Source organism: Paenibacillus sp. NPDC055715 (assembly GCF_053617595.1).
Map to the genome: position 1 here is coordinate 145,411 of NZ_JBSHGA010000002.1, position 115,343 is coordinate 260,753.

Sequence of the window (115,343 nt, forward strand, 5' to 3'; positions counted from 1 at the left end):
CTACTTATGATCACTATGCTTTTAATGAGATTCAAAAGGAAGTTTGGTGGAGGATCCTAGGGAGATTAGAAAGAGTAATAAATCTTCTTGAAGGACACCACAAAATGAATACACTTAAAGAGCATATTGGCTTTTTCTTTGGATGTAGTAAAGATGAGTTTATAAAAGACTATGAAAATAATATTGAAAAACTGAGAGAATTAATTAACGAATTTCAAACATGGATTAAAGAGCAATTGAAATCCCAAAATTATATTTCAGTATTAGGCATCTAGCTAATTCGAGGAAGTCGTCGATTACACATAACATCTTATTTACGCTGCGAAGCCTGGCGACTTCTTGGTCCAGCCGAGGAATTTTCGATGGAGTGGATCTAGGCGGACAACCCTGCGATCCTAACCGCGTCGCGGCCGCCCCCGTTGGGGCTTAAGGTTCTCGGGTTCGTGAATACAGAAACGTTATATAATAGAAATAAAAAGCAATATGGATCAAGAAAAGAATGTAGAAGAAAGCAGATAAGAACGCTTGTGCGCAGATGTAAATGCAGGTAAAATATAGATACAATTGAATCTTGGGTGGGTATGGTTTCCCTTCGAAAGGAGGTGAAACCATGGAAGTGAAAGATGCGATGACCCTTATGCTATTATTCGGAACAACATTCATTCTTGCACTTTTAACATACATCAATAACAACAAGAGAAAGTAAAAACCCACCCCAAGGTTGACCGCCAAAGGTGGGTTTTTATTCCGAGAGCTTTAAGAAGGGATAAACCATCCAAGCCAATTGTACTGACCAAGTGTTGACGCACTTGGTCTTTCTTTAAGAATATGATAACACATGAGAAAAGATGAATCAAAGCTAAAATAAATAATTGAAGTGAAAAAGGACAGGTTAGTAAGCAATCTCGAAGAAGCATATCCATCATATAACATAATATTCAAGCAGCGGCCCCTGACGGCGTCTGGGTCTGCGAGATGGATTTCCGGGAGGTATTTAAGCAGACAACCCCTTCGGGGGTCATGAATACAGGAACGTTATTCGCAACCCTGCAAAATCTTATGAAAACATGCAATATAGAATAAAGGTGGACGTAGATATTAAATAAGGAGTTAATTATATGATCATTAAAATGTCACATACAAATAGTAAGGATTATAACAAGCCTAATGAGGGCTTAATTGTTTATGGGAGAATTGTGCCAAAATACGAGAACGATATTTGGACATATACCGAAGAGCTTTTTTCTGATCATTATAATAAACAATATGACAATGAAGATATCGACATAAGCTATATCGATGACAAAAACAAAGCTGTTTATTTTTATTATGACGATGTTAACTGTATTGGACAGATCAGGCTTCGTTCTTATTGGAATGGCTATGCTTTTATAGAAGATATTGCAGTTGCAAAAAAATGGAGAAAAAAGGGTGTTGGAACAGCGTTATTACACAAAGCAATCGAGTGGGCAAGGCAGCATAACTTCATTGGTCTTATGCTTGAAACGCAGGATGTTAATGTTTCTGCATGCCGTTTTTATGCTAAAAACAATTTTGTTATCGGTGCAGTCGATAATATGCTATATTCTAAATTTCCGACAGCAAATGAAAAAGCAATATTTTGGTATTTCAAATTTTGTGGATACTAGAAATGTAAAACTCAAAATGTCGGGCCAAGAGGTGGATTTAAATATCTAAGTTTTGAGTATACAGATTCAAATGGGATAGGGATTCAATATTCAAATGGGTTCAAACAGGAATCCCAAAGAATAATCGAATATTTTAAAGAGATGGATTATTCAATTGAAGAGAGATTGTGGAAGTAAGTTCAGGATTATTCAGGATGCGGCTAACGGCAGATAACATAATATTCATGCATCGGGCATTCGCCCTCGGTCCGGAATTGAGGGATTTCGGGGAAGCAGTATCAGCCGGACACCTCGGCATTCGCCGGGTTCATGAATACAGAAACGTTATATGCAACCTGAAAGGCAGGGAAAACATAGAGGAAGAACAAATGTGTAAGCGCCGGGTGCCATTTCGGCGCTTTTTGTTTAAGGCAAAGGGAAAAAGACATTTAAGAAATAGGAGAGAAGAAAGGTTAAAACCAGAGGATCAACAAGCCCAAGATTCGGTCTAGGAAACAGGAAGCACGAAGACACTTCGGGCAAGGCAAATGGAGAAAAAGAAAGGATAGAAAAGAGATTTTAAAAAAAGAACAAAAGATAGGAAAACATAGAGAAGTGCTAAAAAAGAGGTTGTGAAAAGACAGAGAGAAAGCATAAAATTAAGGAAGGAAAAGATCGAATAAGATTAAGAGAATCTGGAAAGATACAGGCAGCATATAACATAATATTCACGCATCGGGCATACGCCCTCGGTCCGGCAGGGGGATTTCAGGGAAGAAGAGGCAGCCGGACACACCTGGCATTCGCCAAGCGTCGTGAATACGGGAACGTTATAAGAAATTGGTGCAAAAAATAGGTGACGATTAAAAAATTAATGGTTATTTAAAGGAGTTCTTAAATATGCCTATACCAGAGTTTACAAAGCAAGGAAATTTACCAACTGGTATTATTAGATGTAATGGATGCGAATTTATTGAGAGATTTTGTAGCAATGATTATCGAGAATCTTATAAAAAAGCTATAACTGATATATTGGATTTTTCAGTTGAAACAGGCGCGGGGTGTCTTTTTTTTGGAGGGTCTTTTATTACGGAAACTTCTTCACCTCATGATATTGATTGCTTGATTTTATATGCAAAGGATGAATACATACCGCCAAGAGGAGAAAGATTGAAAATAGGAAATATTAAATTAGATGTTATGTTTGCTTCATTGGAGCATAAGTATATTGCTGATTCTTATGTTTATTTATTTTCTAAAAATAGGTACGGGGCTGATGTAGGTGTAATTCAAATTGATTTATATGATGAAAATAATGAATGGGAGATAGTACATCCTGGTTTTAATGAATATGAGATAATTAAAAGAGCATATATAAATAGGCATATAGAGGAACTAAATGAACATAAAGGTGTCTTAGTTACTATTCATGGATTGCTTAGTCATGCCGAATGGAATAAAGATGTTGCACCAATTTCAAGTAGTCAAGGCTGGATTTTTGCTCCATATATCTATAATTATCAAACTCCAAAAATATTGTTTAATTCAAATAAAAGAAAGGAAATAGTGAACAATTTCCGAGAATGGATTTATGATCTAAGAAAAAGATTTGATGAACCAATTTCGATTATTGCACATTCTTTTGGTACATACATTTTAGCTGCTTACCTGGAGGGTTTTGAAAAACCACCTGTTAGTTTTAATTGTGTTATCCTTACTGGTTCCATCATTAATACTAATTTTAATTGGAATAAACATTTACTCTCTAATGTATCGAGGGTACTGAATGAAATTGCCCCCAATGATCAATGGGTTAAATTTATGCCAAATACAGACTATAAAAAATTAGCCGGGCTAGATATTTTATTTGGTAAATCAGGAGTTATTGGTTTTTTTAATAAATTTAACTCACTTATTATAGAAAGTACAAATGATATTTTTGATCATAATAATGTTATCAAGAGGGATATTATCGAAACAAAATGGATGCCTTTCTTGGATGCTAACCAATATGCTTATAGAACTGATCTATTTGAATTGATGAAATATAAAAGAGAACTCGAAGACGGCACCAACATCTTATAACATAATATTCAAGCTATGGATCCTTACGGAACCTTGGTCTGCTAGATGGATTTCGGGAAGCTACTTCAGCAGACACATCCGACATTCGTCGGACGTCTTGGATAAGAAAGCGTTAGGTGAAATTCAATTGCAACCAATTTTGTTGGAGGGATATTCATGGGTGAATTATTTAAAAGAAATCCAGATATTAAAAAGAATGCATTTCCGAATTGGAGAAGAAGCAACTATTCCAGTTGGGAGTTTAAAGTTTATTCAGAGATGTACAAAAAGAGTGGAGATTTATTGATAGATTCTGTTGGTGATAACATTACTAACAAGGCTGATGAAGTAATCATTCCAAGCATTTTCTTATACCGCCATGCAACTGAGTTGATACTAAAGGCTATTCTTTTAACCCACTATTTAATGGACAAAAGTATGACAAGAAAGAAAATTCAAGAAAAACTGAAGGGACATAGTTTACAGACTTTATGGAATAAAACAGAGAACATACTTCAGGAATACTTAAGTGAGGCTATTAAGAAAAATAGAACACCAATAATAATAATGAAAAATGCTATTGAAGATTTAGAGCGTATTGATTCATCTTCTATGATGTTTAGATACCCATTTGATAATGAATATAAAGAGGCACAACTTATAGGTAACAAAGAGCATAATTACGGTATTGATTATGAACATCTTAAACTAAGCTTTAGTGAGGTATACAATTATTTTGAAGGCTGCTTCCATACTATTTATAACAAGTATGAAAACTTAGAAACAGTACCTATTTTGTGAGTGTAAGCAATGAGGAAGTGAACAATCACCTAACATAATATTCAAGCTGCGGCTCTTATGGAGCCTTGGTCTGCGAGCTGGATTTCGGGGAGGGATTTCAGCAGACAACCCCTTTGGGGTTCATGAATACAGAAACGTTATCAGAAAGATCAGCAATTCTATTTTAAACATTGAAGGAGCACTATATGACGACTATAGCACTGATAAGGCATGGTAGCACCAGTTGGAATAAAGAAGGACGAGCACAGGGTAACTCTGATATTTCGCTGGATCAGGATGGGATTAATCAAGCAAAACTTTTAGCAACGAGATTAAGATCAGAAGATTGGAATCATATTTATTCAAGTACTTTAGCAAGAGCAAAGCAAACTGCTCTTATTGTAGGGAGTGCTATCGGAGTAGATATTCGCCTTGATGATCGTCTTCGGGAAAGGTCCGGAGGATTGATTGAAGGTACTACTGAAGAGGAACGAATAGAAAAGTGGGGAACAGGTTGGAGAGAATTAGATCTTGGACTTGAGCCAATTGAGATAGTCCAAAAGAGAGGTGAAGAATTTTTAGAAGAAATAATGATGAAGCACCAAGGTGAAAAGGTGTTGGTGGTTTCTCATGGTGCCTTAATTCAATTTAACTTTATCAATTTAGTTCCTGATTTTCCTACAAAACATTTTGGCAATACATCAATAACTATTTTAAAGAAAATAGATAATCAATGGACATGTGAACTGCATAACTGTACAAAACATCTTGAGGGTAATATCAAAGAAGGCTGATCCATCTGATAACACCATATTCAAGCTTCGGGGCATTCGCCCCTCGGTCCGGCAGAAGTTAGAAGTATATTCGGGGATGGATTTTCAGTAGCGAGGAAGCGGAATCAGCCGGACACATCCAATCGACTAAGTGCGCTGACGCGCACCTGGCAGCTTCGCTGCCTTAAGTCGATAGGACGTCGTGAATACGGGAACGTTATCGGAAAGATATGCAATTTTAAAAACCATTGAGGAGATGTTTCAATGAAGATAATTAGCGGAGTTGTTGATGCAACTGCAACTGCATATTTTTTGTCGTACAAATGTTTAATGAATAAACACTTAGAAGAGTGTGAATATAATAGCGATTATTTTTCAGCTTATTTTGTCCCTGCAATTACTACAGCAGCATTTTCATGTGAGCTTGCTCTAAAGAGTATTTGTCAATCTCTCAATGGAAAAGCACCAAAAGGTCATGATCTATATAAACTTTTTAAGACGCTTGATGAATCTACTCGAAAAGATATTATGAATCGAACGATTAATGCGTACAATCTTAAATCTGAAATTCTTAAAGTAGACGATCGAATTGATGAGAATAATTTTAACAATTTATTAACTTACCACAAAGATTCTTTCACTATATGGAGATATTTTTATGAAGGTAGTCCGAGTATAGATTTAGATTTTATTGAGGCATTAATGTTCTGTTTGAATAAGATAGAGGACGATTATTCAAGTTACATCATTAACCAGTTATCGATAAGGGCAAAAAAGATTATTAAGACAATCTAGAGTTTATTCAGGAAGGCATATCCATCCGATAACAAAGTGTTCACGCATCGGCGGACAAGCCGCCTTGGTCCCGGAAGAGAAGTCGGAGAAGTGGTTGCCGGGACACATCCATTGACCCAACCGCATCACGGCTGGACGAGATCGTGCTAGCCGCACGACTCAGGCTGCTTAGGGTGAATGGACGTCGTGAACACAGAAACGTTAGACGAAATTATTTCAATTTTTAGGAGATTACATGACATAATTCAATTTTATTCAATATTGGACAATGAATTTTGATTCATTTCAAAAATATAAAACATTATTAGAATACGTCAATGATGAAGATGCGTTAAGAATCCATACAAATAAGTTTGGGTATAGGGTGGATGATAATGGAGAGTTATTTAAGATACCTCTTGATGACGAAACAAGGGGGGATTGGCATTCTTTTACTAAGAATGATCTAAGTTCAATGATAAATTTTATGAATAATCAATTAATAGTTTATATGGCAACAATTATCGAAGCATCGATCTCTGATTTTTTTAAGTGTTTATTTCAGAAAGAACCTAACAGATTATTGTTGTTACGGGATAACCCTAATTTAGGATTTTCTCTTCAAGACTTTCTGAAGCATGAATCTAAACAAAGCTACATATCAGAACTTTCAAACAGAGCAGCCAATTTTTACAGCTCCGGACATATTAGAAATGTGACTAAAAAAATCCGTGAAGTTTCTGGATTGGTTTTAGAAGAGGAAGTTCTCAAAATACTTACTGAAGTTTCACTACTTCGTAATGAAATTGTTCATGAAGGTAAAAATCATGAAATAGATTTAGAGAAATTAGACAATTTTTCGAATGTAATCGAAGAATTTTTAAGAGCAATAGGAAAAAAATTATCGGAACTAGGAATTGAAATTATAGATCCTGCTGATTTTTTAGGATTATTTTATTTTTGAGGGGAAGTTCGAAGATGTTGAAATAACTTCGCCTAACATAATATTCAAGCAGCGACTCCTCACGGAGCCTTGGTCTGCTGGATAAATTTCGTGGAAGCAGATTCAGCAGACAACCCCTTCGGGGTTCGTGAATACAGGAACGTTATATGTAATTGAGGCAAAACTGACTATAAAAAATATGGAGGAATTGCAGTTATGGGAATTTCAGTATTTTTAAGCTATCCAAGACCATATCTAAAAAGACAAGAAGAATTTATTAATCTAGTCATAAAGTATTTAGAAGATAGAGGTTTCACACCTAGGACATTGGGAATAACGGATTATGATATGAATGCACCCCTAACGGCTATACGTAGGCTAATGCTTGAATCAAATGGTCTTATAACAATTTCATTTAGAAGAGCGCTTATAGAGAAAGGAACAGGAAAACCTAGTAGCGATATTGGCCAGTCAGAATATGATCTATCAAATAAATGGACGACAAGTCCCTATTGTCATATAGAACCAGCTATGGCCTTTCAAATTGGATTACCAATATTGATACTTAGAGAATCTGGAGTAATAGATGATGGTGTGTTGGAGAGAGGAGTGACTGGGTTGTATCTGCCAGAATTTGATCTTGATAAAATGCCCAACATTTACCTTGAATCAAGTGAATGGAGACAGATTATGGGACAGTGGGAAGGGAATGTACGTAAAGTGCTTGAAAATAAAGGATGCCCTCCTAAACTATATTAATATTTGAGCATTTCCATGAGGGCTCTCAACTACATATAACATAATATTCAAGCAGCGGCTCCTTTGGAGCCTTGGTCTGCGAGAAGGATTTCAGGGAAGCATTTCAGCAGACAACCCCTTCGGGTTCATGAATACAGGAACGTTATCAGAAATACTCAAAACTGGAATAAAGAAAGAAGGTCAATAATATAAAAATAAACGAATTGATACCACGAGATAAATACGATTTTGAAAGAGTAGAGCAACTAAAGAAAAAACCAATGGAGAAATTAAAACCTATCTTACCAGGACTACTGGAATGGCTACAAGATGGAAACTGGCCGATTGCTCAACCGATAGAAAATGTATTGTTGAATTTCGAAGAAGAATTGATACCCTACATTAGGGAAATATTCAGTACGAATGATGGATGTTGGAAATACTTTTTATTACATGGATTAATAAGAAAACTGCCCGATCCATTATACATTGAAAGAGTTGAAAGCTGATCTAAATAGAATGCTTAATGCGCCCACAGAAGATGAAAAACAAGAAGAATTAGATGACATACTAATAGAATTACTTGAGAGAGTTGGTAGCTAACTCGAGAAGACGAGTACATCTGATAACATATTATTCAAGCAGCGGCTCCTGACGGAGCCTTGGTCTGCGAGATGGATTTCGGAGAGGCATTTCAGCAGGCAACCCCTTCGGGGTTCATGAATACAAGAACGTTATCTGGAACAACCGAAATCATAGACACTTAAGTAATGAGGTGAACACCTTTGGATGGACACCAGATAATGTTACAACTAATTTTATTCTTTCATTTATTGCTGCTTACTTTATTTCAGATAAATTAACTAAACCTAATAAATGACTAATTGGTAAACACCTGAGCAGCGAACAAAATTTATATTAGAGGAGGTCACAGGATGAACAAGCATAGTGTTTATGAAACAAACAGCTTCTATTGGGATACAAAAGGAAATGACTTTTTAGGAGCAATCGTGCTTCCTTTTTATGGATCATTTGTCTCAGAAGAAAAATGCCAACTTTTTGGCGATGTCTCAGGAAAAAAGATGTTAGAGATAGGCTGTGGAAATGGTCAATCCTTGCAATATCAGGGGGATCGCAAAGCATCTGAACTATGGGGGGTGGATATATCAGAAAAACAAATTGAGAAGGCAAAACAACATTTGACGGCGTGTGGTCTTTCGGCAAAATTGATCTGTTCTCCCATGGAAGAAGAATGTGACATACCTGTAGATTATTTTGACTTTGTTTATTCGATTTACACCATAGGCTGGACAACCGACCTAGAAGGCACTTTTTGTCGAATTGCTTCTTATTTAAAAAAAGACTGCGTTTTTATTTTCAGTTGGTCTCATCCTATACACAAATGTGTTGTTGAAGAAAATAATAGATTTGCTTTTAACAAGTGTTATTTCGATGAATCTTGGTATTCGGTATCTCCTGATTTTTGTCAAGGCGCGCTAACCTTATCTGACCGTAAACTATCAACCTATATAAATGCGTTGGCGAAAGCAGGGTTTGTTATTGAACAAATGATTGAAGAAACCGAGAATGAAATCATACAATTGCACGATGAAAATAATGATTTCGTAAAAAGAGCGAAGATGTTTCCTGTAACCTTCGTTATCAAAGCAAGAAAACTTTAAAATTACTGAAGAAGCCCAAAATAAGTGAGTTAGTGGCTCTAAGGAGGGCTGACATCAGATAACATTATATTCACGCATCGGGCATACGCCCTCGGTCCGGCAGGAGGATTTCGGGGAAGCGGGGGCAGCCGGACACACCCAGCATTCGCTGGGCGTCGTGAATACGGGAACGTTATAAGAAATTAACGCAGACAGAAATTTAAAGAGTTTATGGGGGCTTTACATGAAAAACAAAAAACTCAAAATAGATATTGTAGCAGATGAACAGATTGTAGGCAGTACACAATACACTATTTCCGTAAATGTAACAAACATATCAGGTAAGGACATTCATCAATTAGATGTTTTTCCTACACATACGATTGGTCAACAATTAACTTCATTAAATGAAATTGAAAATGTGGAATTGTCTGAGCTAGAGGAAAAGAAAAATAAAATAATTAATGAAATGCAAAAACAGATTGATAGTGCATATGAAAGAAATCAACTAAACTCTTTGAATACATTTCAAAAATTTGTTTTATTATTCGTACAAGTAATAGATATATATGCCGGGATGTTTGGATATCTCACAGGTAAGAAAACTGTTAAAAGTACACCAACGTGGGCCATCGAAGCCTTGAAAATAGATGATTGGGAAGATGTTGAACGAATTGAACATGATGTGATGGGAAAAATAGAAGAGGATAGATTTCTTAAAAGAGCATTTTTAATAAATAAAGATAAGCTAAAAAGAATTATAGATAAAATAAATTTGCAAAGTGAGTTAGGAAGTTCAAACGAATTAAACAAAGGATTTACTTTAGCTGCTGGAGAAACGTTAACATTCCCTTTTAGTTTCAAGGCGCCCCACTTATTAAAATCAAAAGTTGGCGAAACGCAATTTAAAACAAGTTACAAAGAGTCTGAAAATGGTACTGCTATTAATAGTTCTATAACTCAAAAAATAAAAATATATCCGTCTGCATTTGCTGTACCTACAGGAAGTATGCTTGGATCAATTTGTGGGTATCTTATTAAACTTAGTTTAATATCATCCAATAGTCTTACTCAAATCAATTGGAGTTCAATGTCAGGAAGTATACTATTAGGGCTGTTAGTTGCATTAGTAACAGCTAGGAAATCTAATACTACCAAAGCAATTACCGTTGAGGATTTTTTAGGTGGTTTTATTATAGGATCACTAACAGGATTGTTCAGTAAAAATTTCCTTGATAAATTAAAAATCTTAATTCAGTAACTCGAAGAAGACGCCAACATCTTGTAACATAATATTCACGCTGCGGGCATACGCCCTGGGTCCGGCATGCGCCGGACACCCAACATACGTTGGGTCGTGAATACAGGAACGTTAAGTGAAATTTTTATTGAAAGCCATAAGATTAAATAAATGATATAATACTACCAAAAACGCTTGGAGGGATTAAGGTGAAGTGGCAAGAAGTACAACAAATCTTTCCGAATCAATTTGTGAAGTTCGAAATTCTTCATTCTGAAGAGAAAGATAATCAAGAATTCATAGATGATGTTGCTGTAATTGGCCCCGTGAGTGATGAAGAAGCGACAAAAGAATTATTGAATAGCAAAGATAAGACCTTGATTTATCATACTTCTAAGGATCGGGTTATTGTGAAAGTTCGGAAGAATGTTGGTCTAAGGAGATATCTATAGATGAAAATTGAATATAGAGATGGATTGTTATTTACGGAAATAACGATTCATTATAATGGACAGAAGAAAGTAATAAATAATGTAGTTACTGATACGGGAGCAAGTCATACGTTGATTTCACAGGACGAAGTAGATGATATTGGAATTCGAGTTGGCTTAGAAGATGATATTATAACAAGTTATGGAATTGGAGGTAAAGAACACGCGTTTACCAAAACGATAGAAGGGATACAGGTAGGAGAATATATCTTAAGGGATACCCAATAGACTTTACTTCATTTAGATTTCATAATATTAACGGATTATTAGGGTTAGATATATTAATAAAGGGCAAATTCAATGTTGATCTAGAGCACTTTGAACTCCTACGTTAATGAAGCTGGAAGTTTTTAGTGGGTGTTTCAGGGAAGGATAGAACTTCACTTAACATCATATTCAAGCTGCGGCTCTTAACGGAGCCTTTGGTCTGCGGGAAGGATTTCGAAGAAGAATTTCAGCAGACAACCCCTTCGGGGTTCATGAATACAGAAACGTTAGGTGAAATTATAGCTAATGGATATAAAATAAGAGGGGGCATTATCTCATGATAAGAAAAAGTTGTGTTTTATTAATATGTATTGTATTAATGCTATCTGTAATGTTGATAGGATGTAAAAGAGCTGAATCCAATGCAATTGGTGGAACTCCAAGTCTACAAAATAAATCTATTAACCAAACTCCTTCTGATGGATCGACTGAAATAGCAAACCCCAGTCCTGAAGTGATTTCAAGTGCTGATCTTGATGTGATCTACAATGGTTTAACTCTGAATAATAAAACTCCGTTGGAAGATCTAACATCAAAATTACATATTCCAATTGGTGAAACAAATGAGAATATTAGAATTAGGGCAGCGGGTGAAGTTAATGGAATGTCTTTTGATTGGTATCAAGTTTCCTACCCCGATAAGGAAAATGAAGAATTGAGATTCGACTACTTATATAATGCAACCCTTAAATCAGGCCGTATTGTTTCAATAAATCTGATTAATGTGCCAACAAAACGAGGCATTTTTGTTGGCGATACTATTGAAAAAATTAAATTTACTTACGGTAAAGATGTTGCCGAAGAGCCTCAAACTCAAACAATAAGTGATATTAGTTTTATGGTAGATAATTATGAACTTACATTCACTATATTGAAAAACACAGGGAAAATATCAGGAATTTATATTGATTTTGATACGAACAAAGCAATGGAAGAATCAGATATTCCCAATTTAGAGGATCGTGCCTGTTAATGAAGAAATCAAAGATTGTAAGGAACTCAAAGTTGGCAATAATTCCACCTAACACCGTATTCACGCTTTGGGGCATTCGCCCCTCGGTCCGGCAGAAGTTAGAAGTATTTTCGGGGATAGATTTTCAGTAGCGAGGAAGCGGAATCAGCCGGACACATCCAATCGACTAAGTGCGCTGACGCGCACCCGGCAGCTTCGCTGCCTTAAGTCGATAGGACGTCGTGAATACCCGAACGTTAGGTGAAATCGACTAATGATAAGGAGACATAAATAATGAGTATTTCTTCGAAGACTAGAAAAATGCTTTGGGGACGTGCAGCAAACAGGTGTGCTTTATGTCGAATGGAGTTGGTCATGGATGAAACTGAAACTGATGATGAGTCAGTGATTGGAGACGAATGTCACATTGTAGCAAGAGAAACCGATGGGGCGCGTGGAGAATCGATACTTAATTCAGATGAGAGAGACCGATATAGGAATTTGATTTTATTATGTAAAATACATCATAAAGTTATTGATGATCAGCCAGGAGGTTACACCGTTGAACACTTAAACAAAATTAAAGAGACACATGAACAATGGGTGAAAGATTCATTAAGTATTGATAATCAGAAACAACGAGATGAAGAGATTTATATGACTTTTATTGATAAATGGTCTGATTTATGCGATTTAAATAATTGGGAAGCATGGACATCATGGTTAATCGGAGCAGGAGGTAGCTCTATATCAATTGAAATGGAAGCTAAATTACAAGGAGTTAAGACATATTTATTTTCTCGTATCTGGCCTACTGTATACCCAGATTTAAAAGAATCTTTCGAAAACTTTCTTGAAATACTGAACGACTTTTTATCTGTTTTTCATAAGTATAGCGAAGAGAGAAATGACCACTATTACACTGAAAGGTTTTATAGCACTAAAGAGCACACCGAAGAAAAATATAATGATTTGCTCAATAAATATAAATTCCATGTAAGTTTAGTTCAAGATTTGATTGTTGAATTGACGAGAGCTGGGAATTATATATGCGATATGATTAGAAGATTCCTTACGCCGTCTTATCGTATGGAAGCAGGTTTTCTAATTGTACAGTCCGGTCCTCATATTGATATGAATTTCAGAATGCATCGCCCACAGTATAGAGAAGAAGAAAAAACAAAGAAGCCTTATCCAGGTCTTAATGAATTTAAAAAAATTAGAGATACAAGAGATATTAGCTTTGGTCCTGGAATTAACACAGAAAAGACTCATCATTTTTAGAAAATGATTAAGTATACTTTGTAGAGGTTTCGACTACACCTAACATAATATTCACGCTGCGGACATTCGTCCTTGTTCCGGCAGTCGCCGGACACCCAGTATAGGCTGGGTCGTGAATACTAGAACGTTATCTAAAAGATCTGCCCCAGAGAGAGTGAAAGTATTACATTCGCAACGTCCTGTTGCTCGAAGAAATTATACAGATTCATGGGTGGTGTTTTATGAATTCAGGATTTCATGGGAATATATTCGCAGTAATAATAGCAGTGGAAAATTATCAATTTAGAATCAAGACAGTTGATTATGCGAGGAATGATGCAATAGCATTTCAACAATGGCTTATAAATAATCTTAAAGTACCTCAAGAAAATATTAAGCTTTGGCTTGATGTTGATGCGACAAAATCCGCGCTTAATGAAGAACTTCAATATGAGATATCAAATCTTACTGAAAGTGATCGATTTATTTTCTATTATGCTGGTCATGGATTTTATGATGGAGGATATAACAAAATAACAACGTGGGACACTCACCCCAATAATATACAAGAAACTACTGTTTCACTAAACCGAATATTAATGGAGCCACTAAGAAACTCAAGATGTAATCAATGTTTGATATTTATAGATGCATGTGCGAGTTATATTGGTGAGCAATTAGTTAGCAGAGATTTTATTGCTGATATGAATACCAAAGAGTTTAGCGATTTTGTGCGATCAAGCAATTATAGAGCTATGTTTCTGTCATGTTCACGTGGAGAGAAATCGTACGGTAGTCCAGAACTAGGACATGGAATATGGACACATTTTCTGATAAAGGCACTAAATGGAGAAGCCCCCGAAGCAGTTGAACATGAACGATTTATTACTAGCACATCATTGCAGAATTATTTAAGCAAAATAGTTCCGGATTATATTAAATCTAGTACAGACATAAGAGGAACTCAAAAACCATGGGCCGAAGTCTCTAGCTCAAATACATTTATTATTTTTGAAGTTTCAGGAGCTAATTCTGAAGGAAGTAATAATTATATTGATTTTATATTTATTCCTGAAAGACTTATTATTGATTTTGAAAATGACTTGATAATTGCTCATCTTAGAGGTCTCGAGAATGATGGAAGACATTTTCCAATGTATGATTATGAAGGATTGAAAGAAATAGATGTAGAGGCGTATTGTATAAGGATTAGTAAGGTTAAGAATGAAATAAGAAAGATATTAGAAGAAATTATGGATTTTCTAATGGAGTACGAGTGGGAGGAAGAAGTTATATTTGAGAGAAGTGATGATAAATTCAACCTTAGTGCATTTCTTTACGAAGATGACAAAACGAGAGAAATAACTGTTTCTCTGGGGCTATCCTTGAAAATTTCAGGCCTACACCCAATGGGTGATACAATATTTGATTCTGAATTCGACGTTGCTAATGATGAACTTAAAATATATACAGATTCTAGTGATTACAATTTAGAGGAAGTAGAGATTCAAGAAATCTTTTCGGATTGCTGGGATGGAATTAGAAGATATTTTTTGCTTGAAAAGGAAATTGAAAAAGAATTATTAAATGAAATTGACGAGTAAATAGATATTCAGTTGAAATATATTATAACATTAGTAATTAAATGTGGGTCAACGTCCTGTCTTAATTCGGAGATGTGGGGCAAATTCATCAGATAACAACATATTCACGCTGTGGCTCCTGGCGGAGCCTTGATCTGCCCGAGGCATTTCGAGGAAGTGAAGTCAGGCAGATAACCCTGCGAACCTAAGTGCAAGCGGACCCGGCCGGTCAAGCCGGCCTTAAGGTCCTCGGGTTCGAGAATACAAGAACGTTATGTGAAATTAGGGCTTAAAATGAAATGATAGCTCATGGTATATTTTTCTATATAGTTAATATCTTAAAGCTAATAAATTTTAGTAGAGAACAAGGAGAAGAGAGATGTTTGGAACTATAATAATGGACGCGTATCATCGTAACGAGATGCATTAAATAGCAGAGGCTCTTGATGATTTATGCTCACCAAATGATAGTTATGGTTGGGCATCTTCTGGTATATATTGCTATTGGAACTACTATACACAAGAATTATACTATATCGGTTTAACTGTAGATTTAACTGAACGTTTTAAACAACATAATGGATTAATTCCTGTAGATTCTTCTATATGACTTGCGGGCTCTTCATGATTTCATCCATAAACTGCCCTACACGCAGACGGATTTCGGCAACGGTGGAATAGAACACCATTGTTGATGACACTGGATTTAAGCCATTCCAGAGTCCTTCCACGATGTTCAGTTGAGGACTGTAAGGCGGCAGAAACACGAATCCAAGCCGATTTTTTTTGTTCGTCCCCAAAAGGTTGTAGCAGCTTCGCATGATGAATTCGGGCGTTATCTAATACGATGACGATATTCCCTCAGGGTATACCTCAAGAACTTTCTGAAGACATGCTAAAAAGGTCTCGGCGGTATATTGTTCGTCTTCTTGCCAAACGATCTGCCCTGTCGCATAGTCTACCGTAGCCAGCAACTTGACACCACGGTGCTTGCCCGTCGTTTGGATGATTCGCTGTTTGCCTCGGAGAAACCAGGTTTTCTGAATCGCTTGGTAGTCTCGAATCATCGATTCATCTTCAAACAGCAGATGATCGATTTCGTCATTCAACAATCTTTTTTTAAATCGGGAAACGTCGTTTCGGTAAACGGGCGTTGCTACTCATGATCTACCGTTGCGAGGGTATAGGTCGGTTTGGTGTAGCTGAGTCCTAAGTGTTCCATCACTTTGGAGATGCCACGAAGCGAGTAGCGGTGGCCCCATTCTCGCTCCACATACGTGGCGATGAGCTCAAGGGTCCAGTTGTAGTTGGCCGTGAAGCCGACCTCGTGGGGCACCGAATAGGCCACCGTTTGTTTCAACCGATCCTGCTGTTCCTTCGTCAACCGAGAGGGGGCACCCGGAGAGTGCTTGAGCTGCAAGGCAGCCCGCCCGCCGTTTTTGTACGTATGAATGTAATGGCTCAAGGTCATTCGATTTCGATTCAGAATGTCAGCGATCACCGTCATGGATGTACCTTTCAAATGCAAATAGATGGCTTGATAACGTTCATACATTCGGCGTTCTTTAGCTTGTTTCATGACTTCTACTACTTTTTCCAGTTCATTCTGCTTATTCATGACGTTCCCCACTTGTCCGATTTTTTGATCTGTTTCATATTCGACAAATGGTTCATTTTCCCTGCAACGTTTGCTATGAACTTTAATTCAATCTATATAGACAATTTTTTTGTGGTGTCTCTGCTTGTACTTGTGTGGTCACTTTAGCCATTACAAAAACTGCACCTCCAATGTTAGATGGTGTCTAACAATTGGGGTGCAGTTCAGAGCTATAGTTGCTTAGGCAGTTTAATTGCTTTTAGAACCTGTGTATCCGTTGAGAATGTTTATTTCTCCCCGGTAGCCACCGGATTTTCCTCATAGCTAATCCAATCGCTCCAGCTCCCCGGATAGAGTCTCACATTACTAAATCCTGCCTCATTCAAGGCCAGCACATTCGGGCAGGCGGATACGCCTGAGCCGCAATATACGATGATCTCAGCGTTCTGATCGAGGTCTGAGAAATGCTGTTTCAACTGCTCTGTGCTTTTAAATGTACCCTTTTCGTCCAAGACCTCTTTCCAGAAGAAATTCACCGCACCTGGGATATGTCCCGCTGCTTGATCTATGGGCTCTTCCAGTCCCAGGTAGCGCGGTCGCTCTCTGGAGTCGATCAATATAGGTGAAAAACCGATATGGGAGCCAGCGGGAAACGAACCTTCGGAAATACGGTGTACTTCTTCCATACTTGTGAGCATTTGTGGCTGAAGGTTCGCTGCAAAGGTCGAGGGAATGCGAATCGGCTGGTCTGCCGTGACTGGGAACTTCGCTTCTTTCCAAGCGCTGTAGCCTTCATCCAGCACATACACCTGCTCATGACCCAAATAGCGCAGCAGCCACCAGAAGCGGGAAGCCATCATGCCGCCTTGATCGTCGTAGGCGATGATGCGTGAAGAGGCGTTGATTCCGGCGCGACTCAGGCGCGCAGCAAATGTGTCAGCATCCGGTAAAGGATGCCGTCCGCCATGTTTACTCAGAGGAGCCGTGAGGTCTTCCTCCAGGTCGAAGTGAACAGCCCCCGGAATATGATCCTCATTAAATTGAGCCCGCCCCGCTCCGGCTTGTCCGAGCAGAGAACGGCAGTCTGCGATGATGATATCTGGCTCATATAGTCGAGCTAACAGCCAGCGTTTGGATACGATGGATTTCATAAGGGATTCCGCCTTTCCTTTTTATCATTGAGATCATTTAATTGAGTACCGTTCATGAAAATGGGGTAAATAAGTGAGGAGCCCGTCTTAAGGGGAAGCTCACTGGCAGGCAATTCACTTTGGTGGACAACTTGCTTCTTGAAATCCGTTCCGTACCGGATAAAAATCCATACCCCGAACAGGATGAAGAATCCTGCACCAAATTGTAAGGCAGAGCGCGGTTTGTGCCTGTACGGAAAAACAAAAAAAGAATCGAGCATGACAAGGATCGGCTCCAATGTCATAATAACGGTAGAACTTGTGAAAGCTTCGTCCAGTTACGGAGTAAGAATAGTGCGTGTACGCTTCCTTCCATCGATATCTCGAAAATTAGGTTTAGTACAGCCCATTATACCGTACCTGACATCCGCGTGGAATTATGATTTTTCTAAAATCCTGAGAATATAAAAAGCGGGAGCAGGAGGAAGGATTATAAGTATGAAGCTGCGTAGAACTTTTGCCGCACAAACTCGTCTATTATAGTGGAGGTGGATTTTATGAAAAAAAGCAACACATTTTCAATCATACTGTTAACTGTAGTAGCAGCGCTGGCTCTGTCAGGCTGTGGAACGAAACCGCAAACCAATAATACTGCACCTCAAGGGGCAGACCAACCGCAAACGCAACAGCCACAAGTGAAATCGGAGCCGATCGCCGAGCCGGAGGCCAAAAAGGGAACAGGTGTGTACAACGGAGCTGCTGACCCGCACACGGTTGAAATTGAAACCAATGGTGAAGCCCGATCTTTCCAGCTGGGTGACGGACTAGACACGGTGGTAGCCGGACTTAAGGAAGGCGATTCGGTCGCATTTGAATACAACGAAAAAGCAGTGGAAGGCGACGCGACTGCCAAGCAACTGATTTTGACGAAAATTGAAAAAATAGAAGCTGGCGGCACGCAAAACGGCAGCTCCAGTCAGGCAGTAGGCGGTGAACGCTCGAAAACGAAAGTTTTTGAGCTTGGCCTTGAAGGGAAAAAGGAAAAGCAGACAGCTACATTGGCAAAAGGAGAGGGATATTCACTGTATGTGTTTGACCCTATGTCCCTGTTTCCTGATCAAAACCGCGTAGCCTTGGCTGTAGATGATAACTATTACGCTGAAATTACGAAGCTGCCTTCCGATTTTAATCTGGACGAGCTTCAAAAGAAAGGCGAAAAGGATCTGTCTTCTATCGGTAAAGCGGTGAAAGTAGACAAAGCCAAAGTGCCTCAAGCGCTAACCAGCAGCCGTCTGTTCCTGCAAGCGAGCGGCTCGAAGGGTACACGTCAATATATTGTAGTGGAAAATAAAACAGGCGGCTTCATCGTGAAGGTAAGCATTCCTCAAGGCAAGCCTGCCGAAGGATTCGAATCCTTCATTTATACATCGCTGGACAGCCTGCAAGCCAACAAGTAACTCGAATCCGTAATTGCGGGACCTGTACTTTTGTGCTATAAAAGATGAGAGAATAAGATTATTCCGGCTTGCGAAGTCGTATGAAGCGATGAAGGAGTTGTTCGATTTACTATGTCCATCGAAATGAACACACAAGAAGTCATCAACGTGATTAAAAACAGCAAGAAAAAAACACCTGTTAAAGTATATGTAAAAGGGGCTTTGGCTTCCGCATCATTCGGTGAGAATGTTCAAGCTTTTATTTCCGGAGACAGCGGCGTTGTATTTGGCGATTGGGCCGACATCAAGCCTGTTCTGGACAGTGTTAATGCTAACGAAGAAGACTATGTGGTGGAAAACGACCGCCGCAATTCCGCAGTGCCTATGCTCGATCTGAAAGGCATCAATGCCCGCATCGAGCCAGGCGCGTATATTCGCGATATGGTTGGTATCGGTAATAACGCAGTCATTATGATGGGTGCAGTCATTAACATCGGTGTCACTATTGGTGAAGGCACAATGATTGATATGAATGCTGTACTTGGCGGCCGTGTTAAAGTAGGTAACATGTGTCACATCGGTGCAGGCGTGGTCCTTGCCGGTGTTATTGAACCTCCTTCTGCACAGCCTGTTGTGGTAGAAGACGATGTATTGATCGGTGCGAACTCGGTCGTGTTGGAAGGCGTACGAATTGGTAAAGGTGCAGTTGTTGCAGCCGGAGCTGTCGTAACCGAAGATGTACCTGAATACTCCGTAGTGGCGGGTACACCTGCACGTGTGATCAAACAGGTTGACGATAAGACCAAATCTAAAACTGAGATTTTGAAAGAACTGCGCGTTCTGTAAGACTGAAAAAAGAGTTTTTAAATGCACAAAAGGTGAACGATTCCTTGTCAGTGGCATGATGCATTGACAGCACAATTTAGGGACGAAGCACAACGGACAAGGCTCGGCGGCTGCGCCGGGCTTTTGTCCTTTTGTTCTTTTGTCTGATAAACCTGATAAGTTAGGAAAAGGAGGCGGATCAGCGGAATGAGCATGGTCGATTATCGTTCTTTTGTTCAAATACGAAGGGATTTGCATCAAATCCCCGAGCCTGGTTTTGAGGAATTTAAAACGCAGCAATATCTGCTGAATTATTTGGCAACGCTCCCTCAGAAGCATCTGGACATTCGTACATGGCGTACTGGCGTACTGGTGTTGATTCATGGGACGGCTCCTGCGCGCCGTTATGGATATCGCTGCGATATGGATGGCTTGCCAATTGTGGAAGAGACGGGCTATGATTTCCGTTCGACCCATCCCGGCTACATGCACGCTTGTGGTCATGATTTACATATGACGATTGGATTGGGAATTGTTTCTCACTTTGCAAACCACCCGATCAAGGATGACCTGGTCGTACTGTTTCAGCCTGCCGAGGAAGGACCGGGCGGAGCGTTGCCGATGCGGGATAGCGCCGAGCTAGCAGACTGGATGCCAGATGAAATCGTCGCCCTGCATGTTGCACCGGAATATCCGGTGGGCACGATTGCGACTCGCCCTGGTATTTTGTTTGCGAACACATCAGAGCTGTTTATCAATCTAAAGGGTACAGGTGGACATGCGGCATATCCACACAAAGCGAATGACATGGTGGTGGCGGCCTGCCAGTTGGTCGGACAAATGCAAACGGTTGTGGCCCGTAATGTGAACCCGTTGGATTCAGCGGTCATTACGATTGGCAAGATCAGCGGCGGTACCAAGCAGAATATTATTGCTGAAACAGCCCGTTTGGAGGGCACCATTCGCACGTTATCCGCCGACACGATGACACTGGTCAAATCTCGGATTGAAGCGCTGGTGCGTGGGATGGAAGCTGGATTCGAATGCCAGGCAAAGATTGATTATGGCTCGAATTATTTACAAGTGTTCAATGAAGCCAAGGTGACAGAGGAATTTATGAACTGGGTCCGTGAACGGCAGGATGTACAGCTCATTGAATGTGCAGAAGCGATGACCGGAGAGGACTTCGGATATTTTCTGGAACGAATTCCGGGGCTGATGTTCTGGCTTGGCGTCGATACGCCTTATGGCCTGCACCATGCCAAGCTGGAGCCTGCCGAGGAAGCCATTGGTGTGGCGATTCGTGTGCTGACAGACTATTTTACATGGAAATCTCAAGGTTAAATGATACGGTCTGAAATAAATATATTTAATGTAGTGAATGAAATGGAATGAAGTCGAATGTTGAGGGAGGGTGTTATGGGAAAGCAAACCATCATCCGATTCGAACGGGTGACCAAGCAATATGACAACGATCCACCGGTGCTGGCTGATGTCAGCTTTGAGATTGAACGCGGCAAATTCTATACGCTGCTGGGTCCCTCCGGCTGCGGTAAAACGACGATTTTGCGTATGATTGCGGGTTTTGCAGAGCCGACGGAAGGCTCGATTTATTTGAATGACAAGCTGATTAATCGTGTTCCAGCCAATGAACGACAGGTCAATACCGTTTTTCAGGACTATGCCTTATTTCCACATCTGAATGTGTTTGAAAATGTGGCTTTTGGTCTGCGAATCAAAAAGATGAACAACAAGGCCATTCAGGAGAAGGTTGCACAGGCATTGTCCTTTGTCAATCTAGAGGGCTACGACGAACGGGAAATTTCTGAAATGTCCGGGGGGCAACGCCAGCGTGTCGCCATTGCACGGGCCATCGTCAATGAGCCAGACGTTTTGCTGCTGGATGAGCCGCTATCTGCACTGGATTTAAAGCTGCGGACAGAAATGCAGTACATTTTGCGTGAAATGCAGCAGCGTCTTGGGATCACCTTTATTTTCGTTACGCATGATCAGGAGGAAGCGCTGGCGATGTCGGACGAAATTTTTGTTATGAACAAAGGGAAGATTGAGCAGAGCGGTACGCCGAATGATATTTATGATGAGCCGATCAATCGGTTTGTTGCGGATTTCATCGGCGAATCCAACATTGTCCCAGGACGCATGATTGAGGATTATCAGGTGGAGTTTAACGGTCGGCAGTTTGAATGTGTTGATGGAGGATTGCGCTCGAACGAACCGATTGAAATTGTCATTCGCCCCGAGGATTTGGAGATTACAACCGTAACAGAGGGCAAACTGCGAGTAAAGGTGGATACCCAGCTATTTCGCGGTGTTCACTATGAAATTAGCTGCTATGACGATTCTGGTCAGGAGTGGCTGGTGCATTCTACCAAGAAAGCGGAGCTGGGTAGTGAAATCGGCCTCCATTTTGACCCGGAAGCGATCCATGTGATGCGGTTCGGGGAAACAGAGGAAGAATTTGATCGGCGTCTGGAGGCCTATGAAGAGGTGGAGCAGCATGTCCGGTAATACGAGAGCAGCGTATCTGCTGCCTTACTATTTATGGATTGTGCTGTTTGTGGCAGCCCCGGTCGTGCTTGTATTTTACTATTCGCTATTTGATGTAGACGGTCATTTCACGTTCAATAACTATGTCCAATTTCTGACCCCTGTCTATTTGAGCATGACGCTTAGCTCGTTTTGGTATGCGTTGTTGATTACGATATTTTCGCTGTTCGTGGCTTATCCGGCGGCGTATTTGCTGACCCGAACCAAGCATAAGCAGCTGTGGCTGTTGCTCATTATTTTGCCGACATGGATTAACTTGCTGCTTAAAACGTATGCTTTTATCGGGATTTTTGGTGCTTATGGTCCGGTGAATGCTGTGTTGGACTTGGTCGGATGGGGTGGTCAGCAATTATTGTTTACCAGTTCCAGCTTTGTGTTTGTATCGGTTTATATTTTTGTGCCGTTTATGATTTTGCCCATCTACAACGCGCTGGAAGGGCTGAACCCTTCACTGCTGGACGCCGCGCGTGATCTGGGCGCTTCCAAGTGGACGACGTTTCGCCGGGTCATTTTCCCATTAACGCTATCTGGTGTGCGATCCGGGTGTATGGCGGTATTCATCCCGGCGCTGTCGCTGTTTATGATTACCCGTCTGATTGCGGGCAACCGTGTTATTACACTGGGAACGGCGATTGAGCAGCATTTTCTGGTCACACAGGATTGGGGTATGGGCTCTACGGTTGCGGTGTTCCTGATTTTGGCGATGGCGATCCTTATGCTGATGACCTCGGGAACGAAACGGAGGGTGCGGCATGGCAAATAAGAACCGATTCGGGAATATTTATTTGGTGCTCGTTTTTCTTGTGTTGTATGCACCTATTTTGTACTTGATGTATTATTCGTTCAATAGTGGCGGGACGATGCACCAATTTGAAGGCTTTACGCTCCAATACTACAAAGAGGTGTTTGCCGACACCCGTTTGATCATTATTGTCATTAACACCTTGGTTATTGCGTTATTGTCGTCTGCGCTGGCCACGATGATTGGCATCATGGGAGCGCTGGCTATTCACCAGATGCAGAACCGTCGGGTCAAAAATACGTTGCTGTCGCTCAACAATGTGCTGATCGTGAACCCGGACGTCATTATTGGCGCATCCTTCCTCATTTTGTTCACGATGGTGGGGATCAAGCTGGGCTTTTACTCGGTGTTGTTGTCCCATATTGCATTTAGTGTGCCGATTGCAGTCATTATGATTTTGCCGCGCCTTCAGGAAATGAGTCCATCTCTGGTGGATGCGGCCCGGGATTTGGGTGCCAGCCGGATGGATGTGCTAACCAAGGTCATTTTACCTTTTATCAAGCCGGGGATTTACGCGGGCTTCTTTATGGCGTTAACGTACTCGCTGGACGATTTTGCGGTGACCTTTTTTGTGACAGGCAGCGGCTATTCGACCTTATCGGTGGAAATTTACTCGCGTGCCCGCCAAGGGGTTTCCCTGTCCATTAATGCGCTGTCCACGCTCATTTTCCTGTTTACCGTGCTGTTGGTCGTGGGTTACTACTTTATTATGCGTAAGGCGAATCGGAATGGGAAAAAGGAGCCTGCGGCGGAAATGGGGGTACCTAGATGAAGTCGCTTGTGCGCGTGTTTCTGTCGATTTTTATCGTCTCGTTCAGTCTGATGGGGGTGGCGGCATGGCTCAATTCCAGTCAAGGCTATTCCGGTGGCAATACGCTGACGGTCTACAACTGGGGAGACTATATCGACCCTGATCTGCTGGTAAGGTTCCAGAAGGAGACGGGGATTACCGTCATTTATCAGACATTTGACTCCAATGAGGCGATGCTGACGAAAATTGAGCAGGGAGGAACATCGTTTGATGTAGCGGTTCCTTCGGAGTATGCTCTGGCTAAAATGAAGCAGGAGCACCTGTTGCTCCCGCTGGATCACAGCAAGCTGCCGAATTTGAAGCATGTGGATGCTCATTTTCTGAACCTTTCGTTTGACCCGAGAAACCAATACTCTGTGCCGTATTTTTGGGGTACGGTTGGCATTGTGTTCAACCCGGAGCTAACGAAAGGCATTGATTTTCATAGCTGGGATGGTCTGTGGAATCCGAAGCTGCGTAACAATCTCCTGCTGGTCGATGGTGCGAGGGAAGTCGTGGGTATGTCGCTGAACAGCCTCCACTATTCCTTGAACGATACGAATGAGGCGCATTTGCAGCAGGCTTTAACGAAGCTGGAGAAATTAGCGCCCAATGTGAAGGCCGTTGTCGGTGACGAGATTAAAATGCTGCTGGCAAACGAGGAAGCTGCTGCCGGGGTTGTGTGGTCCGGCGATGCGTCCGAAATCATGGATGAGAACGACAAGCTGGATTACATCGTGCCGGATGAAGGCTCCAACCTGTGGTTTGATAACATGGTTATTCCGAAAACCGCTACCCATGTGGACGCGGCCCATAAATTTATTAATTTTATGATGCAGCCCGATGTAGCCGCCCAAAATGCCGAGTTTGTAGGTTACTCCACGCCTAATGCGGATGGAAAGAAGCTGTTGCCCAAAGATATATCCGGTGATGAGCGCTTCTATCCTCCATCTGAGATTACCGATAAGCTAGAGGTCTACGACAACCTGGGCAAGCGGATGCTGGCTCATTACAATGAATTGTTCCTGCAATTCAAAATGCATTTAAAATAAGAGAGTGATAGGGGCGCGTGCGTGGATTCAGGTTTGAGCTTTAAAGGCCGCTACGGTGGTGGATGGTGCTTACCATCGCTGTTAAATTCCGATTTTTTTGATTTGAAATATAAAGGTGAAAATCGAAATTTAAAGGCGACCGCTTCGCTTGTCCAGCACCATTCCGCCTCCTCCGCTGCGTTGTGCTTAAAGCTAACACGAATGAATCCCACGCCGATGTTGAGAGAATATAAAACAGGCTCTTGAATCACCTGTACGGGTGATTCAAGAGCCTGTTTTATATTCTCTCACCGTGCAAAGCGGTGAGAGGGGCACTTCTTTTCCCTGCGCCCCACATACTTAAAGAGATTTGAGGGACTTTAAGGCGGGTAGTAGCGAAGCGGGCCATTTGAATCTGAAGAAGCGATAGCGTTCGCCTTTGCAGGGGGATTCTTACCACTAAATGTCTTATACAATCCAAGAATCCCCCTGCAACAGCGATCGGAAGATCAAATGGACCGCGAAGCGCTTCCTCCCACCTTAACGCCCCACAATCCCTTTAACAAACATCTCTATTTTATCCAATCCCTGCTCCAGCACATCCTGTCCGTAAGCATAGGACAACCGAATGTATCCTTCGCCATAGGAGGAAAAGGCATCTCCGGGCACGACAGCCACCCCATGCTCTTCCAGCAGCTTCAGGGTGAAATCCATTGAGCTTAAGCCAAAATGGGCGATAGAAGGAAATAGATAAAAGGCCCCCTCGGGTTTTTCGAGTGGAATGCCCATGTCTGTCAGCCTTCCATGCACATAATCACGGCGCTTGCGGTATTCCTCGCGCATCGGAAGTGCATCGTCGATACCGACGGTCAAGGCTTCCAGCGCAGCATATTGGCTGATCGAGCTGGCACAGGTCACGTTGTACTGATGAACTTTGACCATGTGCTGTGTGATTTCAGCAGGTGCAAGCGTAAAACCAATACGCCAGCCCGTCATGGAGTGCGATTTGGATAGGCCGTTGATGACGATGGTGCGTTCCCGCATGCCTGGAAGGGCAGCAATAGACACGTGTGACGCATCGTAAATCAGTTCGCTGTATATTTCATCTGAAATGATAAACAGATCGCGGTCTCTCAGTAAATCTGCCACAGATTCCAACTCTTCACGGCTCATGACTCGTCCGGTTGGGTTCGAAGGGTATCCGAGGATGACGGCTTTCGTCCGTTCGGTCAAATAAGGCTCCAGTACCTCGGCGGTCAGCTTAAAGCCGCTGTTGCGGGTGTCAGCCAGCACGGGCACGCCACCTGACAAGCGAATCAATGGCTCGTATCCGGGGTAGATGGGCACAGGCAAAATGACTTCGTCACCGGGTGACAAAATCGTACGCAAGGCAATATCCAGCGCTTCGCTGGCTCCGTTCGTTACGATAACCTCATTCTGTCCACGGTAATTCAGTCCGTATTTATGGGATACAAACGCCGCTGCCGCTTCTCTCAGTTCGGGCAGTCCCGGATTTGGCGTATAGGAGGTGCGTCCTTCGTTAATCGCCTGGTGGGCAGCTTCCATAATATGCGGAGGGGTAGGGAAATCCGGCTGTCCAATTGTTAAGGACAGGGTTCCTGGCAATGCGGCAACTTTATTGGCAATCTTGCGAATGCCGCTGATTTGAATGTTTTTAACCTGATCGTTAAGCAAATGCTCCATAGCGTGTGTGCCACCTTTTTCTGTATTAGAATAAGTTTACAATAATTTGATCTCATGATGCTACGGCGGGAAGCCTTCGTTTTACATCATTCAGGTACTGGTTTGATTATTTTATGGTATATTTAAACATAGAATATATATTGTAAGCGTGATCATATCCAAAATTGGGGGGAGTGAGTCTTTTGATGAAACAAGAGTACATAGCGGTAACGTTACTCGAGAAATTAAAAAGGTTCGGGATCGCATGGCTCAGTGTGGCGCTGGTGCTGTCGGGTGGAGGTCCCGGGTTACTGTCCGATGGAAAAGCTTCAGCAGAACCTGCATCTTTAGTAGAGACGGAGGTGCAATCATCACCTACGTCTGTGGGGACAAGTGTATATGCAGATGTCTATGTGCCGGGTAAGCTCCGTATCCATGATATACAGGGAGCGACTCATCGTTCACTTTATGAGGGGCGAAAGGTAAAGGATGTCGAAGGAATGGTGACGATGGTGAAAGGAAGCAGCTTCTTTATCCAGGAGGCGGACGATAAGGTGGATCAGGATGACAAAACATCCGAGGCCATTTTAGTGTACAAGCCTGGCAGCGGTGTGCAGGTTGGGGATGAGGTACGGGTCAGCGGCTTTGTGAAGGAATATACAGAAAGAACCTATGCCAGCAAGCCAGTCGATCTGACGACCACAGAAATTGTAGCTTCTTCGGCTTCGGTGATCGCCAAGGATCGTCCACTGCCGACTCCGATTTTGCTTGGAAAAGAGGGACGTGTCATGCCGACATCTGTTGTGGATAATGACGGAATGATGGTGTTTGATCCGCAGGAGGATGGTTTGGACTTTTTCGAAAGTCTGGAGGCCATGCGCGTAGAGTTGAAGGATGCACGTGTAATCGGTCCATATGGTTATGAAATTCCGGTCAGGATTGATAACGGAACGAACACAGGCGAGGTATTGACCGAAGCAGGTGGATTGATGCTGACTGAAGCAAGTCTGAATCCGCAGCGGATTTTGATCGACGCCAAGCCTGCGGTTCCGTTGAAAACAGGAGATCGTTTTGCGAGTCCCATCACGGGAGTTGTGAGCTATAGCTTTAGTAATTTCAAGCTGTTGCCTGAGCGTCTGCCGGATATTGTGTCAGGGGGTCTCCAGCCAGCCAGCACACGTCTGGTACAGGATGATCGTAAGCTGACGGTCGCTTCCTTTAACGTGGAAAATTTCGATCCCGGTGATGGAAAACGGATTGACCAGCTCGGACAGGCTATCGCCGCGAATTTGAATCACCCGGATATCGTAGGACTGTTGGAGGTTCAGGACAATAACGGCGAGAAGAATGACGGCACCACAGATGCTTCCGAAAGCTTTCGGGTGCTGATTGAGGCGATTCGTGCTCATGGAGGGCCGGAGTATGCTTTTACAGATATAGCTCCTGAAAATAATAAGGATGGCGGCGCTCCCGGCGGCAATATTCGGGTCGGATTTCTCTACAATCCGCAACGTGTCATGCTGACGGACAAGCCGAAGGGAGATTCGGTTACATCTGTGACCTATGGAGAGCAGGGGCTTTCTCTCAATCCCGGTCGTATTGATCCGCTGAATGCGTCATTTAAATACTCACGCAAGCCGTTGGCCGCTGAATTTGAGTTTGAAGGTCAGCAGGTGATTGTAATCGCGAACCATTTTAATTCCAAAGGGGGTGATCAGGCGCCATTCGGAGGGATTCAGCCACCCGTACGAAGCAGCGAAATACAGCGGGCGAAGATTGCAACGATTGTGAATGGTTTTGTGAAGTCCGTGTTGGCAGTAAAACCTCAGGCCAATATTGTGGTACTAGGGGATTTGAATGATTTTCAATTTTCGGAAACGCTCGCTCGGGTACGGGGACAGGAATTGACGAATCTGGTAGATAAGCTGGATGAGAAGGAACGGTATTCGTATATTTATGGGGGAAATTCGCAAACACTGGATCATCTACTGGTCAGTCCGTCCATAAGTGAATCATCCGTGCTGGATATTGTTCATATCAATGCAGACTTTAGCGCGGCGGACGGGCGGGTAAGTGATCATGATCCATTGGTTGCTCAAATTGGCTTGCCACGCCAAACAGTGGAACCGCCGACAGATGGCGGGAGTGGTCGGAATAAACATGATGATCAGCAGGAGAGTAATGGCAGCAACAACACCGGCGGTAACGCGAGTGGAACGACGAATAACGGACAGGGTGAGATTGCGAATAGCGGGCAGAATGGTAACGGTTCGTCAGGCGCTAATGTTGTACAAGCCAAGTCCATAGTGACAGAGCAAAACGGGCTGAAAAGAGCAGTTGCACAAATACCAGCTACAGACATACAAAATGCGATTCGGAACGGGGCGAAAGGTACGCTCGTCATCCGTGCAGGAGAGCAAGCGGATGCTAAGCTATTCGAAGTGAGTCTAAACGGAGATGCTTTGGGTGCCGTCTTGAACGACTGTATTCATACTCTGCGAGTGGAAACGCCACAGGGTGGCTATGAAGTAGCAACAAGTCGATTGTCTGTTCAAAAGCTGGCTGACACCTGGCAGGTGCCTGTACAACAGATTTCCCTGAGCTTTACGGTTACGTCGAACAAAGAATTGTCTAATCGTACAGATATACCGGCAGGGCGCAAGCTGGTGCAGGCTGTGGATGTTGTGGCGGAGTTAAGAAGCGAAGATGGGCGCAAGCAACTGTTGGCAGGTAGCGATAATTCCGGTAAAGGGTATGAACGTTATTTGCTACGTGTTCCCGCAACGGTAGATATGGGCCAACTTGCTGTAGTGAGGGCATCCACCAACCAAGCCGGACAGTTGTCCTATCATCCGGTTCCCTTTATCGCTTCTGGCGAGGAACTAACTGTGTATGGACGTTCGGGTGGAACCTATGTCGTGCTGGATGGCGGAGAAGCTAATGTAAGCGGATCGTTTGGCGATATTTCCGGTCATTGGGCGCAGAAGGACATTTCACGCTTGGCAACTCGTCTGATTGTGGTAGGGGCAAATCAATCAGCATCCACCGCTAATGAGACTGGTGAGATAAGCTTATCGAACGTACGCTTTGAGCCGAATGGCCAGATACAACGCTCGGAACTGGCTGCGATGCTGGTTCGTACGCTTGGACTGGAGCATTCAGATCGCACGGTGACGGGCTTTGACGATGTACAATCGGAATCGAGGTATGCGGATTCTGTGCGTACCGCAGCCTCTGCTGGACTGATCAACGGCTATGCGGACGGAAGCTTCAGACCTGATACTCCGGTATCGAGGGAGGAGCTGGCTGTGATTGTAGAGCGGACTCTGCGCTTCGCCGGGATTGCGGAAGATACAGCGGCAGGAAGTGCCTCAGCGTCATTATCGGATGCACAAGCCATTTCTACATGGGCAGCTCCTGCTGTCAATACTCTGTCTGGCTTGGGCATTATGAAGGGAGACGGGAAAGGCCGTTTTGCCCCGGCTGTATCTGTGACGAGAGCAGAAACAGCGGCTGTATTATCTCGAACTCTGGATAAGTTGAATTGGGAACAGTAGGCACTACATCCGTACCTGAGCCGTTGCTGAGTATTTGGCGAATAACTGTGTTATATGCAGGTGATAATAGCTTGTTATACGATTTAACATGCTTCTTTTGCTATTCGACTGGAAAAGTAAGGGAATGGGAACGTATAATGAAATGGAGACCGTCTAAAGGTTCTCTTTATGTCAATTCGGCTGGTCCGGATTGAAGATCATAGTATATATGGCGGAGGTCAAAGAATATGAGGCTGGAGCATGATTTTCTAGGTACCAAGGAAGTGCCGTCAGACGCCTATTACGGTGTACAAACACTGAGGGCAAAAGAAAATTTTCCAATTACCGGCCAACGGCTGCATCCTGAGTTGATTAAAGCCATGGCCATAGTCAAAAAGGCAGCAGCAACGGTAAACATGGAGCTGACCCGCTTGCATCGTCCTAAGGCGGAGGCCATTATTCAAGCAGCTGACGAGGTTATTCAAGGACAGTTGCACGACCATTTCATCGTCGATCCGATTCAGGGCGGCGCAGGCACATCCATTAATATGAATACAAATGAAGTGATTGCGAACCGGGCGCTGGAACTGATCGGCAAGCAGCGTGGAGATTATCAGGAGATTAGTCCCAACAACCATGTCAACATGGCGCAATCGACAAACGATGCTTTTCCTACGGCTGTCCATCTGGCTGTTCTAAGTATGATTGATAAGCTGTTGGCCACCATGAGTGAGCTTCAGGAGGCATTTTCCCGTAAGGCGAAAGAGTTTGACAGTGTGATTAAAATGGGCCGAACCCACTTACAGGATGCAGTACCGATCCGGCTAGGACAGGAGTTTCAGGCTTATGCGCTTGTGCTGGGCCGTGATATCGGACGTGTCCGTGCCACGAAGCAGCATTTGCTGGCGGTCAACATGGGCGCAACTGCGGTAGGCACCGGCTTGAACGCAGATCGCCGTTATATTCAGCGTGTCGCCAAGGTGCTGGCGGAAGTAAGTGGTTTCCCTGTAGAGGCTGACGAAAATCTCGTCGATGCCACTCAAAACACAGATGCCTATACGGAAGTGTCTGCCGCATTAAAAATTTGCATGATGAACATGTCCAAGGTGGCAAATGATATTCGCCTGATGGCCTCGGGGCCGCGTGCTGGTCTCGGGGAGCTGAGTCTGCCCGCCCGTCAGCCGGGTTCATCCATTATGCCGGGTAAAGTAAATCCGGTAATGTGTGAGGTCATCAACCAGATTGCTTTTCAGGTGATTGGGAATGATCATACGATCTGTCTCGCTTCCGAGTCGGGTCAGCTAGAATTGAATGTGATGGAGCCTGTTCTTGTCTACAATCTACTGCAATCGCTGGAAATTATGAAGCAGGGCTTTCATGTCTTCCGTATTCATTGTGTGGACGGAATTGAAGCGAACGTGGAGCGGTGTCGTGAATATGTCGAAAACAGCGTAGGCATTATAACCGCGCTCAATCCCCACCTCGGATATGAGGTCGTATCACGCATCGCCCGTGAGGCGATTACAACTGGTAAATCGGTACGCGAGTTGTGTCTGTTATATAATGTACTGACTGAGGAAGAACTGGACATTATTTTGGACCCGTATCAAATGACTCAGCCGGGCATTGCCGGAGAGTCCCTGCTGAATCGGGAATAATATTGCGGGGTTTAGAATATAGGCAGTTTTGAGGAAAAATGAAGACAGCCCCGTCGAATCCGGCGGGGCTGTCCTTGTGTAACACGGTGTCAGCGTGAGATGTGAAATGCCCTGCTAAGGAATACACCACTGCACGCCTATTGTAGAAAAGAGGAAGAGGAATGCTGCTGGAGCAATTATTAGCATATAAGGAATTAGGAATAGGATTCATTGTACTGCTACTGTTACTTGTACTCATCATCAGAGGACTGGTACGTCGGCGCAGAAATCGGATTTTACGTGATCTGGACCCGCGAAAAATCGGAATTCAGGATATAGACCGCATGGAGGATGGCTCGGAATTTGAGCTTTATCTGCAACGGTTTTTATCTGCGCTTGGCTACAAGGACATCTACAAAACGACCAGTAGCCGGGATTTTGGAGCGGATCTGGTGTTTACAGACCGTGAAGGTGTCAGAGTTGTGATTCAGGCCAAGCGATATGCTGTGCAAAACCCGGTCGGTTTGGGCGCGGTACAGGAAATTTACACCTCCATGCGCTATTATGCGGCTGACAAGTCTGTCGTCATCACTTCCGGACGCTACACGGAATCCTGTAAAACACTCGCTGCTGTCAACGGAGTTAAACTATTGGATCGCAACGATCTGGTGGATATGATTGACCTGTTCAAGACTAAACGTCGTGAGGAGGTCATGTACCTAATAGAAAGTAAAGACGATGTGATTGCCTCCAAATGGAGCAAGAGCAAATGATAAAAGGGACTGAACTACCGGGCAACGAGATGAAAGCCTGGTAGTCAGTCCCTTTTATGTTTAAACATAATGCATGTACTTATGGAGAACTGAAAATATTACCTTATTATACTTTTTCTATTATAATAAGTTTACAGGAAATCTTATGAAAAAAAATGTCTTTATAACCGATATAAAGATGTTGGGAATTTACAAATTATGAGAGGTGATATGTCATGAAGAAACGGGTTCAGTTATTAACATTGAGGTGGGTTCCCCTTGTCACTATTTTTGCCTTACTGCTGGGTGGATGTGGACAGCCAGTAGCACAAACTAAGGCGCAACCCATTAAAGTAGGAATTGTGCTGTCAGATATCGGTCTTGGTGACCAATCTTACAGCGACGCGACTTTTCGGGGGTTGGTCAAGGCACGGGACGAGGGGGAAATCGTTTTTGAATATCGGGAAATTTCCGAGACCAAGACATATGATGCTGCTTTTGAACAGCTTGTTCAAGAAAAATCTGATTTGATTATCGGGTTAGGGTACATGGTGAAAGAAAGTTTGGAAACCGCTGCGAAAAAATATCCGGATCGCAAATTTGTAATTGTAGATGAAAAATCCAATTTACCGAATGTGGCTTCCATTAATTTTAAAGAAGAAGAGGGCAGCTTTTTGGCAGGGGTCGTTGCAGGAATGACGAGCCGTACCGATCAGGTAGGCTTTATCGGGGGAGTGGAGTCTCCGCTGTTAAAAAAGTTTGAGGCCGGATATCGGGAAGGGGTTCGCTCCGTTAAGCCTGATGCACAGGTTACTGCTAAGTATGCGGGAGATTTCGGCAAGCCGGAGTTGGGTACGGAGATTGCACGCGATATGATAGATCAGGATCGAATTGATGTGATTTATGCGGCGGCAGGCCTTACGGGCGTGGGTGCACTACAGGAGGCGCAGAAGCAGCAAAAGTTCGCAATTGGGGTCGACAGCGACCAGTTTTTCATTGCGGAAAAAGCAGTAGTGACCTCCATGATTAAAAATGTGGATGTCGCCATTTACACGGCAGTCAAAAGCTTTGCAGATCATCAAAGAAAATTTACGGACCAAAATATGGTGTTCGGTCTTGCGAAAGAAGGCATCGGTTTGGCGCCTATACGTGTTTTGACATTGAACCCGGATCAGCAAAAGCTGCTGGATGAATTGAAGGAACAGGTTAAGTCCGGCAGTCTTACTGTGCCCACCCAATAAATTTTCGTAAACGGAGGATGATCCCTGATGAAACTGCAAGGCAAACTGGTGCTTAACGCGATGGTTTCCCTGATCGCATGCCTGGCTTTAGTAGCCTATATTATTTTTGAATTGATCCGTATCAACTCACAAAGCAGTAGTCTCGTTCCAGCCATGCTGAATGTACAGCAGCTCAATGCTTATTTGATTCAGTCAGGACAGGCGCTGCAAAACTACTCTTCTTCCATGACAGAGGGCAACAAGACGGATGTGCAAAATCAGCTGGGGCAGGCGGAAAAAACGATTACTTTGCTTTCGCAAGGCATGATGCAGACCGAAGCGCAGCAAAAGCGTCTGAATACTGTTAAAACAAAATTCAGCGAATTGAAGACCGCGACGGAAAAAGCGATGAGCACCGGAAGCAGCCCTGAATGCAAACGTAATGCGATGCGTGTACAGGGTATCCAGAACGATGTGTTCATGCTGGATATTCTAACGAAAGCGCTTTATGACGAATACACAGAGGAATTGACCCAAAGTATCCAATGTACTTGGCAATTGGCCTTGGCAGGCGCTGTTCTGCTTCTGGTGGCAGTCGGGCTATATAATGCATATACATCCAGGCAGCTTGCCCTCAGAACTCACAAGTTGACGAATGCCGCGAAGCAAATTGCCGATGGGAATTTGACGGTGCAGCTCGCGCAAACAAAGGGACGTGATGAGCTGGACGAGCTTAACGAATCGTTCCGGGTCATGATCAGGAACTTGCGTAACATTGTGCTCTCTATTGACCAAGCGGGGAATCGTGTCGATCTGATGGCTCGGGATATTGACCAGCATAACGAGGCGATGAAGGAAATCGTGACGCAAGTTAGCACCTCAACAGAGGGACTGGCGATGGGTAGTCAAAAAATTGCCGAGGATCTGTCGACCACCGTTGGCGTTGTGGATGAGATGCAGCAGAAGTTTGAAGCGAATTTGTTGGGAACCACGCAGTCGTTCACATATAGCGAAGACGCATTGCTAGTCATTGAGCAAGGTACGCGTGTGATGAGTGATCAGCTGCGCATCGTTGCAGAAAATCGTTCAGCGATGTCCGAAGTGGAGCAGGCGGTCAAGGAACTGGAGGCTAATGCAGCCGAGATTACAACTATGACCGGTTATGTATCCGAGATTGCCAGCCAGACGTCGCTGCTGTCCTTGAATGCTTCAATTGAGGCTGCGCGTGCGGGTGAGGCTGGAAAAGGCTTTACTGTCGTAGCCAACGAAGTCAAAAAGCTGGCGAATCAGTCGGAGTCGGCGATAGAGCAAATTTATACCGCTGTCGAGGGCATTACGCAGGCTATGAACAAGGTGAAGACCTCTGTGGAGCAAAGTCAGGAGCTGTTCCGTGAGCAGGAGAAGGCAACTTCGTCTACCGGGGAATCGTTCACTGAGATTAGCGGCAAAGTACAGCAAGTTGCTAGCCAAGTCAGCAAGCTGTCGACGGATATGAATGTATCTCGGGAACTGAGCGTACAGGTACAGCAAGCTATTGAGAACATCAGCGCGATTACCCAGCAATCTGCCGCAGGAAGTGAAGAGATTACCGCCTCCACGGTGGAGCAGAAGCGTTCCTTTGAGGAATCGGCTGAGAAGGTGAAAGAGCTTCGTCAGATTCGTAAGGAGATGCAACGGGAGCTGGATCGTTTTCAGGTGGAAAAAACGGGCTAAGCAACACGAAACCAACACATCTTTTTACTAAATGATGAATATAGGATAAACCCAAAGAAGAAGCCTTACCCATGAAGGGAGGCGTCTTCTTTTTTATTAAAAGTGTCTAATTCTTGACCATCATAGTAATCTTTCATCGTTCTTTGTAGAGCTAATAGGAAGGGAATTCCACGTCTTACGTCAAATAGATTTAGGGAGTATATGTTAGCCCAAAGAGACAGGCAGCACCGTATACGATGACTTGACTGGTTTGCGAGTGAAAAAAGCATGTGCATTAATGCGCGAAACGCATCTGAAAATCGCAGAGATTGCTGATCAGGTCGGCTACCGGAATGAGAACGACTTTAACTGTGTATTTCGGAAACATAAACAGCTAGGTACCTGGGTAATTTAGGTAAATAAGCAGATGTTCCAATGGATATGCAGATTCGTCAAAAGGTTGGCATTTTGGGGATTTGGAAGATAAATTCGAAGATTAAGCGATAGCTGTAGCCCCCCGCGTTGTGGTACATTGACTTCATGTAAACGCAAATATCATGACCGAAAACGTCTGGGGATGAATACGGGTGCGTGACTGGCCTAGTTCATTTTTCGGAAAAGAGGAAGCGTAATGAAGAACAAGCCATGGCAAAAATATGTGCTGGTTGCGGCAGGAGTGGCTTTTCTTTCTGCCTTGAGTATCAGTAAATATGTGGATCAACACGCTTTGCGTGACCACGGTGGTGCATTTCCTATGAAGCCCATCACGCTCGTCGTTCCTTATGCGGCGGGCGGCGGTACGGATATCACGGCAAGAGCATTGGCGAAAGCCGCCGAAAAGCATCTCGGTCAGCCGATCATCGTCGTTAATCGGACGGGTGGAGGCGGTTCGGTCGGGCTGATGGAAGGGGGTGAGGCGCAGGCGGACGGTTATACTGTAACGTATCTGGTTGCGGAGCTGACCACACTGCCACATCTGGGACTGCTGCCCCTCACCTATGAGCGCTTTAAACCGCTGGTCCAAACCCATATGGACCCTTCTGCCATCACGGTTAGAGCGGATGCGCCCTGGACGACGGCCGAAGCATTTTTGGAGGACGCTCATGCTCATCCCGGCAAGCAGAAAATAGGCAATGCAGGCACGGGGAGCATCTGGCACCTCGCTGCTGCGATGCTGGAGCAAAAAAGCGGAGTCCGCTTTACCCATATCCCCTATGAGGGAGAAGGGTCAGCCGTTTCAGCGTTGATGAGCGGCTTCGTGGATGCTGTGCCGGTCAGTCCTACGAAAGTGAAAAAGTATGTGGACCAAGGGGACCTGCGCATACTGGCGATACAGGCAGACACTGTTTCGGAAGCGTTTCCAAGTGTGCCGACGTTACAGCAGGCTACTGGGCTGAGTATACATTTTATCGGGACTTGGAGAGGGCTGGCTGTGCCCAAGGATACGCCGGATGAGATTGCTCAAATCCTAGCGGACGCACTGATCAAGGGGACGAAAGATGAGGAATTCAGGGAAGAAATGCGTAGGCATGGATTGGGGCTGCGTGTTAAGGATGCAGAAGCATTCGCACGGCAGTTGAAGGAGAGCCATGACACTTTCGCAAGGTTGATTCCCGAACTTGGCTTAAGCCGCAAGTAACACGGACTTGTTTTTGCGCTGGCAAAGACGAAAGAGTTGAATGAAGTTATGAAAATCAAGCATAGCATGGATAAAATTCCGGGTGGCATTATGTTAGAGCCGCTGTTTATTGGGGCGTTGTGTTTTTTTTGTATGTTGTTCTAAAGTGCTTCTGCAAACATACATATGTAAGCAGAGGAGCGTGATGGAATTGGAAAACAAGGTACGTCGCTACTTTTATATGGTTTTTCAATTTTCGTTGTGTTGGCTTCCTGTCATGGGTTCACGTTGTACTGGTTGCTATTCCATAAGGAAACAAACAGCAACGCAGTCCTTCGTGTTTGTCTGCTGGTGATCCTGCTGTTTTCGGTCATTAGCTTTACGCTAGTTTTTATCAATTATGGTATTTGGCTGTTGCAATTTTTGACGGAGAGACGAGGTAGGGAAGTTCGATTGTAGGGGAAGTATCAAAGGAACATGAAAAGAGCTGACTCCCGTTTGCGGTGGGTCAGCTCTCTTGTACTGTTGTTACCCTTGGCCGTTAAGCACTTGCCAAAGCTCCTTGACCGTGTCCTCATTCATTTCCGTTGTTGTGGCAAGTCCCTGATCAAAGTCTCCACATAAGGTCAACAATGCTCCAGCAATAGCTGAAAGCATTCCTGATCGTCCACCTCCACGCTATATTCAGCTACTTATCGGATAACCCTTTTCCCATCCCTTTGAGAAAATGAATGCCAAAACCCATCGCCCGGTTTACATCCGGATCATTCATAGCCTTCATGAGATCGCGCAGGCGTGTTTTTTTGTTCTGTTTTAAATGATCTTCGGCTTCGTTCAAGCCTGTAGTGACGCTGCCCACCAGCTTTTTCATCAGTTCAGGGTCTATCTCGGATAACATGCCGGCTGCTCCCATCAGATTGTTGATGATGTTTGTCACAGGCTTGCGCGTCGCTTGTCCTACAGCGATCTTGGCAATGCTTTCTTTGGCTTTCAGCATAGACTGAGCCGCTTCGAGAAGACCGCTATCGTGCAGCTCACGTACAATTTCGAGCGTCTTCTGCAATGCCGCCCCGTTGTCTGCCAGATCAGCAGTAAGCTGATCCAGCGATTGTTTTTGTCGTTCTTCTTCTGTCAACACACGCTTCCGTACGATTGAAATAGGCTTAGCCATGAGTCCGACCTCCTTATTTTTGATCCACCAGATCGACGTAACCGGGACGATTCCATTTCCGCTCCACTTCAACCCCATTTTGCGGATGACGCTGTTTATAGCGCGGGTTGATACGTGGCAGCGGATTTTGACCATCTACCTCCAAAACTTGCATCCGTACCTTGCTTTGTTTGTAAGCTGGTGTGTTGGTGATTACATCGAATGCTCCGCCAGTTAACAGGTTCACGGCGCTGTCATGGCTGCTGGAGTGCATAGGTACGTAGATATCGGTTCCATGCATCCGGTCGGTGACGAGAACACGCAGCTTCACGGCACCATATGGCGATTCCAGACGAACCAGCGATCCGTCCTTGACTCCGCGTTCCTCCGCCAATTCCGGCGATACTTCCACAAATACACTTGGAAGCTTGAGCTGGATCCCCGGCGATTTGGTCGTCAGATTTCCTTCATGGAATTGTTCGAGCAGTCGGCCGTTGTTTAAGGTAAGATCGAACTCAGCCGGGTATTGTTTAGGAGGTACATATTCGAAAAGACCGAGACGTGCCTTTTTATCCGGGAAGTTAAAGCCATTGGTGTGCAGAAGTGGTGTGTTGCTGCCATCCGGCGATCCCCAGTGGAAGCTGTTCCAGCCTTCCAATACGTCATAATTACATTGGGAGAAAAATGGAGTGAGTGACGCCATTTCCTCAAAAATTTCGCTCGGATGGCTGTAGTTCCAATCAAATCCCATCTGCTTCGCAAATTGGCTGAAAATCCACCAGTCCGGTTTGCTATCTCCTACAGGTTTGAGCGCCTCATATAACCGCTGCACACGACGTTCGGTGTTCGTAAAAGTTCCATCTTTTTCGAGCGAAGGTACGGCTGGCAAAATGACATCCGCGAATTCGGCTGTTTTGCTCAGGAATACATCCTGAACGACGAGGAAATCCAAATTCGCCAGCATTTCCTGTGTATGGTTGGAGTCTGCATCCACCCACGCCATTTCTTCTCCGGCGATATACATCGCTTTCAGCTCACCTGTTTCAATGGCCTCCAGCATTTGAATATTGTCCAGTCCGCGTTGGCCTGGAATGTGTACCCCGTAGGCCGCTTCGAACTTGGCACGAATGTCATCGTTGGTGACAGGCTGATAGCCAGGGAAAATATCCGGCATCGTGCCCATATCAGCAGCGCCTTGAACATTGTTATGTCCGCGAAGCGGATACGCGCCTGCACCTGGACGCATAAAGTTTCCGGTCACCAGCAACAGGTTGGCAATCGCAATAGAGGTGTAGGAGCCTGCGATGTTTTGCGTTACACCCATGCCCCAGCAAATGACAGTGCCGTCGGCTTCATGGACCATAGTCGCTACCTCAATCAGCGTCTCTTTGGAAATGCCCGTCTCTTGCTCTGCAAATTCCAATGTAAAGTTCTCCAGCAACTTCAAATATTCGGGATAAAAGTTTACGTGTTCTTCAATGAATGTTGCGTCATGCCAGTTTTGTTCAATGATGTACTTGGTTACAGCGGATAACCATACATAATCTGTCCCTTGCTTCGGACGAATGAATAAGTCCGCACGATCCGCCATTTCATGTTTGCGCAGGTCGACCGCGATCAGCTTTTGACCGTGAAGCTTATGCGCACGTTTAATACGGGTAGCCAGCACCGGATGTCCTTCTCCCGGCGCACAGCCGACCAGCATGACCAGACCTGCTTTGGCAATGTCTTTAATCGTACCGCTGTCGCCGCCAATGCCTCCGGTGTGTTGCAGCCCCCATGAGGCAGGGGATTGGCAATACCGCGAACAGTTATCGACGTTATTCGTTTGGAATACCTGACGCGCCAACTTTTGCATCAGATAATTTTCTTCATTCGTAAATTTGGACGAGGAAATAAAGCCGAGCGCCTCGCCGCCGTGTGTTTCTTTAATAGCACCCATTTTGCTGGCCATCAGGCTTAGTGCCTCTTCCCAGGTCGCTTCCACAAATTCGTCACCTTGACGAATTAAAGGGCTGGTCAAACGCTGATCACTGTTCACAAAATCCCAGCCGAATTTTCCTTTAACGCATGTTGAGATGCCGTTCACAGGTCCTTCAGAGGTAGGCTGTATCTTCAAAATTTTGCGCCCTTTGGTCCAAACCTCAAAGCTGCAACCTACGCCGCAAAAGGTGCAAATGGTTTTGGTTTTTTTCGTACGGGTTTCACGCATGGCTGCTTCTGCTTCGGAAATGGCAAAAATACCGCTATAGCCCGGCTCCACTTCCTTAATTAAATCTACCATCGGATTTAACAAATCCTTCTCTATGCTGCTCATGAAGCCTGCTTCACCCAGCATGGATTTCTCCATCAAGGCGTTACAAGGACAGACCGTTACACACTGACCGCAGCTGACGCACGAGGAATCGTTAATTGCAGCACCATCATCCCAAATGACGCGAGGGCGTTCTGCTCCCCAGTCGAGAGACAGGGTTTCGTTGACCTGAAGGTTTTGACATACCTCTACGCACTGACCGCAGGCAATACACTGATTCGGATCATAGCGGTAAAACGGATGGGACATATCGACTTCCGTCGGATCAACCTTGGGCTGATATGGATATTTTTGATGTTCAATTTCCATAAGCTCTGCCGTATTATGCAAGGAGCAATTACCATTGTTGTTATCACACACGGTGCAGTAGAGGAGGTGATTTTCCAACAACCGATCCATTGCTTCGGTTTGGGCCTCTTTGGCGCGGTCCGAGTTTAATTGAATATTCATTCCGTCCGCAGCGAGCGTCGAGCAGGAGCGAACGAGCTTGCCGTTGACTTCCACGATACAGGTATCACAGGTGCGGATCGGATCGACCTCGGGAACATAACATAGTTGAGGATGGGCGATGTTGTTTTCGTTAATGACTTCAAGAATCGTTGCGCTGTCTTTTGTTTTCAGTTCCTGTCCGTTTAATGTAATTTTGATTGTACTCTCAATCACGGTTCGGGCTCCTTTCAAATTTGAAATTTAAAAATTAGAAATAAAAAAACTCCACCATAAGCACAAGTGCTCGTGATGAAGCACTTGTGTTTATGGTGGAGTAGTGACCAGGCTCTAGGTCCTGGAGGCCAATCCGCCATATGCGTATGTATTAATAACAAACGGTACACACCGCCTGTATATCAATAACTTGAATATGTCATTTTCTGCATGTATCCAGTGTAACTATAGCGTAAAATTTAAGATTGTTCAACGGTACATTATTAAAACTTTAATTGATAATGATTATCGTATGAGAAATCGAAAAAGCATTGACAAACGTTCGAGGATTGCTAACAATAGAGGAATATAATCTATTGCAGAGCATTCGTGAATGGAGTGTGCGTGGGGAATCGCGTATACTTTATTTGTCGCAGCGCTTGTTAGTTTGATTTTTCTATATCACATGATGTGAGGATTCGTAGAATCCTGATGTAGATAAATTAACCGGCATTTAGCAGATTCTTCGATGTTCAAAGACGAAGGATTTGTTGTGATGTCGGTTTTTTGGTTCAGTATAAAATGAAATGAAGACGTATTGAGGTGAACGGGATGGCGAACCGGAGCGATGATCAATGGAATCGCCCGTTACGAGATTTGAGAATATCCGTCATAGACCGGTGTAATTTTCGGTGCCGGTATTGTATGCCGGAAGAAATCTTTGGCCATAACTATCCGTTTTTGCCAAAAGAAAAAGTATTGACCTTTGAGGAAATCATTCGACTTTCCCGAATTTTTGTCTCTCTAGGAGTTACCAAGCTGCGCATTACGGGCGGTGAGCCGTTGTTGAGAAAGGACCTGTCCTTGCTCATTCATTCGTTAACTCAACTCAAAGGAGTTGAAGATATTGCTATGACGACGAACGGCGTATTTCTTCCTAAATATGCAGTAGCGCTTCGAGAATCAGGATTGAAGAGAGTGACGGTCAGTCTGGATTCGCTCGATGATGTTCGCTTCCGCCGGATGAACGGAGGAAGAAGCAGCGTGCAATCCGTGCTGGATGGTATTGATGCGGCAGCACAAGTAGGGATGCAGGTAAAAATAAATATGGTCGTGCAAAAGGGCTTCAACGATCAGGATATTGTGCCCATGGCCGACTATTTTCAAAAGAAAAAACATATTTTGCGGTTTGTTGAGTTTATGGATGTGGGCAACACCAATGGCTGGAAATTGGATCAGGTCGTTTCCAAGCAGCAGATCATTGAAACCATTCATAAGCAAATGCCGCTGGAGCCTGTCCCACCCCAATATAAAGGTGAGGTGGCGACGCGTTACAGGTATCAGGACAGAGAAGGAGAAATCGGCATTATTTCGTCCGTTACGGACGCTTTCTGCTCCACATGTACACGGGCGAGAATTTCTGCCGAAGGTTCCTTGTACACGTGTCTGTTTGCCTCACAGGGGTACGAGCTTCGCGCGATGCTGCGTTCCGAACAGTCCGATGATGAGGTTAGAGCTTACATTGAGCGTGTTTGGAGAGGACGTACCGACCGCTATTCAGAGGAACGGCTGAATCATACACAACAAGCATCGTCTAAAATTGAAATGTCACACATCGGCGGGTGAACCGAAGAGCCAGCCTATCAGAAACAAGGGAGTGGAGCACATGGAAAAGCCGGCTGAGGTAAAACGCGAGATTTTGCGTTATCGCGACGGTCAAATCGAGCGTTTTGAGGACACTGTGGTGACGGAGCATCCGGTGACAATCAAAATCAATCAGCAGGAATTTGCCACCATGGTTTGTACACCGGAGTATGTGGAGGATATGGCAGTAGGCTTTTTGGCCTCTGAAGGCGTCATTCAACGGTACGATGATATCGAAGATATTTGGGTTCAGGAAAAAGAAGGTTTTGTTCATATCAAAACCCGCCGGATGAATGAGTTTTATCAAAACTTTCACTCCAAACGGTACATTACCTCCTGCTGCGGGAAAAGCAGACAGGGCTTCTACTTTATGAACGATGCCAAAGTGGCAAAAAGGATGAACGACACCCATGTCACGCTGTCTTTTGACGATTGCTTCCGCTTGATGAATTTGATGCGAAATTCGGCACTTACATTTCAGGAGACCGGGGGCGTTCATAATGCCGCGCTGTGCGACAAAGACCGAATCATCCTGTCGAGAATGGATATTGGCCGTCACAATGCGCTGGATAAAATCTATGGATATTGCCTCAAGCATGGTATTGTATTACAAGATAAAATCATTGTATTCAGTGGGCGAATTTCGTCTGAAATTTTGTTGAAGGTCGCCAAGATTGGATGTGAAGTGGTGTTGTCCAAGTCGGCTCCGACAGAGCTTGCGCTTGAATTGGCTGAGGATTTGGGCATTACTACGGTAGGCTTTATACGAACTCATTCTCTGAATGTGTATACGCATCCCCAGCGGATTGAGGAACTGGTTGAATCTAAAATGTAATGTGAAAATCCTCAATGTACATGATGCACCACTGCGCAGGCGGATGGTGCTTCCCATCGCTGTTGCCCCCGAATTTCCTGAATGAAATCAAAAAGGTAGGAATCAGGGGGCAGTATATGCTTACGATACGAGCTTTCCGGAGGACAGTTTTCAGGCGTCCACTATCGCTTGTCCAGCACCATTCCGCCTACTCCGTTTTCCATGTACATTTTTTTAATTCAGTTTATATAGTTTTTCTTCGTGTATATATGGACAAGCCATGGAAACTGAAAAGAGGTGAACATTTTAAGTGAAATATCATATTCAAGTATTTGCCGGTCTTGCGGAGCAGATGGGAGGGCCGATCATCACAGTACCCACCGATCAGGAAACGATGACCATTGCCGCGTTAAAAGACCTGCTATCCGAGCGCTTCCCTGAAGTAGCTGCGCAGTTGCGGGGCTCTTTTGTTGCCAGAAACCAAGCCTATGCCGCACCGGAGGATCTGGTGAGTATATATGATGAAATTGCGATCATTCCCCCGGTTTCAGGAGGGTAAATTCGATACAGGCTAAGCGAGTTCGATAGGATAGGTGCAAAGGGGGTCAGATGTATATGCAATACCGTATTCAACTATTCGCGGGTATGGCAGAGCAGCTTGGTGAATCCGTGATTACGCTGGATTTTCCGCAGGAAACGGTGACCATTACAGATATTCGAAAAAGCTTGAATGAGCAATATCCGGAAGCGGTTTCTCAGCTGCAAGGTTCTTTTTTTACGAATAATAAAAAACTGGCTTCTCCAGAGGAACTCATCCGTCCTTCAGATACAATCACTCTTCTTCAGTCGGCACCAGGGATGGAAACGGTCGTTTCAGCGTGCGGCTTATTTGCGATCACGTACGATCCGATTGACGCTGATGAGGTGACCGCGAAGGTGCAGGACCCATCCCATGGGGCTTCCCTGACCTTTAATGGTACGACTCGGGAATATACGCAAGGTCAGCGTACCGTGTTGCTGGAATATGAGGCGTATGTCCCGATGGCGATGAACACGATGAAGCAGATTGGTGACGAGATTGCAGAGCGTTGGCCGTCTACACGTACTGCGATTACACATCGGCTTGGTACGGTGAGGATTGGAGAGACGAGCGTTATAATTGCTGTTTCTTCTGCACACCGTGATACTTGCTACGAAGCCAGCCGCCATGCGATTGAACGCTTGAAGCAAATCGTGCCGATCTGGAAAAAGGAAGTGTGGGAGGATGGCTCGGAATGGAAGGGGCATCAGCTAGGAGGTTGGAACCCTTATGGGGCGTAAAACAATGATGTCTGAAATAAAGAAGGAACAGAACATGGACGTCGATACAGAAGCGCAGACGCACGCGTCTTATGCCCGATATTCAAGGCAAGAGCTGTTTACGAAAATTGGGCCAGCAGGACAGCAAAATATCCACAGCAAGCACGTGCTTATCATTGGGGCTGGAGCACTGGGTACCGCCAATGCGGACATGCTGGTGCGAGCGGGCATCGGACGACTGACGCTGGTGGATCGCGATTATGTAGATTGGAGCAATCTGCAACGCCAACAGCTCTATGATGAAGCGGACGCTCGTGATCATATGCCAAAGGCAGTGGCAGCGCAGAAGCGATTGCAGCAAGTTAATTCAGACGTGGACATTCGTGCGCTAATTCGGGACGTATCGCTGGAAGAAATCGACGATATTGCAGCAGGTGTGGACCTCATCGTAGATGCCACGGACAATTTTGATACACGTCTGCTCATTAACGATTATGCGGTCAAGCACCAAATTCCTTGGATTTACGGGGCTTGTGTGGGTAGCTACGGGACGACCTTTACCATCGTGCCGGGGCAGACACCGTGCCTGCATTGCCTGCTTGGAACCGTACCGCTCGGCGGCGCGACCTGCGACACGGTCGGTGTGATTAGCCCGGCTGTGCAGATGGTGGCAGCCTACCAAAGCGCCGAAGCACTGAAGCTGCTCACTGGGGACGATTCAGCGCTGCAAAGCAAGCTAATTTCCTTCGATCTGTGGAACAATCAGCATCAGGCGATCCAGATCAGCGCGATGAAGAAAGCCGACTGTCCAACGTGCGGCGAGCATCCGGTATATCCTTTTTTACAATCGGAGCATCAAACCAAGTCGGCTGTTTTGTGCGGACGTGATACGGTTCAAATTCGCCCGGCCTCTGGTGCTGTGCGCGATCTGAATGAAGCGGCACGTCTATTGTCACGTCAGGGAGGAAAAGTAGAACATAATCCATATCTAGTATCCGTTATAATTGGAGCGCATCGGCTGGTTCTATTTCAGGATGGACGCGTTCTGATCCATGGCACAAAGGATATCGCCGCGGCGAGATCTATTGTTCACAAATATTTGGGCTGACCTAATAGAGTTGGACCGTTATGAGGTGTACATCGTTAACCCATTTCGGAAAATCTATAGGACAGGAGAAGAGTAAGTTGAGAATGAAATTCGGGTACATATACACGTTCGTTGGATTGTTGGCATGGGTACTGGCTGGCTGCTCGTCTCCGGCTGCTGTACAGTCAGCACAATCTGCACCAAAAACAGAGATCATCGTATCTGCCGCAGCGAGCCTCCAAGATAGTCTGAATACGCTCAAGGATCAGTATGAAAAGCAGCATACGGATATCAAACTTACCTTTAACTATGCTTCATCTGGCACATTGCAAAAACAAATTGAGCAAGGCGCACCCGCTGACGTATTTATTTCGGCAGGTATGAAGCAAATGAAGGCATTAACCGATGCTTCATTGGTGGAAAAGAATAGCGTACTGCTTCAAAATAAACTGGTCGTGGTTGTCCCACAGGATACAGTGAAGAGCACGGATAACAAAAGCATTACACTCCATGATCTGACGAGCCCATCCTTCCTGAAAGTGGCTGTCGGGGAGCCAGCTACTGTTCCTGCTGGACAGTATTCCAAAGAGGCACTGACGAAAGCCGGACTGTGGGACAAGCTGGAGCCGAAGCTGGTATTCGCCAAGGACGTAAGACAAGTATTAAACTATGTTGAAACAGGCAATGCCGATGCCGGACTGGTCTATCTGACGGATGCCAAATCATCCGATAAAGCAGTTGTTGCGCTGGAAGTACCTGAGGAACTCCATGCTCCGATCCTCTATCCAGAAGGCATTGTAAAAGCTACTAAACACAGCAAGGAAGCTGGCGAGTTTCTCGAATTTTTGCGTACCGATGAAGCGATGAGCGTATTCAATAAAGACGGATTCTCAGCTCCTACAGAAACTACAGGGAAATAGCATCCATATATAAAGGAGGGGGGTCCCGTTGGATTGGTCAGCTTTTCTTCCTCCGGTTATCGTATCCGTCAAAGTAGCCGTCGTCGCCAGCATCTTTGTATTTCTGTTAGCTACTGTGGTGGCTCGGATGATGGCGAACTGCAAGCTGCGGAGGGGAACAAGCGTGATCGAGACGGTCTTACTTCTTCCGCTTGTCTTGCCCCCCACGGTTGTCGGCTTTATTTTGCTCATCTTGCTAGGGAGGAAAGGCTGGATCGGAACAGCCTTCGAAAGCCTGTTCCAGCAGACCATTGTATTTACGTGGGGAGCTGCGGTAGTAGCTGCCGTAGTTGTTGCTTTTCCACTGGCTTACCGGACGATCAAGGCAGGCTTTGAAGCCGTTGATCCTGAGGTAGAGCAGGCTGCACGCGCACAGGGGGCCAGCGAATGGCAAGTATTTCGCTACATTACGATGCCACTTGCCTACCGCCCGCTCATATCGGGATACATTCTTGGATTTGCCCGGGGATTGGGGGAATTTGGCGCTACGCTGATGCTTGCGGGTAACATTCCCGAACAGACGCAAACCCTGTCTACGGCGATTTACACCGCGTCTGAGGCTGGGAATATGACACTCTCCTGGAGCTGGGTGGCAGTCATCATTCTGTTCTCTTTTATTATGCTTTTGCTTTCGAACCGATTGGTGAAGGATTAGTCCGTTTGGAGTATGAAACTTATGCAGTCTGCCCATGGGGCAGGCTGTGTTTTATTTTTCTCTATAATAAAAAAATAAGCTGAACTCGAAAAATACATCGGTAACTTTTAAGTTCAGCTTATACTACACAACATGTTCCAAAAATCACTTTTGTTCGATCTCTGTTTTATATGAGGGGAATCGGTTATGATAGAAATAGTTACAAGGATTTTAGTAGAATTAGGAGAGCGGTGCGATATGAGAAAGGAAACAGGTTTTAACGAGATTATTCGCAAAGTACGTAAAGAGCTATTTGGAAAAGGTCCGGAACGCATACATACAACCTTTGTAGATAACATGGCCATCACGATGCTATACGGTAATTTAACCCCGTCTGAAAAGTTTCTGGCACAAGAGGTTGCAGGGAAAGAGATGGTACATGCAGCCCGAACCAAAATGGTTCAAAAAATCTATCCCCTACAGTTCAATAAAGAACTGGAGGAGTACATGGATTCCCGACTGCTGCACCTCTTTTCGGATATTAAGGTGGAGGAAGATATAGCCATCTCTGTTTTTGTGTTTGAGGATCATATTGTTGCAAAATAGGATGAAGGGGAGACTATATATACGTAATTTCTTCTCCGATATTGATATTGGGACCATTGGCAGAGAATAAAGCATCCAACACAAAAGCCAAGAATAGCCACCAATGCCGCCATCAGCACCATCGCCGAGAACACATAAGCGACAATACTCCATTGGAACGTAAATCCTACCAGAGTCACTAGCAGAAAAGAGGCGGCAAGGAACTGATTGAATCTTTGCTGTCCCCGGTCCTCCTGCACATACGAGGAAGGGTTTTTCTTTAAAAACAGCTTGGCTATCCGCATCACCGGATTGAAGTTGAAAAGCACACCGAGCAACCCCGCAACCAGTGGAATAGCTAACACCCCATACGCTCCTGTATTCCAGGTAAAGACCACAGACAACACAATCACCCATTGATTAGCCCTGACCAACGGACGGGGAATCGAGGCTGGAACTTGACTCATATATATCAACCTTTTCACATCGGAATAAAATATTTGAGATTATTATAACGTAATGGTTGGGGAATAGATATCTGAAAAATGGTTTGTATGATCATTACTATAGACCCATACCCAAAGTCATGGTAGACTTTTGGCATATATTCGGTAAAGGGGTCAGTTTATGAAAAAGATATTTTTATGTTTATGCGTGGCAGGAGTCGTTCTATCGGGTTGTACTTCTTCCAAGAGCGTTACCACAAGTACAGAGAGTGCTACAAGTTCAAATGCATCAGGAGGCTCTGCCAGTTCATCTGTACATGAGACGGTAGCAAGTGAAAATAATGGATATAAAGGTAAAATTTCATTTCGCAACGTAGGCTGGGGGATGAGTCAAGAACAAGTAAAGGCATCTGAAGATATGAAGGTTGAGGAAGAAGATCATGAGTCGATTGGCTATTATTCCAAGATATTGGGACTGGAAAGCGGACTCATGTACTTATTTGTGGATAATCAATTGGTTCGTGCAGGTTATAAAATTATAGAGAAACATACCAATAAAAATGAGTATATTGAGAATTATAATGACTTAAAAAAGAGCCTGACGGAGAAATACGGCAAGCCTAGCAGTGATGATACCCTTTGGAAGGGAGATTTATACAAAGATACACCAAGCCAATGGGGAATGGCTGTAGCGACAGGCGAATTGCATTATCAGGCAGTATGGGAGACGGAAGACACAGAAATTTTGCTTGATTTACATGGTGATAATTTCGAACCCGCCCTGAGTCTATTGTATGACAGCAAGGAACTACAGCATTTGAGTGACCAGCAAAAGGATCAGGAATTAAAAAAGAATTTATAACAGAACAAGGTAAGAGATTTCATAGGCTTTGAGTGCGAACCCCAAGTGCACATGAAATCCCCGGAACATTCGCACCCCGCGCCAGACAAGGGATTCAGCGATTTTGGGGTGTGATTTTTAACATTTATTAGTGAGTTGAAAAGAGATTCGCGAAAAAGCGTTTACAAAGCCTTGCTGGGTAAGGCTTTGTAACGCGTACTGTCGCTCCTTATGTAGGAGCGTGGATTGAAACACGCCGGACTATTCAGAGAGTAAACCATTTACATTTGTCGCTCCTTATGTAGGAGCGTGGATTGAAACATTATTGGGAACGGGAATTACATCTCGCTCAAGAAGGTCGCTCCTTATGTAGGAGCGTGGATTGAAACTAAAAAGGTTAATAATCCGGTCGGATTTTTACGCCGTCGCTCCTTATGTAGGAGCGTGGATTGAAACCAACAGCTCCTGGCGCAATCTCTGGTAATAAGATGTCGCTCCTTATGTAGGAGCGTGGATTGAAACCAAATTGTCAATTGGCAAGGCACTTCCCCGCCATTTCGTCGCTCCTTATGTAGGAGCGTGGATTGAAACTGTAAGCACTGGCGGTGTATCTTTCAATAACGGGGTCGCTCCTTATATAGGAGCGTGGATTGAAACTTTTGAGGCTTTAGTGAACATGACACCAATGACAAGGTCGCTCCTTATGTAGGAGCGTGGATTGAAAGCATACCACACATGTAGTACAGCTATGACGTTCCTCATTTTTCTTTGAAATATAAAAAAAGGTTTGCCTTAGAACTTGGCAAGCCTTTTTTAGGTTGGTTATAAAATGCTAATAAACTCATATGAACTAACTTTTTCTATAGACGTGAAACTGTTGAACCACCGCCCTAAAAAGCTGAATACCAAAAAAGAAGCCCGTTTTAAAACAGACTCCTTAATCAATTCCTACGTTTAGCATGCACAAACCACACTATTCTGTTTCTTCAAACTGCATTAACACGGAAATGTCTTTGATCTCCAGAGCATGAGCGATCTTTTCAAGCATAAGCAAGTTTACTTCTTGTCTCCCATTTTTACAAAGCTGTGAAATTCTTGCTTGGTTAACCCCAGATTTTTCTGAAAGTTGCATTTGCGTCATATTCCGCTCTTTTAACACTTCTTTAAGCCTTATATTTAATTTTAGCAAGAAAAAGAAACCTCCTAAAAACTCATTGACATTATTCGTTTATGCGAATAATATAATGCATATACCATTTATTCGCTAATGCGAATATAATACTACAACCCAAAGGGATGTAACGAACATACCCTTAGCTTTGCTATTGCTATTTTACCAGAATTTCAATGGAGGATGATACCTATGACTGAAAAACGGAAAGCGAATGTGCAAGCGATCAAGGATATTGTACGCATGAATCAGGTGTGGGAGCAGGAAAAGGGAGAGCAAGGAGCGGCAGAGCTACACTATTATCATATTGTGGATGCACTTCATCGGAAATGGCAAACCATCGGTGTCGATGTTTCGGACGCGATTGAGGTTTTTGAAAGAGGGTATAACGATGCATGGACACGGATTATTGAATTACCCCCCTGGAACCCGAATCTAACCACGAATGATTTAATTCACCTGCTCAAAATCAGTCCCGAAGCTGTACAGCTTCGTCATGCTATGCAAATCATACTGAATACCGTTGAAAGACGCAATGCGTTCATCCGTCGGATCATGAATGTGAATGATCAGGCAATCCAGCATCTGCTGCACCTGATGAAAGACGAATACTTGCGTTATGAGCAACTCTCGAATGAAGCCTTTATGGCGATGTATGCTATGAATCCAGTCGAAGCCTTATCTGTATATTTTCTGGAATCCGTAGATGTACATATGTACTGGGAATGGTGTGATGCTGGCGGTACAGACGAACAGGCCATTCAGTATAAGCTTGAGAATCCTTTTTTGACGTTGATTCAAGCGATTGAAAGAGTAGAAGAGGAAGTGTATGCCCGTACATAAATAGTTGCTACGCTGACGACAAAATGGCTTAGGTGGGCAGTTGGATAGTCTCCTGCAAAGGATGTGAGGGCTGTGGAGGTTAAAGATGCTTTGACATTAATGATGATGTTCGGTACGCTGCTGGTTGCGCTGATCGGATTAATTGTCACCATCGTAATCGCATTGAACCAACACAACAGAAAGTAGACGGCCCACTTATAGCGAATTTCAAACCCGTTTGTTACAAATCAATGAATGGGTATAGGCCATACATCATAGAGGAGGACATATATAAGATGGATATTCAACAAAAGAAAAAAGAGTTGGAGAGAAAATATAGGGAGCATTAATCTTCAATTTTTGTTCCCGGAGCAGGACGAGTAGTTGCATTTTGTTTCTGTAAAAAAAAAATTCACGAGGGCAGTGTAGGTGAAGATACCCAGTCATTTCACACCACATTCACGAAGGAAGATATCCAGATGCTCCAGTTCGAACATACGGACTTGCTTCATGTACCTAAATGTGCCAATGGCGAGACTTTTACCTATATCGGTTTTTTCACGGGATATTATTTTTAGCATTTGAGGCGGATTCTGTCTATTTATTTTATGACAGAGAATTAAGAAAAGCGGTTATTTGCTTCGAATACTCGTAGGTATATAGAAAAAAACTCCCAAAAAGGGAGTTTTAAATCTTATTTCTTATTCAAAGTCACACCATGCTCCTTGGCAAGTGTATTGACCTGTTCGCCAAAATCTCGGAATAGCTTTCTACCCTCGCTGAGTTTGGCGTTACTTTCATTGGCTAAGCCCATATCTTGTTTTTCCAACGCATCAACCATCATAATGAAGGCTTCCTTTTGAGTACTAGCGGCCTTGATGTAGGTTTCGTGGACGGCTCTTACCTCAGGAGTTTCCGTCTTTACAGCTTCTAACTTATCAACGAATTTGGTATATTCGGGGATAACATTGTCTTTTAAAGTATTATATAATGTTAGATCATCTGTGAATTTATCTCCGGTCACGGATTCATACTTATCAGTTACTGCTTTTTCATCTTGTGCTAAGGGAAGCATTCCATCATTCACATACGTAATTAAATCTTTTTTTACCGGATCGGTAGAGCAGGCTGCCAAAATGGAAAAGCAACATAATACCAACATAAATACGCTAAGTTTTTTCATCTGTATTCCCCTTTTTATGTATGTTATGGGTAATTCGATGTGATTTGTAGTCAAAAAGAACTATCCATATCTTTTATTATATCGTATAAATAGGAGAATGGCAGGGTTTTTATGGTAAAATAGTGTCAAAACTAAGTTGATTGATCTGCTCACTAAAAATAGGGTAAAATATAGAAGCCGATTCGGTGCGAACCCCAAGCGCACATGAAAATCCCGGGTCCTTCGCACCTCGAAACTTGTCGAAAAGTATTGGATTGGCTATTTATCCTTAAAAGTCAATAGTAGATCCAAGCTTATTGAGCATCAGTTTTTACTGTAATGTGTGGAATTGATATCGTTAGGGTATGAATTACTGCATTTTCGCTGTCGCACTCTATATGAGTGCGTGGATTGAAATACCAATGAGGAATGGACAAAAATTTACGATGCTTAGTCGCACTCTATATGAGTGCGTGGATTGAAATTAACACAGGGAACTCTTTTCGTAATATCGTGACAGTCGCACTCTATATGAGTGCGTGGATTGAAATTATTGAAGGACAACGTACTCGGCTTACTAGCTACGTCGCACTCTATATGAGTGCGTGGATTGAAATATGGTCATCATTGTGAGCATCAAGCGCGGTGCTAGTCGCACTCTATATGAGTGCGTGGATTGAAATATCAAACCGATGATATGAAATTGGACACTTTTTCGAGTCGCACTCTATATGAGTGCGTGGATTGAAATTGCCTGTCTGCCCGCCGTATTTCTCAACCCGAACGTCGCACTCTATATGAGTGCGTGGATTGAAATCAAAGGAAACTTTGTGAAGTCGGTCAAGCTGGAGGTCGCACTCTATATGAGTGCGTGGATTGAAATAAGAATGGTTTGAGTACGACGACGAACCGGGATAGTCGCACTCTATATGAGTGCGTGGATTGAAATTGTTACAACGGATAGTATCACAGACGCGAGCGCAGTCGCACTCTATATGAGTGCGTGGATTGAAATATTGAACTCTATACTAAAAGGTGGAAATACCTCGTCGCACTCTATATGAGTGCGTGGATTGAAATCGCTTGCCTTCCAAAAAGCGCACATTATCAGCAGTCGCACTCTATATGAGTGCGTGGATTGAAATCATACGGCCGTCATTCCGATGTCTGTTACATCCGTCGCACTCTATATGAGTGCGTGGATTGAAATGTTACTATAACGGATTGGCTGCTGAGCACAACTGGAGTCGCACTCTATATGAGTGCGTGGATTGAAATTTCATCAGAGATACCGATATCAACCTGGCTTTCCGAGGTCGCACTCTATATGAGTGCGTGGATTGAAATTTGTAAGTGTTGATACTTGGCTAACTTGGATTCTATGTCGCACTCTATATGAGTGCGTGGATTGAAATCCCTGTAATATATTTGGACAAAACTTCATCCAAAGTCGCACTCTATATGAGTGCGTGGATTGAAATATTTCATCCTCCCATAACATAAGAAAAGCCCTTGAGTCGCACTCTATATGAGTGCGTGGATTTATTTCCAGCAGGTGTCGCACTTCATATTACAATCCGTCATATAGAAACAGGGTCACATTACATTATTCATACGGCTTAGAGTGCCTGTTACCAAATGACAGGAGGAAATCAAATGAATTTTGAGCCCCTTAGAATGCAACAAGCTGTTGTTAACTCTAGTAACTTACGGATAAATCCGACAGCAAAGCAAGTCCAATCCCCCCAGCTTTATGAAGGAAAACCCTCCGAATTCGTTGTTCAAGACTCCGTAGAGATTAGCGAAACTGGTAGGAAGCTGGCTGAAGGAGCTATTGTGTCAAAGGCTGCTAAGTATTTCGGTACAACCCAGGTCAACGATGCATTAAACCGAGTTTTAGAAAGTCAGCCAGAAGAAGTGTCCAATGCGGTGTACAGTATAATTGAATCCAATTTTATCGTCAATGGAACAGTAACAGATGAGAGCCAGCGAACCGTGCTACTGGAGATGGGAGCTTCCCAATCCAAGTATATTGCAGACCACTATATGGAAGGTGATAAGGCCAAAGAGTTTTTGGAAACCATGAACCAGATAGCTGCTATTGCTTTGACACGATCAACTGATCCAGAGACCGGAGATATTAGTTACATGATTCCAATAGACCGTCCTTTAGGTGCCCCTGAGGATTATGTCAAACTGTCCGAAGTGATGAAGCAGGCTGATCCCCCAAAATATACTGCGTTCATCAATGACATTAAAGGTGGAGGAAATGGACTAAGCCAGCTGATAGATTTTGCACAAAAGGTTCCTCAAAATCCCAGTTGGGTTGAGAAATATAAGGAGCGCACAGGAGAGATTGTGGAATTGCTAAATAACACGCGGATAGAGAACCGGTTTGACAAGGTTGATACGACTTCGGCTTCCGCATTTATGAACAGTATGCAAAATATTCTTAAGGAATCTTCCGCTATACAGGACTCTTACAGTCAGAACTTGCGCGGCTTTTTTCGGAACTTGGGCGTTCATGTTAATTAAGTCGTCAAGGCTTATGCGAGAGGAGGAATATAAGAATCTATGAATTTTAAATGATGTCGTGCTGTTTACATTACGTTTAGAACGAAGTATAATAGCTTCAAAACATACTCGTTACATTGAGGAAGCACCTCAAACTTAGGCTTAACTGCCTTCGTTTGGGGTGCTTTTTCTATTTTAGTCGAAACGAGTTTGTAAAACTCTTTGAAAATAAAATAAAGCAAGGGAGAAATGTATGTATCCAAAAAATAAGCGAAAGGTAAGGAAGTATAGCAAGTGGGTATATGGATTTTTAGCTGTAATGATCATATTAACCACGATCCCTATATTTCCGGAGAGGGTATCAGCTGCTACCCAAGAGATCATCGGTGGACCTTTTTGCCAAAATAATTTACCTGGTGGAGGCGACAGTTGGGGGACCTCGTCAGGAAATGGGGTAGGAGCAACTGAGGTCTATAGCGGCATGGGCTCGGCAAGATATAAGTGTGAAGGTGTCGTGCAGCCGACAGAACGTTTTGTTGATATTGGAAGATCCGTTAAGATATCGGATTATAAGATTTTTGTTTATATCGAAGGATCTTACCATACTGATGTATATGTATCTAATGCAGCAGCGGGTAACAGTTGGCAGCCTAATGGAACGAATTTATATACTTGGACCGATGTCACAAAATTTTATGCCAGTAGCTCTTACCAAGGGAAATGGGTAGAGATCACAGACTCTATTACGTTAAAAGAAATTCGGTATTTTAGAGCTATGGGTTCTAACCAGCAGACTAGTAATGAAATATCCAAGTTTGGCGTCCGTGTCATTCCCAAATCAGATTTGATGCCTAAACCACCCCAGATTAATGCAGGAGCTGAGGGCCAAGCAAGTACGGGGTGGACCAAAGGACCTGTAACGGTTTGGATCAATGGAGACGTGGCACCTGAAGGGCTAAAATACTATGAATACAGCCTAAATGGTGGAGCATTTCAACAGTACACAGGACCCTTTGCTGTACATGATCATGGTGTGAATACAATCTATGCCCGGACTGTAGACGTGAACAACCAGTACAGTGGTCTTTCCTCCGGAAATGTCAGGATAGACAAAATGCCACCAACGCCACCGATCATAAGTGCAACGGGGAACAGTAATGACTATACCATTTCATTGCAGCCAGGGGCGGACGATTATTCTGGGCTGGCCCATACACAATTTCGCGTGACGGGCGTTGTCAATCAAGGTTGGCAAGATTATGGTGGAGCATTCCATGTTAATCAAGATGGCAAAAGCATGATTTATGCCCGCTCCATAGACAATGTGGGTAATGTGAGCCAAGAAGTAAGCAAGGAAGTTACTATTGATAAAAAGGGACCGACTGCTCCTGCTATCCGAGCTAGCGAGGTAGGTCCAACGATCAACAATGTGAATATCGCCATTGATTCAGGAAGTGATCCTGTTAATGGGATCAAGATGACACAGTATCGTATGGGTTCAGCAGGGGAGTGGCAGACATACAATGGCGTTTTTACATTAAACGCGGAAGGAGTTTACGAACTATCAGCACGGACGATCAATAATCTGGACGTACCTAGTCCAATCGTGACTCAAACGGTCATGATTGACCGGACCAAGCCAAAGCCCCCGGAAGTTACGTTCTCCGAGGTGACGATGCCCACCCGATACATCAATAAGCCAGTACAATTTGCTATTTCGGGTGGAACGGATAGTTCAGCAGTACATTACGAATATCAAATAGGCTCTGGCCATTATGTTCCTGGTTCATCGGGAGTATTAAATAGTTCTGGCATCGTAAAAGTGACTGCTCAAGCTGTGGATGCAGCTGGAAATCGGAGTGATCCGGTGTCCGCAACATCTTACATTGATTTGGAACCCCCAACGATCCAGCTAACACCAGATTCGCGTGAATGGAAGGATACGAATATTCAGGTGGGGATACGATACGCTGACCAGCATTCGGGGATCGAACCAGCCACAATGCAGTATAAAATCACGAACAGTCCAGATGTACCCGAACATTGGGATACAGCTGCCAATACAGGAATTCAGTTTAACCTTTCAAATGAAGGTGAATGGTATGTTCATGCCAAGGTTAAAGATCAGGCGGGTAATATTTCTGAGACAGTTAGCAGAGCACTTCGTATTCAGAAGCAGCCTCAGGCAGTTATACTTTCTGCGTCATCCGTACGAAATACAGAGGTCGATCTGCATTGGACTCTGCCATCGGGCCTTGATGATGGCTACGTCTATACCATCCGAAATGTAACGACGAATGAAATTTGGGATGTTACGCATCCGACAAATTCTTTTACAGACAAAGGGCTACAGGGAGGGCAGCAATACGAATATGAAGTGCGTTCCAGTAATCACGTGGGAGGTAATGCTTATTCCAATCGGGTCCGTGTGTTAACGTTACCTGATGCTCCGGACTCTATTCGATTACGAACCATTTCTCGTAATTCAGCACAAATCATGGCTGATTTTACGCCAGTGCTTTCAGCTGATAGCTATAAGATTACAGCAACAGATGTTAGTACGGGGGAAGTCATATTTAAGGATACAGTCACACAGGATGTATATAATCCAATTACGGGGATGAAACCAGGCGAATTTTACGATGTTTCTGTATCAGCTATGAATGCCACCGGAGAAGGGGCGGCCAAGCATGTGTCTTTTTTGAGTCTGCCAGATAGCCCGAGCGGATTCCAAAATGTGACCGTGAAGGACGATGGAATCGACTTGCAATGGAATCGTGTAATCACAGCGACATACTATGCCCTGGAGCGGGACAAAGCATCTGTTTATAAGGATGTGTATACTGAATTCGCTGATCAGGGACTTCAGGCAGGAACGGAGTATGATTATTCCATTTCAGCCAAAAACGCAACCGGCTTTGGAGATTATACTCATTTGAGGGTCATCACATTACCTGATCGAGTAACTACGCTGGCGAGTGTGGAGAATGATGTATATTCTGTCGGTGTAGGTTGGCAAGATGTGCAGGGGGCTGACGGATATATCTTGAATGTGAATGATGAGCCAGATGTGCGGCTTCCTCGAGGAAGCCATGCCTATACTTTTAATGGGTTACCCGCCGGCAGGACTGCAAATATTCGAATCCGAGCCTACAATCGAAGTGGTATGGGTGGAGATACGACTATCAACGCATTAACACTACCTTCATCGGTTGTACAACTTGTTGCAGTAAATGTTCAGGAACATGATGCCACCATTGTTTGGGACCCAGTCGATGGGGCGACCCAATATAAAGTATCAATCAATGGCCAGGATTATTACAGCACTGAACCACGTGTAGTTGTATCCGGATTAGAAGGCGGAAAAAAATACGTTTTTCAGGTGAGCAGCGGTAATAATGGTGGGTTTAGTCAGCCCGTGCGGGGAGAACTGCTTACGCTTCCACCTCAAGTGCAAAACGTCAAAGTCACAGAGCTAGGGAATGGTCAGATTTTGTTGAACTGGGATGAAACCAAAAATGCTTATCAGTATGCTGTAATTCGGAAAGATACTGGTGAAATCGTGGATACCCAAAATACTAGTATTAAGCTTTCAGGTATCCAACCGGGTACGATTTACTCGTTCGGCATTCAAGCTGTAAATACAACGGGCGCAGGTGAAATGACTCCATTTACGTATCGTGCGCTACCAGGTCAAATACCAGATCATGAGCTGACATTTAAAGATGTAACAGATACCGATCTGGTTGCTGTGTGGAAAGAAGCTTCGGGTGCGGATACCTACCATGTATACCAAAATGGTCTGCTTATCGGTCATACGGTCAAGCCCCATTTTAAAGTAGACGGATTGAATAGCTCTATGGTGTATCGTATTACCGTCAAACCGGTTAACTCAAGCGGTGAAGGTAAACAGACAGAAGGCGAGGTAGAAACGCTACCGTCCCCAGAATTTGCGTTTTCGAAAACAGAAACGACCCATAGCGAGTTTATCATCCATTGGGAGTCAAAGCACAAAAATGATATTTTCGTGCTCACCAGTGAAGGACAAACAGAATTATACCGTGGTAAGGATCGAAGCTTTATTTGGAGTCAACTTAGAGAGAAACAATCGTATGTAGTTCAGCTTTGGGCCGAAAACAGCCAAGGAAAGCGTACCATTGCCAAACAAGCGAACGGTAAAACAACGGGGAGTACAGAAGCCTCAGCCTCAGGAGGTGGAGCAGGAGGTGGCGGGATCGTCAAGCCAATTCAGCCCGATGTAGAGGAGTTGACTGAGACAGCAATTATTCAAGCACCTTCCGTCGAGACGAAGCCCAATCGCTTTAGTGACATTGAGCGGGCGTTTAATAGAGATAAAATTAATGCCCTTGCCGATTTGGGGGTAGTGAAAGGTAGAACCCAAACCCTTTTTGAGCCGAGCAGACCTGTAACACGTATGGAGTTCACTTCGATGCTCGTCCGTTCCCTGAAATTACCGCTTGAAATGGATATGGCTTTAAACTTCGAAGATATCAATTCATCAGCGTGGTATGTTGATCTACTAAAAACAGCGATTAAAGATCAGGTCGCTCGTGGATTTAGTAATAAGGTATTTGCTCCAGATCGCGTTATTAACCGGGAGCAGGCGGCTAAAATGGTGAACAACGTTATCAAGGCTACGCCACAACAAGAAAGCAACATCTACTCAGATGCCTCTCAAATTGTGGAATGGGCCAGAGAAGATGTACTGGGTCTAACTGAAATTAATTTAGTACAAGGATATCCAGATGGAAGCTTCCGTGCAAAACAGGAAATCACACGCGCCGAAGCGGCTGAAATGATTTATAACATGATTCAAAAAATTCAATAAAATGAAGAGGGGCGGCATTAGCCAGCCCTTCTTTTGTTTATTTACATAAAGGACTTGATTCAGCAAGGTGGATTAAGGTTGAGCTCGGAATAGCGATCTTGAGTGGTATAGTATGCTCACATTGATTTTTATTCCGCAATAGCGGGATTTAAATTGGAATTTCTATAGGCTGGAACGCCATTGATTAAAGCGGTATAGAGTGTAAGCGATATAATAACGAAAAGAGCCCTGATTAGGGCCCTCAAGCAATTCATATGTTTGCGCTTAACACGTTTTACCCCTTCTGCTTGTAAAATTCATGGTACAGCTTCATTAATGCACGCTTTTCAATGCGGGACACATACGAACGCGAAATCCCCAGCTCTCTGGCGATTTCCCGCTGTGTACGTTCTTCTCCTCCGGCTTCTAGGCCAAATCGACCAATAACTACATCTTTTTCACGCCCATCCAAAATATCCAGGTTACGATAGATTTTACTCTTCTCTATTTTGAGCTGAACCTTATCCACAATATCGTCCGCCTCGGTGCCGAGGATATCAATTAAAGTAATTTCATTGCCTTCTTTGTCCGTCCCTATAGGATCATGGAGAGACACGTCTTTGCGTGTTTTTTTCAGTGAGCGAAGATGCATTAAAATTTCGTTTTCTATACAACGGGCCGCAAATGTTGCCAATTTGGTGCCTTTCCCGGTCTGGAAGCTTTCAATGGCCTTGATCAGACCGATGGTACCGATGGATATGAGATCCTCCAAATCTTCACCGGTGTTATCAAATTTTTTCACAATATGAGCTACTAGTCGGAGGTTGTGTTCAATTAGTGTGTTGCGGGATTGCGCATTGCCTTCGGCAAACAGCTTTAGGTGTCGGGCTTCCTCTTTCTCAGCCAATGGCTGTGGAAAGGCGTTGTTTTTCACGTAAGAGACGAGTAGCGTCAATTCCTTGATGAACAGAGCGATAGCGCTAAATAGTCCGGGCACGGATGACACCTCCTGAGGTAGTTGCGAACTTGCCGGCCTATGGTACTTACCGGGCTTGCGATCTGTTTATTGTATGTGGGCAGGTGCCTATCCGTGCCTGTACTCCGAAAACTGCTCCGTAACAATTTATGGGCATAGGAAGTAAGGGCTTCTTTATTGGATTGATCATCACAGGAGATGAAATGGTGGTGACTCGGTAAGGAACGGATTTACATGTTGAAAGGGTAACTTCCAATACATATTTGATTAATAGTTTTCGCAAACTCGTAACTTCAGTCGTGAGTTAGAAAACTTCGGATAGGGCGTGGCTTATGCCACGTTAACTTTCCGACCTATGTTTAGGTGGCTATTTAGCAATCCCTTTATTGTCAAGGTTTATATAAGAAGATAACACTGACATATGTTATTATGTAGTCAGAGGTGATGATATCCCGCATATTGGGATCGCAGAAGGCAAGCATACGCAAGGGCGCAAGAGCGTGTTATGAATTATAAGAGTAAATAACGTAGAGCGGTTTGCGGGAAATCCACACGAGCCGTTCATTGAGGGTACGGCCTACTCTATCAATATACTTAAACTACTTAAGTTGTGAAAAGCAATGGACATGAGGTGAAAGCAGATGATTTTGGTAAGTTCGTGTTTGGCGGGGATGAAGGTACGATATAACGGGACGGATAGCTTGGACGTACATATTCAGAAGTTGGTTAAGGAAAAGAAGGCTGTGACCATCTGTCCTGAGCTGTTGGGGGGCTTTATGACGCCGAGACCGCCTGCTGAAATTGTGGGCGGGACGGGGGAAGATGTACTGAACGGTACAGCCAAGGTGGTTGAGTCCTCAGGCAACGATGTCAGTGAGATGTATATTAAAGGTGCATACGAAGCTCTGAACATAGCTAAAGAGATTAACGCTACGCTCATTATTTTAAAAGAAAACAGTCCGTCCTGCGGATCAGCCGCCATCTATAACGGATCATTCGAAAACCGGAAAATAGCAGGTAACGGCGTAACCTCAGCTTTGCTGAAAAAGGAAGGCTTTAAGGTGATATCAGAAGAACAAATATCGGAAATTTTCCTGCATGAGGATATTTAGTGGGTTCGAAGATATGAGAGTTAGGATAAAATGCAGATTTTGAACTCTCACGATACTCATGAAAGAAAGACTCATGGTAAAATCAAGCGCCTTGGCAGCTTACAGGTTTACACCTACGGGCTGCCAAGGCGCTTGTTTGTGATGTGTGCATATACGCTAGATATACGTCACATTATTTAAGCTTCAGAACAAGAATCCCCAGATACTCCTTGAGGGCTGTTCCAGTAGTAGCCATGGCTCCGGCAGACGGGGATAGCTTGGCGGCATACAGTGACAGATTTTCACTTGCCAGATAGTCCGTCGGATAAGGTACAGCCTGCATGCCTGCACGCTGAAATTCCAACGCCGCACGCGGCATATGGAAGGCAGAGGTCACCAAAATGGGTTTGGTGAGCTGATGCTGCTTTAAAATTTGGGACGTATACACGGCATTTTGCTGTGTGTTCAGGGAACGGTTTTCGATCAGAATATCTTTTGCGGGAATACCGAGTCCCAGAAGCTGTCTTTGGGCAATATTCGCTTCGTTGCCACTGTCGGCAAATACCTGTCCACCGGAAAACAGAATAGGTAAGCCCGTTGCTTCATGTAACCGTGCCGCAGTGAGCAGGCGATTGGCCGCTGACCCAAGCAGATTGCCCTGTCCGTTGATGTCGGGTGTTCCCTCTGTAGCTCCGCCGCCCAGCACGACGATGACATCGCCTTGAACGGTACGAGGCTGTGAATACTGCTTTTCCAGACTGCTGATTAGCAAATCTCCGGCCAAATTGGTAGTGGAACCATACAGTAGTAATGTGACAACGAGTAGTAGGACAGCAGGTTTACGCGCACGTTTCCACAGCCAGATCACAAGCCCAACCATCACGAGGATAAACAAACCGGGAGGCAGCACGAAGCTGTATAAAAATTTGATGATATAAATCAAGTGCAGACATCCTCCTATCCTTCAATCTCTATTTTTTCTTTTTGGTTGGGTATATTGTAACATAGGCAAATGGCCGGATTCCTCTGTCTGGAGTTGTGCTTTCCAATACATATTTTTTGTTTAATAAACTTGTCCTATAGGCGTAAAATACAAATTCCAGTGATTTTTTTCATAGAGGAGCGGAAGCAGCATGGGAGAGTTAACGACAGCCAAGCGGATTACGATGATCGCGCTGCTGGTTGTATTATGGGGCATATCTTGGCCCATCTATAAAGTAGCGTTGCAGTTTACGCCTCCACTTTTGTTTGCGGGGTTTTTGGTGCCTGTGATCTCGGTGTTTGTCAGCTCCTTGCTGCTGCACGAAGCGATTACAGCTTTTCTGCTGATCGGTCTGATCTTAATCGGGCTTAGCATTTATTTGGTGAATCGCAGAGCGAGAATAGTACAGCAAGCTTGAAAATAGGATATGGTACAAGTAAGGACTCTGCTCAGGTCAGGCAGGGAACTGCACATTACCTTTCACGATATAGGCTCCGCCTGTGCCATTTTCAGCTAAAGCCGGGAGGGTATCGTTCAGCACCACACCGCGAATGTCTGTAATCCGGATTTTAAGAGGCTGGTTTCTGAAAAAAAAATATTGCAAAAGTTTGTCGACATGTTTTTAGGCCTTATTGCATGTTTTTTTGGGAATAGCTGAACTGTGCTTTTTTTCGCAGACGTCTGCTGGGTCAGGTGCTAGGATCAAAAGGATAGATATCAGAGAGCAGGAATGACTGGAAAACGATAAGCACAAAGGAGGGGGTTACGTATGGGAACGAACGTCTTTTATGTACCGCCAGTAAACTTGATGGGGATTGGATGCCTTAGAGATCTGGGACCGATGCTGCAAGAGAAAGGATTTATGAAAGCGCTTATCGTGACGGATACATGGCTGCGTCGAAATGGGATTACCGACCGGGTTATTGCTGTTTTGGAGCAGCATGGAGTTCCATATATCGTGTATGACGGAGTGCAACCTAACCCTACCTGTGACAATGTTCACAAAGGAGTTAAGGTATTTCAGGATAACGGATGTGATGTCCTCGTCTCGGTAGGCGGTGGGTCGCCTCAGGATACGGCCAAGGCCATTGGTATCCTAGTCACCAACGGAGGACATATTTCAGAATATGAAGGTGTTCACAGATCTAAACGGCCGTCCGTTCCTATTGTGGCCGTAAATACAACGGCGGGTACTTCCAGTGAAGTCACTATTAACTATGTCATTACAGATGAGAAGCGTAAGGTTAAAATGGTCATGGTTGATAAAAACAGTCTGGCTTCCATCTCCGTAAATGACCCCGAATTAATGGTGGGTAAGCCGGCTGAATTAACTGCCGCGACAGGTATGGATGCGCTTACTCACGCGATTGAGGCGCTGGTTACCCCGGGAGCTTATCCGGTCACAGATGCCACTGCCTTGGCTGCTGTCGAGCTGATATTCCGTTATTTGCCTGATGCTGTGAAGAATGGTCAAAATATTGAAGCAAGAGAAAAGCTTGTATACGCTGTTTTTCTGGGAGGGCTGGCCTTCAACAATGCGGGGTTGGGATATGTACATGCGATGGCTCATCAGCTTGGCGGTGTGTACGATCTTCCGCATGGCGTGTGTAATGCGATGCTACTGCCCTATGTGCAGGAGGCCAATGCGCAGCATGTTCCCCGTAAATTTAGACCTATTGCAAAGGCGATTGGATTTTCGGTCAGAGGGCGAACTGACGAGGAGTGTGCTGAATTTGTCGTGGATGCCATCCGTGGGCTGGCGCAGGAGGTCGGAATCCCGAAACGCCTATCTGAGTTGGGAGTAACAGATCCGGACTTGAATCTGTTAGCCGACAATGCGATGAAAGATGCGTGTGCGCACGGTAATCCATTTCAGCTGACCAAAGAGGAAGTTATCGCACTGTTCCAAAAAATACTCTAAGGCGAATTTTTGACCAGGGCTTTTGGATGATATTCTTAAAAAAGAATAAGCGAACTATTGTTCTCTTTTTGTTTGTCGTATACAATCGAATCATGCTGATTCAAATGGAGTGATGTCGAACTCTGTTGTATGCTGCAACGAAAGGATGTTTTGCACCATGATGGGAAGAGCCCATTTGATTATTGGAACCGGGGTCTCCCTGTCGGTATTAGCCCTGAACGGATACGAAGTGACTCCGGCTACCGTGGCTGCCGCCGTAGTCGGTTCACTGCTACCGGATATTGACGAGACTAACTCTATGCTTGTGAGTCGTGCATTGCCTAACCAAATGCTCAAACTCGTACAGCTTCTGATGATTGGGGCTGCGGGCTGGGTATTTTTTACCCGTATGGCTCCACCGCCCTGGAATCTTGTTCTGGCTTGGCTGATGATCAGCGCTTCCTTTATGCCTTCACGGTCGATGCGAAAGGTTATTATCTTTTTGCTTGGGGTTGGCTTAGCCTGGTATGGGGAAGCGTATACGCCGTGGAATTACATTGCCGGGTGCCTGCTGATTATCTGTACGCTCGTCCCGCACCGGGGATTGACGCATACGGTGTACGGAACGGTTGCATGGACTGCGCTGCTGTACGGTACAACCCGTCTGCACGGTGACAGCATGTGGATGGCGGGCGGCTTGGCGTATCTGCTGCATTTGTTGGCAGATTCCTTGACCCATAACGGCATCAAGCCTTTGCCACCGTTCAAATGGAAGCTGCGATTTAAGTTGATGAGTACCGGAACGCGCAAGGGGGCGCAGGTGGAGAACATCTGCATTGCCTTGACGGCTGTACTTATTATTATCGCCTTGCTTCACTATAAGCATTTGATATGAAGCTCTATTCTGTAACTCTATTAAATTAAAAACAGTCAAAACACGTTATCCGTGTTTTGACTGTTTTTAATAGATTGTATCTTTCTCACAGAACCTTAAGCTCGTTCAATAATCGTATTCAACGTCGTGCGATCCAGGTTTTGCACCAGCTTGACGATCAGCTCTTTGGCTGCATCGTAATCGTCGGTGTGAATAATGGACGAGGAAGTGTGGATGTATCGTCCGCAAATGCCGATGACGGTCGATGGCACTCCAATTCCGCTTAAATGGACCTGACCTGCATCGGTTCCACCTGTGGAGATGAAATATTGATACTTGATCTTGTGCGTTTCCGCCATATCCTGCACGTATTCCACAATCCCGCGATGTGTAATCATACCCGGATCAAATACCCGCAGCAGCGCGCCTTTACCCAAATGTCCATAAGCGTTGGGATCACCGCCCATATCGTTGGCCGCACTGCAATCCAGTGCGAAGAAAATGTCCGGCTGAATCAGATTGGCCGCTGTGCGTGCACCGCGCAGTCCCACTTCCTCCTGAACAGTAGCCCCTGCGTACAGCGTATTAGGAAGTTCGTCCTTTTCCTTATGTAATGCCTCCAGCAGCTCAATCGCCAAGCCTACACCATAGCGGTTATCCCATGCTTTAGCCATGATTTTTTTAGGATTCGCAAGTGGAGTGAATTCACAGATCGGCGCAATGGCTGTTCCAGGTACGATCCCCAGATTTTGCGCTTCCTGACGGCTGTCTACGCCGATATCCAGATACATATGCTTGATGTCCATAGGCTTGCTGCGTTGCGATTCATCCAGCAAATGAGGTGAGACAGAGCCGACTACACCGATAACTGGCCCATTTGGAGTCAGCACTTGAAGACGTTGTGACATGATGGCCTGACTCCACCAGCCTCCAATCGGCTGAAAACGAATCATTCCATTTTCCGTAATGCCGTTTACGATAAATCCGACCTCATCCAGATGGCCTGCCACCATCACACGTGGTCCGCTCTCTTTACCGCGCAGCACGCCGAAAAGGCTACCCAAACGATCTTGCACGATTTCGTCCGTATAACCGGATATCCGCTCTCTAACCCATGACCGCAGCTCTCGCTCATGCCCGGGAATGGAAGGAAACTCCGTTAAGGTTTTAAACAGTTCTAATGTTTTTGATTCCATGATGTTATACCTCACTCCTTATTAATTAACCAGTGGTCGTCATTCATCCAGTATGAATGGATTTATACGGAATGTCCACGATATCATTTTCCTGACATAACAATTCCCTATAAAGCTAATAATGATAAGGACACAATAAATCCGAACCGCCAAGTGCGGAACTTACGAACAAGGGGTGGTGAATGATGCCAACTAAATCCGGGCAAAGCGGTTTTCGTACCAATACGCCGCCGCTGTCCATAAATGAAAAGGATTATCAAAGTATTTCCAAAAAGCACGAACCATCCAGAAAAGTTTTTGCCAACTGTGTGCGGGCTTTTCTGGTTGGAGGTGGCATCTGTGTGATTGGTCAGGCGATTCAGGAAGCTTTCATGGCAGGGATGCACATTTCGGCCAAGGAGGCGGCACCGCCGACCTCATCCATGATGATCCTGCTGGCGGTTATATTGACCTGCTTCGGGGTTTACGACAAGTTTGCCCAATGGGCGGGAGCGGGAACCGCTGTACCGATTACAGGCTTTGCCAACTCGATGTGTTCGGCTGCACTGGAGCATCGTTCTGAGGGGCTGGTGCTTGGTGTAGGCGCGAATATGTTCAAGCTGGCAGGATCGGTTATCGTATTCGGGGTTGTTGCCGCATTCGTTGTGGGCGTCATCTATGCCATTCTCGGAGTGGGAGGCAACCATTTATGAGAAGACAGGGAGGACAAACCTGGAAGTTCGAATCCAGACCGCGCATCGTTGGAAGTGCAACCGTTGTTGGCCCGGATGAAGGAGAGGGGCCGTTGTCCACGGATTTTGACTATATTTATGACAATCTTGAAATTAACGAAAAAACCTGGGAAAAAGCAGAACGCAGATTGTTTGAGCACTCCACTGAGCTGGCGTTAATTAGTGCCAATTTGAACAAAGAGGAAATACAGTTTTTTATCAGTGGTGATCTGATGAATCAAATTACCAGTAGCTCCTTTTCGGCACGCAAGCTCGCGATTCCTTATTTGGGTGTTTTCGGGGCCTGCTCTACGTCGATGGAAAGTTTGGCCTTAGCCGCGCTTATTGTGGATTCAGAGGCGGGCGACTATGTGATGGCGGGTACGACCAGCCATAACTGTACGGTGGAAAGGCAGTTCCGCTACCCTACGGAATATGGATCACAGAAGCCGCCAACGGCTCAGTATACCGTCACAGGCTCTGGCGCCGTAGTGGTGGGACATGCCAAGTCAGGTACAGTGGTAGATTGCGCTACCATTGGGCGTGTAATGGATATGGGTATTAAAGACCCTTTTAACATGGGAGGGGCGATGGCTCCAGCGGCGGCGGACACCTTGTTATCTCATTTTCGAGATACGGGTCGGGACCCTGGCTATTATGACCTCATTGTAACGGGGGACTTGGCCTCGGTAGGGTTACCGATTACCAAGGAGCTGCTAAAAAAGCAAGGCATTGATATGAATCAGACCGAATTTAATGATTGTGGTTTACTGATTTACGATCTGAACAAGCAAAAGCAAGTCATTGCAGGAGGCAGTGGTTGCGGATGCTCGGCTGTTGTAACTTATGGACATCTGTTGAAGCGGATCGAAAAGGGAGAACTTCAGAAGGTACTGGTCGTGGCGACCGGAGCATTGTTATCTCCTTTGTCCGCACAACAGGGGGAAAGTATTCCCTGCATTGCACATGCTGTAGCTTTCGAAGCGGGAGGAAAAATATGATATATCTATGGGCTTTTTTAGTCGGCGGTGCCATTTGTGTCGTGGGCCAGTTGATGATGGATGTCATTAAAATGACCCCGGCACATACGATGAGCACGTTGGTGGTGGCAGGTGCGATTGCGGATGCTGTGGGCATATATGATCCGCTAATTAAATTTGCAGGAGCGGGTGCGACCATTCCAATTACAAGTTTTGGTAATTCACTGGTGCATGGCGCATTGACTGAGCTGGAAAAGGATGGATGGCTTGGTGTCATTACAGGGATCTTTAGTGTGACAAGTGCAGGGATTTCCTCGGCGATTATTTTCTCATTTTTGGCAGCCTTGGTTGTGCGTCCAAAAGGATAAACCACATAAAAGCAACGCACTATAGATTAAAACATACAATTGAACAAGCATAAAAAAATCAGCCCTTCGGATCTGTATGACCGGAGGGCTTTTTATGTACCTGCATACAAAATGCTGCCAAACTGTAGCACTGGCTCGAACATCTGAACAAGGACTCAAGTGTACTCTGTGCCCACCTTCATGTACAATAATAGGAAACATGTTGCTATCTAGGAGGTTTACAGGCTATGCCCGTGCGTCAAGACTCTGTGCAGATTGTATCTGCAATCCGTTCTAATCTGGAATCATGCATATTAGGTAAAACCTTTGAAATAAAATTACTGTTAACGGCTATGCTGGCGGGTGGGCACATTCTGATCGAGGACGTTCCGGGTACGGGAAAAACGCAAATGATCAAGGCTCTTGCCAAATCCATGCGCGGTGATTACCGCCGTGTTCAATGTAATCCTGATATTCTCCCCAGTGATATTACAGGGGTTTCCATATTTCATCCACGGGATGAGCGCTTTTATTTCCGTCCGGGTCCTGTAATGACCCATATTTTATTAGCAGACGAAATTAACCGAGCCACGACGAAAACCCAATCGGCTTTGCTGGAAGTGATGGAGGAGCGCAGTGTAACCGTGGATGGAGAAACGCATATGCTGCCTCATCCTTTTATGCTGTGTGCTACGCAAAATCCGATTGATTTTGAAGGGACTTATATGCTGCCTGAAGCGCAGCTTGATCGTTTTATGCTCAAAATCAGTCTCGGCTATCCGGATATGGAAACCGAGCGGAACATGCTGCTTCGTCATCAGGAGGGGCAGCCGGCAGATCGACTGGAGGCGGTAGCCCATATGGAACAGATTGCCGCGATCCAGGAGGAAATCAGAGAGATGTACATGGACGAGGCAGTTACGTCCTATTTACTTGATATTGTACGTGCGACCAGAGAGCATTCATCGGTACTGCTGGGAGCCAGCCCGCGGGCGGCGCTTGCTTTTGTGATGGCCACCAAGGCGTACGCTTTTCTGGAAAATCGGGATTACGTGCTTCCAGATGATGTGAAAATATTGGCGCCTTATGTGCTGGCGCATCGTTTGCTGCTTCGTCCCGAGGCGCGTCTTGACAGTTCCAACGCCCAGTCTGTGCTTCAGGCTGTCCTTCGGCAGGTGAACGTACCCGTGCGAATGGAGCGTCCGTAGGGAATGAAAATGTTCAAAAGGAAGCGCAGGCTCCTTCGGATGTCAGGCCGCATCTGGCTTCTGATGGTCACATGGGTGATATGTCTGCTATATCTGTTGTTTCAGGGTGGCAAGACGTCAGTCATGCTGTTGTCCATGATTACGCTGCTGGGTATTTATTTATGGATCGTCGGGCTGAGCGGGGTACGCCGTGTTCAGGGTTCAAGGCAGCTTTCGCAAGGCTCAGAATTCGGGGAGCTACTGCATGCGGGAGATCAGGTGCATGTAAAGCTGAGCTTGAGCCTTCCCGGCTTTCTTCCAATTCCGTATATCATTGTTCGCGAGGTACTCAAGCGTCACACAGGCGAATCCTGGTCGTTTGAGGACAGCTTAATCCCCAGCATGAAAGGAAGCGGACAGCTTGCCTTTCAGACTCCTGCGTTGGAGCGGGGAAGCTATTATTTTGCGGAAACCGAGTGTGTGAGCGAGGATATCTTCGGCCTGATGGAGCATAAAGGCAGGTTATACGCACCTAGTGAATTTCGGGTACTGCCCCGCACGGTATTCATTCCCTATTGGCAGTTGAATGATCGTCGCTCGCGGATGTCTGGGCCACAGACCGTCCAGACTCGAACACGGCGCGAAACGACGCAAATTAACGGAGTGAGGGACTATGTATATGGGGACCGTTTTTCACGTATCCATTGGAATGCGACCGCACGTACAGGCAGTTGGAAATCCAAGGAATTTGAGCATGAGACGGTTCCCAAAACGATGCTTGTACTGGACATACATACAGAACATTATGTAAATGCCGATCAGTTTGAGCTGGCCGTATCCTCAATCGCTTCATTGCTGGAATATGGCGGACGGGAGCGAATGGGAGTAGGTCTTTGTACGGCAGGGGAAACAGGTACCGTTTTTCAGCCCAGTGAGCAAATATCGGAACGGCAACGGATGATGCATCATTTGGTGGACATAGACACCACTTCCCAAGGCAGTCTTATGGCTGCTGTAGAAAGCGGTGTGCGGCAATTTCCACAAGGCTGCCATATTGTGCTGATCAGTCCGTTGAAGGGTCATCAGGCGTTGGAGCTTCTTCGCTGGGCCGATACCCGGGGGATGACCCCGTGTCACGTCTATATTGGAGAAGGCTCCAGCGAGGGACAAGCTGAAGAATGGATGAGCATGCTTCGTACAAGAGGCATTCAGGGTTATCATGTTCCGAGTCTTGAAGAGCTTCCAGCTGTGATGGGAGGAGGGACGCTATGAAGAACTGGTTACAATCGCTGAAGGGCTCTTGGACTGCGATTTTTACATTTTTATGGATTATTATTATTGCTATGCAGTGGGTAACCTTTGCTTCAGAACTGTGGCTAAAGGAGACAAGAACGCTTGTATTGGCGACGGTTACGATGCTGGCTCTGGTGAAAATTTTGCTGCAGCTTCGGCCTTGGATTGAATTTATCGTCAAAACGGCGACGTTATTTTTTATTTTGTACCGGACGCTCGTGTCCTACTCGATTATTATTCCTTTCGGGGGTTTTGCTAACCGTCTGGATCAATTTATATCGAATATGTCTCCGTATATCTGGTTTTCACTGATCGCTTGGCTTGTTATTGAGATGCTACCACTCATCGTTACGACGAAGCAGCGCATTCTGGTTTTTGTGGGTATTAATATTGCCGCGCTGGCGGTGCTTGATTCGTTCGCGCCAACCTTGCTTTGGGAAGAAGTCGCATGGATGGTCTTTGCGGGTATGGGTTGGCTGGTGACTCAGCATTTACAGTATTTCCGGCAGCATTATCCTCAAGGATGGAAGCACATTCGCCGCTATCCCTACAAAATTGCAGCGAATATTGCGGTCATTTTTGCTTTAATTATTATGGTTGGCGTGAATATGCCGGAGATAGAGCCGACCTTAACGGATCCTTATACAGCATGGACCCAGCGAAATAGCTCATCTACCGTTGGTATTAACAATGGAGCCGGGGCTATGAATCAGCGGATGAGTACGGCATCGGGCTATAGCAGGCAGGACAATCGGTTGGGCGGGGGATTTAATTTTGACTATTCTCCGGTGATGACGATCACGACCAACCAGCGAAGCTACTGGCGAGGCGAGACGAAGCGAACGTATTCTGGGACGGGCTGGAGTGATACAGGCAACGATGACCAAACGCTGAACGATGTGCCAATGACGGCAGAACTGGAAAATACACAAGAAACACGGCATTCGACCGAGCAGGTCGTTCAGACCATTACGATGCAAAATGATCAGAGCTATCCGGTTTTGTTCGGGGCGTATTCGGTACATCGTGTTCAATCGGTGGACAGGGACTCACGGGCGAACGGGTTGCGTTGGAAACCCGAACAGGCAGAACTGCTTTGGAATTCAGCCTCCAGAAGAACTGCTTATCCGAAAACGTATACTCTGGTGTCACATGTACCTGTGATCCCGGAGAAAGAGCTTCGCAAGAAAACGTTTAATGAGCTGTATGGAAAGAACAAGCAGGAAGCCTATTTGCAAATCCCGAATGAACTGCCGAAGCGAGTGCGTGATTTGGCTCAAAATGTAACGTCATCAGCGAAGACGCCTTATGAAAAGGTCGGACTGCTACAGCAATATTTACAGCGAAATTATGCATATACGAACAATCCGGATCTTTCTCGCAAAAGAAGCAAGGATTTTGTGGATGCCTTTCTGTTTGAGATTCGGGAAGGCTATTGCGATTATTATTCCACTTCGCTGGTTATGATGGCCCGTTCCGTCGGTGTCCCGGCGCGTTGGGTCAAAGGATATGCACCTGGTCAGCAGACGTTTTCGGATGATACAGCAACGGGCGATGATAACGAAAATATGTCTTCCTACTCCGTTACCAACGCGGATGCACATTCCTGGGCGGAAGTGTATCTGGGTGAATACGGCTGGGTTCCTGTAGAAGCCACGCCCGGCTTTGATATGCCATTGCTTACGGAGCAGGAGGATTCGAAGGCACCTGATGCTCCAAAGGTGAAAGATCAGCCTGAACCGGAACAGTCTGCGCAGACACCACAGGCCAATTCGGAGGAAGGCACGGAGATTCATCCGGTAATCATAGCGGCGGCAGTGGCTGTTATCGTACTGTGGGGCGCTTATATCGTATGGCGTAATCGAGCAGATATTCATTTTTATCTGCTGCGTCTGCGTAAAGGAAAGCCGTTGACCCCGGACGAAAAGGTCGTTGTCGAAACTGAGCGCTGGCTACGGTATATGCAGAATAAGGGGTTTGCCCGCACGAGCCACGAGACGCTGAGGGAATCGGTCGGTAGATGGTCAGTTGAATCACCGGAACGTGCTCCAATTCTGCATCTGCTGCTGGAGCTGTTTGAACAAGCACGCTACAGCCCTTCCTCGGTAACTGCCGAGGATTGGCGCAAGGTCCGCCAACAAGCGGCCCTGTTGCATAAGAAAGGTTAGTCCAGACGACAAACTGAACGAAAGGGCTAAACCATTTTACTCGGCTCGAATGCTGCCGATTTATAATCTTTATCATATGCTCTGTAAAAAGCTGTCCGTTTGTTGCGGATAGCTTTTTACTAACCCCTATTAATATGGTATAGTTTGTCGTATGAAACTGAGGTGACCGACGTTGTTTGAAATGCTGATGCCCAAATTACGGGTGAATACCGTCTTTGATATTGATCTTGAAGGCTTGTATGCTCAAGGATATCGCGGCATTATTACGGATTTGGATAATACGCTGGTCGGTGCAAAAGCGCCGAATGCGACTCCCGAGCTGGTGGCCTGGTTTGAGAAGGTCAAACAGGCGGGTTTTAAGCTTGTCATCGTGTCCAACAATAATATGGGACGTGTATCCGTGTTCGCTACGCCTTTGGACATTGAATTTATACATGCCGCACGGAAGCCCTCCAACTCGTCTTTCCGCAGAGCCATCCGTATGATGGGGCTTACCTCGGAACAGACTATTATGGTCGGGGACCAAATGTTGACAGATGTATTGGGTGGCAACCGACTGGGATTGCACACAGTGCTGGTGCTGCCGATATCCATCCATGATGAAGGAGTCATGACCCGCTTTAATCGGCGGCTGGAGCGAATCGCGCTCACAAGGTTACGTAAGAAAGGCTTATGGCTTGAGGAGGAAAAAAAGAATGACTGAAAGACCTGACGGCGGAACTGCTGTCAAATGTAGTGGTTGCGGTATCACGATGCAGACCACTAGTCCGGAGCTTCCGGGATATATTCTGGAAAGATTGCTTACACGCGAGCCTGTCATCTGCCAGCGCTGCTTCCGGATTAAAAACTATAATGAAACGTCTTCAGCAACTGTGGATCAGGATGAGTTCCTGAAACTACTTAGCCAGATTGGGGACAAGGACGCACTCGTCATCCACATTGTGGATATTTTTGACTTTGAAGGCAGTCTAATTTCCGGTTTGCAACGTTTTGTAGGATCTAATCCGGTTGTATTGGCTGTGAACAAGACGGATTTATTGCCTAAGGTAACGAACTGGAACAAGGTCCTGAACTGGGTACAAAAGCAGGCTAAGGAGCAAGGACTTCGCACGGCGGATATCGTTCTGTGCTCGGCCAAAAAAAATCAGGGCTTTGATCGTCTGCTGGACGTGGTTTCCGAACTGCGCGGCAATCGGGATGTGTATGTGGTCGGTGCAACAAATGTTGGTAAATCCACGCTCATTAACCGCTTGATCCGTGATCATAGCGATATGGAGCAGGAGTTAACAACATCCCGTTACCCGGGAACGACGCTGGATATGGTGAATATTCCGCTCGACGACGGTAAGCATATTATTGATACACCGGGTATTGTGTATCCTTGGCGTTTCAGTGAAATCGTGTCCCGACAGGATTTAAGCGCTATTATGCCGGACAAGCCGCTGAAACCTGCTGCTTATCAGTTGGACCCCGGACAAACCCTGTTTTTTGGTGGGATGGCCCGGTTTGATTTTGTAGAAGGTCAACATCAATCGTTCACCTGTTACATTAACGGCGGTCTTAAAATTCATCGCACCAAGCTGGAGCGGGCGGATCAACTGTTCGAAGATCATGCCGGAGAACTATTGTCGCCGCCGACACGTGATCAGTTGGCAGATATGCCGGAATGGACAAGACATGAGTTCCGCATTCCCCGTAAATCTCAATCGGATATCTATATCTCCGGTCTGGGATGGATCAGAGTTAATAGTGAGAACGGGGCTTTGGTAGCGGTTCATGCTCCTCGGGGAATCCGTGTCCTTTTACGGCCTTCGTTGATTTAACGGATGTTGAACCATGTGATAGGGCGGCAAGGAACAGATTCAGGTTCCTGCCGCCGTTCATGTATTTGTGCAGCCTAATATTTTGCGATATGGGGGAGAACGAAGATGAGCAGCGGGGAGTCTGGAGTGACCGAACAAGGTCTTGTATTATTGGGCGTATTGGGTGATCCCATCAAGCACTCCAAATCACCTCTCATGCATAAAGTAGCTTTACAGGCAGCGGGGATAGAGGGAGATTTTGTTCCTCTTCACGTCAAGCCGGATCAGCTGGAGGACGCCATGAAGGGGATTCGGGCTTTCCATTTCCGCGGAGTTAATGTGACAATTCCCTATAAAGTTGAGGTTATGAAGTATTTGGATGAGATTGATGAAGGAGCCAGACTCATCGGCGCTGTAAACACGATTGTGAACGACAACGGGCGACTCAAGGGTTACAATACGGACGGGATCGGCTACGTGCGTTCTCTCAAAGAAGAGACTTCGGTTAAGCTGAAAGGCACAAGAATTGCGATCCTCGGAGCCGGAGGTGCTGCCAGAGGTGTGATTCATGCGTTACTGGAGGAACAGCCGGAATCGGTCATTATTTTGAATCGGACACGCGATAAAGCTGAGCAGCTGGCATTGGAGTGGACGACGGAAGCAATCCCTGTGGCGGGCTATTCTAACGATGAAGCGGAGCGCGTGCTTGCATCGGTGGATGTGCTGATCAATACGACCTCAGTAGGAATGTCTCCTCTATCCGATGAGCTTCCGCTGGAAACGAGTCTGATTCCAGAAGGAATCATTGTGAGTGATTTGATCTACAACCCGTTAGAAACGAGATTTTTGCGCGAAAGCCGTGAACAACGCGGCTGCACCGTGCATGGAGGTTTGGGTATGTTCGTGTATCAAGGAGCGGTGGCTTTTGAGTATTTTATGGGCGTATCCCCTGCTGTAGACGAAATGAGAACCGCTGTGCTGAGAAGCCTGTCGTAAGTCGGATTTTACACTAAAATTATGGAATTGCTGCATGGCATATGTGGTTATGAAGGAGTTAAGTATACATGTTAACAGGTAAACAAAAAAGGTATTTGCGCTCGATGGCGCATCATCTGGACCCGGTTTTTCAAGTAGGAAAAAACGGTACGAACGAGCATCTTATGCGTCACATTAACGATGCAATTGAAAAGCGTGAGCTGATGAAGGTGCAGATTTTGAACAACTGTCTGGATGACAAGCATGAAATTGCGGAGGAACTGGCTGCGGAAACAGGTTCCGAGCTTGTCCAACTCATCGGGAGTACGATTATTTTGTACAAGGAATCTCGTGATAACAAGCAAATCGAGTTGCCTAGAGGATAACACACGGGGAGAAGACTATGAAGATCGGTATTATGGGCGGTACATTTGACCCGATTCATATTGGACATCTGCTGGCTGGAGAAGCGGCAAGGGATGCCTATGCGCTGGACCATGTATGGTTCATGCCTTCCCATATCCCTCCGCACAAGCATCAGGCGGGGGCGAGCGGCACAGAGCGACTGGAGATGACGAGTGAAGCAGTGGCGGGCCATCCTGCTTTTGAAGTGCTGGATATTGAAGTGCTTCGCGGCGGGGTATCTTATACCATTGACACGATCAAAGAGCTTCAGGAGCTGCATCCTGCTGTGGATTTTTATTTTATCATCGGCGCGGATATGGTAAATTACTTACCTCATTGGCAGGGGATTGAGGAGCTGGCACATCGAATTTGTTTTATCGGTGTCCGGCGTCCCGGTTTCCAGCTTGCGCTGAATGAACTGCCGCATTATTTGCAGAACAAGGTACTGCTGGCGGATATGCCGGTGGTAGATATTTCCTCGACGGATATTCGGGAACGTGTTGCGGAAGGGCGCACCATTCGCTATCTTGTGCCTGATCGTGTGCATGACTACATTACAAGGGGCGGTTTGTATGAAGTACAGCCGTGAGCAATTGATGGAGGCCGTATCCGGTCAAATGCCTGAAAAACGCTGGAAGCACACACTGGGGGTCATGCATACCTCCTTGGAACTTGCCAAGCGGTATGGCGCAGACCCGGATAAGGCCGAATTGGCGGCTATTTTGCATGATGTAGCGAAATATTGGCCCGTTCAGCAGATGGAGGAAGTGATTCGTAGTCATCCCGAATGTGACCAGGAGCTTTTGCAGCATGACAAGCAACTGTGGCATTCTGAGGTAGGATATTGCGTTACAGCGAGAGACTATGGGGTGGAAGACCCTGAAATACGGAATGCTATTCGCTGGCATACCTCAGGACGTGTGGGTATGAGTTTGCTGGATAAAGTCGTGTGTCTCGCTGATTACATCGAGCCGGGACGGGATTTCCCTGGGGTCGAGCATATCCGCAAGCAGGCGAAAAAAAGTTTGGAGCAGGGACTTGTAGCAGGATTTGATTCCACGATTTCACTGCTGCTAGAGAAGCAAAAGGTTATTTTTCCGCTGACGGTACTGTCGCGAAATGATCTGATTCAACAACTTAAACAGAGAAAATCGGAGGTTCATGAATGACCATAACTAATGAGAAATTAATGCAAATTACGGTTGAGGCCGCTGAAGATAAGAAGGCCATGAATATTGTAGCCCTTGACTTGCGGGGCGTATCCCTTGTCGCGGATTATTTTGTAATTTGCCACGGTAATTCGGATACCCAGGTACAGGCGATTGTGACGGAAATTCGCAAACGCGCTCATGATGAAGGTACGACAATCAAAGGCATTGAAGGAATGAATTCGGGTCGCTGGGTTCTGATGGACTTGGGAGATGTTGTAGTGCATGTCTTCCATCGCGACGAGCGCGAATACTATAACATTGAAAGACTTTGGTCAGACGCTAAGGTTGTGGAGAAGGTATGAATCTGATTGCTGGTACTTATGTCACGATTATGGTTGATCGTGAGGTATCCCCTTTCGGCTATTTTCTCACAGTTGGCGATCAGGATGTATTGCTGCATTATACGGAGCTGACACGTGAGATCGAGGTTGGAGAACGGCTGGAAGTATTTATTTTTCACGATACAGAGGACCGTTTGGCCGCTACTATGAAAAAGCCGTTTCTGTCGCTTGGCGAACTGGCAAAGCTTCAGGTGGCGGATGTGCATCCGCGTTTGGGTTGTTTTCTGGAAATGGGATTGGGTCGTCAATTGCTGCTGCCGATTCGCGAGTTGCCTGAGAATCGGGATTTGCATCCTCAGGTGGGTGACTACGTCTATGCCATCATGGAGCATGATAAGCAGGGCAGGCTGCGGGCGAAGCTGGCGGGTGAGCAAGAGCTGGCTCCGTTGTCCTTTCATGCACCTGATTCATGGCTAAATATGTGGGTGCAGGCGACGGTGTACAAGCCGCTTCAGATGGGTACGTTTGTCCTGGTGGACGGAGGCGTGCTTGGTTTTGGCGCGATTGGCATGATTCATTCCTCGGAACGCAACCGGATGCTTCGTTTGGGTGAAGAGGTTAAAGTACGGGTCACACTGGTTCGTGAAGACGGTCGGGTGAATCTGGCGATGTCGCCACGCAAGGAAGTGGGCCGTGATGAGGATGCGGATCGGCTAATTGCCTTTCTGAAAGAGCGCCCGGGTGGCGGTATGCCTTATTCCGACGCAACGCCGCCGGATATTATTAAGCAACGGTTCGGTATCAGTAAATCCGCCTTCAAGCGTGCGATGGGCAAGCTGATGAAGGATGGGCTAGTTACACAAAAGGAAAACTGGACCTACCTGGTGGAAAAAATGCCTGAACCGAAGGACGGGAATGGGGAATAAAATTTGGCTTCTTACCGGAAGTTTGCCTATGTGTATGATGAGCTGATGCAGGACATGCCGTACCCGGACTGGCTGCGTTTTGCTCGGCAGGCCTGGAATCAGCATGGTATGCCGCATACGGTGGCTGAGCTGGGCTGTGGAACAGGCTCCATTACGATTCCACTGGTCAACTCGGGCTTCGAGGTAGCTGGCATCGATTTGTCTTCAGATATGCTGGCGGTAGCCCGTCGCAAAATGGAAACAACCACGCAAGGACAGCGTTTGTTCCGTGAGGGCAGCATCCGCTGGATAGAGCAGGATATGAGGGAATGGAATTTACCGGAGCCTGTGGATTCTGTCATTTCTTTTTGCGATTGTCTGAATTACTTGCTGGAGGAAAAGGACATTGCTGCTACTTTTCGCAGAACGTATGCCGGCCTTAAGCCTGGCGGAACCTTTCTATTCGATGTACATCATCCCCAGACGTTTGTGCGTTACGATGAGGAGCAGCCCTTTGTACTGGACGAGCACTCCATCTCATATATCTGGACTTGTGCGTTGGACACTTCGCGCTGTGAAATTGAGCATCATCTCAGCATTTTTGCGAGAGCAGAAAATGAAGGACGTGATGTATATCAGCGGTTCGAAGAAATACACGTGCAGCGTGCCTACGACCCGGACTGGATGAAGACGGAACTGTCCAAAGCCGGTTTTCGCGATGTGAAGGTATATGCGGACTTTGAATGGGTAGAAGCAGTAGATGACGCAGCCAGATTATTTTATGTTGCTGTAAAATAGCGAATCTTCATCAAGCGAATATAGAAAAAGAAAGACGCTTTTCATGATGACATGAAGGGCGTCTTTCTGCATAAGAGATTCAAATTATATATTTACTTTATAGTTCAGTTGAAGTTCATCACCCGGTACACCGCGAATGCCCCAATTCTGTTTCGGTGTCTCAAATATAGTAATTTCAAGATCCTGCGGGGCAATGCCTAAATCGTTAATTTTTTGAAATAGCAGCTGGATGAGGTGCTTTTTAGCCTCTGTTGTTCTGCCTTCAAACACACTAATTTCAATAATGGTGTATGCCTCCGAGCGATCGTGGGTAAATACGAAGTCTTCCTGATTCATAGGGAAAAAACGATGAAACCTTTTGTCGGGGGGATATTGGAACGCATCCACCACAGCGGAATGAATCACATCTGAAAGTTGCTCCTTAATCGGATTCAGGGCTTCTTTTATTCCGTAAATTTTAATTTGTGCCATATCTCATCTCACCTTTCTCATCTCATCTCAACTCATCTCAACTCATTTCAATCTGGCTCGTAGTTATTATAAAATATTTCTCTCCGTGTGTCATGAAGCAAACGAATGAAGTTGGTGTTTAGCACCAAATGTAGTCCTTATTTGACTTTTTTCGCGGTTTTCAATATAATAGTGCCATTATTAACGGTTAAACAATCGCTGATGAGGAATAGTAGTTTTGTCTGGACATGTAGAGAGCCGGCGGATGGTGCAAGCCGATTGACAGTGCAAAGTGAACTCGCCTCGGAGATATGCGCCCAACGCAGGAATGCCCTATACAGGTGCTTGTACCCTGTTATTAACCCGCATCGGATCACCTCCGTTATCAGGTGCAAAGGGAGTAGAGGGCGAAGCACGCTTTCTGCTAACTAGGGTGGTACCACGGGAATATAACCTCTCGTCCCTAGCGCTGACACGCTACGGGATGCAGAGGTTTTTTTGTTGCATACCGTTTGAGGAGGAAATGACAATGACAGACACACAGCCGAAGCACGGCTATCAACCGCAAAGTATTGAACCAAAATGGCAGAAATATTGGGATGAGAACAAAACGTTCCGTACCGGGGAAGAGCCGGACAAACCGAAGTTTTATGCTTTGGATATGTTCCCGTACCCGTCTGGAGCTGGTCTGCATGTAGGCCACCCGGAAGGATATACGGCAACGGATATTGTTTCACGGTATAAAAGAATGCGCGGCTACAACGTATTGCATCCGATGGGTTGGGACGCCTTCGGTCTGCCTGCCGAGCAACATGCGCTGGATACGGGAGAGCATCCACGTGAAATTACGGTGAAAAATGTAAATAACTTCCGCCGTCAAATTAAATCACTCGGCTTTTCATACGACTGGGATCGTGAAATCAGTACAACAGACCCCGATTATTACAAATGGACACAGTGGATTTTCATCCAGCTGTATAAGCGCGGTCTGGCTTATGTAGCTGAAGTGCCTGTGAACTGGTGTCCTGCATTGGGAACGGTGCTGGCGAATGAAGAAGTAATTGACGGCAAGAGTGAGCGTGGCGGTCATCCGGTTATCCGCAAACCGATGCGTCAATGGATGCTGAAAATTACGGAATATGCGGATCGTCTGCTGGACGATTTGGAGGAGCTGGATTGGTCCGAAAGCATTAAGGATATGCAGCGGAACTGGATCGGCAAGTCTACAGGGGCAGAGGTTCATTTTCCGATTGAGGGCCATGACAAGCAACTGACGGTATTTACAACTCGCCCGGATACGCTGTTCGGCGCAAGCTACTGTGTGCTGGCTCCTGAGCAGGAATTGGTGGATGTTATCACTACACCTGAGCAAAAGGATGCCGTAAATCAATACCGTGAACAAGCTGCCCGTAAAAGCGATCTGGAGCGCACGGATTTGGCAAAGGATAAAACGGGTGTCTTCACAGGCGCTTATGCAGTGAATCCAGTGAACGGTGAAAAGCTGCCGATCTGGATTGCCGACTATGTGCTGGCTGGCTACGGAACAGGCGCGATCATGGCTGTACCAGGTCACGACACACGTGACTGGGAATTTGCGAAGCAATTCGGGCTGAATATCATTGAGGTTGTCCAAGGTGGGGACGTGGCTAAAGAGCCATACACCGAGGATGGTCCGCACGTCAATTCAGGCCCGCTGAATGGACTTACGAATGAGGAAGCCATTCCGAAGATGATTGAATGGTTGGAAGCCGAGGGTAAAGGGCAAGGAAAAGTGACGTACCGCTTGCGCGACTGGCTGTTCAGCCGTCAACGCTATTGGGGCGAGCCGATTCCGGTGATTCATCTGGAAGATGGAACGATCAAAACAGTTCCTGAGGATCAACTGCCACTCGTGTTGCCGGAAATGGATAACATCAAGCCTTCAGGCACAGGGGAGTCCCCATTAGCGAATGCGACGGACTGGGTAGAAACCATTGATCCCGAGACGGGCTTGAAAGCACGCCGCGAGACGAACACCATGCCGCAATGGGCGGGAAGCTGCTGGTATTACCTGCGCTATATTGATCCGCACAATGATAAAGAGCCTGTATCCAAGGAGAAGCAGCGCGAATGGCTGCCTGTGGATCTGTACATCGGCGGAGCGGAACATGCAGTTCTTCACTTGCTGTATGCCCGTTTCTGGCACAAGGTGCTGTATGATATCGGCGTTGTAGAAACGAAAGAGCCTTTCTACAAGCTGGTCAACCAAGGTATGATTCTGGGCAACAATAATGAAAAAATGAGTAAATCACGCGGTAATGTCATCAACCCTGACGATATTGTGAATACGTTTGGCGCCGATACGCTACGCATTTATGAGATGTTTATGGGGCCGCTGGAAGCGACCAAGCCATGGAGCGAAAATGGGGTTGAGGGAGCGCATCGTTTTCTGTCCCGCGTATGGCGCCTGTTCGTTTCCGAGAATGGCAGCCTGAACGATAAAATTACAAATGAAGGCGGCAGTGATGAGTTCAATCGGACTTGGCATAAAACGCTGAAAAAAGTAACTGAGGATCTGGATGCGCTGCGTTTCAATACGGCGATCAGCCAACTGATGATTTTTACCAATGATGCATACAAAGCAGACCGTCTGCCGCGTACAGCAATGGAAAACTTCGTGCAAATGCTGTCGCCGCTTGCACCGCATCTGGCCGAGGAACTGTGGCAGCTGCTGGGACACAGCGAAAGCATTACCTACGCGGCTTGGCCTGCTTATGATGAAGCATGGACGGTGGATGCCGAGGTCGAAATTGTGGTGCAGGTAAACGGTAAAATCGTGCAGCGTGCGACGATTGCCAAGGACCTTGACGCCAAAGCGATGGAGGCATTCGCGCTGTCGCTGGACAACGTTCAGCAGGCGCTGGCTGGTAAAACGGTCCGCAAGGTGATTGCTGTTCCAGGCAAACTGGTCAATATTGTTGCGGGTTAATCGGCTTTAAGCCAAAGGAGGCGTCTATCTTTTGCATGTCCTCCTCATACTTGTTGTGCGTAGCCCGTATCAGCTCGGGGAAGACACTGTGCAGGCTGATGTCCAGCAGTGCGAGGGCTTCAGCAGTAATACCTCCGGGAACTGCTACCCTTGTCTGCAACTCGGCTGGTGTCATTCCGCCCTCCGTAAGCAGCTTTCCTGTGCCGATAATCATTTCACCAGCCAGGGCGCATAGCTCCGTACGGTCTATACCTGTGGCCTGAACCGCAGCATGAATCCACTGGTCTATAAAAAAGGCTAGGAAAGCAGGGCCGCAGCTGGAAAAATCCGACGTAATACGCGTATGGTATTCCTTAACCCGAATCGGCCTGCTAATGTGGGACATAAGCTCTTCCAGAAGGGAGCGATCCTCCTCTGTAATCCGGCTGCCATGGATGCATAGTGAGGCTCCGCTGCCTACCTGGTGGGTAATGCTGGGAATAATTTTGGACACTTTGGCTTTCAGTGAATGCTCCAAGATACGTATCTGTACCGGACTTGTAATAGAAACGACGATTTGCTCTTCTGTAATGACGTTGCGTATTTCATCCGTTACGGTTTTTGATTCCAGCGGCTTCACGCAGATAAACAGGATGTCGCTATCCGCTGCCGTCTCACGGCTGGTTTGGGCTGCATGCAATCCTGGATAACGGTGGGCCAACTCGGCTACCTTGGAATACGTTCGATTGCTTGCTGATATTTGCTGTGGCTTAAGTGCGCCCGAATGAATAAAAGATTCAATCAGCAGACTTCCCATGCTGCCAGTCCCGATAAATCCAACTTTCATCGTTCAACGTCCTCCTTTCATACTTTGCGGTATAGACGCTGTCATTCTTCTTAGTGTATGCACCCGGTCTTGGCCGACATGACGAATTTTGTGTCTGAGCATGTTAGATCGTGCCCAAGGTCGTACCTCTCTTCGGAAAATGGCTCACAGCGAGACCGTATGGAGGTTGTTTACATCCTCCGGTTAACGGGAATAGGACAGGCTTGCTCTGTTCGATTGAGACGCTGTATTGAGTGGCTCACTTTCCTTAAATCTATGTGTAGAAGGGGACGAAATGGAAATGAACCGCGTATGGACTGGAACGGCAATAGTGCTTTCCCTAATCGGCAGTGGGCTTATTCTGTTTGCTGGTGGGCAGCGTCCAGAGCCGGAAGAAGAGTGGCAGTTGCTTAATCGTAAGGTGGAGCAGGCTTTAGTAGTAGAGCCAGATCAAAATGAGTCGCGGAGCAATAGCGGCCAGACTCAAGGAAAGCGTGTTGTAACGGAAGCCTCAGGCAAAGCTGAACGCAGTTCGGATGGCGAAGGGGCTGGCAATGTGAAGCGTGATGCTGTAGAGGATTCTGCTGGTGCATCGGTCGATGGGAATGAAAGCCCCCGTACCTTAAAGCAGTCTGAGGTGATGAATTCTAGTTCCGTTACTGGCGTTGAAAGCTCGAATGCCACGACGAACAGGTCGAATACAGCAGGCGATCCAGTTGCTTCATCTGCTTCCGGCGAAAAAAAGGTAAACATCAACACAGCGACTGCTGCCGAGTTAATGGAACTCCCAGGGGTTGGAGCTAAAAAGGCCGAAGCGATTCTGAACTATCGTAATCAGCACGGGCCGTTCAAACGTGTGAGCGATTTAGATCATGTGAAGGGTATTGGCGCCAAAATGTTGGCGAAAATGAAGCCTTACGTCAGCCTATAATTATATAAGTAGACGATGTGCAGGCTATCCTGGATGGCTTAGCGGATATATTTACGTTGTAACTTGTTTTTACGGGAGAGATGGATATGAGTGCAGATGTACGCAAGGACTGGGACACCTATTTTATGGATATCGCTTATATGGTATCCACCCGTTCGCGCTGCTCGCGGCGTCATGTTGGAGCCGTACTTGTACAAGGCAAAAAGCTTTTGGGCACGGCCTATAATGGTGCACCATCCGGGGTACCCGACTGCTCTGAGGCGGGATGTATGATTTCGGAGGAGTACGAGGTCGTTCATCGCGAGGGGCGGGAGGAAATGGTTAAAAAGCAGCGCTGCATCCGCACGATTCATGCGGAGCAGAACTTGCTGCTGTTCACCGACCGCATTGATCGTGAGGGGTCCTCAGTATATGTGACCGACCAGCCGTGCTGGACGTGTGCCAACATGCTGGCGAACAGCGGCGTTGTGGAGATCGTATACCACCGACCTTACCCAAAGGATTCCGACAAGGTTCGTGGCATGATGGAGCAAAAAGGAATTGCCTTCCGTATGCTGGATAACTATCATCCACCGAAAGAAACGCTGATGGATGTTATGAATTAAAATGCATGAATTAAGACATGGTGAATTAAAGAGTAACCGAGGAAGAACCTCTGACGAATGCTATTTTGTCAGGGGTTCTTTTTTGTTTTGCAGTTTGGACACAGAACAATATTTTGCTACCGGGAGGTGGTTGTATTCAAGCCAAACTTGTTTTAAGCAGACCTATCTTGACCCTTACTGTATGCTGGATTACGGGAAGTGCAGGAGCTTGTTTGTATTCTGGACGTATGCTTCTGTTGCTCTGGGCGGGTGTCACGCTGATTTTTCCTTTTATAGCTCTATTGATGAAAATTCCAGTCCGGCACGTGGTGTTGCTATGGCTTGCCTTGAGCGGGGGAGGATTCCATTGGGCTTGGCATGATACTCATAATGTGAGCCACATTCCCGATGCCCTTCATGTATCGGCTTCCAAGCTGGAAGACATGCCTGTTCAAGCTTCGGGATTTATCACATCCGAAGTGCAGGTAGACGGTGATCGGGCACAGTTTGAGATGAGGATTACTGCAATAAGCAATATAGGAAGCCATTCTCAAAATGACACTTTTCAGGGCGGGGATGAAAAGAGCGAAGCTATTTCTGAACAGGTCATCGTACACATCAAGCTGGCTGCCGTGCAGGAACAGCAACTGGCGGCAGGATGGCAGCGTGGAGATCCAATCCAACTGCGTGGTAGCTTAAAGGCTCCTGCAAAAGCGGGGAACTTTGGCGGTTTTGATTACAATGAATACCTGCATACACAGGAGATTCACTGGCTTTTCAGAGGGAATGGGGCCGTTTCTCTACAGAAGCAGCAAGTTTCGCAGTGGAACCGTTACACCCTGTTCAGGTGGAATGATCAGCTTAGGGAGCAATTAGGGCAACGGATGGAATCAGCATTTGGTTCTCTTCATCACGCAGGATATATGAAAGGACTGGTACTAGGAGTTACGGATGAGCTGGACCCGGCAACGTATAACGAATTTACGCAGCTTGGATTAACGCATATTTTAGCGATATCCGGTATGCATGTGGCGGTATATGCAGCTACACTACTGTATTTGTTCAAGCTATTGCGAGTGAGTCGCGAGACGTCTCTTACGGTCGTGATGGTGCTTATTCCGGCTTATGTACTGCTGACAGGTGCTTCTCCCTCTGTTGTGAGGGCTGGAATTATGGCTATGATCGGCCTGTTTGCAGCCAGACGGGGAATGCTCAAGGACGGACTTAGCATTTTGAGTGTGTCCGCGTTATTGATGCTGCTTTGGAATCCGTATTACCTGCTTAGTGTCAGTTTTCAGCTTTCTTTTCTGGTAACAGCCGGGCTGCTCATTTACATGCCGCTGATGAAGCCGTTTTTCGCCAAATGGCCTCTTCTGATCGGCGGCGAAATTGCGATTACGATTACAGCGCAGCTTGTTTCGTTTCCGATGACGGTCTTCTACTTTAATCAATTCTCGCTGCTATCGTTCGTGGCTAATTTTATGCTCGTTCCACTCATTACTTATATCGTGCTTCCACTGGGTACGGTGGCGATGGGAATCGCCTTTCTATGGGAGGACGGGGCCCGTATCCTTGCATGGCCAGCAGAGCAGCTGAACAAACTGACCTTTTGGCTTGTAAAATGGATGAACGTGGATGACGCTTATGTGAGTATTTGGCCATCTTCCTCTATTCTGTGGGTCATAGCGTATTATGCTGCTTTGTACAGTATTCTGTACTGGCTCAAAACATGGATGATATCTCGAAGGCGAACAGATGAATCTTTGGGCTTGGGGACAGCTCCCATGCCATCGCCCATACATACAGGATTAGCGGCATCTGCGGAGTGGGCAGCTATATTGCAGACGGAGCGTGAGCCTGAAGGAGCAGGCAAATATGCACGTCGACAGTGGAATGGTTATAGTCATTTGACGCTTGTTTTAAGCGGTATTGCCTGGCTTGGCATCCTGTGTATAGGTTACGTAACTCCAGGTGGAGGGAATACGGGAACGGTTCAATACCTGGATGTGGGCCAAGGTGACAGCATTTTAATTACAACGCCGGGCGGTAAACATATTTTGGTGGATGGCGGGGGCACGATGGATTTTACGACAGGAAAAAATGCTTGGCGTAAGCGAAAAGACCCCTACGAGGTAGGTGAAGATACGATTGTACCCTTGTTGAAGCAGCGCGGTGTACATCGGCTGGATGCTGTCATTTTAACGCATGGAGATCATGACCACGCCGGGGGATTGCAGGCCGTGCTTGACCAGATTCCAGTATCGGCCTTGGTTTTTAACGGCACCCTGGCAGACAAGGCACCTTTCCGCAAGCTGTTGAACACGGCTGTAAACAAGCAGGTCAAGTTGTACGGTGCGCATTATGGTATGGAGTGGAGACCGGATCAGGATACGAAAATCCACTTTATTCATCCGCTTCCGTTGCAGGAGGACGAAACCGGAAGTTTGCCCGTTGTGAAGGAACAAAATCATTATTCCGTTGCAATGATATTGGAGATGGAGGGGGCTTCCTTTTTATTCACAGGAGATATGGATGATGCAGCAGAATCGCTGTTGCTCTCCGAGTTAACTCATTCTTCATCCCATACCGAAGCAAAGGGGGAAACGGTGGCTGTAAGGCAAGCTGTAGACGTCATGAAAATAGCACATCACGGTAGCAAGCACTCCACCTCGGAAGAATGGTTATCCTACTGGCGACCGAAGGTATCCGTCATTTCAGTCGGAACGAGCAATACATATGGACACCCGAATGAAGCGGTATTGGATCGTTTATCGACGGTGGGTTCTGCTATATATCGAACAGATACGATGGGAGAGGTGCAAATCCGTGTGCAGCAAGGAAAATTGAGCGTGCGACACAAACTAGGGCGCATGGGAACAAAATGAGTTTACAATTAGAAAAAGAGAGTTATGTGCGGAAAGTTGAATTGAACCCACTCACCCGCTGGATTGTGTTTTAGTTGGATGAGTGGGCTTCCTTATGCACTGCCTAGCTATTGGCCGCCGGATAATTGTTTTCGAGCTGTCAATTTGTAGGTTACTGGAATGAGAAGAATGCCGAGTAATGTAACCAAAAGAATAATCGTGACCTGCCAGGCTGTAAATCTGTCAGTAAAACCATGAAGGACCGGATTAAACCATTCAAATATTCTTGAAAAAATCCAATACTTTGAGAAGATCTGGGCACCTTCAGGCAATACGCTAACACCGGCAAATCCTCCAGTACCGAAAAAGGTCGCAATGGAAGTTACAATGATTACAGGCTGAAGTACTCGATAATTCTTTAAAAGATAGGCAATAAACAAACCGATGCTTGCACAGAACATCATGACAGGAATCATCATGCCATAAATCATAAGCAGGTTCAGTACATGAAACTCCATTTTAAAAGCAAAAAACGCTAAAAGCAAAGATGGAATTGAGCAAACGGTAGCTGCAATTACTGCAGTAATGATATTACCGATTCCCGCTGACCAGAGGGGTAAGGGAGTGAGTAATATTTCTTTTTTCGTCCGATTTTCACGTTCAAATGCAAACAAGTTGGCGGCAATAATTACTGCTCCTAAAAAGAGAGAGAGCAGCAAGCAACTCCCTGCGATATATGATACCCTCCATATATCTTTTGGTTTATCTGTTATTAGATTAGGAATGATCTGAAGCTTTTGTGATTGTTTTAATTCGTCCAAAATACTATGCTCAAGTCGTAATCTCACGTTTTTCATCATATCGCTGTTAATATTAAATGTTTCGATGTAGACGGTTCTGGATTGATCATAGTCTTTTGGAATCCGTATTAAAAGCTGCAGGCGTCCTTCCCTAACAGACTCTCTTGCTTTTTCTAGTTTGGTTTCAACTACATTATAATAAGGAGTGATATTGGAATGACTGCTTTTAATGCTTTTGACAAGAGTTTGTGACTCAGCATTATAAGATTCATCAATCAGCCCCACGGGCCACTGATCCCCTCCTGCGCCCATAATAACGGCAGTCAAGAACATTAAGATAATTGGAAGCAGTACAGGAGCGACCACCAGTTGCTTTTGTCTGCTTAATATTTTCAAATTACGCGTGTGGATACCCCAGATAGCTTGGATGTGTAATTTCATGTTTTCACCTCATTTAAAATCTGGATTTACTGTCCTTGCGAAAACGAAAGGTTTTTCTTTAATTTCCAAATAGAGGCCCAACTGAAAATAAAGATAAAAATCAGTGTGGAAAATAAACCTGTAAACTCATAGGGAGTTCCTGTTTCCAGAAAAGTTCGTCTCATGTTTTCAACAATGTAGGAGACAGGGATCAAATTGGATATTCTCCACAAAGCTTCAATGGCTCCGCCATATGCAAAACCCCGAATGGAAGACTCGTTGCCACAGATCAGATACAGAAAAATACCTGTTATTGCCGATAATGTAATGACAGGCATGGACTTACGCAGCAGAACACCAAGTAGAGCACCGAGTGCCCCTCCGAAGAAGAACAGGATAATGATCCATAACCATAATATCGGGTCCATCTGTAAAATGGGGAAGGAAAGAGTGACGCTCATAATCAATATCACCAACAATACACTAATGATTGTCTGTATAAAGGCCGTAGCCCATTTGCCCGCAACAAGAGGGAAAAAACCAATAGATGTAAGGATGATTTCTTTACTGGTGCGTTCTTCCCATTCTCTGGAGAGTAGTATACCTGTGTTAACCATGGATGAGTAAACCACGGAAAACATAAGCAGACCTATGGAGATGTACAACTTCATGGATACATCTTGTGGAAATTTCCTATACTCTTCTACAATTTTGATTACATTTAATGCATTCATTTCCTGATCATAGAGATAGGTAGCGTGAGATAACCGGATTTGAAAATTTTTAGTTGCGTCTGAATTGATGTTGTGTACATATAAATTCACCTTAGCAGTAGCCTTGGGATCGGCCAGTGTGTTGTCAAAAGCTTTTGGGATTTGTATTAGAGCGGCAGCTTTTCCACTGTTGTACTGATCAAATGCGGTCTTGGCATCGGTTGTTTTGACAATAAAATAGGGACCATCAACAGATTTCATTTCTTCGAGGATATGAATAAGTCGCGAACTATAGGGGCCTGATGATTCCCGGGCGATGACAACCGGATTGGTTGCTGATAGCTGCGTGATGAGTGAGTATAGAAAAACGAAAACAACAGGAACTATGATACCAAGAATAAACAGAGAAGGATTTCTCAGCGTAATTTTTAAGTCTTTTACGATAATCGCTTTGATTCCTTGTAGCATATATAGTCTCCTCTCCTAATTTCTTAACTGTTTACCTGTAAAATGAAGAAAAACGTCATTCAATGAGGGCTCCTTCCATTCGAAGCTATCGATGCCGTTGCTGTCAGCTTCAAAGGCTTGCAGAACGAGCAAAGCCTTTTTCTTATTCGACACCTTTATCGACAATTTGTTATTTTCCAGTACCAAGGCCATCTCTTTACCTAATCGCTCGGATGCATTTTGCGCATCTGATGCATTGGTAAAGTATAGGTCAAGAAGGTTATCAGATACCTGCTCTTTAAGTTCTTTCGGTGTTCCTGACACAATGATCTCACCCCGATCAATAATAATAATACGATCGGCTAATGAGTCTGCTTCCTCCATATAATTTGTTGTCAAAAAGACCGTTTTCCCCTCCGAGGCCAATTCACGTACTTGATCCCAGATGGAATTTCTCGATTGAACATCCACTCCCAACGTAGGTTCATCCAACAAAATTAGCTCAGGTGAGGTAATGAGTGCTCGAGCTAGAGCTAATCGGCGTTGCATACCTCCTGAAAACGTGCCAACCCGGTCATACCGTCTTTCACTCAGGCCGACAAGATTCAGCATGGTCTCGATTTGGACGGACCATTTGCTTTTGTCTACTCCATAATATTGAGCATGGAAATGTAAATTCTCTTGTGCTGTCAAGTCGTTGTACAGTGCTGTTTCCTGGGGGACAACAGATAGCTTTTGTCTTACACTTCGAATCTTTACAGCAGGGTCCATACCGAATACCCTGATTTCTCCCTTAGTTGGCTTCGTTAAACCGTTGACTAAATTAATTGTTGTCGTTTTTCCGGAGCCGTTAGGGCCTAACAGGCAAAATATTTCCCCTTTGTTTACTTCTAGAGTTAAATTTTTCAGAGCATAAAAGCGTTTTTCCTTGTTTTTTTGAGGGTATGACATTTCCACCTGGTTTAATGTAATAATATTCATTTTGATCACCTCGAGTTAAATTTTAATTTATTAAGTACTTAATAAATTATGCTAAAAAAATCAGTTGATCACTCTGAGAAACTGATCAACTGTCATTTTAACATATTCTTCCCTTTGATTTTCGAATGAATTAAACCTGTCGTAAAGTAAAAAATACATGACCAAAGTAATTTGGATATTTTTTACCGCTGCTCTAACATAATGCTCATCTATGTATACTCTGTCTTTAACCAGAGTATACAGGGGTTCCAATCCTTGTTCAATAATCTTCATCAGATGTCCGCGAATTTCGGGATTGCGTTGAGCCTCTCCAAAGAACATAACAATAAGTTCTTCTTTGCTCTTAAGCATATTGAGGAGTTGAAGAAAGTAACGGTTTAACAATACTTTCAATGGTGTTTCATCAGATGATTGCATAGACATAAATTTCAGATCGTGATTAAGTGTGTGCTTATCAATAACAGCCCATAATAATTCTTCTTTCGAACTGAAATAATGATAAATTAGTCCATCAGTTATTCCGGCCTCCTTAGCAATATCTTTAGTCGTGCTTGCAACAAAACCTTTACTCGAAAATACTTTCAACGCAGAATCAATTAGTCTGTTCTTGGTCTCAAATGCCTTTTGTTGTCTCAAGTTATTTTTAGTCATTATGCCTCGCTCATCTTTTACTTAGTGAATACTTAATTAAATTATCAAAAATCAAATCATCTGTCAAATAATTTTAGTTTTAATACAAAAAAGGTGGAGAGAGGTAAAAAGGAATGCTTAAACGCAATTATATTTTACTTTATATTTTACTTTAAATTTTAATTTTGTATAAAAATATTAATTCGACAAAATATTACTTTATTCTCCGTATACAAACGAAAAGGTTTTCAATATAATTAATTAAGTACTTAGTAATTTAATTGAATTTTAAATTAAAAGGAGGTGCATACATATTGCAACAAAATTATGCATTATATTTTAATATTTAGAAATTTGAGGATGGTGTATATCAACAGTTTTGCATCTTTATAAAAAACACTCTATGGAGGTATAAAACGATGATCCAGAGAAACGCCTACGCAATTGAAAGTGATATTGTCAGAGAGCCCGGAGCAAAGCAAGCTACACTCAGACGGCTAATTGATACTCCGGATGGTGCTGACAGATTTGTGATGACCTTATTTACATTGTCTCCCAATGGTTCAACACCTCCCCACTATCATGATTGGGAGCATGAGATTTTTGTTGTAAAAGGTTCTATGGCTTTAGAATTACCTAAAGAAAATCGTAGTGTCCAACTCAGTGGAGGAGATGTTATATTTATTCCTCGTAATGAACCACATGCATTTAAAACATTGAAAGATGAAGAATGTGAATTTTTGGTTGTAGCTCCGACGGAACGTCCTACTATTCACAATTATTTCCTTAGCAACGATCCTTACGAATATACGGAAAAAGTAAAATAGAATTTTATCTTAATATGCTCAAGGAGGTATTTTATTTTGAAAACAGTCACAAAACCTAATGTGGGAGCGGATGCTTCACACATACATTCTTTAATGACAGCTTATTTATCTTCCAAAGCGCTCTTCATGGGCTTAGAATTTGGGATTTTTGACCTTCTGGATAATAATACTCTCACTGTCACAGAAATTTCGCAGGAGCTTACTTTAGAAGAAAGACCTGTCCGTATTATATTAAAAGCTTGTATAGGAAACGGATTAATCGAACAAAAAAATGGATACTTTTCGAACACATACATCAGTAAACGATATCTGGTTCAATCTAGCCCATTTTATATGGGATATCTTGCACTCCACCAAAATCAACACTTTAATAACTTCTCAAAATTATCTGATGCCATCCGTACCAATACATCCATCACCGGGAGAGTACAGAAAAAAGGCTATGCTAATCAAGGAGCAGCCGTCAATGAAAATGATGAGGGAACCAAGCGTTTTGTCAAAGCTCTACACGGCAGCGCTATAGTACAAGCTGAAGCTTTAGCTGATTGCTGTCCTATCCATGAACATCACCTGGTTGACCTCGGTTGCGGCTCGGGGGCTTATTCGATAGCCTTTGCTAAGACCAATCCAGAAATTAGTGTGACAGCGATGGACTACCCGTCAGTACTAGAAGTCGCCAAGGCGCATATTGACGAAGCTAAACTGAGTGGGCACATCCGTTTACATCCCGGAAATTTGTTTGATGACGAGCTGCCTGAAAAGCCAGAAGCGGTACTTATCTCACATGTGCTGGACGGATACGGTCAGGAAGAAGCCAGAAAATTGTTAGAAAGAGTGTACGATTATCTTCCAACTGGTGGACGTCTGCTGCTGCACACCCATTGTGCTGAAAGAGCGACAGCTCCATATCCTTACCTGTTTAGTCTTATTTTGATGGCCAATACGGCTGCAGGTGAGGTGCATGATGAAGCTGTATTACTTAATTGGATACATGAATTGGGTTTTACAGATATTCAAGTCAAGCAAGTCTCTCCAATTTCCTCATTATTTGTGTGCATTAAATCTTGATTTTATAGGGAGTCTGTCTTCCTACAATTTGGGGAATCGGGCTCTCTGCACGTATTTAGGTACGAACGCAAACGATCCCCAAATGATTTTACTTTTGTTTGGAGGGAAAACAGACTTGGGCAGAATTATTGATCTCTCGCTTCCGATTGAAGCCAACCCATTTGACAATACATTTTTAAAAATTCAGAAGATAGAACATTCAAGAGGAGGGGGAATTGTATGGAAAAATGTATTTTTTCCCAAAAAGGCGCCGTGGTTCAAAAAAATAAAAAATGTTTGGAAATATTTGAGACACCGCTCAAATTATAACCGGAATAGCTTTCCAGGGGGGATGTTTTTGAGCAATGAGTTCTATACATTGTCTGTACATTGCGGCACGCATTTGGATGCGCCCTATCACTATGGACCTTATTGCGAGGGAAGTGCGTCACTTACAATCGATCAAATTCCACTTGAGTGGTGTTATTCCACAGGAGTGGTTCTTGATATGTCTCACAAAAAGTCTGGAGAGGTCATTACAGAGATTGATGTTAAGAACGCCCTTGAACGTATCTCTTACACCATAAAGCCTTTTGATATTGTTTTAATCCGAACCGATTCCGATAAATTATGGCCAAGCTGTGATTATTTTTCCAGTCATCCGGGTATGAGCAAGGCAGCAACGGTATGGTTAGTAAAACAGGGAGTCAAAATAATTGGAATTGATACAAATGGATTTGATCTTCCTTTTATGCAGATGATTAAAAAGTTTAATACAAGCGGAAATCAGGAAGATTTATGGCCTAACCATATGTACGGCAGAGAGCATGAATATTTGCAGATTGAACGCTTAGCAAATTTGGACAGGCTTCCTGTATATTTCGGCTTCCATGTGTTTTGCTTTCCTATTGCTCTGAGGGGGGCAGGAGCTGGATGGATCAGAGCTGTTGCATATGTAGATTCATAATTAAGTAAATTGAAAGAAAAGGGAAGGGGTGAATAATAATAAATGAAAAATTCGATTTCCCCGATTCAGCATGATATTCAACTTTTTCTGGACGGTCCAGCACCAGCCCAATTGCTTGATATCAATTTTGCATTTACACGAAGTAGAATACTGCACACGGCTCTGGAATTGAACATATTTGAGCACATCCAACAGGGCACCGTTCATTCTGAGGATTTAGCTATAAGTATTGGATGTGTACAAAAAAATTTAGAACGTTTGCTTGGAGCACTTACCGGTATGAATCTTTTGATCGAAAATAATAGGCAATTTAAGCTAACTCCTGTAGTGGAGAAATATTTGTTAGTAGATAGTCCTTGCTATTTGGGGGATCATTTGAATGCTGTGATTGCCCGATGGAACGCTTGGTCGGGACTGACTGAATTAATCCGATCTGATAAGTCCAAGACAGTAAGTGATTCATTTTTTGAAGAGCTATCCAGTAATACATTTCCAATTGCCTTTTCGGCTGCATGGGAGTTTTATAATAATTTCAATGTAATGAGAAATTCGAAGGTTCTTCATGTAAGACCGGGTAGTGGCGAATGGAGTATTGCTATGGCTATTCAGAATCCTACGATCGATGTGACTGCTTTGGGAAAGGCTAAGGCATTGGAATCTATTCAAAAGCGGATACAACAACTGGACTTGATATCGAATTACAGCTTTATAACAGAGGATTTTCCTGAATGGGAGCCTGATGAAAAGCGTTACGATCTCATTGTGTTTAGTCACGTTTTTCGTTTTATAGGTCCGGACAGTACTAAAAGCTGGATAGATAAAGCAAAATCCTGTTTGACGGAGAATGGAATGATCATGCTTATTGATACGATGTTTCAATCGCTTACTTCTTCCGCTATTCCTTCAATGATTGGAATGAGTATGTTGGTGAACACGGAAAATGGAGACGTTCAGTCTGTTGAAGATTATGAAAATTGGTTAAAAGATTGCGGCTTGTCTTCTGTGACTAAATTCAATGCGAATCCTTATCCTACTCTTATTGCAAGGAGATGAAGATATGAGAAGAGTAGCAATTACTGGAGTTGGAGTTATCAGCCCGCTGGGTACGGATAAGAAAACATTTTGGAATAATTTAAAATCGGGCAATTCTAAGGCAAAAACGCTTCGTGATGTAACAAGCAGCGAACTATTCGGAAATCATCCTTTTGTATCCCAAGTCATTATGGAGGTCGATGATTTTAATCCTGATAACTATAGAATACCTCCACATGTAAAAAAAATGGACCGCTATATCCAATTTGCAGTTGCGGCAGCAGAAATGGCAAAGGAAGATGCAAACCTGGATAGAGTCCCCCCTGATAAGCTTGGGATTTCCTTATCCACCGCCATATGTGGAACACGCAAAATGGAAGAACAATTTGTGAAAGTAACTAATTATGGGGTTAATCCCATTAATCCACAGATGGTTGCTAGTGATCTGTATATGGCATCAATGTCCAACACGCCAGCTACTATTATTGCTGGTTTAATTCATGCCGAGGGGCCATGTGTTACGCTTTCGACTGGTTGTATTGGTGGGATGGATGCTATCGGTTATGCTTTCGAGGCCATACGTTATGGAGATATGGATGTGATGATTGCAGGCGCAAGCGAAGCGCCAATCACTCCAATTACAATTGCTTCTTTTGAAATCATTAATTGCCTATCTACCAAGCATAACGATGAACCCATTAAAGCTTCCCGGCCTTTTGACAAGCAGAGGGATGGATTTGTGCTTGGAGAAGGGTGCGGTATACTCGTCCTGGAAGAATGGGAACGTGCTGTTGATCGCGGCGCAAAAATCTATGGAGAGATTACGGGTTTCTCCAATACAAGCAACGGACTTCATATGACGGATCTGGCAAGTGACGGTATTGATCTGACCCGTGCGATTACTCTAGCTTTGGAAGATGCTAATATCAGACCGAATCAAGTTGATTATGTGAGTGCCCATGGTAGTTCGACTCCGCAAAATGATCGCTGTGAAACCAGCGCCATTCATGAGGCATTGCAGACTCATGCCAGAAATGTTCCAGTAAACTCGGCCAAATCCGTGCAAGGGCATCCCTTATCGGCAGCCAGCGCCATTGAGTTAATAGCGTGCTGCTTGAGTTTGGAAAATCATGAGGTTCATCCTACCATTAATCAGGACTTTGCTGATCCGGAATGTGATTTGGATTATGTGAGCGATCAGAGTCGGCATTGGGATGGTGAAGTAATATTGAAGACAGCCAGCGGCTTTTCCGGATTGCATTCCGCTATGATCTTACAAAAAACGACTAAGGGGAGTCAAACATGAGGAGAGTAGCAATTACTGGATTTGGTGCGATTACGCCAGCTGGTATAGGGGTCGAGGCTCTGTGGCAAAAAGTCCACTCGGGGCAATCGTGCATAAATCGGATAACTAGATTCGATTCGTCAAGCTATTTATCAAAAATTGCAGGAGAAAGTATCCAATACAACTCTTTTGATCATCTGCAAAAACGCTTTATCAAAAAAACAGACCGTTTTACTCATTTGGCGATCAGCGCAGCCAATATGGCTCTTACACATTCTGGGCTTATGCTAGATAAGATGGAACCGTCCAGAATAGGACTCATGGTAGGCAATATCCTAGGTGGTTGGGAATTTGCCGAAAGAGAACTCCGCAATTTGTGGACAGAAGGGCTTAAAGCTGTAAGCCCTTACCAAGCAACGGCCTGGTTCCCGGCGGCTCCTCAAGGGAATATTTCGATTCGTTTTGGTATTAAAGGCCGTGCCCGCTCATTTGTTGCTGACCGGGCTAGTGGAGCTGTTGCAATGATTGAAGGAGCCGAAACGATCCGCAGAAATCAAGCGGATGTTGTGCTGGCAGGTGGGACAGAAGCACCATTGTCTCCATACGGTTGGCTATGCCTTCAGACGAGCGGTTATCTGGTTCGTGGTGAGAATATAGAATCTTACCGTCCGTTTGATAGACAGCATAGTGGCTTGGCCGCAGGCGAAGGTAGTTCCTTTGTTATCTTAGAGGAGTGGAATCATGCTATTCAAAGAGGGGCTGAGATTTTCGGAGAAATGAAGGGCTGGTCGATTACAAATGACGCTTATTTCCCTTATAATACCGTTCGCCCAGATGGTAAAGTTTTTGCTAGAGCGATGCAGAACAGCTTGAAAAAAGCAAATATTAAGCCCGAACATGTTGATTGCCTCTTTGCGGATGGTTCGGGGATCCCTTCTGAAGATGCAACAGAAATATACGCTATTCGCGAAGCTTTGGGAGATCAGGCCACACGTGTACCGATTACATCCTCCAAACCGGTTATCGGCCATCTGTTGGGGGCTGCTCCATCGACGGAAGTCATTATTTCACTGCTCTCTATGAAGAATGACTCCGTGCCGCCAATAGCTAATTTAGATCAACCTGCTGCCGGATTCAATAGTATGAATCTCATTTCGAAACAACCGATCTCCAAAGAATTAAAACACTGCTTAATCAACTCAAGAGGCATGGGAGGCATGAATACAAGCATTGTGATTGCTACTGCATAGAAACGAAAAACTAGAGCAGGGGGACGTTATGGAGAAAGTTGTTTTCAATACACATGTTGAGCATGAAAGTTCATGCTGTCACTCTGTAGGAATAGATATCGTACCTATCAAAAGACTTGAACAGATGGTTAATCGTTGGGACCAAAAGGTGCTAGACAAGCTTTTTACGTCCCGTGAAGTTGATTATTGCCGAACATCTGACGGTTTTCGATGGAGATCACTTGCCGGTTTTTTCTCAGCGAAAGAAGCAGTCATCAAATCTATTCATGGCGCCTCGTATTCTTTTAATGAGATAGAGGTTTCGGTAAGTACACAAGGCTGTCCATTTATTGTTTTGCATGGAAAGACGAAAGAAATAGTAAATCAATTGGGTATTAAATCTATTTGTATTAGTATTTCTCACGATGATACGTCTGCATTAGCAGTTGCCCTTGCTCTTTAGGATTTCAACTAAATTACCGAAAAGGAGAATGAAAAATGAATGTCAGAGATACATTTAATAAAATGATGGAAGAAGCCGGATTTAATACGGTTGAATTAATTGGTAATGAAAAACTTATTGATGATCTCGATATTGATTCGACAGAATTAGTAGAAATTTCTGTCGCTATTGAAAATCATTTCGGAATTTCTTCGAATTACCGTGAACTGCTACCTTGTTTAACCATCAACGATTTGATTGAATTTATAGAAGTAAGAATGAATTTGACAAAGGAAGTGTAATTTCATGCCTAGAATTCAAAACAGTATTAAGATTAACGCTTCCCCAGAACATGTATATGAGATTACAAATAACATTAACAGATGGACAGAGCTTTTTGAAGATTATAAGATCAGCAGTATTGTAAGCAAAGAAGATTGTGGTAGGTTCACCAAAATGGTCTTTCAACTTGGATACTCGGAGAAGAACACGTGGACTTCGTGGCGTATTCTGGATAGAGAACAACTGGTGGCCATTGCTGAAAGGATAGACCCATTATTTCCGTTTGCCTACATGCATTTAAAATGGACTTATGATCATATCTTGGAAGGGACATTAATGACTTGGATACAGGACTTCGAAATGGACCCTGATTATTCGGAGACTATATCAGTTGTATTAAATAGAATGGGAGATCATACCAGGCATAATCAGGAACGCATCAAGTATATGATTGAATCCAACTTGCTGAAATCATGATCCGCCGTGTACACAAGGTAAAATATCTCACCATACCTACGATGGTAGGAATCGTTATTCCGGTCGTGATTCATTTACTAACGTGGCGGATTTATATTCTTCCGTTTTATATTTGGATGGTCATAGTAGGCTGTCTATTGTTGTTGATTGGTATTGTTTTAACAGCATGGTCAGCATGGGTCATTTATGGGGAATTAGGTGCTCCGTTGTGGGACCGTCCTCCGAACCGACTTATTACAACTAAACCATATCAGTATGTAAGAAATCCTATGGCACTCGGCATGTATATAACATTATTGAGTGAAAGTTTACTTTTAAGTTCAATTTTTGTTCTGGCGTGGGCTACATTTTTTATGGTTCTCTCACATGTGCTTGTTGTTCAGGTTGAAGAACCGTCTCTGCTCAGAACATTTGGGGGCTCATACGCAAAATATTGCTGTTACACGGCTCGATGGCTTCCAATCTTGTCCCGGAAGAAGCGTGAGGAGAAGTTTATATTGTCTGGGAAAGTAAAAGAATATAAGGAATAAACAGGTATTTTTCCATTAAAGCAGCTCACCTGACGGGTAGGGCTGTTTTACTCTGGTTATGTAAAGGATTTTCGAATTCATAATTCTTTATTTAAAAGATTACTTTCAATGTGTATCTAAAAATCAAGAAAGATCAATATTCTTTAATATAGACATCACTTGTAAGCTTTGATAAAATCTTATTTATTGAAAATGATAATCATTATTATCTGAAGGATTAGTGTAACTTACTCAAGATTCCGGGCATCGACTTGCTTGTTGAACGTTTCATTGATGCTGGAACTAAGTGCTTGTGCCACGAATGGAGAAAGCGTGACGACTGGCAGTCTGGCAAGAATAATACGGCAGATTCCAAAACACATCACGGGAGAAGCAGCAGCCACACGTACCTATGAGAGTGATAAAGGGGCCATTACCAATCCTGAGCATCCGCAGCGTGTCGTTGTAGCCGTTGGCGACTATGTGAACGATATGCTTGCAATTGGTGTTAACCCGTAGGGGCTACGGACTCGGTATTTGATGCTCCATATTATAAAAAGTATTTGAACGGCGTTGAGAATATCGTGGGGAACTCGACCGTTTCCCTGGAAAAAGTGATTACCCTGAAACCGGACTTGATCATTACATATGATGAGAAGGCCTATGAAAATTTTTGAAAGAATTGCGCCGATAGTGTATATTTCCTATGGTAAATATAATTATAAGGATCGCCTGATGGAACTGGGTAAAGCGCTGAACAAAGAGCAGGAAGCCAAGAAATGTCTTGCTGATTTTGCTGCCAAGATTGCTGAGAAGAAGCAAGCCTGGCTGAAAGTATATCGGTATTCATTGATGACTTTTATTTTCAGGACTCGATTGCCCTGAATTACCAGTTAGAACTCATATCGGATTTCCTGATTTCCAAGAAGTAACAATATGCAAGTTCAATTCGACAGATTCCAGCAGATTTATGTGAGCAGGGGCTAAGGTAAGGTGACTACCTTCCCTTTTTCTGTTATTCTAAGGGAGATTTCAATGGGGAATCTGGGCTTTTTGGTAACATTTTTTTCAATATAAAAATAAAATTATCGTTAGACGTCTATCCTGCAACAATTTGCAAAGGGGAAACGTCTGTAATATTGCAGGGAGAGGGGGATCCTTTGTGGTAGAGCAGGGACTCATTCGAGCCGCTCAATCGGGCGATCGCGATGCTCTCATTACCCTATTAAGAGAGATAGAACAGCATGTGTACCGTACGGCATATTACATTTTAAACAATGAACAAGATGCCATGGATGCTTCGCAAGAAGCCCTCATACGGATTTATTCCAAGATTAATTCTTATGAGGAAAAGGCGCAGTTTAAAACCTGGGTTCAACGTATTGTAACGAACATATGTATCGACAAATTCAGAAGGACGAAGCCCTCGGTTTCCATTGACGAACACGATATGATATTCAACGATCCCCAAAATGTGGAGGCCGAGGTGCTGACCTCTTACCTGGCACAGGATGTTCGTGAGGCTATACAACAGCTTCCAGAGCACCACCGGACGGTGATCGTATTGAGATATTTGCAGGATTTCTCTTATAACGAGATTGCCGACTCTCTGGATTTGCCGCTAAATACGGTCAAGTCATACTTGTATCGTGCAAGACAGCAATTGCAAGGGCTACTTCCGGAGTATCAGAAAGGTGGTGTATCAGGATGAAGTGTGGGGAAGAGGTGATAGATTGGATGCAGCGTTATGTGGATCATGAGCTGGGCGAAGAAGAGACGCCCCAATTAATGAACCATATTGCGACTTGCCCGGACTGTGCGGAAAAATTTCATATACTTCAGACGCTCTCCCGCGAGCTAGAGGAATTGCCTGCGGTTTCCCCGGCGTTCAGCCTGGTAGATTCCATCATGCCTCAGCTTGATGCCATTGACCGCGCACGTGAGGAGCAGGGAAGCGCGCTTCAGGAGATGCAGCCTATAGCTGCCGATCCTGGACCGGGGTCGAGACGGCATACCCAACCTATACCTTGGTGGAACCGGATGAGCGGGCGAGCCGCGATGGGCGTGGCTGCCGCAGCTGTTGTACTGGGGATTGTAGTATTCAACTTCGAGCCTAAAACAGTGCAGGATGCGGAAGGCATACTTACATCCCAGTCGCCCGAAGTGACGAATCAGCAGAATCAGACGGAAATTTCAGATACGGCCAATGGCAGTGGAGGCCGTGATGCAGCCATTGGATCGGGTTCGAACAAGCAGCCGTCAGAGCAGGATCAAGGAATGCACGTATCCCAGTCATCTGTAGGGGAGCAACCTGACTCGAGCAAACAGGATGTAAACAGTGCGGATGACCAAAAGAATCCTTCCAAACTGGATGCTGCAAAACGTGACGACCAGCGGGCTGGTGAAAAAGATTCAACGAAGCATGCGCCAGCGGGGCTTCCTTCCCGTCAGGATCGACAGCAGGGACAGCCAAACACGGATCGTCAGGCGACAAAAGAAAACTCTGCCGGGCAAGATTCTGCTGCGGATACTCCTAAGTCCGATGACAAACAGTTAAAACAGGGAAAATCCGAACAACAAACGATTGCTCCTGAACAGCAGGTAGAACCGAAAATAGAAAAAGCACCTATAGCGGGTACGGGCACTACTCAGGACAGTAATGATGACAGCACGGCTACTATTGATTCGTCATTGTCTGTCAATCGGGATATGAAGATACAGGATCGGATTGCTTCAAATAAAACGTCGAAAGACACGACCTCCAAAGTCGTTACCAAGGATTCGGGGACTACCACGGGAGATTTGAGCAGCAATACAGCTTCTTACGATCAGCAATCATCTGTATCGCAAAACTCAGTACGCAATGAAGGTTTTTCATCTAATTCGACGCTATCTCCGGACAGCAATAATGCCTCCACCTTTAGCGCCCACTCGACGTCCACAGACCAGTTTAGCTCACCTGATGGCAGCTATGCGGTGGTTATTGAGGGCAAAAAGCTGAGAGTGTATAAGTTTTCCGACAACGGTGTAGACCGGACAACGCTGGAAGTGCGTACCTTGAAGGGTGCCTGGGTCAAAGGAAGCTGGTCAGAAGACAGCCAAACCTTTATGTATGAAACTGAGCAGGACGGTACAGCAAGCAAATATACGTATACCGTTCCGCGTACCTCTGGAAAATAGTTGCTATGGAGATGGCACATTTTTAAAAGCAGAGAATAGATTGTATGAACCGACGTCGTATCCCGACGGCCGAAAGTTTCTAGAGCTTTCTGCTGCCGTGTTGATATAGATGGTGGTGAAGGGATCTTGCCTATAGGCAGGGTCCTTTCGTATGTATAATGACTTGCCTTCCGACCAGATGTCGGGTACGATCAATGGATGGGGGGTACGGAGAATGGATGCAAAAACAGCCGCTAAGGCTATTCGCAAAGGCGATATTTCGCCAGTGTATTTGCTTTACGGCAGCGAAAAATATCAAATGAAGCAGTTTGTCGATATGCTTAAGGAAAAAGTGGTGGAAGAGGAGCATCGTGACTTTGCCATTATTCCCTACGATCTGACCGAGACGCCGATTGAGGTAGTCGTGGAGGAGGCCGAGACTGCGCCTTTTTTGGTGCCGAAAAAGCTGATTATTGTACGGGACACCAGTGTATTTGCGGCAGGCAAGGATGGCGGTAAGATTGAGCACCGCATTGAAGCTTTGCTGACTTATATGGATAACCCGGCTGACTATAGCATTATCATTTTTACGGTTCAGGCTGAAAAGCTGGATGAACGGAAAAAGATTGTTAAAAGGCTGAAAAGTGACGCTTCGGTTATTGCCTTCACTCCGTTGGGGGGAGACGACCTGGTGGCATGGATTCATAAGCGTGCAGGCGAACGAGAAGTCCAATTGGCTGCGGGAGCTGCTGAAAGTCTCATTCAATATACGGGGACCGGACTGCAATCGCTGGCTGCCGAGATAGACAAGCTGTGCTTGTACGCAGGAGCGCAGGGTATCATCTCCACAGCCCATATTGAATCGCTTGTGCCTCGCAGCACGGAACAAAATGTGTTTGCGATGGTCGAGGATTTGGCTAATTTGCGGCTGGATAAGGCGCTTAGTATTTTTTATGAGCTGCTTAAGCAAAAAGAGGAACCGATTAAGATTGCAGCTTTAATCACACGACAGTTCCGTATTATGTTGCAGGTCAAGGAGCTGATGGGTCAAAGCTATTCCCAGCAGCAAATTGCGAGTCAGCTTAGTTTGCATCCATATGGTGTGAAAGTTGCCGGCGATCAGGCCCGGAGATTCCGTCCTGAGCAGTTGCGACAGCTTCTCTACGATTTGGGCGAGCTGGATTACCGCATGAAAACCGGAGTTGTTGACAAGGTGCTGGGGCTGGAGATGTTTTTGCTTAAAATGGGCGCGGAGGCTTCGGTCTAAACCGTCCTGTTTGCAAAGTGGTTTATTTTAAAAGAAGGTTAACTAATGGATCGCAGAATCCAATCGTGGTGAACTAAAAAATCCTGATCAGCTAAGGCTGGTCAGGATTTTTTCATTAACGTATAAAAGTAGCTCTTGCTTACGCTTGAGCTGTAAGAGCGTTAAGTTTTTTCGCCAAGCGGGATTTCTTACGAGCAGCTGCATTTTTGTGGATCAGACCTTTAGTTACAGCCTTGTCCAGCTTTTGGGAAGCTACTTTGAAAGCAGCAGCAGCATTTTCAGCTTCGTTATTCACCAACGCTGTATCGGCAGCTTTTACTGCTGTACGAAGCGCGGATTTTTGAGAAGCGTTCAACGCACGGCGTTTGTCGCTTGTTTTAACGCGTTTGATAGCGGATTTGATGTTTGGCATTACATTCACCTCCTGTAAAGGCATTACTTATGAACACAAACGTTTCACAACTTAAAATATTTTAGCACGCCACACCTCAAATTGCAATAAGAAAACATTCCGAATTTGGGTAGATTAGAGGATGAAAATGGATGTGCATAAACCTGCTGGGTGTCTCGCACACTATAACCTGAGATGGTATAAAAGGAGGCGTAAATGATGGATTTGGATTTGCAGAAGTATGCGGTGCGTACGGATTTGGCGCTGGAGGCAAGAGAACTGGCGGAACGGGACCAGCCAATGCCGCTGGCGGGCATCAACGAGGACGTGGAGGAAGATAACGGTATTAAAATCACGCGTCTGGATGTGCTGAATGAAGAGGGTGCTAACCGTATTGGACGGGTTCAGGGGCATTACGTGACGCTGGAAGTACCCGGCTTACGTGAAGGTGATACCGGGCTCCAGCAACGGGTAGCCATTGCATTCGCGAAGGAGATGGAGCAATTTATACAAAAAATAGGGATCTCCAGTAAGGCGCGCGTACTTGTGGTAGGTCTGGGTAACTGGAATGTCACTCCCGATTCACTAGGTCCGCTTGTCGTTGAAAATTTGATGGTGACTCGTCAATTTTTTGAACTGACGCCTGATCAAATCAATCCTGGTTATCGGGATGTGAGTGCAATTGCACCGGGAGTTCTTGGGATAACGGGGATCGAGTCGAGCGAAATTGTTCAGGGTATCGTGGATCGCACGAAGCCAGAACTGATTATTGCCATTGACGCTCTGGCGTCACGTTCATTGGAGCGCGTCAATACGACCATCCAGGTGGCAGATATCGGGATTCATCCGGGCTCAGGTATTGGTAACAAGCGGCGCGGTATCACTAAGGATATTATGGGTGTCCCGTGTATTGCCATCGGCGTTCCAACCGTATGCTACGCTTCGACCATCGTAAATAATGTAATTGAGCTGATGAAAACACATTTTGCCAAGGAAAAGGCTTCTACGAAGGCCATACTGGGGATGCTGGATGATATTTCCGAGCCTGAGAGACTGGGATTGGTGAGAGAGGTGCTTCAGCCGCTGGGACATGATCTGATTGTGACTCCTAAGGAGATTGATGAATTTATCGAGGATATTGCGAATATTATTGCAACCGGATTGAACGCCGCTCTGCATGAAGCCGTCGATCCCGGCAATGTCGCCGCTTATACACATTAATGCAGGGTTAGTAAAAGCATATTTCATACACAAAATTCTCTATCTAGCAGGCATCCTATCTCTTGCAATAAAGAGGTGGGATTTACCTGCGGGTGGAGATTTTTTTGTGTTCTAGCAATTGTTCTCCGTTCATAGAGTTGAAGTATGAGAGATTTCCGCTGCTGACTGGAACCTATAGGTTCTGAACATGAGGCGAGCTTCGACGGGACGAAGGAGGACAAGACCCACATGAAAAAAATTCAAACCTGGAACGTCGGAAGATGGAGAAGAAAGGGCCTTGAAATTTTGGCTATGGGACATACGCTTGTGCTGCTTATTATGGGTTCGGCGCTTTTATTTGTTATTTTGGGGCTGGGAGGACTGGCGGAAAATCGTTTGCAAACGTCTCCGGTGTCTTCGATGAAAGGATTTGCAGGCTCGGTTTCCAGCGGTTTTTTTGCGGACATGCTCGGCATGGAAGTACCTCATTTGGCGCAGAAGAAGCAACAATCTTCGTTATCGGGTGAACAATGGTCGCCTTTTGTTTTTCAAATGCTCACAGGTATTAATCCACAGGACCCCAAAAGTCTCATTGCTCGCGAAATTCCTGGTATGTCTGCGGGTACGCCTGTCTTGCTGCGCAAGGGCTCAGGGAACAACAAAGTGGAGGCACCTACGGATTACCAGCCCGATCAGGGAACGACGGATGCTCCCGGCAGCCCGGATGCTTCTACAAACCCGCCGAACAATGGCTCTACAACGCCAGATCTTCCGACAACACCGGAAACGGACCCTGCGCAAGAAGATGATCTGAGCGATACAGCAGCCCAAGGTGCCAAACGTATATTAATCTACCATTCTCATCCGAGAGAGGCATATAACCCTTTGCTCAGTAAAATCAGCTCCAATCCCAATTCCGGCACAAAATCAGCCAATGTGTCGAGAGTAGGGGATTTTGTGAAAAAGAGATTGGAGAAGCAAGGGATATCTACTTTGCATGTGAACAAGGACTATGCCAAAACCGTTCAAAATTACAATTGGAATTATTCCTATAAATATTCGCGTGAAACGGTCAAGGAAGCCTTGGGTGGAAATAAAAGCTTAACCTATCTGCTTGATATCCACAGAGATTCTCAACGTCACGGCAAAACGACAGCAGCGATAAATGGACTTTCTTATGCCAAGGTGTATTTTATTATCGGCCATGAAAACAAAAACTGGCGCAAGAATGAAGCTTTCGCCGCTCGTATTCATGAGAAGCTGGAAAAGTCGTATCACGGCGTTTCCCGTGGGATATGGGGGAAGGATGGCGGTAAAGGCAACAACGGTGAGTACAATCAGAGCTTGTCGTCCCATAGCATTTTGATCGAAATTGGCGGGATTGATAATACCGAAGAGGAATTGAAACGTACCTCTGACGTTTTGGCAGATATGATCGGTGAGGTGTACTGGGAGGATCAGAAAGCACAGAAAGCGGGTACTAACGTATCCAATACGAAAAAGAGCAACGGTGGCAATTAATTGAGGCGGTGGAAAGGAGGAAATGCAATGTCCGGACATTTTCGTAAAAAAGCGCTTGGATTTGTACTTCTGATGGGGGCGGGAGTTCTGCTCGGCATGCAGCTGGCAGGTTCTGGCTTGCGCTCCGTATATGGACCGGAGTGGGCTGGGGACCCGGTTCAAAGCGGGGTTCAGCAGAAATTCGGATATGAGCAGACGGTTATTGAAGACACACCGGCAACCGATGTTCGTACGTATACCCGCACGTATAACGGAAATGGGATTGTTGTAATGGACTCCGGGACGGGAGCGGCTACTTACAAAGCTAATCCACAAGAACGAGGTGAGACCCAAGCCACAGGGGAAACTCGCCAGTGGTATTCGACAGCACAGGATACCAATTTGCAGGGCCTGGAGACGCCGCGTGGACTGTTGGCCGTCAAGGCAGAGCAAACCTCGGTAGATACCATGGCGGACAAAACGGCCGGACTGCTGCAAAACCTGTCCAGACAGGGGATTCACTGGGTTGTGTCTGTTTTTGACGGAGTAACGGAATAGAAATATTGCTGCCCCCCTGTACAACTGCTATAATAAGCTGATTGACACTAGGCATTGTGTGGGGGTAAGGCATGACTGACATTTTGGCAAGACAACGTAAAATTCGGAACTTTAGTATCATTGCACATATAGACCACGGTAAATCCACGCTGGCTGACCGGATTTTGGAATACACCGGTGCACTCACATCCCGTGAAATGCAGGAGCAAGTGCTTGATCAGATGGATCTGGAACGGGAGCGCGGGATTACAATCAAGCTCCAGGCAGTGCGACTCACTTATAAGGCCGATGACGGCGAAGAGTACATTTTGAATCTGATTGATACACCGGGACACGTCGATTTTACCTATGAGGTTTCCCGAAGCTTGGCGGCCTGTGAAGGCGCCTTGCTGGTTGTAGACGCGGCACAGGGTATTGAGGCGCAGACATTGGCTAACGTATATTTGGCGTTGGACAACAATCTGGAGATTCTGCCAGTGCTTAACAAAATTGATTTGCCTAGTGCCGATCCTGAACGGGTGAAGCAGGAAATCGAGGATGTTATCGGCCTGGATACGAGCGAGACTGTACATGCATCGGCCAAAGCTGGAATCGGTATCAAGGAAATTTTGGAACAGGTGGTCAGAAGCGTACCTGCTCCGCAAGGGAATCCGAATAATCCGCTGAAGGCGCTTATTTTCGATTCGCATTATGATCCATATAAAGGCGTTATCGTATATGTCCGCGTCGTGGATGGCAGCATCAAGGCGGGTTCTAAAATTAAAATGATGGCGACCGATAAAACGTTTGAGGTTATCGAGGTAGGAGCCTTCATGCCACGTATGAGCATCGTGGACGAGCTGAACATCGGTGATGTTGGTTTTATCGTTGCCGGAATCAAGCATGTGGGCGATACGCGTGTCGGGGATACGGTGACAGATGCCAAAAATCCAACACCAGAACCGATGCCAGGCTATCGGAAGATTAATCCGATGGTATATTGCGGACTGTATCCGATCGAAACATCCGAGTATAACGATCTGCGCGAGGCGCTTGAAAAGTTGCAACTGAACGATGCTTCGCTCAGTTTTGAGCCAGAAACATCAAGTGCGTTGGGCTTCGGATTCCGCTGTGGTTTCCTCGGTCTGCTTCATATGGACGTTATTCAGGAACGGATTGAACGCGAATTTAACATCCCGCTGATTACGACAGCGCCGAGCGTTATTTACCGCATTAAGCTGACGAATGGCGAAACGATCCAGATCGATAACCCGTCGAATTACCCGGAAATCGGACGGATTGATTATGTGGAGGAGCCATACGTGAAGGCAGGCATTATCGTGCCTAATGATTACGTAGGTACGGTTATGGAGCTTTGCCAGACCAAGCGCGGGGAGTACGTGAACATGGAGTATCTGGATACGACACGGGTAACGATTACGTACCAGATTCCGCTGTCTGAGATCGTGTACGATTTCTTTGACCAGCTTAAATCCAGCACCAAGGGTTACGCCTCCTTCGACTACGAGATTTCAGGCTATCGCCAGTCCAATCTGGTGAAAATGGATATTCTGTTGAACGGAGAACAGGTGGATGCGTTGTCATTCATCGTCCACAGAGATCGCGCTTACCATCGCGGGCGTATCATTTGCGAGAAGCTGCGCGAGCTGATCCCACGCCAAATGTTCGAAGTGCCCATCCAGGCATCTGTCGGAACGAAGGTTGTAGCACGTGAAACCGTTAAGGCAATGCGTAAAAACGTTCTGGCCAAATGCTACGGCGGCGATATTTCCCGTAAACGGAAGCTGCTTGAAAAGCAAAAAGAGGGCAAGAAGCGCATGAAACAAGTGGGTAACGTAGAAGTACCACAGGAAGCATTTATGGCGGTACTGAAAATAGATGAGTAAAGCTGCTTGAAACAAACAGCACCGTATTCAATTTAGTCATCACAATGGTGTGTACGAATTGAATACGAATAAGTAACAACAACATGATCCAGTAGTAGCTTAGGTACACACTCTGTGATGCACCGAAAGATACTACGATCCGCTTGTTCCCAAGCGATATTCGTCCATTCTTTCATGGGGCCATTTGCCGTGCATAGAGAATGGACGTTCTTTATTTGAGCAAGCTAATTGCAACACCTACACTATAAAAAATGGCCGATTGACGATGGGCAGCAGCGGAGTGGATGGAATCGTTCTGAAGAATGATCCATACACGGAGCGATCTCCCCCCACCGCCCTTTTTTTGACTACACCACACCTAACAAGGAGGATCGGTATGACCGCATCCATACACAAACATGAACATTCATCCGCGCCTCAAGCGGTTTATCTGCATATACCTTTTTGCACGAACAAATGCTTTTACTGTGACTTTAACTCTTACGTGCTCAAAGATCAGCCTGTTATGGAATATCTGTATGCACTGGAACGGGAGATGGAGCATACGGTTCGCCTTCACCCGCCGGGTGAGATTAAAACCATTTTTGTCGGGGGCGGAACACCAACAACGTTGAATCCGAAGGAAATGGAATATTTCCTGAAAAGCGTTCGTACCTACTTCCCGAATTGGTCGGAAGACCTTGAGTTTTCCATGGAGGCCAATCCGGGCACAACTGATTTTGAAAAACTCACTGTGATGAAAGAAGGCGGAGTGAACCGACTTAGCTTCGGCGTGCAGGCTTTTCAAAATGAATTGCTTACGGATATTGGGCGAATTCATAATACAGATGACGTTTATCGTAGTCTGGAAAATGCACGCAAGGTCGGATTGGACAATCTGTCGATTGACCTGATGTTCGGTTTACCGAATCAGACCGTAGAAATGCTGCATGAAAGCGTCAGCCGGGCACTGGAGCTGGGGCTTCCTCATTACTCTATTTATAGCTTGAAGGTTGAAGAGAATACGCTATTCCACACGCTGTACCAGAAAAATCAGCTTCCGCTTCCACATGAGGACGCCGAACTGGAAATGTATTTGCTCCTGATGCGTCGCATGAAAGAGGCGGGCTATGAGCAGTACGAGATCAGTAATTTTGCGAAACCAGGTTTGGGAAGCAAGCACAATATGACCTACTGGCGGAATGAGGACTATTATGGCCTCGGCGCTGGGGCGCACGGATATGTTGGCAGAGAGCGTCATATGAACATTAAGGGCATTAATCCTTATGTGGAGGCTACCCGTAACGGATTGCCGCGTTTGGATAGCTTTGAGGTGCCAGCGGCCGAAGCGATGGAGGATTTTCTCATGGTCGGTTTGAGAATGCTGGAAGGTGTCTCGAAGTCCCGCTTTGAGGCTCAATTCGGTCAGCTACTGGAGGATACATTTACGGCCCCTCTCGGAAAAATGCTGAATGCGGGATTGATCGAGCCGGTCGAGGACGGTTATCGCCTGAGCGAACGTGGTATTTTGTTCGGAAATGATGTATTTGCGGAGTTCATCGGTTCCATTACAGTAAATTCATAAGTTGTAGCTTCAAAACGGTACGTTTGCAGACATTAGCGGGAACATGCATTTTATAACACAATTCTGTCACGGCAGGGGAAATGGAGTATTGCAATTCCATGCGCATTGTTGTATATTTATTCATTATATGCGACAAGCGGCAGGAGGAGAGCAAGATGGCTTCAGTGTGTAAAGATGTATTGTGCAGAAGTGCGGTTCCTGAGGATGTGGAGCCTTTATACCAAATGATTAGCGGCTATGCGGAGCGGGGAATTATGCTCCCACGTTCAAGGGAAATGCTTATGCGCCAACTGGAGCTGTTTATTGTGGCTGAAGTGGACGGCGAAGTCGTCGGCTGTGGTTCTTTATGCAAACTGGGTGATGATTTGGTAGAGATTCGCTCACTTGGTATTTCTGAAGGATATAAGGGTATGGGCATCGGCTCCAAGCTCGTAGAGGGTCTTATTATAGAAGCACGGCGGCAGCGTATCCCTAAAATTATGGCTTTGACCTACGAGGTCTCCTTTTTTATAAAAAACAGGTTTGATGTGGTAAACAAAGAGATTTTCCCTGAAAAGGTATGGACCGACTGCATCAACTGTAGCAAACAAAACAATTGTGATGAAATTGCAGTGTTGAAAATGTTGAACTGACCTGAGAATGATCAGGTCAGTTCGTTTTTTTATTGGATCGAGATTGCATCTGCTCGTGGTAGATATAAGCTGTAATTGCTTGTCTCATTTTTGGGAATTTTCAAGATACCGCCACATCAGCTTGTGATGAGGGGCAAGTTTTGCTGGTATATCTTCAAGTCTCCTTATTGCATCTTCATCACTATCGTTATTATAAAGGTGAAATGAACCATCCAGAGGAATATCGTGTCTGTATTTATACAAGGCTACCACATATTTTTCGTTTGCTCCCGTTTGGTAGGTATTAAAGGAGGGTTTCTCCAAATCGGCCGGGAGTGAATGATCATAGTCGTTAATTGCTGCAATACTATCGTTTATTTGCTGGGGGATACTTGGACTGAACTCTTGTGGATACAATGAAACAGTAATTCTTAGGGTAAGCAGGACTACGACCAATAAAATAATAATGTAAAACACGCTATAAAATTTGCGGATTAAAAAAACGGTCAAACCAATAAGGACAGCGTTAATCATAAAAATAAACGGCAGCATAATAACTCTTCCCAACCCCGTGTATGGAAACAACTCAATCAAAAGGTAAAACATACAGAGAGTAGGTAAGAGTGCAATCAGTACATTGATAAAACTGCGACGATTTGTTCTCAACCAGCTTCCTCCTTATTTTACAGTAGAGCTCAATATATTATAGAGAATAAGAAGCATATTTTCTATATTTTTCTTAAAAAATTTATAAAAACGGTTTTGTTGTCCGCAGTGATGAAATCATGGTATTGAAAATACTGATCTGACTTGACAATGATCAGGTCGGTTTGGTATTTTTGTATTATCGGTTAGCACTCATCGCGAACGAGTGCTAATGATTCCATTGAACAATCATGCTATTATGGATAAGCAACAAGGGGGGATTCGCTTGTTAACCGAACGTCAGAGACTCATTCTGAATGCGATTATTGATGACTACATTCGTTCGGCTGAGCCAGTGGGTTCCCGCAGCATATCCAAAAGGCAGGATGTCGGATTCAGCCCTGCCACGATCCGTAACGAAATGTCGGATTTGGAGGAACAGGGCTATCTGGAGCAACCCCATACTTCTGCGGGACGCATCCCGTCTCATAAAGGCTACCGCTATTATGTGGACCATTTGGTACCGCTGGATACGCTAAAGCCTATGGAAATGCGGGAACTAAAAGCCTTTTACGCCGAAAAGCTGAACGTAATGGAGCAAGTAATCCAACATGCATCAGGCATTTTGTCCCATATGACCAATTATACTTCCATCTTGCTTGGGCCGGAGGTTTTTCATACTTCATTGCGTCATTTTCAGCTGTTGCCGCTCAACGAAACAACGGCTGTAGCGATTATCGTGACCAATACCGGTCAGGTGGAGAACAAGACAGTGGATATTCCGTCGGGAATTTCGATTTCCGAGATGGAGAAGGTTGTGAATTTGCTGAACAGCAAGCTGGTCGGCGTGCCGATTTATCAGCTTAAATCACGTCTTTACACCGCGCTTGGTCAGGAAATGGAGAAACATGTGTCTCATTTTGAGGACGCTATGAAGGTGCTGGATAAAGCACTGGATAATGAATCGGATCAGCGCTTGTATTTGAGCGGTGCGACGAACATGCTAAATCAGCCTGAATTTAAGGACGTTGAAAAGGTCAAACATATTCTCGATCTGCTGGAGGAAACACCGACGTTGCTTAAGCTAATGACGCCTGTTGCCGGGGCGCCCGAAATTCAAGTCCGTATCGGCACAGAAAATGATCATAAGGCATTTGCCAATTGCAGTCTGATCACCGCGACGTATGCGGTAGATGGCGAAGCGTTGGGCACAATAGGTATACTGGGCCCGACACGGATGGAGTATGCGAGAGTTATTAATATTTTGGGTATCCTGTCTAAGGATTTGACCGCAATGCTTGCGCAGCGGTTTAAATAGAATAAGACTGCACATGTTGCGGTTCTGCATGTTCCGCGCCGGGATGCGGTATGCATCCTACGCGGGTGCATTGCTGCGTGTTTTTGC

The 115,343-nt window shown here is 45.0% G+C and carries 110 protein-coding genes, 4 pseudogenes, 2 CRISPR repeat arrays and 1 other annotated feature (1 of these 117 running past the window's edge); of the genes and pseudogenes, 92 read left to right on the forward strand and 22 right to left on the reverse strand.

Annotated features, from left to right (window positions below; translation table 11 throughout):
• The 18 genes and pseudogenes from ACWGOO_RS05020 to ACWGOO_RS05105 all read left to right on the forward strand — a co-directional run.
• Positions 1-275, forward strand: the 3' portion of a protein-coding gene (locus ACWGOO_RS05020) for a hypothetical protein (RefSeq protein ID WP_452481704.1). 154 nt of this gene lie to the left of the window's left edge; 275 of the gene's 429 nt are visible here — the last part of the coding sequence; its start codon lies beyond the left edge, outside the window; it ends in the stop codon at positions 273-275.
• Positions 276-610: 335 nt separating this feature from the next.
• A complete protein-coding gene (gene comI / locus ACWGOO_RS05025; protein WP_452481705.1) occupies positions 611-706 on the forward strand; it encodes a competence inhibitor ComI in 96 nt (31 codons plus the stop codon).
• Between the two features lie 412 nt (positions 707-1,118).
• Positions 1,119-1,649 (forward strand): GNAT family N-acetyltransferase, encoded by a 531-nt coding sequence (locus ACWGOO_RS05030; protein ID WP_452481706.1) that lies wholly within the window; start codon positions 1,119-1,121, stop codon positions 1,647-1,649.
• A gap of 167 nt (positions 1,650-1,816) precedes the next feature.
• Positions 1,817-2,140, forward strand: coding sequence for a hypothetical protein (locus tag ACWGOO_RS05035; protein WP_452481707.1), 324 nt, complete (start codon positions 1,817-1,819; stop codon positions 2,138-2,140).
• A gap of 388 nt (positions 2,141-2,528) precedes the next feature.
• Complete coding sequence (locus ACWGOO_RS05040) at positions 2,529-3,713, forward strand: DUF6932 family protein (RefSeq protein WP_452481708.1); 1,185 nt, start codon at positions 2,529-2,531, stop codon at positions 3,711-3,713.
• 156 nt (positions 3,714-3,869) lie between these two features.
• Complete coding sequence (locus ACWGOO_RS05045) at positions 3,870-4,493, forward strand: hypothetical protein (protein ID WP_452481709.1); 624 nt, start codon at positions 3,870-3,872, stop codon at positions 4,491-4,493.
• Positions 4,494-4,678: 185 nt separating this feature from the next.
• The gene (locus ACWGOO_RS05050; protein ID WP_452481710.1) at positions 4,679-5,266 is read left to right on the forward strand and encodes a histidine phosphatase family protein; all 588 of its coding nucleotides are present in this window, start codon (positions 4,679-4,681) and stop codon (positions 5,264-5,266) included.
• A gap of 243 nt (positions 5,267-5,509) precedes the next feature.
• Positions 5,510-6,040 carry a hypothetical protein gene (locus tag ACWGOO_RS05055; RefSeq protein ID WP_452481711.1) on the forward strand — a complete coding sequence of 177 codons (531 nt, stop codon included), beginning with the start codon at positions 5,510-5,512 and terminating at the stop codon, positions 6,038-6,040.
• Positions 6,041-6,308: 268 nt separating this feature from the next.
• Positions 6,309-6,983, forward strand: coding sequence for a HEPN domain-containing protein (locus ACWGOO_RS05060; protein ID WP_452481712.1), 675 nt, complete (start codon positions 6,309-6,311; stop codon positions 6,981-6,983).
• 195 nt (positions 6,984-7,178) lie between these two features.
• The gene (locus ACWGOO_RS05065; protein ID WP_452481713.1) at positions 7,179-7,721 is read left to right on the forward strand and encodes a hypothetical protein; all 543 of its coding nucleotides are present in this window, start codon (positions 7,179-7,181) and stop codon (positions 7,719-7,721) included.
• A 203-nt stretch (positions 7,722-7,924) separates the two neighbouring features.
• Positions 7,925-8,209, forward strand: coding sequence for a DUF5071 domain-containing protein (locus ACWGOO_RS05070; RefSeq protein ID WP_452481714.1), 285 nt, complete (start codon positions 7,925-7,927; stop codon positions 8,207-8,209).
• 426 nt (positions 8,210-8,635) lie between these two features.
• Positions 8,636-9,382 carry a class I SAM-dependent methyltransferase gene (locus ACWGOO_RS05075; RefSeq protein WP_452481715.1) on the forward strand — a complete coding sequence of 249 codons (747 nt, stop codon included), beginning with the start codon at positions 8,636-8,638 and terminating at the stop codon, positions 9,380-9,382.
• A gap of 223 nt (positions 9,383-9,605) precedes the next feature.
• On the forward strand, positions 9,606-10,622 hold the full coding sequence (locus tag ACWGOO_RS05080) for a hypothetical protein (RefSeq protein WP_452481716.1): 1,017 nt from the start codon (positions 9,606-9,608) through the stop codon (positions 10,620-10,622).
• 188 nt (positions 10,623-10,810) lie between these two features.
• The gene (locus ACWGOO_RS05085) at positions 10,811-11,053 is read left to right on the forward strand and encodes a hypothetical protein (RefSeq protein WP_014282628.1); all 243 of its coding nucleotides are present in this window, start codon (positions 10,811-10,813) and stop codon (positions 11,051-11,053) included.
• A pseudogene (locus ACWGOO_RS05090) lies at positions 11,054-11,427 on the forward strand (retropepsin-like aspartic protease).
• Between the two features lie 209 nt (positions 11,428-11,636).
• The gene (locus tag ACWGOO_RS05095; protein WP_452481717.1) at positions 11,637-12,332 is read left to right on the forward strand and encodes a hypothetical protein; all 696 of its coding nucleotides are present in this window, start codon (positions 11,637-11,639) and stop codon (positions 12,330-12,332) included.
• A gap of 273 nt (positions 12,333-12,605) precedes the next feature.
• Entirely contained in the window at positions 12,606-13,595 is a 990-nt protein-coding gene (locus ACWGOO_RS05100; protein ID WP_452481718.1) for an HNH endonuclease, read from the forward strand.
• Between the two features lie 221 nt (positions 13,596-13,816).
• The gene (locus ACWGOO_RS05105; protein ID WP_452481719.1) at positions 13,817-15,178 is read left to right on the forward strand and encodes a caspase family protein; all 1,362 of its coding nucleotides are present in this window, start codon (positions 13,817-13,819) and stop codon (positions 15,176-15,178) included.
• A gap of 581 nt (positions 15,179-15,759) precedes the next feature.
• On the opposite strand, the pseudogene ACWGOO_RS05110 reads toward ACWGOO_RS05105, so the two are convergent.
• From ACWGOO_RS05110 to ACWGOO_RS05120, 3 genes and pseudogenes are all read right to left on the reverse strand, one after another.
• Positions 15,760-16,224, reverse strand: a pseudogene (locus tag ACWGOO_RS05110) (transposase).
• 89 nt (positions 16,225-16,313) lie between these two features.
• Positions 16,314-16,775, reverse strand: a complete 462-nt coding sequence (locus ACWGOO_RS05115) for a helix-turn-helix domain-containing protein (RefSeq protein WP_452481720.1) — start codon at positions 16,773-16,775, stop codon at positions 16,314-16,316.
• A 266-nt stretch (positions 16,776-17,041) separates the two neighbouring features.
• Positions 17,042-17,905: a sulfurtransferase gene (locus ACWGOO_RS05120; protein ID WP_452481721.1), complete on the reverse strand. Its 864-nt coding sequence runs from the start codon at positions 17,903-17,905 to the stop codon at positions 17,042-17,044.
• 536 nt (positions 17,906-18,441) lie between these two features.
• On the opposite strand from ACWGOO_RS05120, the gene ACWGOO_RS05125 reads away from it, so the two are divergent.
• The 8 genes from ACWGOO_RS05125 to ACWGOO_RS05160 all read left to right on the forward strand — a co-directional run bounded on the left by ACWGOO_RS05125 (position 18,442) and on the right by ACWGOO_RS05160 (position 25,603).
• Positions 18,442-19,341, forward strand: a complete 900-nt coding sequence (locus ACWGOO_RS05125; protein ID WP_452481722.1) for a hypothetical protein — start codon at positions 18,442-18,444, stop codon at positions 19,339-19,341.
• Between the two features lie 111 nt (positions 19,342-19,452).
• Positions 19,453-20,166 (forward strand): 2,3,4,5-tetrahydropyridine-2,6-dicarboxylate N-acetyltransferase, encoded by a 714-nt coding sequence (gene dapD, locus ACWGOO_RS05130; protein ID WP_452481723.1) that lies wholly within the window; start codon positions 19,453-19,455, stop codon positions 20,164-20,166.
• 186 nt (positions 20,167-20,352) lie between these two features.
• Positions 20,353-21,489, forward strand: a complete 1,137-nt coding sequence (locus ACWGOO_RS05135) for an N-acetyldiaminopimelate deacetylase (protein ID WP_452481724.1) — start codon at positions 20,353-20,355, stop codon at positions 21,487-21,489.
• A 75-nt stretch (positions 21,490-21,564) separates the two neighbouring features.
• Positions 21,565-22,674, forward strand: a complete 1,110-nt coding sequence (locus ACWGOO_RS05140) for an ABC transporter ATP-binding protein (protein WP_452481725.1) — start codon at positions 21,565-21,567, stop codon at positions 22,672-22,674.
• Positions 22,664-23,476 (forward strand): ABC transporter permease, encoded by an 813-nt coding sequence (locus ACWGOO_RS05145; protein WP_452481726.1) that lies wholly within the window; start codon positions 22,664-22,666, stop codon positions 23,474-23,476. The genes ACWGOO_RS05140 and ACWGOO_RS05145 overlap by 11 nt, the downstream gene beginning before the upstream one ends.
• Positions 23,466-24,287 carry an ABC transporter permease gene (locus ACWGOO_RS05150; RefSeq protein ID WP_452481727.1) on the forward strand — a complete coding sequence of 274 codons (822 nt, stop codon included), beginning with the start codon at positions 23,466-23,468 and terminating at the stop codon, positions 24,285-24,287. The genes ACWGOO_RS05145 and ACWGOO_RS05150 overlap by 11 nt, the downstream gene beginning before the upstream one ends.
• On the forward strand, positions 24,284-25,357 hold the full coding sequence (locus ACWGOO_RS05155) for an ABC transporter substrate-binding protein (RefSeq protein WP_452481728.1): 1,074 nt from the start codon (positions 24,284-24,286) through the stop codon (positions 25,355-25,357). The genes ACWGOO_RS05150 and ACWGOO_RS05155 overlap by 4 nt, the downstream gene beginning before the upstream one ends.
• A 21-nt stretch (positions 25,358-25,378) precedes the next feature.
• Positions 25,379-25,603: a hypothetical protein gene (locus ACWGOO_RS05160; RefSeq protein ID WP_452481729.1), complete on the forward strand. Its 225-nt coding sequence runs from the start codon at positions 25,379-25,381 to the stop codon at positions 25,601-25,603.
• A 273-nt stretch (positions 25,604-25,876) separates the two neighbouring features.
• Here the strand turns inward: ACWGOO_RS05160 and ACWGOO_RS05165 are convergent, their stop codons facing one another.
• The gene (locus tag ACWGOO_RS05165) at positions 25,877-27,040 is read right to left on the reverse strand and encodes an aminotransferase A (protein WP_452481730.1); all 1,164 of its coding nucleotides are present in this window, start codon (positions 27,038-27,040) and stop codon (positions 25,877-25,879) included.
• Positions 27,041-27,225: 185 nt separating this feature from the next.
• Here ACWGOO_RS05165 and ACWGOO_RS05170 point away from each other — a divergent pair, with 185 nt between their 5' ends.
• The 7 genes from ACWGOO_RS05170 to ACWGOO_RS05200 all read left to right on the forward strand — a co-directional run bounded on the left by ACWGOO_RS05170 (position 27,226) and on the right by ACWGOO_RS05200 (position 37,495).
• Complete coding sequence (locus tag ACWGOO_RS05170; RefSeq protein ID WP_452481731.1) at positions 27,226-30,576, forward strand: S-layer homology domain-containing protein; 3,351 nt, start codon at positions 27,226-27,228, stop codon at positions 30,574-30,576.
• 227 nt (positions 30,577-30,803) lie between these two features.
• Positions 30,804-32,213: an aspartate ammonia-lyase gene (aspA, locus tag ACWGOO_RS05175; protein WP_452481732.1), complete on the forward strand. Its 1,410-nt coding sequence runs from the start codon at positions 30,804-30,806 to the stop codon at positions 32,211-32,213.
• Between the two features lie 161 nt (positions 32,214-32,374).
• Positions 32,375-32,965 carry a restriction endonuclease gene (locus tag ACWGOO_RS05180; RefSeq protein WP_452481733.1) on the forward strand — a complete coding sequence of 197 codons (591 nt, stop codon included), beginning with the start codon at positions 32,375-32,377 and terminating at the stop codon, positions 32,963-32,965.
• Between the two features lie 215 nt (positions 32,966-33,180).
• Positions 33,181-34,185, forward strand: a complete 1,005-nt coding sequence (locus ACWGOO_RS05185) for a BMP family lipoprotein (protein ID WP_452481734.1) — start codon at positions 33,181-33,183, stop codon at positions 34,183-34,185.
• Positions 34,186-34,212: 27 nt separating this feature from the next.
• Positions 34,213-35,877, forward strand: coding sequence for a methyl-accepting chemotaxis protein (locus ACWGOO_RS05190; protein ID WP_452481735.1), 1,665 nt, complete (start codon positions 34,213-34,215; stop codon positions 35,875-35,877).
• Between the two features lie 241 nt (positions 35,878-36,118).
• On the forward strand, positions 36,119-36,271 hold the full coding sequence (locus ACWGOO_RS05195) for a hypothetical protein (RefSeq protein WP_452481736.1): 153 nt from the start codon (positions 36,119-36,121) through the stop codon (positions 36,269-36,271).
• A 216-nt stretch (positions 36,272-36,487) separates the two neighbouring features.
• The gene (locus tag ACWGOO_RS05200; RefSeq protein WP_452481737.1) at positions 36,488-37,495 is read left to right on the forward strand and encodes a tripartite tricarboxylate transporter substrate binding protein; all 1,008 of its coding nucleotides are present in this window, start codon (positions 36,488-36,490) and stop codon (positions 37,493-37,495) included.
• Positions 37,496-38,002: 507 nt separating this feature from the next.
• Here ACWGOO_RS05200 and ACWGOO_RS05205 read toward each other — a convergent pair.
• Genes ACWGOO_RS05205 through fdhF form a run of 3 tightly spaced genes read right to left on the reverse strand, consistent with a single transcriptional unit; the run spans position 38,003 to position 41,601 of the window.
• Positions 38,003-38,131, reverse strand: a complete 129-nt coding sequence (locus tag ACWGOO_RS05205) for a hypothetical protein (protein WP_452481738.1) — start codon at positions 38,129-38,131, stop codon at positions 38,003-38,005.
• Positions 38,132-38,162: 31 nt separating this feature from the next.
• Positions 38,163-38,645 (reverse strand): DUF1641 domain-containing protein, encoded by a 483-nt coding sequence (locus ACWGOO_RS05210; protein ID WP_452481739.1) that lies wholly within the window; start codon positions 38,643-38,645, stop codon positions 38,163-38,165.
• Between the two features lie 13 nt (positions 38,646-38,658).
• Positions 38,659-41,601 (reverse strand): formate dehydrogenase subunit alpha, encoded by a 2,943-nt coding sequence (gene fdhF, locus ACWGOO_RS05215; RefSeq protein ID WP_452481740.1) that lies wholly within the window; start codon positions 41,599-41,601, stop codon positions 38,659-38,661.
• 591 nt (positions 41,602-42,192) lie between these two features.
• Between fdhF and moaA the strand changes: the two genes are divergently transcribed.
• From moaA to ACWGOO_RS05255, 8 genes are all read left to right on the forward strand, one after another.
• Positions 42,193-43,206, forward strand: coding sequence for a GTP 3',8-cyclase MoaA (gene moaA / locus ACWGOO_RS05220; RefSeq protein ID WP_452481741.1), 1,014 nt, complete (start codon positions 42,193-42,195; stop codon positions 43,204-43,206).
• A gap of 40 nt (positions 43,207-43,246) precedes the next feature.
• Entirely contained in the window at positions 43,247-44,059 is an 813-nt protein-coding gene (fdhD, locus tag ACWGOO_RS05225; RefSeq protein ID WP_452481742.1) for a formate dehydrogenase accessory sulfurtransferase FdhD, read from the forward strand.
• A gap of 289 nt (positions 44,060-44,348) precedes the next feature.
• Positions 44,349-44,597 (forward strand): MoaD/ThiS family protein, encoded by a 249-nt coding sequence (locus ACWGOO_RS05230; protein WP_404521467.1) that lies wholly within the window; start codon positions 44,349-44,351, stop codon positions 44,595-44,597.
• Positions 44,598-44,653: 56 nt separating this feature from the next.
• A complete protein-coding gene (locus ACWGOO_RS05235; protein WP_452481743.1) occupies positions 44,654-45,358 on the forward strand; it encodes a molybdenum cofactor biosynthesis protein MoaE in 705 nt (234 codons plus the stop codon).
• A 34-nt stretch (positions 45,359-45,392) separates the two neighbouring features.
• Complete coding sequence (locus tag ACWGOO_RS05240) at positions 45,393-46,445, forward strand: thiazole biosynthesis adenylyltransferase ThiF (protein ID WP_452482038.1); 1,053 nt, start codon at positions 45,393-45,395, stop codon at positions 46,443-46,445.
• 77 nt (positions 46,446-46,522) lie between these two features.
• Positions 46,523-47,344, forward strand: a complete 822-nt coding sequence (gene modA, locus ACWGOO_RS05245) for a molybdate ABC transporter substrate-binding protein (RefSeq protein ID WP_452481744.1) — start codon at positions 46,523-46,525, stop codon at positions 47,342-47,344.
• A gap of 28 nt (positions 47,345-47,372) precedes the next feature.
• Positions 47,373-48,038, forward strand: a complete 666-nt coding sequence (gene modB, locus ACWGOO_RS05250; RefSeq protein ID WP_452481745.1) for a molybdate ABC transporter permease subunit — start codon at positions 47,373-47,375, stop codon at positions 48,036-48,038.
• A gap of 237 nt (positions 48,039-48,275) precedes the next feature.
• Entirely contained in the window at positions 48,276-48,623 is a 348-nt protein-coding gene (locus ACWGOO_RS05255; protein ID WP_452481746.1) for a DUF2294 domain-containing protein, read from the forward strand.
• Here ACWGOO_RS05255 and ACWGOO_RS05260 read toward each other — a convergent pair.
• Complete coding sequence (locus ACWGOO_RS05260) at positions 48,605-49,069, reverse strand: DUF4395 domain-containing protein (protein ID WP_452481747.1); 465 nt, start codon at positions 49,067-49,069, stop codon at positions 48,605-48,607. The genes ACWGOO_RS05255 and ACWGOO_RS05260 overlap by 19 nt on opposite strands.
• A gap of 160 nt (positions 49,070-49,229) precedes the next feature.
• Here ACWGOO_RS05260 and ACWGOO_RS05265 point away from each other — a divergent pair, with 160 nt between their 5' ends.
• Positions 49,230-49,910, forward strand: a complete 681-nt coding sequence (locus ACWGOO_RS05265) for a hypothetical protein (RefSeq protein WP_452481748.1) — start codon at positions 49,230-49,232, stop codon at positions 49,908-49,910.
• A 200-nt stretch (positions 49,911-50,110) separates the two neighbouring features.
• Positions 50,111-50,614: direct repeats of the CRISPR family, unit length 32 nt; unit sequence GTCGCTCCTTATGTAGGAGCGTGGATTGAAAC.
• Positions 50,615-50,862: 248 nt separating this feature from the next.
• Here the strand turns inward: ACWGOO_RS05265 and ACWGOO_RS05270 are convergent.
• Positions 50,863-51,078, reverse strand: coding sequence for a helix-turn-helix domain-containing protein (locus tag ACWGOO_RS05270; protein WP_014282582.1), 216 nt, complete (start codon positions 51,076-51,078; stop codon positions 50,863-50,865).
• Between the two features lie 174 nt (positions 51,079-51,252).
• Here ACWGOO_RS05270 and ACWGOO_RS05275 point away from each other — a divergent pair, with 174 nt between their 5' ends.
• The 3 genes and pseudogenes from ACWGOO_RS05275 to ACWGOO_RS05285 all read left to right on the forward strand — a co-directional run.
• Positions 51,253-51,903, forward strand: coding sequence for a hypothetical protein (locus tag ACWGOO_RS05275; protein ID WP_452481749.1), 651 nt, complete (start codon positions 51,253-51,255; stop codon positions 51,901-51,903).
• A gap of 72 nt (positions 51,904-51,975) precedes the next feature.
• A complete protein-coding gene (locus ACWGOO_RS05280; protein ID WP_014282580.1) occupies positions 51,976-52,089 on the forward strand; it encodes a putative holin-like toxin in 114 nt (37 codons plus the stop codon).
• A 281-nt stretch (positions 52,090-52,370) separates the two neighbouring features.
• Positions 52,371-52,537, forward strand: a pseudogene (locus ACWGOO_RS05285) (siderophore biosynthesis protein); the annotation flags it as partial.
• Between the two features lie 39 nt (positions 52,538-52,576).
• On the opposite strand, the gene ACWGOO_RS05290 reads toward ACWGOO_RS05285, so the two are convergent.
• Positions 52,577-53,065, reverse strand: coding sequence for a hypothetical protein (locus ACWGOO_RS05290; RefSeq protein WP_452481750.1), 489 nt, complete (start codon positions 53,063-53,065; stop codon positions 52,577-52,579).
• 365 nt (positions 53,066-53,430) lie between these two features.
• Positions 53,431-54,592: direct repeats of the CRISPR family, unit length 32 nt; unit sequence GTCGCACTCTATATGAGTGCGTGGATTGAAAT.
• Between the two features lie 108 nt (positions 54,593-54,700).
• Here ACWGOO_RS05290 and ACWGOO_RS05295 point away from each other — a divergent pair.
• Both ACWGOO_RS05295 and ACWGOO_RS05300 read left to right on the forward strand, forming a co-directional pair.
• Positions 54,701-55,579, forward strand: a complete 879-nt coding sequence (locus tag ACWGOO_RS05295; RefSeq protein ID WP_452481751.1) for a hypothetical protein — start codon at positions 54,701-54,703, stop codon at positions 55,577-55,579.
• A gap of 232 nt (positions 55,580-55,811) precedes the next feature.
• Complete coding sequence (locus tag ACWGOO_RS05300) at positions 55,812-60,407, forward strand: fibronectin type III domain-containing protein (protein WP_452481752.1); 4,596 nt, start codon at positions 55,812-55,814, stop codon at positions 60,405-60,407.
• A 274-nt stretch (positions 60,408-60,681) separates the two neighbouring features.
• On the opposite strand, the gene sigK is transcribed toward ACWGOO_RS05300, so the two are convergent.
• Positions 60,682-61,383 carry an RNA polymerase sporulation sigma factor SigK gene (gene sigK / locus ACWGOO_RS05305; protein WP_452481753.1) on the reverse strand — a complete coding sequence of 234 codons (702 nt, stop codon included), beginning with the start codon at positions 61,381-61,383 and terminating at the stop codon, positions 60,682-60,684.
• A gap of 620 nt (positions 61,384-62,003) precedes the next feature.
• On the opposite strand from sigK, the gene ACWGOO_RS05310 reads away from it, so the two are divergent.
• Positions 62,004-62,474: a DUF523 domain-containing protein gene (locus tag ACWGOO_RS05310; protein WP_452481754.1), complete on the forward strand. Its 471-nt coding sequence runs from the start codon at positions 62,004-62,006 to the stop codon at positions 62,472-62,474.
• A gap of 172 nt (positions 62,475-62,646) precedes the next feature.
• Here ACWGOO_RS05310 and ACWGOO_RS05315 read toward each other — a convergent pair whose 3' ends face one another.
• On the reverse strand, positions 62,647-63,396 hold the full coding sequence (locus ACWGOO_RS05315; protein ID WP_452481755.1) for a YdcF family protein: 750 nt from the start codon (positions 63,394-63,396) through the stop codon (positions 62,647-62,649).
• Positions 63,397-63,586: 190 nt separating this feature from the next.
• Here ACWGOO_RS05315 and ACWGOO_RS05320 point away from each other — a divergent pair, with 190 nt between their 5' ends.
• Positions 63,587-63,853 (forward strand): hypothetical protein, encoded by a 267-nt coding sequence (locus tag ACWGOO_RS05320; RefSeq protein WP_452481756.1) that lies wholly within the window; start codon positions 63,587-63,589, stop codon positions 63,851-63,853.
• Between the two features lie 36 nt (positions 63,854-63,889).
• On the opposite strand, the pseudogene ACWGOO_RS05325 reads toward ACWGOO_RS05320, so the two are convergent.
• A pseudogene (locus tag ACWGOO_RS05325) lies at positions 63,890-64,015 on the reverse strand (Expansin-YoaJ); the annotation flags it as partial.
• 189 nt (positions 64,016-64,204) lie between these two features.
• Here ACWGOO_RS05325 and ACWGOO_RS05330 point away from each other — a divergent pair.
• Entirely contained in the window at positions 64,205-65,356 is a 1,152-nt protein-coding gene (locus ACWGOO_RS05330; protein ID WP_452481757.1) for an iron-containing alcohol dehydrogenase, read from the forward strand.
• A 157-nt stretch (positions 65,357-65,513) separates the two neighbouring features.
• On the forward strand, positions 65,514-66,230 hold the full coding sequence (locus ACWGOO_RS05335; protein WP_452481758.1) for a metal-dependent hydrolase: 717 nt from the start codon (positions 65,514-65,516) through the stop codon (positions 66,228-66,230).
• Between the two features lie 95 nt (positions 66,231-66,325).
• On the opposite strand, the gene ACWGOO_RS05340 is transcribed toward ACWGOO_RS05335, so the two are convergent.
• A complete protein-coding gene (locus tag ACWGOO_RS05340; RefSeq protein WP_452481759.1) occupies positions 66,326-67,405 on the reverse strand; it encodes a M42 family metallopeptidase in 1,080 nt (359 codons plus the stop codon).
• A gap of 185 nt (positions 67,406-67,590) precedes the next feature.
• On the opposite strand from ACWGOO_RS05340, the gene spoVAC reads away from it, so the two are divergent.
• From spoVAC to ACWGOO_RS05415, 15 genes are all read left to right on the forward strand, one after another.
• Positions 67,591-68,097: a stage V sporulation protein AC gene (gene spoVAC, locus ACWGOO_RS05345; protein ID WP_452481760.1), complete on the forward strand. Its 507-nt coding sequence runs from the start codon at positions 67,591-67,593 to the stop codon at positions 68,095-68,097.
• Complete coding sequence (spoVAD, locus tag ACWGOO_RS05350; protein WP_452481761.1) at positions 68,094-69,116, forward strand: stage V sporulation protein AD; 1,023 nt, start codon at positions 68,094-68,096, stop codon at positions 69,114-69,116. The genes spoVAC and spoVAD overlap by 4 nt, the downstream gene beginning before the upstream one ends.
• Entirely contained in the window at positions 69,113-69,463 is a 351-nt protein-coding gene (spoVAE, locus tag ACWGOO_RS05355) for a stage V sporulation protein AE (RefSeq protein WP_014282555.1), read from the forward strand. Before spoVAD ends, spoVAE begins: the two co-directional genes overlap by 4 nt.
• Before the next feature lie 227 nt (positions 69,464-69,690).
• Positions 69,691-70,650, forward strand: a complete 960-nt coding sequence (locus tag ACWGOO_RS05360) for an AAA family ATPase (RefSeq protein ID WP_452481762.1) — start codon at positions 69,691-69,693, stop codon at positions 70,648-70,650.
• Positions 70,651-70,653: 3 nt separating this feature from the next.
• Positions 70,654-71,901, forward strand: a complete 1,248-nt coding sequence (locus ACWGOO_RS05365; RefSeq protein WP_452481763.1) for a DUF58 domain-containing protein — start codon at positions 70,654-70,656, stop codon at positions 71,899-71,901.
• Positions 71,898-74,090 carry a transglutaminase TgpA family protein gene (locus ACWGOO_RS05370; protein WP_452481764.1) on the forward strand — a complete coding sequence of 731 codons (2,193 nt, stop codon included), beginning with the start codon at positions 71,898-71,900 and terminating at the stop codon, positions 74,088-74,090. The genes ACWGOO_RS05365 and ACWGOO_RS05370 overlap by 4 nt, the downstream gene beginning before the upstream one ends.
• Positions 74,091-74,262: 172 nt before the next feature.
• Complete coding sequence (locus ACWGOO_RS05375; RefSeq protein WP_452481765.1) at positions 74,263-74,793, forward strand: YqeG family HAD IIIA-type phosphatase; 531 nt, start codon at positions 74,263-74,265, stop codon at positions 74,791-74,793.
• The gene (gene yqeH, locus ACWGOO_RS05380) at positions 74,786-75,913 is read left to right on the forward strand and encodes a ribosome biogenesis GTPase YqeH (RefSeq protein WP_452481766.1); all 1,128 of its coding nucleotides are present in this window, start codon (positions 74,786-74,788) and stop codon (positions 75,911-75,913) included. The genes ACWGOO_RS05375 and yqeH overlap by 8 nt, the downstream gene beginning before the upstream one ends.
• Positions 75,914-76,018: 105 nt before the next feature.
• Positions 76,019-76,888: a shikimate dehydrogenase gene (gene aroE / locus ACWGOO_RS05385; RefSeq protein WP_452481767.1), complete on the forward strand. Its 870-nt coding sequence runs from the start codon at positions 76,019-76,021 to the stop codon at positions 76,886-76,888.
• 68 nt (positions 76,889-76,956) lie between these two features.
• Positions 76,957-77,253: a ribosome assembly RNA-binding protein YhbY gene (gene yhbY, locus ACWGOO_RS05390; protein WP_452481768.1), complete on the forward strand. Its 297-nt coding sequence runs from the start codon at positions 76,957-76,959 to the stop codon at positions 77,251-77,253.
• 17 nt (positions 77,254-77,270) lie between these two features.
• Complete coding sequence (gene nadD, locus ACWGOO_RS05395; protein ID WP_452481769.1) at positions 77,271-77,861, forward strand: nicotinate-nucleotide adenylyltransferase; 591 nt, start codon at positions 77,271-77,273, stop codon at positions 77,859-77,861.
• Positions 77,845-78,441 carry a bis(5'-nucleosyl)-tetraphosphatase (symmetrical) YqeK gene (yqeK, locus tag ACWGOO_RS05400; protein ID WP_452481770.1) on the forward strand — a complete coding sequence of 199 codons (597 nt, stop codon included), beginning with the start codon at positions 77,845-77,847 and terminating at the stop codon, positions 78,439-78,441. The genes nadD and yqeK overlap by 17 nt, the downstream gene beginning before the upstream one ends.
• Positions 78,438-78,785 (forward strand): ribosome silencing factor, encoded by a 348-nt coding sequence (gene rsfS, locus ACWGOO_RS05405; protein ID WP_452481771.1) that lies wholly within the window; start codon positions 78,438-78,440, stop codon positions 78,783-78,785. The genes yqeK and rsfS overlap by 4 nt, the downstream gene beginning before the upstream one ends.
• Positions 78,782-79,690, forward strand: coding sequence for a CvfB family protein (locus ACWGOO_RS05410; protein WP_452481772.1), 909 nt, complete (start codon positions 78,782-78,784; stop codon positions 79,688-79,690). The genes rsfS and ACWGOO_RS05410 overlap by 4 nt, the downstream gene beginning before the upstream one ends.
• Positions 79,691-79,693: 3 nt before the next feature.
• A complete protein-coding gene (locus ACWGOO_RS05415) occupies positions 79,694-80,467 on the forward strand; it encodes a class I SAM-dependent DNA methyltransferase (RefSeq protein WP_452481773.1) in 774 nt (257 codons plus the stop codon).
• A gap of 84 nt (positions 80,468-80,551) precedes the next feature.
• On the opposite strand, the gene ACWGOO_RS05420 is transcribed toward ACWGOO_RS05415, so the two are convergent.
• Positions 80,552-80,938 (reverse strand): tautomerase family protein, encoded by a 387-nt coding sequence (locus tag ACWGOO_RS05420; protein WP_452481774.1) that lies wholly within the window; start codon positions 80,936-80,938, stop codon positions 80,552-80,554.
• 189 nt (positions 80,939-81,127) lie between these two features.
• Positions 81,128-81,385, forward strand: a binding site (T-box leader).
• Between the two features lie 61 nt (positions 81,386-81,446).
• On the opposite strand from ACWGOO_RS05420, the gene leuS reads away from it, so the two are divergent.
• Positions 81,447-83,885, forward strand: a complete 2,439-nt coding sequence (gene leuS / locus ACWGOO_RS05425; RefSeq protein ID WP_452481775.1) for a leucine--tRNA ligase — start codon at positions 81,447-81,449, stop codon at positions 83,883-83,885.
• Here the strand turns inward: leuS and comER are convergent.
• On the reverse strand, positions 83,866-84,711 hold the full coding sequence (comER, locus tag ACWGOO_RS05430) for a late competence protein ComER (RefSeq protein ID WP_452481776.1): 846 nt from the start codon (positions 84,709-84,711) through the stop codon (positions 83,866-83,868). The two genes, leuS and comER, sit on opposite strands and share 20 nt — an antisense overlap.
• A 280-nt stretch (positions 84,712-84,991) precedes the next feature.
• Here comER and ACWGOO_RS05435 point away from each other — a divergent pair, with 280 nt between their 5' ends.
• From ACWGOO_RS05435 to ACWGOO_RS05445, 3 genes are all read left to right on the forward strand, one after another.
• Positions 84,992-85,621, forward strand: a complete 630-nt coding sequence (locus ACWGOO_RS05435) for a ComEA family DNA-binding protein (RefSeq protein WP_452482039.1) — start codon at positions 84,992-84,994, stop codon at positions 85,619-85,621.
• A gap of 86 nt (positions 85,622-85,707) precedes the next feature.
• Positions 85,708-86,226, forward strand: a complete 519-nt coding sequence (locus ACWGOO_RS05440; protein WP_452481777.1) for a deoxycytidylate deaminase — start codon at positions 85,708-85,710, stop codon at positions 86,224-86,226.
• A gap of 227 nt (positions 86,227-86,453) precedes the next feature.
• Positions 86,454-89,090: a ComEC/Rec2 family competence protein gene (locus ACWGOO_RS05445; RefSeq protein WP_452481778.1), complete on the forward strand. Its 2,637-nt coding sequence runs from the start codon at positions 86,454-86,456 to the stop codon at positions 89,088-89,090.
• Positions 89,091-89,197: 107 nt separating this feature from the next.
• On the opposite strand, the gene ACWGOO_RS05450 is transcribed toward ACWGOO_RS05445, so the two are convergent.
• The 4 genes from ACWGOO_RS05450 to ACWGOO_RS05465 are packed head-to-tail and all read right to left on the reverse strand — an operon-like array spanning position 89,198 to position 93,081.
• Entirely contained in the window at positions 89,198-90,310 is a 1,113-nt protein-coding gene (locus ACWGOO_RS05450; protein WP_452481779.1) for an ABC transporter permease, read from the reverse strand.
• A 26-nt stretch (positions 90,311-90,336) separates the two neighbouring features.
• Positions 90,337-91,470 carry an ABC transporter permease gene (locus ACWGOO_RS05455; protein WP_452481780.1) on the reverse strand — a complete coding sequence of 378 codons (1,134 nt, stop codon included), beginning with the start codon at positions 91,468-91,470 and terminating at the stop codon, positions 90,337-90,339.
• Positions 91,471-91,485: 15 nt separating this feature from the next.
• Positions 91,486-92,430 carry an ABC transporter ATP-binding protein gene (locus tag ACWGOO_RS05460; protein WP_452481781.1) on the reverse strand — a complete coding sequence of 315 codons (945 nt, stop codon included), beginning with the start codon at positions 92,428-92,430 and terminating at the stop codon, positions 91,486-91,488.
• A gap of 60 nt (positions 92,431-92,490) precedes the next feature.
• The gene (locus ACWGOO_RS05465; RefSeq protein WP_452481782.1) at positions 92,491-93,081 is read right to left on the reverse strand and encodes a TetR/AcrR family transcriptional regulator; all 591 of its coding nucleotides are present in this window, start codon (positions 93,079-93,081) and stop codon (positions 92,491-92,493) included.
• A gap of 398 nt (positions 93,082-93,479) precedes the next feature.
• Here ACWGOO_RS05465 and ACWGOO_RS05470 point away from each other — a divergent pair, with 398 nt between their 5' ends.
• From ACWGOO_RS05470 to holA, 15 genes are all read left to right on the forward strand, one after another.
• On the forward strand, positions 93,480-93,887 hold the full coding sequence (locus ACWGOO_RS05470) for a cupin domain-containing protein (protein ID WP_452481783.1): 408 nt from the start codon (positions 93,480-93,482) through the stop codon (positions 93,885-93,887).
• Between the two features lie 36 nt (positions 93,888-93,923).
• Entirely contained in the window at positions 93,924-94,955 is a 1,032-nt protein-coding gene (locus ACWGOO_RS05475; protein ID WP_452481784.1) for a methyltransferase, read from the forward strand.
• Between the two features lie 115 nt (positions 94,956-95,070).
• A complete protein-coding gene (locus tag ACWGOO_RS05480; RefSeq protein ID WP_452481785.1) occupies positions 95,071-95,901 on the forward strand; it encodes a cyclase family protein in 831 nt (276 codons plus the stop codon).
• Positions 95,902-95,943: 42 nt separating this feature from the next.
• Positions 95,944-96,954, forward strand: coding sequence for a methyltransferase family protein (locus ACWGOO_RS05485; protein WP_452481786.1), 1,011 nt, complete (start codon positions 95,944-95,946; stop codon positions 96,952-96,954).
• Between the two features lie 4 nt (positions 96,955-96,958).
• Entirely contained in the window at positions 96,959-98,239 is a 1,281-nt protein-coding gene (locus ACWGOO_RS05490) for a beta-ketoacyl-[acyl-carrier-protein] synthase family protein (RefSeq protein WP_452481787.1), read from the forward strand.
• Positions 98,236-99,468, forward strand: coding sequence for a beta-ketoacyl-[acyl-carrier-protein] synthase family protein (locus ACWGOO_RS05495; RefSeq protein WP_452481788.1), 1,233 nt, complete (start codon positions 98,236-98,238; stop codon positions 99,466-99,468). Before ACWGOO_RS05490 ends, ACWGOO_RS05495 begins: the two co-directional genes overlap by 4 nt.
• A gap of 28 nt (positions 99,469-99,496) precedes the next feature.
• The gene (acpS, locus tag ACWGOO_RS05500) at positions 99,497-99,910 is read left to right on the forward strand and encodes a holo-ACP synthase (protein WP_452481789.1); all 414 of its coding nucleotides are present in this window, start codon (positions 99,497-99,499) and stop codon (positions 99,908-99,910) included.
• Between the two features lie 35 nt (positions 99,911-99,945).
• On the forward strand, positions 99,946-100,191 hold the full coding sequence (locus tag ACWGOO_RS05505) for an acyl carrier protein (protein ID WP_452481790.1): 246 nt from the start codon (positions 99,946-99,948) through the stop codon (positions 100,189-100,191).
• A 4-nt stretch (positions 100,192-100,195) separates the two neighbouring features.
• Complete coding sequence (locus ACWGOO_RS05510) at positions 100,196-100,648, forward strand: SRPBCC family protein (RefSeq protein ID WP_452481791.1); 453 nt, start codon at positions 100,196-100,198, stop codon at positions 100,646-100,648.
• Positions 100,645-101,178: a methyltransferase family protein gene (locus ACWGOO_RS05515; RefSeq protein ID WP_452481792.1), complete on the forward strand. Its 534-nt coding sequence runs from the start codon at positions 100,645-100,647 to the stop codon at positions 101,176-101,178. Before ACWGOO_RS05510 ends, ACWGOO_RS05515 begins: the two co-directional genes overlap by 4 nt.
• 273 nt (positions 101,179-101,451) lie before the next feature.
• Positions 101,452-101,676: a hypothetical protein gene (locus ACWGOO_RS05520; protein ID WP_452481793.1), complete on the forward strand. Its 225-nt coding sequence runs from the start codon at positions 101,452-101,454 to the stop codon at positions 101,674-101,676.
• 144 nt (positions 101,677-101,820) lie between these two features.
• A complete protein-coding gene (locus ACWGOO_RS05525) occupies positions 101,821-102,042 on the forward strand; it encodes a hypothetical protein (protein WP_452481794.1) in 222 nt (73 codons plus the stop codon).
• A gap of 277 nt (positions 102,043-102,319) precedes the next feature.
• A complete protein-coding gene (locus ACWGOO_RS05530) occupies positions 102,320-102,868 on the forward strand; it encodes an RNA polymerase sigma factor (protein ID WP_452481795.1) in 549 nt (182 codons plus the stop codon).
• Positions 102,865-104,337, forward strand: coding sequence for an anti-sigma factor family protein (locus ACWGOO_RS05535; protein WP_452481796.1), 1,473 nt, complete (start codon positions 102,865-102,867; stop codon positions 104,335-104,337). The genes ACWGOO_RS05530 and ACWGOO_RS05535 overlap by 4 nt, the downstream gene beginning before the upstream one ends.
• 214 nt (positions 104,338-104,551) lie before the next feature.
• Positions 104,552-105,583: a DNA polymerase III subunit delta gene (gene holA, locus ACWGOO_RS05540; protein ID WP_452481797.1), complete on the forward strand. Its 1,032-nt coding sequence runs from the start codon at positions 104,552-104,554 to the stop codon at positions 105,581-105,583.
• Positions 105,584-105,722: 139 nt separating this feature from the next.
• On the opposite strand, the gene rpsT is transcribed toward holA, so the two are convergent.
• Positions 105,723-105,995: a 30S ribosomal protein S20 gene (gene rpsT / locus ACWGOO_RS05545; RefSeq protein ID WP_137061850.1), complete on the reverse strand. Its 273-nt coding sequence runs from the start codon at positions 105,993-105,995 to the stop codon at positions 105,723-105,725.
• Positions 105,996-106,193: 198 nt separating this feature from the next.
• Between rpsT and gpr the strand changes: the two genes are divergently transcribed.
• The 6 genes from gpr to ACWGOO_RS05575 all read left to right on the forward strand — a co-directional run bounded on the left by gpr (position 106,194) and on the right by ACWGOO_RS05575 (position 113,314).
• On the forward strand, positions 106,194-107,195 hold the full coding sequence (gene gpr / locus ACWGOO_RS05550) for a GPR endopeptidase (RefSeq protein ID WP_354452320.1): 1,002 nt from the start codon (positions 106,194-106,196) through the stop codon (positions 107,193-107,195).
• A gap of 228 nt (positions 107,196-107,423) precedes the next feature.
• Complete coding sequence (locus ACWGOO_RS05555; protein ID WP_452481798.1) at positions 107,424-108,695, forward strand: stage II sporulation protein P; 1,272 nt, start codon at positions 107,424-107,426, stop codon at positions 108,693-108,695.
• A 27-nt stretch (positions 108,696-108,722) separates the two neighbouring features.
• Positions 108,723-109,232 (forward strand): hypothetical protein, encoded by a 510-nt coding sequence (locus ACWGOO_RS05560; RefSeq protein ID WP_452481799.1) that lies wholly within the window; start codon positions 108,723-108,725, stop codon positions 109,230-109,232.
• A gap of 71 nt (positions 109,233-109,303) precedes the next feature.
• Positions 109,304-111,118 (forward strand): translation elongation factor 4, encoded by a 1,815-nt coding sequence (gene lepA, locus ACWGOO_RS05565; protein ID WP_452481800.1) that lies wholly within the window; start codon positions 109,304-109,306, stop codon positions 111,116-111,118.
• A 376-nt stretch (positions 111,119-111,494) separates the two neighbouring features.
• Positions 111,495-112,682: a radical SAM family heme chaperone HemW gene (hemW, locus tag ACWGOO_RS05570; protein WP_452481801.1), complete on the forward strand. Its 1,188-nt coding sequence runs from the start codon at positions 111,495-111,497 to the stop codon at positions 112,680-112,682.
• Between the two features lie 155 nt (positions 112,683-112,837).
• The gene (locus ACWGOO_RS05575) at positions 112,838-113,314 is read left to right on the forward strand and encodes an N-acetyltransferase (RefSeq protein WP_452481802.1); all 477 of its coding nucleotides are present in this window, start codon (positions 112,838-112,840) and stop codon (positions 113,312-113,314) included.
• A gap of 84 nt (positions 113,315-113,398) precedes the next feature.
• Here the strand turns inward: ACWGOO_RS05575 and ACWGOO_RS05580 are convergent, their stop codons facing one another.
• Entirely contained in the window at positions 113,399-113,959 is a 561-nt protein-coding gene (locus tag ACWGOO_RS05580) for a hypothetical protein (RefSeq protein ID WP_452481803.1), read from the reverse strand.
• A gap of 265 nt (positions 113,960-114,224) precedes the next feature.
• Here ACWGOO_RS05580 and hrcA point away from each other — a divergent pair, with 265 nt between their 5' ends.
• Positions 114,225-115,256, forward strand: a complete 1,032-nt coding sequence (gene hrcA, locus ACWGOO_RS05585; protein WP_452482040.1) for a heat-inducible transcriptional repressor HrcA — start codon at positions 114,225-114,227, stop codon at positions 115,254-115,256.
• The last annotated feature ends 87 nt before the right edge of the window (positions 115,257-115,343 follow it).

Excerpts from the sequence above, each read along its gene's own strand:
- comI (WP_452481705.1), top strand. The coding sequence starts at position 611 with ATGGAAGTGAAAGATGCGATGACCCTTATGCTATTATTCGGAACAACA.
- ACWGOO_RS05030 (WP_452481706.1), top strand. The coding sequence starts at position 1,119 with ATGATCATTAAAATGTCACATACAAATAGTAAGGATTATAACAAGCCT.
- ACWGOO_RS05040 (WP_452481708.1), top strand. The coding sequence starts at position 2,529 with ATGCCTATACCAGAGTTTACAAAGCAAGGAAATTTACCAACTGGTATT.
- ACWGOO_RS05045 (WP_452481709.1), top strand. The coding sequence starts at position 3,870 with ATGGGTGAATTATTTAAAAGAAATCCAGATATTAAAAAGAATGCATTT.
- ACWGOO_RS05050 (WP_452481710.1), top strand. The coding sequence starts at position 4,679 with ATGACGACTATAGCACTGATAAGGCATGGTAGCACCAGTTGGAATAAA.
- ACWGOO_RS05055 (WP_452481711.1), top strand. The coding sequence starts at position 5,510 with ATGAAGATAATTAGCGGAGTTGTTGATGCAACTGCAACTGCATATTTT.
- ACWGOO_RS05060 (WP_452481712.1), top strand. The coding sequence starts at position 6,309 with ATGAATTTTGATTCATTTCAAAAATATAAAACATTATTAGAATACGTC.
- ACWGOO_RS05065 (WP_452481713.1), top strand. The coding sequence starts at position 7,179 with ATGGGAATTTCAGTATTTTTAAGCTATCCAAGACCATATCTAAAAAGA.
- ACWGOO_RS05075 (WP_452481715.1), top strand. The coding sequence starts at position 8,636 with ATGAACAAGCATAGTGTTTATGAAACAAACAGCTTCTATTGGGATACA.
- ACWGOO_RS05080 (WP_452481716.1), top strand. The coding sequence starts at position 9,606 with ATGAAAAACAAAAAACTCAAAATAGATATTGTAGCAGATGAACAGATT.
- ACWGOO_RS05095 (WP_452481717.1), top strand. The coding sequence starts at position 11,637 with ATGATAAGAAAAAGTTGTGTTTTATTAATATGTATTGTATTAATGCTA.
- ACWGOO_RS05100 (WP_452481718.1), top strand. The coding sequence starts at position 12,606 with ATGAGTATTTCTTCGAAGACTAGAAAAATGCTTTGGGGACGTGCAGCA.
- ACWGOO_RS05105 (WP_452481719.1), top strand. The coding sequence starts at position 13,817 with ATGAATTCAGGATTTCATGGGAATATATTCGCAGTAATAATAGCAGTG.
- ACWGOO_RS05115 (WP_452481720.1), bottom strand. The coding sequence starts at position 16,775 with ATGAATAAGCAGAATGAACTGGAAAAAGTAGTAGAAGTCATGAAACAA.
- ACWGOO_RS05120 (WP_452481721.1), bottom strand. The coding sequence starts at position 17,905 with ATGAAATCCATCGTATCCAAACGCTGGCTGTTAGCTCGACTATATGAG.
- ACWGOO_RS05125 (WP_452481722.1), top strand. The coding sequence starts at position 18,442 with ATGAAAAAAAGCAACACATTTTCAATCATACTGTTAACTGTAGTAGCA.
- dapD (WP_452481723.1), top strand. The coding sequence starts at position 19,453 with ATGTCCATCGAAATGAACACACAAGAAGTCATCAACGTGATTAAAAAC.
- ACWGOO_RS05135 (WP_452481724.1), top strand. The coding sequence starts at position 20,353 with ATGAGCATGGTCGATTATCGTTCTTTTGTTCAAATACGAAGGGATTTG.
- ACWGOO_RS05140 (WP_452481725.1), top strand. The coding sequence starts at position 21,565 with ATGGGAAAGCAAACCATCATCCGATTCGAACGGGTGACCAAGCAATAT.
- ACWGOO_RS05145 (WP_452481726.1), top strand. The coding sequence starts at position 22,664 with ATGTCCGGTAATACGAGAGCAGCGTATCTGCTGCCTTACTATTTATGG.
- ACWGOO_RS05150 (WP_452481727.1), top strand. The coding sequence starts at position 23,466 with ATGGCAAATAAGAACCGATTCGGGAATATTTATTTGGTGCTCGTTTTT.
- ACWGOO_RS05155 (WP_452481728.1), top strand. The coding sequence starts at position 24,284 with ATGAAGTCGCTTGTGCGCGTGTTTCTGTCGATTTTTATCGTCTCGTTC.
- ACWGOO_RS05165 (WP_452481730.1), bottom strand. The coding sequence starts at position 27,040 with ATGGAGCATTTGCTTAACGATCAGGTTAAAAACATTCAAATCAGCGGC.
- ACWGOO_RS05170 (WP_452481731.1), top strand. The coding sequence starts at position 27,226 with ATGAAACAAGAGTACATAGCGGTAACGTTACTCGAGAAATTAAAAAGG.
- aspA (WP_452481732.1), top strand. The coding sequence starts at position 30,804 with ATGAGGCTGGAGCATGATTTTCTAGGTACCAAGGAAGTGCCGTCAGAC.
- ACWGOO_RS05180 (WP_452481733.1), top strand. The coding sequence starts at position 32,375 with ATGCTGCTGGAGCAATTATTAGCATATAAGGAATTAGGAATAGGATTC.
- ACWGOO_RS05185 (WP_452481734.1), top strand. The coding sequence starts at position 33,181 with ATGAAGAAACGGGTTCAGTTATTAACATTGAGGTGGGTTCCCCTTGTC.
- ACWGOO_RS05190 (WP_452481735.1), top strand. The coding sequence starts at position 34,213 with ATGAAACTGCAAGGCAAACTGGTGCTTAACGCGATGGTTTCCCTGATC.
- ACWGOO_RS05200 (WP_452481737.1), top strand. The coding sequence starts at position 36,488 with ATGAAGAACAAGCCATGGCAAAAATATGTGCTGGTTGCGGCAGGAGTG.
- ACWGOO_RS05205 (WP_452481738.1), bottom strand. The coding sequence starts at position 38,131 with ATGCTTTCAGCTATTGCTGGAGCATTGTTGACCTTATGTGGAGACTTT.
- ACWGOO_RS05210 (WP_452481739.1), bottom strand. The coding sequence starts at position 38,645 with ATGGCTAAGCCTATTTCAATCGTACGGAAGCGTGTGTTGACAGAAGAA.
- moaA (WP_452481741.1), top strand. The coding sequence starts at position 42,193 with ATGGCGAACCGGAGCGATGATCAATGGAATCGCCCGTTACGAGATTTG.
- fdhD (WP_452481742.1), top strand. The coding sequence starts at position 43,247 with ATGGAAAAGCCGGCTGAGGTAAAACGCGAGATTTTGCGTTATCGCGAC.
- ACWGOO_RS05235 (WP_452481743.1), top strand. The coding sequence starts at position 44,654 with ATGCAATACCGTATTCAACTATTCGCGGGTATGGCAGAGCAGCTTGGT.
- ACWGOO_RS05240 (WP_452482038.1), top strand. The coding sequence starts at position 45,393 with ATGGACGTCGATACAGAAGCGCAGACGCACGCGTCTTATGCCCGATAT.
- ACWGOO_RS05255 (WP_452481746.1), top strand. The coding sequence starts at position 48,276 with ATGAGAAAGGAAACAGGTTTTAACGAGATTATTCGCAAAGTACGTAAA.
- ACWGOO_RS05260 (WP_452481747.1), bottom strand. The coding sequence starts at position 49,069 with ATGAGTCAAGTTCCAGCCTCGATTCCCCGTCCGTTGGTCAGGGCTAAT.
- ACWGOO_RS05265 (WP_452481748.1), top strand. The coding sequence starts at position 49,230 with ATGAAAAAGATATTTTTATGTTTATGCGTGGCAGGAGTCGTTCTATCG.
- ACWGOO_RS05275 (WP_452481749.1), top strand. The coding sequence starts at position 51,253 with ATGACTGAAAAACGGAAAGCGAATGTGCAAGCGATCAAGGATATTGTA.
- ACWGOO_RS05290 (WP_452481750.1), bottom strand. The coding sequence starts at position 53,065 with ATGAAAAAACTTAGCGTATTTATGTTGGTATTATGTTGCTTTTCCATT.
- ACWGOO_RS05295 (WP_452481751.1), top strand. The coding sequence starts at position 54,701 with ATGAATTTTGAGCCCCTTAGAATGCAACAAGCTGTTGTTAACTCTAGT.
- ACWGOO_RS05300 (WP_452481752.1), top strand. The coding sequence starts at position 55,812 with ATGTATCCAAAAAATAAGCGAAAGGTAAGGAAGTATAGCAAGTGGGTA.
- ACWGOO_RS05310 (WP_452481754.1), top strand. The coding sequence starts at position 62,004 with ATGATTTTGGTAAGTTCGTGTTTGGCGGGGATGAAGGTACGATATAAC.
- ACWGOO_RS05320 (WP_452481756.1), top strand. The coding sequence starts at position 63,587 with ATGGGAGAGTTAACGACAGCCAAGCGGATTACGATGATCGCGCTGCTG.
- ACWGOO_RS05330 (WP_452481757.1), top strand. The coding sequence starts at position 64,205 with ATGGGAACGAACGTCTTTTATGTACCGCCAGTAAACTTGATGGGGATT.
- ACWGOO_RS05335 (WP_452481758.1), top strand. The coding sequence starts at position 65,514 with ATGATGGGAAGAGCCCATTTGATTATTGGAACCGGGGTCTCCCTGTCG.
- ACWGOO_RS05340 (WP_452481759.1), bottom strand. The coding sequence starts at position 67,405 with ATGGAATCAAAAACATTAGAACTGTTTAAAACCTTAACGGAGTTTCCT.
- spoVAC (WP_452481760.1), top strand. The coding sequence starts at position 67,591 with ATGCCAACTAAATCCGGGCAAAGCGGTTTTCGTACCAATACGCCGCCG.
- spoVAD (WP_452481761.1), top strand. The coding sequence starts at position 68,094 with ATGAGAAGACAGGGAGGACAAACCTGGAAGTTCGAATCCAGACCGCGC.
- spoVAE (WP_014282555.1), top strand. The coding sequence starts at position 69,113 with ATGATATATCTATGGGCTTTTTTAGTCGGCGGTGCCATTTGTGTCGTG.
- ACWGOO_RS05360 (WP_452481762.1), top strand. The coding sequence starts at position 69,691 with ATGCCCGTGCGTCAAGACTCTGTGCAGATTGTATCTGCAATCCGTTCT.
- ACWGOO_RS05365 (WP_452481763.1), top strand. The coding sequence starts at position 70,654 with ATGAAAATGTTCAAAAGGAAGCGCAGGCTCCTTCGGATGTCAGGCCGC.
- ACWGOO_RS05370 (WP_452481764.1), top strand. The coding sequence starts at position 71,898 with ATGAAGAACTGGTTACAATCGCTGAAGGGCTCTTGGACTGCGATTTTT.
- yqeH (WP_452481766.1), top strand. The coding sequence starts at position 74,786 with ATGACTGAAAGACCTGACGGCGGAACTGCTGTCAAATGTAGTGGTTGC.
- aroE (WP_452481767.1), top strand. The coding sequence starts at position 76,019 with ATGAGCAGCGGGGAGTCTGGAGTGACCGAACAAGGTCTTGTATTATTG.
- yhbY (WP_452481768.1), top strand. The coding sequence starts at position 76,957 with ATGTTAACAGGTAAACAAAAAAGGTATTTGCGCTCGATGGCGCATCAT.
- nadD (WP_452481769.1), top strand. The coding sequence starts at position 77,271 with ATGAAGATCGGTATTATGGGCGGTACATTTGACCCGATTCATATTGGA.
- yqeK (WP_452481770.1), top strand. The coding sequence starts at position 77,845 with ATGAAGTACAGCCGTGAGCAATTGATGGAGGCCGTATCCGGTCAAATG.
- rsfS (WP_452481771.1), top strand. The coding sequence starts at position 78,438 with ATGACCATAACTAATGAGAAATTAATGCAAATTACGGTTGAGGCCGCT.
- ACWGOO_RS05410 (WP_452481772.1), top strand. The coding sequence starts at position 78,782 with ATGAATCTGATTGCTGGTACTTATGTCACGATTATGGTTGATCGTGAG.
- ACWGOO_RS05420 (WP_452481774.1), bottom strand. The coding sequence starts at position 80,938 with ATGGCACAAATTAAAATTTACGGAATAAAAGAAGCCCTGAATCCGATT.
- leuS (WP_452481775.1), top strand. The coding sequence starts at position 81,447 with ATGACAGACACACAGCCGAAGCACGGCTATCAACCGCAAAGTATTGAA.
- comER (WP_452481776.1), bottom strand. The coding sequence starts at position 84,711 with ATGAAAGTTGGATTTATCGGGACTGGCAGCATGGGAAGTCTGCTGATT.
- ACWGOO_RS05435 (WP_452482039.1), top strand. The coding sequence starts at position 84,992 with ATGAACCGCGTATGGACTGGAACGGCAATAGTGCTTTCCCTAATCGGC.
- ACWGOO_RS05440 (WP_452481777.1), top strand. The coding sequence starts at position 85,708 with ATGAGTGCAGATGTACGCAAGGACTGGGACACCTATTTTATGGATATC.
- ACWGOO_RS05445 (WP_452481778.1), top strand. The coding sequence starts at position 86,454 with ATGCTTCTGTTGCTCTGGGCGGGTGTCACGCTGATTTTTCCTTTTATA.
- ACWGOO_RS05450 (WP_452481779.1), bottom strand. The coding sequence starts at position 90,310 with ATGAAATTACACATCCAAGCTATCTGGGGTATCCACACGCGTAATTTG.
- ACWGOO_RS05455 (WP_452481780.1), bottom strand. The coding sequence starts at position 91,470 with ATGCTACAAGGAATCAAAGCGATTATCGTAAAAGACTTAAAAATTACG.
- ACWGOO_RS05460 (WP_452481781.1), bottom strand. The coding sequence starts at position 92,430 with ATGAATATTATTACATTAAACCAGGTGGAAATGTCATACCCTCAAAAA.
- ACWGOO_RS05465 (WP_452481782.1), bottom strand. The coding sequence starts at position 93,081 with ATGACTAAAAATAACTTGAGACAACAAAAGGCATTTGAGACCAAGAAC.
- ACWGOO_RS05470 (WP_452481783.1), top strand. The coding sequence starts at position 93,480 with ATGATCCAGAGAAACGCCTACGCAATTGAAAGTGATATTGTCAGAGAG.
- ACWGOO_RS05485 (WP_452481786.1), top strand. The coding sequence starts at position 95,944 with ATGAAAAATTCGATTTCCCCGATTCAGCATGATATTCAACTTTTTCTG.
- ACWGOO_RS05490 (WP_452481787.1), top strand. The coding sequence starts at position 96,959 with ATGAGAAGAGTAGCAATTACTGGAGTTGGAGTTATCAGCCCGCTGGGT.
- ACWGOO_RS05495 (WP_452481788.1), top strand. The coding sequence starts at position 98,236 with ATGAGGAGAGTAGCAATTACTGGATTTGGTGCGATTACGCCAGCTGGT.
- acpS (WP_452481789.1), top strand. The coding sequence starts at position 99,497 with ATGGAGAAAGTTGTTTTCAATACACATGTTGAGCATGAAAGTTCATGC.
- ACWGOO_RS05505 (WP_452481790.1), top strand. The coding sequence starts at position 99,946 with ATGAATGTCAGAGATACATTTAATAAAATGATGGAAGAAGCCGGATTT.
- ACWGOO_RS05510 (WP_452481791.1), top strand. The coding sequence starts at position 100,196 with ATGCCTAGAATTCAAAACAGTATTAAGATTAACGCTTCCCCAGAACAT.
- ACWGOO_RS05515 (WP_452481792.1), top strand. The coding sequence starts at position 100,645 with ATGATCCGCCGTGTACACAAGGTAAAATATCTCACCATACCTACGATG.
- ACWGOO_RS05520 (WP_452481793.1), top strand. The coding sequence starts at position 101,452 with ATGCTGGAACTAAGTGCTTGTGCCACGAATGGAGAAAGCGTGACGACT.
- ACWGOO_RS05525 (WP_452481794.1), top strand. The coding sequence starts at position 101,821 with ATGAAAATTTTTGAAAGAATTGCGCCGATAGTGTATATTTCCTATGGT.
- ACWGOO_RS05535 (WP_452481796.1), top strand. The coding sequence starts at position 102,865 with ATGAAGTGTGGGGAAGAGGTGATAGATTGGATGCAGCGTTATGTGGAT.
- holA (WP_452481797.1), top strand. The coding sequence starts at position 104,552 with ATGGATGCAAAAACAGCCGCTAAGGCTATTCGCAAAGGCGATATTTCG.
- rpsT (WP_137061850.1), bottom strand. The coding sequence starts at position 105,995 with ATGCCAAACATCAAATCCGCTATCAAACGCGTTAAAACAAGCGACAAA.
- gpr (WP_354452320.1), top strand. The coding sequence starts at position 106,194 with ATGGATTTGGATTTGCAGAAGTATGCGGTGCGTACGGATTTGGCGCTG.
- ACWGOO_RS05555 (WP_452481798.1), top strand. The coding sequence starts at position 107,424 with ATGAAAAAAATTCAAACCTGGAACGTCGGAAGATGGAGAAGAAAGGGC.
- ACWGOO_RS05560 (WP_452481799.1), top strand. The coding sequence starts at position 108,723 with ATGTCCGGACATTTTCGTAAAAAAGCGCTTGGATTTGTACTTCTGATG.
- lepA (WP_452481800.1), top strand. The coding sequence starts at position 109,304 with ATGACTGACATTTTGGCAAGACAACGTAAAATTCGGAACTTTAGTATC.
- hemW (WP_452481801.1), top strand. The coding sequence starts at position 111,495 with ATGACCGCATCCATACACAAACATGAACATTCATCCGCGCCTCAAGCG.
- ACWGOO_RS05575 (WP_452481802.1), top strand. The coding sequence starts at position 112,838 with ATGGCTTCAGTGTGTAAAGATGTATTGTGCAGAAGTGCGGTTCCTGAG.